This is a genomic window from Guptibacillus spartinae, from assembly GCF_028610625.1.
GTDB classification, from domain to species: Bacteria; Bacillota; Bacilli; order Bacillales; family Guptibacillaceae; genus Guptibacillus; species Guptibacillus spartinae.
This window is the reverse complement of sequence record NZ_JAQQWU010000012.1, coordinates 1-115,343: the sequence shown is the minus strand read 5'-3', so window position 1 is coordinate 115,343 and position 115,343 is coordinate 1. Positions and strand designations below refer to the sequence as shown.

Here is a 115,343-nt window from a genome sequence, read left to right as displayed (position 1 = left end):
GACTTCAGCTGTTTGATTAACTTTAGAAAGGTTTCTTGAACGACATCCTCTGCCTTTTTTCGATCGCGCAACATTCGTTCAAGATAACCAAGAAGTGGTGCATGGTAGCGATGTACAAAGGCTTCAAAAGCAGCTTGATTTCCTCGTGCCATTGCGGTTACTAATTCTTCATCTGTCATGAACCTTTCTCCTTTCGCGTCTGACTTTCTTGCATTACTTCATCCCAGATTCGCGCCCACTCTTCGAAAAGGATGAGCGTAGAAGGTTTGCGGAATAAGGAGAAATCGGAAGGGAATCCCGGATCAATCCATTCTTCACTGTAGATGCGGTTAAGCACTTCTTTTACTTGCTTTTCTTTTCCAGACTCTACGGCAGTCTTAATCATAGAAAATATTCGATTTGCTTCAATTTCTTCCTCACTATAATTCTCAATTGGAATGGCGTCGTTAACTGTAACCACCATGCTCTTAATCGCGGAGGCATTTTCTTCATTTCCATGATCGATTTCATAAAGGTAAGTATAAGCACTAAGAATCGTGCTGGTCACCAACTCCCCTTCGTCGTAACCATATATTTCTGTACGATCATGTAAAAGGTTGATTTGAAGAAACAATTTCATTAAGTAGGGTTCATCGAGTTGATAGAAGGATGACTCGCTCAAAAGATAGTTTTGGTCAATAAACCCTTGTTGCCTCATATAATTTGCCCAGCGAATATTTTCGACAGGTAGGATAAAGAGATGTCTCATCGGCTCGATTTCTTTCGTAAGGTAGTGCTCAGTATAAAGAAGACGTTCGTCCAACTCATCCATTAATGTTTGAGCTCGTCTCTTGTTATAGCTGGTTGTGACAATCGAAAACGGAAAATGATCTGATGTTACTTCTACTAGATCGCCCGAGTAAAGGTCAAGTTTGGCGGTTTTTCCATGGAGTTTGTATGTTCCCTCTGAAGATTGAAATTCTTCGATTGTTCCAAACGTGGGGGAGGGCCCATTCATGGTAACGTTAAATTCCGCTCGATTGTTCATTCCTACATTGGTTTGTGATTCGCCATTCCTATCATAAAGATATTGATGTCCAGGCAAAGGATACCAGGCGGATTGAGAGGGCATGATGATCTGGTTGCGGTCTACATATCCTGGATAGAATTCTTGACCGTAGTTAGAGGCCCAAAGCTTATAAGTTCCCTCGTAATTCAATTGAATGACAGGTGTGTTTGTTTGATCAGGTAATGAAATCGTTATAAAATCATTACTTCTTGTAAATGGAACGGGCTGTTGATCGATCTTCACGTTTTTAACCTTAAAAGTTTGATTTAATGTGAGTTTGATGACATCCCTCGTTGAAAGTTCAGTTTCTGAGAGGGTGAGGCGTGCTTCAACATCAAGCGAATCCTCATTTTGTTGATCGATTGAAAGATCATATTCCTTAATGTCAAAGCGATCAGGTTGATAAAGAGCTCCTTCACCTTCTAAAACGCCATTTGTTTGAGGAGCCGGAGGGAATGTCATGTAGCTATATTCACCATCTTGCCCACTTGTCATAAAAGGTGATTCTTCTTTTATCTCGTTAAATCCTCTCATCCTTTCATTCCAGAAAGATGCGTAAGGAAGGTAAGAAAGGAGAACGAGCCCGGCACTTAGAATTAGTAACCCTCTCCATAGCCTGTCGTATTGATGTGGCCTACGCATATTAAGAGTAAAGATGATCAGTACAAGGAGAAAGGCTGAAACCGTCGTAACAAAGAGACGCTGCAACTGTATTTCCTCTTTCATTAATTGAATGCCCCATGTGCCGTTAATAAGAACAGAATCAACAAATAAGTACGTAAGGTGAAAGACTTTTAAATAAAAGAGGTCTCCCTGGTTAATAATGAAAATCTCCATAAAGAGCGTTCCAAACATCCAAGCGCAGAACGCGATTAAATAGACAAACCGATTTTTAATGAAAACCGATAAAAGCATGCCAAGCGATAAGCTAATCAAAAAGGTCACTTCATATTGAATAAAGAAAAATTTCAAAATCGCAATGGTTTCTTCAATGGCGATGTTCTCACTCGTCGCAACTAGAAAGTAAGTGGCGGTCATGAGAACCGTAAAGATCGTCATATAGAGAAGGGCGGATACAAATTTAGCAGCTATAAAAATAAAATTAGATACAGGAAAGGATTGATGCCATTCAAACGATTCATTTCCTACATCGCGCCGAATGAGGTAGACTCCAATAAGAATACATAAGCCGGTGACAAGAATGAAAATGAGCGAGTGAGTGGTTTCGTAAGTCGTTCGATAGAGATTTCCGTGAATCCCTTCCTGATTCGTATTCATGCTCAAAAGTAACCAAATGAAGTAAAGGAATGGAAGAGGCGTGAAAATCCAACTTTTAAACAAAAACGACAATTCAAGTTTGAATTGAACAATCCATTTTCTCATGTGCCATCACGCTCGATCAGTGCCATATAGCCTTCTTCAAGTGTTGGATTGACAGCCTCAGCGAAGTCAAAGGGCGCCACAGGAGAAATCGCACGACAATGTAATCCTTCTGCTTTTCGCTTTGTTAACGTCATTTGAAGTCCAGTAAGGCGATTCCAATCCTCATCTTCAAGATCAAATTCCCACACAAGACCGTTCCCTTTGCTCTGTAGCTCAGAAGGTGCCCCGGTAAAAATCACTTGTCCTTTATTTAAAACGATTAAGGTGTCACAGCTCGATTCAATATCTTCTACGATGTGCGTGGATAAAATGACAGTTCTTCTACTTGATACGTCTGCCATGAGATTGCGGAAACGTAACCGCTCTTCAGGATCGAGACCTGCTGACGGTTCATCAAAGATCATCAGGGCTGGTTCACCATACAGTGCCTGGGCAATACCTAGCCGCTGCTTCATTCCATTCGAGAACGTCTTGATTTTCTGATTTTGTTGATTTCTTAAGTTAAGAGCATCAAGTAAACGGTTCTTTTCTCTTTCATGATCATAAAACCCATCCCGCTTTAGCTGTCCCACATAATCAAGAAACTCGGATGCAGTAAGCTGTGGATACAGCTGAAAATGTTGGGGAAGGTAGCCTATATCTTTGCGAACGCTTGAAGCTTCCTTTTGAATCGAATAACCATTAACCAAAATATCTCCAAAAGAAGGTTTTGATACAGCGGCAAGCATTCTCATAAACGTAGTTTTTCCAGCACCATTAGGCCCAATTAGCCCAATCATTCCTCCTTCAATGGTTAAATTAAGGTCATGGAGGACTTTCTTTTTCATAAACTTCTTGGTTAGATGAGATACTTCAATCACAGGTTTTCATCCTTTAAACATTTTTCTACTGCTAAGACGATTGTTAGCGTAAAAAGGTTTTGTCCAACAAAAAACCCCTGCACAATTCGTGCAGAGGAATAGCTTTACAACGGTAAAACATAAAACAGAACACAGAAGAAATGAGCGAGTGTCCCGCCTACAACAAATAAATGCCAAACAGCGTGATGGTATTTAAACGCTCTCCATACATAGAATACGGCACCAATCGTGTAGAGAATCCCGCCAATGATGAGAAGCATCATCCCGTTAGGATGTAAGTTCTGTGTAAGTGGATTCCAGGCAAGCACGATAAGCCACCCCATAAGAACGTAAAGAATCGTAGAAATAAAAAGAAATTTTTTAACAAAATAAGCTTTGAAAACTGTTCCAATTATGGCAAGGCCCCACACAATTCCGAATAATGTCCAGCCAAGCGCGCCTTCAATTACGATAAACAGGAAAGGTGTATAAGTCCCTGCGATAAAAAAATAAATGGAAGAATGATCAAGTATTTCAAAAAAGTCTTTTGCTTTTCCAGCGGGAAAGCTATGCACGAGAGTAGATGCTGTATAAAGCAACAGCATTGTTGTACCGAAAAGCGTAAAGCTAACAATATGCCAGGCCGTTCCATAAAGAGATGCAAAGACAATTAGTATGACGAGAGCAGCCAGACTAATGATCGCTCCAATTCCATGGGTGATATAATTTGCGCGTTCTTCACCAACTGTAAACGTATGAGTTGTCATATGCATCATTCCTTTAGATCAATTACTAGAAGTATACTACAGGATTCCCCACACGTCATTGATGGGAGTGGATTATTTCTTTTGATCACGAAGTTTTTCAGCTTCTTTTAAGAGATGATACGTATAAAAATCTTTTTCCTCAACTTGTTCGGTGATCGCTTCCATTACAAGGAATTCTTCCGCAATTTCTTCTTTCATAGAAGTGAGAAGTTTTTCACTATCCGAAGTGACTAATTTATTCTTTTCATTCACAGCCATTCGCTCCTTCAACATAAAATGATAGTATCATTCTGCCAAAGAATACCGAATTTATTCTAAATATGCTTTCTTTTCTTGGTATCTTTCAAAATGGATCGATAGACATGGTAACCGCTCGTCGATACGCCGATCGTCCCAGCGCCAGGAAATACACTGTCGCCACAAAGCCAGAGTCCATCTAGCCCAGTCCGATGAGAAAGACTGTTAAAAAGACTATATTCGTTAGTTTGGGGAAAGCCACCGACCATGCCTTTCGGTCTTTTCGTAAAACGCTCCCATGCGCGAGGGGCGCCGGTCATTTGTAACTCAATTCCGCTCCGTACGTTTGGAATGACACGTTCGATTCCAGTAAGCATCTTTTCGGTCAGTTCTTGTTTATAGCGATCGTATTTTTCTTTTGTATCCCAGTGACGGAGTTCGGTATGTGTACTGACGGTTAAGGTGCGATAGCCGACCGGCGCACGGTTAATGTCGTTCGACTTTGATAGTGATAAAAAGAGATGATTTCCCTCCGTCATGTCTCCATCAGATGAAAGGACCTGGCTAAACAGCGCAGTATAGTTAGGAATGACTTTCTCATCTAAAGCGAGGTACATTGTAAATGCTCCCCATTGCGATAGTTGGCTTCTCTTTATTAATTTTGAAGGAAGCTGTTTTTGGAGTGGCTCTGGTAGAAGAGGAACAAAACTCTGTACAGGCAAGTTGGTCACCAGATGATCCGTTTTCCAACGTTCCCCTTTTTGATCAATGGCTACCCAACGGTTATGCTCGCGACGAATGGTTTGAACTTGTTTTCTGCGATAGGTTTTCCCGCCGTTATTCTCAATATATTGTTGAAGCATTTCAGCAACTCGATATAATCCACCTTCCGTGTAATACGCGCCTTCATGATAAATGTCGAGAGCAAGAGCGCCCATTAGGGCAGAGCAATCTTTACTTGTAGTTTGCATACTATCAATTAACTGTCCTTCTATGAAATGCATAAAGTCAGTTGCCTCCACTAAATGGTGTTTCTTGAGAAGGTCGCCCATTGTTTTTCTTAAGTACGGAAGAAGAAGAGGCGTGCCGGGTTTTAGAGACAGAAATAGTCCTTTCCATTCCGCTAATGTTACAGGTGGAACAACCGGGAGCGGATCAATTAGTTTGCGGATTTCTGCGCCTAATTTCCATATTTCCTTGTAGAAGGAAACAATCTTTTCTGCGTAATCTGGGAATTGAATGGCACATTCTGATAAGTGGCGGTTTCGGTCGGAGTAGTAAGGCATGACCCGACTATCCTGATAAACTCTCATAATTTCATCCATTGCTTTGGCAGGGAACGATAAACCTAATTCATTGAAGATACGATGATGTAAGCCGCCTTCTTCAAAGCCCATTCCCATCGTAGCGCCTACTGGAAAGAGGAAATCTCCTCTGCTGAACTTTCCAGCAGATCCTCCCCACTCATTCGATGCTTCAAGTATTGTCACTTGATAACCTTCTTTTGTCAGTAAGGCACCAGTCGTTAGTCCACCAATGCCCCCACCGATCACAATGATCTCCATCTTAATCCCTCCATGGTGCTCTGCATTCCATTTCCTTCTATTATAATGGCGAGCGAGATTCAAATCATGTCTGAGTGTGTCATAATGATGAAGAGGCTTAATGAAAATTCCATGTTTGTACCGGGGTACTTGTCCAGCCACTTAGAGTGAATCGACATAAGATAATGTAAAGAGTGAGGTCAGGTCCCCCCCTTTGTCAATACTCACTCTTTGTGACCCATAAGTTTGAGTCAGAATTTATTCTGACTTTTTTTTGTTGTAATAAAACGTGTTGTTTCATTTGTCGGCCCTCTATCAGAGGAATTTGTTTTCGAACCTTGTAAAGAAGGGGGAATCAGCCTTGCTTGAAATTATTGAAATTGGAACAAATGAGCATGGACGAGAGCTTACGATTCGAGAGCTTATTAAGGTTCTTGAAGAACATCCTCTCGATCCAGCCTTTGAAGAGAGCGGAAACTTTATTTTTCCATATCAACCCGTTCGTGATGCAAAACGCTATGAAGGTTGCCGAGCTTTTTTTGGCGACTTCGCGATGATATCCTGTCGTTTTTTTATTGTGACGGATGAGAAGGTACTAATAGACGAATTAATTAAGGCGATCAAAGAAAATCAAGAACGCATTGATTATGGAAGACTAAGAGATGTGCAGGTGAATGGTAGAGTCTCCTATTAAATATGCTATACTTAGGATATTCTGCGTGTGATTGGAGTGAAAGGAATGAGTCTTGAAACACTTCAGGAACAAGTTGATGGATTGATGGATAAATACACTGAGCTTCTCCTTGGAGATACAAGCCCTGAGCTAAAGGAGAAAGTAAAGCTGTGGGCTATGTATACGCATCTCTCCAAAACGATGCCTCCATTAGCGAAACATTGGAACCAAACATATCCTGATGCAAAAGATGCCATGAAAGAGTTGGTGGCTGAAATTAAAACTATGAACGAGGAGCACCGAAAAGCTCAAGCGTCAAATAAAGAAACTGATTAATGAAACCAGGATTTTTCTGGTTTCATTTTTTTATGGGGAGCAATAATTGAAGAAGGCAAAGTATCCAAGAGCAAAGGTTGTAAATATACTAGTGTATGGCTTTTACTTTTTGCTTAGTGGGGTATAGAGTAAATAAATAGTAAAATTTAACAACATTCATTCAAGAGAAAATCTATCAAAACTAGACGAATCTTTAGCATATCATGGTAGAATAGGAGTAGAGGCGAAATATGGCGGTATTTGATACCATATGCCGATTTTCTCCACAATATATTTTTTATAACGCTTTGTATGCGTTTTCATGGAGGGGTTATGATGGAACAAGTAATGCGTAATTTCTTTTTATACATGGGGAAGAATAGAGTAGCGACAAAAGTAGCGAAACGGTATGGTATGCGTTTTGGAGCAAGCCGCTTTGTAGCAGGTGCGTCTCTTGATAGCTCTGTGAACGCGATAAAAAAATTAAATCAAAAAGGATTGTCCGTTACAATCGATCATCTGGGTGAGTTTGTTGATAATGCAGCTGAGGCTAATGAAATGACAAATCACTGTATTGAAGCGATTGAGCGAATTGCATCAGAAAACCTTGATTCACAACTTTCTCTTAAGCTCACATCAATGGGGCTCGATATTGATGATGAGCTAACGATGAAGAATATGCGTCGCATTCTCGATGCCGCCGATCGCCACGATGTTTTTGTGACAATCGATATGGAAGATTTCGAGAGATGTGGAAAAACCATTGAAATTTTCACTAAGCTTAAGAAAGAATTCGCAAATATTGGAACAGTTTTGCAAGCCTATTTGTACCGAGTAGCTGACGATGTTGAGAAGCTGAACGAGCTCTCACCTAACCTCAGACTTGTGAAAGGGGCTTATAAAGAGTCCCATAAAGTAGCGTTCCCAGACAAAAAAGATGTTGATGAAAATTTTAGAAAGATTATTAAAATGCATTTGTTAAATGGAAATTATACAGCCATAGCCACTCACGATAACCAAATCATTGAATACACAAAGCAACTGGTTAAAGAATACAATATTCCGCATACACAATTTGAGTTTCAAATGCTCTATGGAATTTGTGTGGAAAAACAAGAAGAGCTTCTTAAAGAAGGTTACAAGATGCGTGTTTACGTACCTTATGGAAAGGACTGGTACGGTTACTTTATGCGAAGACTGGCAGAGCGACCTGCCAACGTAGCGTTTGTTTTAAAAGGAATGATGAAATAAGAGAGAGCGGACAAATGTCCGCTTTCATAATAAGCGTCAAAAGTATTCGTAAAATTTCGTTAAAAAAATAGGCGTGGTATATTGCTAAATTTCAGAATATATTTTATAGTATAGGAAGAGGAAATGATCTCGCTCTTTTTTTTGAGACAAAAATGAATGAGCATTCATTCAACAGGGGAGGTTCGCTATGACACGTAGCATTCATAAAGTAGCTGTATTAGGAGCAGGAGTAATGGGATCAGGCATTGCCGCCCACCTGGCGAATGTTGGAATTCCAAGTTTGTTATTGGATATTGCACCAAAGGAACCAAACGAGAAGGAAAAAGCCAAAGGACTTACGCTAGATGATCGCGCTGTCAGAAACAGACTTGCATCAGAGGCGATTGAGAAGCTAAAGAAACAAAAGCCAGCACCACTTTCGAAAAAAGATCACATTCAATTAATTGAAGCAGGAAATATGGAAGATGATATGGAACGCTTGCAAGAAGTTGACTGGATCATTGAAGTGGTTGTTGAAAACTTAGAAATTAAGAAAAAAGTATATGAAAAAGTAGATCAGTATAGACGACCTGGAACGATTGTAAGCTCGAATACATCAGGTATATCGGTTGAAGCCATGGCAGAAGATCGATCAGAAGATTTTAGAAAAAACTTTCTTGGTACGCATTTCTTTAACCCACCAAGGTATTTAAAACTTCTTGAAGTGATTCCTACGAAAGATACCGATCCAGAAGTTCTCTCCTATATGAAAACATTTGGTGAGGATACTCTTGGCAAAGGCGTCGTCGAAACGAAAGATACGCCAAACTTTATTGCGAATCGCATTGGGACATATGGACTCCTTGTAACAGTGAGAGAAATGCTAAACCGTGGCTATTCGGTCGGAGAAGTAGATTCAGTTACTGGTCCAGCAATCGGCCGTCCAAAAAGTGCCACGTTTAGAACACTTGATGTAGTTGGTCTTGATACGTTTATTCACGTAGCAAACAACGTTTTTGAACAAGTTGAAGGCGATGAAAAAGAAGTTTTCCGCATTCCTGAGTTTATGCAGGAGATGAAAGAAAAAGGCTGGATTGGAGCAAAAGCAGGTCAAGGCTTTTTCGTAAAGCAAAAAGGTGCAAAAGGTAGCGAAATTTTAGAGTTGAATCCAAAAACGCTTGAGTATGAACCAAGACAGAAATTAAAAACAGCTTCTGTTGAGGCGAGTAAACAAGCGAAGTCAAAAGCGGATAAACTGAAAGCGCTTGCTTATGCGGATGATCGCGCTGGTGAATTAATCTGGAACATTATGAAGCCTGTACTCCTCTATTCTGCTGAGAAAGCTTATGAAATTGCAGAAGATATCGATGCCGTCGATCGTGCAATGAAATGGGGCTTTGGCTGGGAAATGGGTCCATTTGAAACGTGGGATGCACTGGGAGTAGAGAAGTCAGTCGCTCGAATGAAAGAAGAAGGGGAAACGATTCCTGAATGGGTGGATCAGATGCTTGCTTCAGGTCAAACCACTTTCTATAAGCGGGAAGGCGCCACTCAATCTTTCTATCACAAGGGTGATCAGAAAGTAGTTGAAGAGAGTAAAAAGATTATTCATCTTAAAGGTCTAAAAGCTCAGAATCGTGTCATTAAGAAAAACACAGGCGCAACGCTTCTTGACCTTGGCGATGGCGTAGCAGGTCTTGAGTTCCATTCTCCAAATAATGCGATTGGGATGGATATTCTCCAGATGATCAATGAAGCTGTTGATGAAACAGAGAAGAATTTTGAAGGGCTTGTCATTGGGAACCAGGGTAAGAATTTCTGTGTTGGAGCAAACGTTGCTTACATGTTAATGGAAGCTCAGGATGATAATTTCTTTGAAATTGAAATGGTTGCAAGGAAGTTCCAGCAGTCAATGGGGCGTATCCGTTATGCGAAGAAACCAGTTGTAGCAGCGCCATTTCAGATGACGCTTGGCGGTGGAGCGGAAGTCTGTATGCCAGCAGCCTCTATTCAAGCATCATTTGAAACGTATATGGGTCTTGTAGAAGTAGGCGTTGGTTTAATCCCAGGTGGCGGCGGAAACAAAGAGCTTTATCTTCGTCAGTTAGAGCAAACACCTCCTGGAGTGAATGTCAATCTTACTGATATTGCGGCCAATGTATTCGAAACCATTGCAATGGCGAAAGTGTCCACGTCCGCACATGAAGCAATGGAGCGAGGGTTTATTCGCCCACAGGATGGCATTAGTGCGAATGCTGACCATGTCCTTCATGATGCGAAGGAAAAGGTGCTTTTCCTTGCTGAACAGGGCTATCAGCCGCCTGTTTCTAAAAAGATCCCGGTTGCAGGAGAAGCAGGATATGCTGCCATGCTAATGGGGGCGAAAACGATGAAGTGGAGCGGCTATTTGTCAGATCATGATTTGACGATTGCAACGAAGCTTGCTCACGTTATTGCAGGCGGGAAAGTAAAAGAAGGAACACTTGTTGATGAACAGTATCTACTTGATCTTGAGCGTGAAGCGTTCCTCAGCCTGCTAGGAGAGCCAAAAACGCAAGCAAGAATGCAGCACATGTTAGTAAAAGGAAAGCCGCTGCGTAACTAGTATGGAGGAGGGAAGTTTGATGAGAGAAGCAGTTATTGTATCTGGAGCTAGAACACCTGTAGGAAAAGCTAATCGTGGCACGCTTGCAAATATGCGACCTGATGATCTTGGGGCGATCACCGTGGCAGAAACGCTTAAACGGGCAGGCGGTTATGATGGTGAAATAGATGACGTGATTATTGGATGTGCCATACCTGAAGCGGAACAGGGGCTAAATGTAGCAAGAATGGTCGGGGCAAGAGCGGGACTTTCAGAAACGGTTCCAGCGATTACGATCAATCGCTATTGCTCCTCTGGATTGCAGAGTATTGCCTATGCAGCTGAGCGAATTATGCTTGGACAATCAGGAACTATTCTAGCAGGTGGCGTAGAGTCTATGAGTCTTGTACCTATGGGCGGGCATGTGATCAAGCCAAACCCTGCTCTTGTAGAAGAAAAACCGGAATACATTATGGGGATGGGTCATACGGCTGAAGAAGTGGCGCGTCGCTTTGAAATTAGTCGTGAAGACCAGGATGCTTTCGCGCTAAGAAGTCATCAGCGTGCTGCTCAAGCAATCAAAGACGGTAAATTCCAGGATGAAATTGTCCCGGTTGAAGTGACGAAGAAGTGGATTGATGAGAAAAACAAGCTACAAGAAAAGAAATTTCTTTTTTCTCAGGATGAGGGAGTACGTGCGGATACATCTCTAGACGTTCTAGGAAAATTGCGACCGGTCTTTAATGTAAGAGGTTCTGTTACAGCAGGGAACTCTTCACAAACAAGTGACGGAGCGGCGAGCGTCCTCGTCATGGATCGTGAAAAAGCGGAGAGCGAAGGATTAGCGCCAATGGCAAAATTCCGATCGTTTGCTGTAGCGGGAGTAGCGCCAGAAATCATGGGAGTTGGCCCAATTGAAGCCATCCCTAAAGCACTTCGTCTTGCGGGACTTGAGCTATCAGATATTGGATTGTTTGAACTAAACGAGGCTTTTGCTTCTCAATCACTTCGCGTTATTCGAAAGCTCGGTCTTGATGAAGACAAAGTGAATGTAAATGGAGGCGCCATTGCTCTAGGGCATCCACTTGGGTGTACTGGAACGAAGCTAACGCTAAGTTTAATTCATGAAATGAAGCGTCGTGGAGAACAGTTTGGTGTTGTCACAATGTGTATTGGAGGCGGCATGGGTGCTGCTGGTGTGTTTGAAATTCTATAAACAATGAAAATGGAGGAATGATCAGCATGTCTAATACGATGAACAAAACAATTAAAGGTGCGAGCTTTCTTGTTGAGGATCAAACGGCAGAAGATATTTTTACACCAGAGGACTTTTCTGATGAACATGTGATGATGGGGAAAACGACGGAAGACTTTGTTGTAAAAGAAGTCGTTCCAGAACTAGAAAAGATTGAAAACCATGAATTTGATATCTCTCGTAAACTTCTCGAGAAAGCTGGAGACCTTGGACTGCTTGGCGCAGATGTTCCTGAAGAGTACGGCGGTCTTGGGCTTGATAAAATCAGTTCATCCGTTATTACTGAAAAGTTCGCCCGCGCTCGTTCATTTTCTTTAAGCTACGGTGCCCATGTTGGAATTGGATCGCTACCGATCGTCTTTTTTGGTAACGAAGAACAAAAGAAAAAGTATCTTCCTGGTCTTGCGTCAGGTGCCAAGATTGCTGCTTACGCTCTAACAGAGCCAGGTTCAGGGTCTGATGCCCTTGGTGCAAAAACAACGGCGAAGCTTAATGCTGAGGGAACTCACTATCTATTAAGTGGAGAGAAGCAGTGGATCACAAACTCTGCATTTGCAGACGTGTTTGTTGTCTATGCGAAAATTGATGGCGAGCATTTTTCTGCCTTTATTGTAGAAAAAGACTCGAAAGGTCTTTCTACTGGACCAGAAGAAAAGAAAATGGGAATCAAAGGTTCTTCTACGAGAACGCTCATTCTCGATGATGTGGCTGTGCCGAAAGAAAACCTACTTGGAGAACCAGGAAAAGGGCATATCATTGCCTTTAACATTTTGAATGTAGGTCGTTATAAGCTTGCAGTAGGCACGATTGGTGCTATGAAGCGTAGCATTGAGCTCTCTGCCAAATATGCGCTAGAGCGTAAGCAATTTAATACACCTATTGCGAAATTCTCGTTAATTCAAGAGAAGCTAGCCAATATGGCTGTTGCCACATATGCAACAGAAAGCTCCACTTACCGTACAGGTGGCTTATTCGAACAGAAGCTTGGTAAACTTTCTGACGAAGAACAGAAGGATGGTTCGAAAGTGGCTGAAGCGATCGCTGAATATGCGATTGAATGCTCTCTTAATAAAGTGTTTGCTTCTGAATCACTTGATTACGTTGTGGATGAGGCTGTTCAAATTCACGGTGGCTATGGCTTCATGTCTGAGTATGAAGTTGAGAAAATGTATCGTGATTCACGCATTAACCGAATTTTTGAAGGAACAAACGAAATCAACCGTCTTCTTGTTCCAGGTACGCTTGTTCGTAAGACAATGAAAGGTGAACTACCTCTACTTGAAAAAGCTACAGCACTTCAAGAAGAGCTTATGATGCTTACACCTCAAGAAATCGGTGATGCACCGCTTGAGCAGGAAAAGCACCTTGTCGCAATGGCGAAGAAAATTATGCTATTGGCAGCAGGTACAGCGGTTCAAAAATATGGAAAAGCGCTTGATAAAGAACAAGAAGTTCTATCGAACATTGCGGATATCGTAAGTGAAGTCTACTCAATGGAGTCTGCTGTTCTTCGTACAGAAAAAGCGATTAACAAAACAAGCGCAGAGAAGCAAAATCAAAAGCTTCTTCTTACACAAGTTTTCTGTCAGGAAGCGTTCAATCGAATTGAGGCACATGCGAAAGAGACACTAATTGCGGTTGAAACAGGCGATTCTCTACGAATGATGATTTCTGCTCTTCGTAAACTCTCGCGCTACACACCAATTAATGTAATCGCGAAGAAACGTGAAATTGCAGCTACCGTTCTAGAGCAACAGCGCTTTACTGTCTAATTTGATTTAAGATTAAGGATTGTTTTAATCACTTCCAAACTAAATTCTCTTTTGTCCCTCCAACAATGGGGGGATTTTTTTCTCATGATTAGGAAAGATAAAGAGTGGTTAAATAAAGGAATTTTCCTTTTCGTGCCGAAAGCTAACTTTGTACAAGCTTCTGTATTTGTCCTTACACTCTCATGTGGTAAACTATCCATAGAATCACATGAAGTTCTTAAGGAGGAACAAGTTTGCCCATTACATTTTATGCCTATCCTAAATGCGGGACATGCCGTAAAGCCAAAAAATGGTTTGAGCAAAACGATGTGGAAGTAAATGAAATTCACATCGTAGAAAATCCACCATCAAAAAATGAATTAGCCACTATGGTTGATCAAAGTGGGTTACCAATCAAGAAATTTTTTAACACAAGTGGACAGAAATATCGAGAGCTTGGTTTAAAAGATAAAGTTGCCTCATCTTCTCAAGATGAATTGCTGGACATCCTATCATCGGATGGCATGTTAATGAAGCGTCCGCTCGTAACAGATGGAGAGAATGTGACAGTCGGATTTAAAGAAGATGTTTTTGAGGAAATGTGGAAACGATAAAATAGTTGCTTAATTAATAATAACTATTATACGATAGTTATTGTAATTAATATAATTGACCTTAATTAAGAGGAATTATTTCAGGGAGGAATTACCAATGAACTTACCAAAAGATTTTCGCTACTCAGAAGAACACGAATGGGTACAAGTACAAGAAGACGGAAACATCCGAATCGGCATTACAGATTTCGCTCAATCAGAACTTGGAGACATCGTATTTGTTGAACTTCCAGAAGAAGGCGACACCATCGAATCCGACGAGCCGTTTGGTAGCGTTGAGTCTGTAAAAACAGTATCCGAATTGTATGCACCAATCTCAGGCAAAGTTCTTTCTGTCAATGAAGATTTAGAAGACAGCCCTGAATTCGTTAATGATTCACCATATGAAAAAGCATGGATGGTTGTTGTTGAACCAACTGAGCCTTCTCAAATTGAAGAGCTTATGACTGCAGAAGCTTATGAAAAAATGGTAAGTGAAGACGAATAAGGCATCATTTTATGACGAAATGAATGATGAGTAAATAGGTTTCATCATAAACTCTAATCAATGGTTCTCTTTTGTTTAGTCATCTGTTAGTGAGATAGGCTGTATAGAAAGACACTATATAGAGGAGATGATCCCAATGATTGAAGCTCGTCCGATGGTAAGAATTGATGTCACGAATAAAATTTATGGTAAATTTGATCAAAAAGCGATGAATCTCTTTCTGAACAAAGAAAAAATCGGCCGTATTTTATTCTCTGATCAGGGCAATCGCTACGAATTATCAGACGGATACGAATTTGATCAAGATAAAATTTATCATTACGAACAAGCCCTAGAGCAAAATGTAAAATACGTAGAAGACTGCGACCTCGGCTGGTGTTAATAGGAAAAGCGAATGCGCCTGGTAATCCCCGACAAGCTTAAGGAGAGCCTAAATGTGGCGTTTTTGGCCACAAATAGGATTGACTTAAGACCTCGAGGGGATAGGCGCAGTAGCTGGACAGAAAAGCGAATGCGCCTGATAATCCCCGACAAGCTATGTCTTCACTTAACGACAGCATCTTGCTTTCTACATAAAAAAACGGCCCAATGGGCCGTTTTTTTATGCTTTGTTTTTACGAATGTATTTTATCGTTTTAATGAGACCATCTGCTGATGGACGTCCAAATGGGCTGGACTGGAGAAACTGTGCCATTAGTTTACCGTTCTCGTCAATTAAGAAAATGGCTGGTTCGCCGTGTTCCCCATGATCTTCATATGGGGCATCTTCACGATGCATCATAACCCCGTAAGAGTCGATTGCGGCATTTTCGTTGTCGCTTAATACTGGAAATTCTAGGCTGTGCTTTTCTTTCATTTTTCGAAGCGATTCCAGTTCGTCTTTTGCGATCGCAATTGGGTGTACGTCTAATTTTTGAAAAGCGCCTAAATGTTCTTGTAGTTCTTCTAGCTGTTCGTTACACACAGGACACCATTCACCTCTAAAAAAGACAAGCATATGCCAGCGATTATCTTCTTTTTGGTGCTGTTCAAACTGGAACAGCTCACCTTCTGTGTTAATGAGCGAAAAAGAGGGTGCCTGGTCTCCAAGGTTAAGTTTTGCCATTTTTACCACTCCATTCTTTAATCATATTGATTTATTTCCACGAGTTGAGCATGATAAAACATAATTGCGTGGTTTAACTGGACAGGTGTTAAGGGAAAATAGGTACTGGAAAAGAAAATGACCTATGGAGGTAATGATAATGGCTTTGTCGAAGGAAGAATTACAGCAATTTAAAAAACAACTACTTGGTTTAAAGAAAGAACTTCTAGATAGTGGTGCAAGTCACCGTGATGAAAATGCAGCATTATCTGAAGAAACAGGAGAATTAACATCGTACGATAATCATTTTGCTGATATGGCTTCTGAGTTGGACCAACGCGAGAAAGATATTACGTTAGAAGATGCGGCAAGAGAGCGATTGAGTTTAATCAATACGGCACTTGACCGTATTCGTGAAGGAAACTATGGTATTTGTGTGGATACTGGAGAAGAGATTGATAAGGAACGCCTTGAAGCCATCCCCTATGCTATTCGTACAAAAGAAGCACAGGATAAGTTAGAAGAGAACAAAGAAGATAGTCGACCAGATGATGAAGCTACTTTTGAGACTTCAGGTAATCGAGAAGATGATCGTCTACGTACAGTTGACGATCTTCAAAGAGAACACGGTAATTCAACTTCTGAAACGTATTTAGAAGAAGAGGACCCAGATAAAGAATCGGAATAATAATCGGTTACCTGGCTCAATAGCTGTTGTGTCATCACATCGCGTCGGTGATTCTAATGATAAAATGAAACGATTTACTTCCCACCACCATATGCTATAGCAATGCATTGATACGACAGCTTGAAATGGAGCGTTGTGCCATGAATGATAAAGTTATTATTGTTGAAGGAAAAACAGATAAACAGCAGTTAATGAGAGTATTAGATGAACCCGTTCATATTATTTGCACATATGGAACAATTAGCTTTGAGCGACTTGAGGAACTAAGTGAAGAGCTAGAGGAAAAAGATGTGTTTGTTTTGGTGGATGCAGATGATGCAGGTGAGAAATTGAGGCGGCAGTTAACTCGAGAAATCCCCCATGCAGAACATCTTTATATCACAATGCTTCATCGTGAGGTTGCAGAGACCCCGCTAAATTATTTAACAAGAATTTTAAGAGCAGCGAAGTTTAAAGTAGTAACAGTTTAATGTAAGAAATGATCACAGAAGGGAAGCATTTATCGCTTCCTTTTTTGCCTGATATGGATTGGAGCATGAGGAATGCAAGAAATCACTGATGAATTCTTATTAAGAAAATACTTACAAACAGAAGGAAGTATCCTATTTTTCTACACCCCTTTTTGTCAGACATGTAAAATAGCAGAGCGAATGTTACATATTGTTACAGAAGCAAAAGAAATGGAAGCCACTGTGTATACATGTAGTTTAAATTATTTTCCATGGGTTGCAGAAACTCTCGGAATACAAAGTGTTCCTGCATTAACAGTTATTGGTGGAAATGATGGTGATCGCACACTTTTTGCGTTTGAGTCAGTGATAAAAGTCGATGAATTTCTTAATTAAATGAAATTCGTTTGATGTTTTTTGACCATTCACTTGATATTTAAACGTTTTAAAAACCCTATTTAGATAGGATTATGCGAAGGTGTAATTTGCTGAAAATTAAGCAAGATTAATAATGATAAAATAATATAACAGGAAGTAAAGAAACAGTAACATTGTCATAAAATTGTATTTTCGTTGATGCTGATTGAGTGGTATAACTGAATAGAGTCACCATTCCACTGTTTTTGACGAATGGTGGCACATTTCATTTTCTAAACTATTATAAAATTTTCAAAACTAAAACATCTAAGAATTCAACCCGAAAAGCAGTTAGCTTGAAATCAACTGCAAGATGAGAGGTGTATAACATGACAACCATTTCAATCAGCGCATTAGGAAATTTCGCTACTAAAAATGAAAACAAAAATGAGAGTATTACTTTAGAAGATAAAGTTGACAGTATACAAAAAGGGAATCAGGCTTTACGAAATCAGCTCTTAGAAGACTATCAACCTTTTATTAAAAAGATCACGTCAAAAGTTTGTAATCGTTATATAAATCATTCGATGGATGAGTTCAGTATAGGGCTATCCGCTTTTAATGAAGCGATGGATCAGTATCGTAAAGGCCAGGGAAGCAGATTTTTAACGTTTGCCGATATGGTTATAAGAAGAAGAGTGATTGATTATATACGAAAAGAAGCGCGACAAAACAAATACATTTACCTTGAACCAGAGGAACTAGATGAAGAAGGGCGCCTAGAAGATAGCTTTGCAGAACAGAAAGCTGCACTTGACGTCTATGAAATTGAAAAACAGCGTGAAGTACGAATGTTTGAAATCGAGGAATATGAGCAGTTACTTAAGAAGTTTAGTATTACGTTCAAGGTTCTCAGCAAAAACTGCCCAAAACATATTGATGCAAGAGAAAACGCCAAGATGATCGCGAAATTAATTGCGGATGATCACGTTCTTTCAGGCTATCTATTAGAGAAAAAGCAGCTCCCTATAAAAGATTTGCTGGCACTCGTTACATGCAGTCGCAAAACGATTGAACGTAATCGAAAGTATATAATAGCAGTGGCATTAATTCATTTAGGTGGATTTAACGCGCTGAAATCGTATATACAGTAGTTGGATAAAAGGGGGCCAGGGGATGAAAAAAGGGGTCATTATGGACATTCGGGGAAGAAAGGCAGTTGTCTTAACTCCTGAGGGAGAATTTACAACTATCAATCTGAAGCGAAATCATACGTTAACAATCGGCTCTGAAATTAAACTTGCACCAAAACCACTTAATAAGAAAATAGGTTACTTTACCCCCTCTATGCCCACCCTGGCCGGTATGGCAGCAATTCTATTGTTAGTTGTCATCGTAACAGGCGTTATTCCTGTTAGACAAAATGATGCAGTTGCAGCCTATGTAAGCTTTGATATCAACCCAAGTATTGAGGTTGGAGTTAATTCTGATCTTGAAGTTGTTCAATATCAAGCATGGAATTCAGACGGTGAAGGGTTGAACTTAGAACGGGAAACAAAGAATATGCCACTTAACGAATTCGGAGGTTTACTTGTCTCCAAACTCGATAAAAAAGGCTATCTAGAAGAGAATCATAAATTACTCATTGTCGCTTCAAGCGTTGAGCAAAAGGGGATCAGCGAAAATCTTGAAACGATTATAAGAGGATTCGAGCAGAATGATGCACTTGTTAATCAAGCGGTTGCGATTACAACCATTCTTGATGCGGATTACAGCGCTCATGAAAAGGCGAATGAACTTGGACTATCTCAGGGAAAATACATGACTTACCTCGCTGCTGTCGATCGAGGCGCATCTTTATCCATCGACGAAGTGCGTGATCTTTCCGTGAGCAAAATGGATGAAATGCAGGCAGAAACCATGACCGCTACAGTGACGAATGAATCTGACAATTCTAGCGAGTCTAAAGTGAAAGAAACGCCAACACCGATTGAGGATTCAGTCGTACAATTAAATGAAAAAACAGTTGATTATCAACAGAACGAGAATGAAGAATTGATACTTGAAAGTGAAGATGCAGTTACCAAATCAAAAGATAAACCATCTGATCAAGAAGTAGAACTCAGTACTAATCAAGAACCAACTAGTTCTTCTAAAGTATCTAAAGCTCAAACAGACCACCAAAAAGAAGAAAAGAAACCAGAAAAAGTTGAAAAAAAAACGAGTACTAAATTAGCGAATGAAGAAAAAGAAAAGAAAAAAGCTGACAAGAGTCAGGGAAAGATTAAAAAAGAAAAAGAAAAAGCAGAAAAGAAAAATGAAAAGCAACAAGAAAAAGAGGGAAAGAAGAAAGAAAAAGAAATGAAAAAGAAAGAGAAAGAGAAAGAAAAACAGAAACAAGAAGATCATAAAGGCAAGTCTGAAGAAAAGAAGAAAGATAAGTAACGTATCACGCTATCATTTATTTTATATTCAAAAGTTAAGCCAGAGGGATCCCTCTGGCTTTTTTTCTATCTGTTCTTATGTCATGAGTGAAGGGAGAGCCTTTGCGATATCAAGAAATGAAGACTGATCATCAAAAACATTTACAATGTGATGATCTTTATTGAGTAGAACCGTTGTAGGAACTCCAGTACATCCGTAATCATCGTACGTTTCTCGACCATTGTCACGTAATACAGGAAAAGGAAGGTCGTTTTTTATCATAAATTCTTTTCCGGCTTCTTCTGATCGTTCTCGTCCAGTTACGTTTATTGTTAAGAAGGCTAGCTTTTCAAGATCAGCATGTTGATAAAACTGCTCTTTCATCGGCAAATCTTTCATACAGTCCGGGCACCATGAAGCCCAGAAGGTAATCATCACTGGTTTTCCAACAAAATCAGATAGACGAATGATGTCGCCGTTTTTAAGATCTTCTAATGCAAAGGAAGGGGCTTTCATCGTTATTCACCTCTTTTTTTAATGGTCTATCGATACTTTATCAAAAAGATCCTTCTAACGAAATGTTTAAAAGATATACTAGTTATATGTTAACCATTTTTAAGTAGGCAGTTATTCGTTTTAAAAAAGGAGTAAACACTTTGAGTGAAAAGAAGAAAAATTCCGAAAAAGTGTTTGACACTAATACGCCACCTTGCTAAAATAAACACAATTAATTAAAAATGAAATAGTCATACTTATCTAGAGAGGCGGAGGGACTGGCCCTATGAAGCCCGGCAACCGTCAAACCATTGTTGGTTTGAAAAGGTGCCAAATCCTGCAGGAGAAATCCTGGAAGATAAGCGAAGCTGATGAATGAATCAAGCCTCTCTGTCTTTCAGAGAGGCTTTTTATATTAGGCAAAAGAAATGCAGTAAGCTTGGAATGTTTGAAAGGAGAGGTAAGGGATTGGTTAGAGAGACGAGATACGAAGATCAGACTGTATCGATTGGTTCGTTAACGCTCGAATCAGGCAATGACCTTCATGACGTTAAACTTGCCTATGAACGTGTTGGCCCACGTGATGCACCGGTTATTCTAGTCTGCCATGCTTTAACAGGAAATCAGTATACAGTTGGGCATGAGGAAGAAGGTTGGTGGAAAGGGTTAGTCGGAAGCGGGAGTTATATCGATACGGCTGCTTTTCAAGTAATTACGTTTAATGTTCTCGGAGGATGTAACGGTTCAACAGGACCACAATCAATTAATCCGGTCACGAAAAGACGCTATCAAGCTGATTTTCCGTTTGTCTCTGTAAGAGATATGGTGCACTCACAGAAAAAAGCGCTTGAGAAACTAGGCATTCACCAACTTCATGCTGTCATTGGAGGATCTCTTGGGGGGATGCAGGTGCTTGAATGGGGACTGCTCTATCCGGATTGGATGACTCATCTTATTCCACTTGCCGTTACACCAACTCTTAATGCCTATGGAATTGCTTATAATGCTATTTCTCGCTATGCGATTACGAATGACCCAAACTGGGAGGAGGGTTATTACAGTAGCGATCATACACCAACATCTGGTCTAGCAACCGCAAGAATGATTGGAATGATCTCTTATCGAACAGATGAAATGTTCCACGAAAAATTTGGTCGAAGTCGTAAAGGTGCTTCACATGAGAATCATAAGGAACCAAAGTACAACGTTGAGTCCTACCTTCATTATCAAGGAAATAAACTTGTCGGCCGGTTTGATGCGAATAGCTATCTGTATTTGCTAAAAGCAATGGATAACCACGATATTAGCGAAGGTCGAGGCGATCTTAATTTCGTCAATAAAAGAATGAAAGCAAACGTTCTTGCAATTGGATTTAAAGGGGATTTGATCTATCCCCCAGAGGAATTAGAGAAACTTTTCTACCACGGTTCCTCCTCTCAATTTTACCTTGTGGATACAAAATTTGGTCATGATGGGTTTCTTGTTGAGTTTGAGAAATGGGGACCTCATATAAAGGAAAAAATCTTAATAACAAACAAAATCGAAGGAGTGAAGTGAAATGGCAGAAAAAAAATATAATCTAGAGACAATTGGTATTCACGGAGGGTTACAAGCTGATCCAGTTACGGGCGCTAGAGCATTGCCAATCTATCAATCCAACGCTTATCGATTTAACAATACAGACCATGCAGCCGATTTATTTGCTTTAAAAGAAGAAGGATTCATCTATTCACGAATTGGAAACCCAACAGTCGGTACACTTGAAGAACGAATTGCTCAGCTTGAAGGTGGTATAGGAGCGCTAGCCTTATCAAGTGGAATGGCAGCAATCACTACAGCGATTTTAAATGTTGCTAACAGTGGAGACGAAATCGTGTCAGCTTCTACTTTGTACGGTGGCACGTACAATCTGTTTTCAGCAACGCTGCCGAAATACGGTATTAAAACGAACTTTGTCGATCCTGAAAATGTTGACTCATTTAAATCTGCTATTACGCCAAACACGAAAGCTATATTTGCAGAGACGATTGGAAACCCAGGGCTTCATGTGCTGGATATTGAGAAAGTTGCTGAAATTGCCCATGAGGCAGGCATCCCTCTAATCATTGATAATACTTTTGCAACTCCTTATCTATGCCGACCACTTGAACATGGAGCGGATATTGTTGTTCATTCTGCTACGAAATGGCTTGGCGGTAATGGCTCAACGATGGGAGGAATCATCGTTGATGGTGGGAAATTTGATTGGAACTCACCTAAATTCCCTGGTTTTACTGAACCAGATCATACGTATCACGGTATTGTGTTCGCGGAAGCTCTTCCAGAAGCAGCTTACATTGTGAAAGCTCGGGTGCAACTGCTAAGAGATACAGGTGCTGCGTTAAGTCCATTTAATGCATTTCAGATTGCTCTTGGTGTTGAAACGCTTCACGTTCGCATGAAAGAGCATATCGTCAACACACGAAAGATCGTCTCATATCTAAAAGACAATCCAAACGTCGAGTGGGTTAGCTATCCAGAAGAGGAGAATCATCCATCCAATCAACTTGTTCCTCACTATCTTCCGAAAGGAGCCGGAGCAGTAGTTGTTTTTGGCATTAAGGGGGGGCGTGAAACAGGGGCAGGCATCATTAATGCCGTTAATCTGTGGTCGCACGTTGCAAATGTTGGAGATGCAAAAAGCTTGATTATCCATCCGGCAAGCACCACCCATCAACAGTTAAGTGCTGACGAGTTGGTGGCCTCAGGTGTACGAGACGATTTGATTCGACTCTCTGTCGGAATTGAACACATAGATGATTTGATTGATGATTTAGATCAAGCAATCGCAAAAGCAAAAGTGGAAGCTAGCGTATAAAGAAGATTTGTGAAAAGCCCTTTTCTTATTTATTTTGAAGAGGGCTTTTTCTATTGTTCAAATAACGTTTGCCTATTACACGACATCTGTAAATCCACGTGCCGCTAGCGAATATGCAATTTTAATAATGAATTTAGATAAATATACTCTCTCATAAATAAACGATATTACTACATCACTATAAAAAGAAAAGATAGAATTACAAATAGAGTGGAAGTAATGCTCGTACCTTCTATGGAAACATGATTAAATGGATCGATTTCTACAATGGCTCCAGCATAATTCCGTGAAATGATTGAAGCCATGTATTTACAACGAGTAAATAATTATGCAAGCGTTACAAGCCAGCTAGAAATGAGTGGACGAGTGTCAGATGTAAAGGGATACTCAAAGGTATGGAAACAATCGACACAATGTCTCTTTAACGAATCAACAATGTGTAAGCGCTTTTAACAAATTTACAATAAAAAATTTCGTGTGACCAAATCTCACGCATAGTAGGAGTGTAAGCGTTTACAAATAAACTGATATATCATAATTATCAAAAAACTTTGTTTTTAGGTGTTGACCTTACGTCCAAACCGGCGTAATATAATCCTCAATTAAACAAACAAAGTATTCAAATAACTCAAACACAAACGATAACAAGGCCTTTAAACTTCATAGGCCTATCATTAGACACTAACGCTTTACTGCGTCTAATTAACAAACAGAAAGGAGTGAACAAGGTGAGTGAACAGTGGATCTACCTTAACGGAGAATTTGTGAAGAAAGAAGATGCCAAAGTATCGGTATACGATCATGGTTTCCTCTATGGCGACGGGGTGTTCGAAGGAATTCGCATGTATGATGGGAATGTCTTCAGATTAGAACATCATCTTCAGCGCCTCTATGATTCAGCTCATTCAATTATGTTAAAAATTTCGCACACAATGGAGGAAATGACCGACATTATTGTGCAGACGCTGAAAAAAAACAACCTACAGGATGCCTACATTCGAATCGTTGTCTCACGCGGTGTTGGAAATCTTGGGCTTGATCCATTTACATGCAAGGAACCACAAGTGATCGTTATTGCAGAATCACTGGCCTTGTTCCCTAAGCGATTATATGAAACAGGAATTGAAATTGTCACAGTAGCGAGCAGACGGAACCGCTCGGATGTATTAAGTCCGAAGGTAAAGTCGTTAAATTACTTAAATAACATTCTTGTCAAAATCGAAGCCAATTTAGCCGGCGTTAGCGAAGCATTGATGTTAAATGATCAAGGTTATGTGGCTGAAGGTTCGGCAGATAATATATTTATCGTGAAAGGTAACGTGATTAAAACACCACCGGGGTATGTTGGAGCTTTAGAGGGTATTACGCGAAATGCCATCATGGAACTTGCAAGACAAAAAGGGTATGACATGCGTGAAGAAACGTTTACACGTCATGATGTGTACGTAGCAGATGAAGTCTTTTTAACCGGTACAGCGGCAGAAGTGATTGCTGTTGTGAAAGTAGACGGTCGTGAAATTGGAGAAGGTAAGCCAGGGAAAACAACGAACGATCTGCTTGGAGCATTTAGAGACATTGTCACAGTTGATGGGGTCTCCGTCTATTCTTCAAAACGTGATGTTCAAGCGGGATAAAAAGTAAATATTTATAATCGATGACGAGGCAAAAGAAACAGGATTTGGTAATGACCAGAGAGCCGGTAGTGGTGGAAGCCGGTATTATCCCCTGTATCGACATCACCTCTGAGTGTTGATCTGAACTTAGTAACATAGGATCAACCGAGTGTTTTAAAACACTTGTTATCAAAACGAGCAATTTGCTCATGAGGCGGCAATGATTTGTCGCAAAAGTAGGGTGGTACCGTGAAGTCTTTTCGCCCCTATGGACCGTAAAAAGCGGCGTAGGGATGAGAAGGCTTTTTTTTATTAATAGTTAGTAACGCTTCACCGATAAGGCGGAAGCGGGCAAATAAGCATTGGAGGGTATGAATATGCGGGCGAAGGCAAAACCAGAAGCCGAAGCGGTAACAGCGGAAATGACCGGGGCAGATGTATTAATCCATTCTTTAAAAAAAGAAAATGTGGAAGTGCTCTTCGGATATCCAGGAGGGGCAGTCCTACCAATCTATGATGCTCTCTATCGATCACCGATTAAGCACGTTCTTTCAAAGCATGAACAAGGCTCAATTCATGCGGCTGAAGGATATGCAAGAGTGAGCGGGAAGCCAGGCGTTGTCATTGCAACATCTGGTCCTGGTGCTACTAATCTTGTAACTGGGATTACAGACGCCATGATGGACTCCCTTCCACTTGTGATCTTCACAGGGCAGGTGGCGAGTACGGTGATCGGAACAGATGCTTTCCAAGAAGCGGATATTATGGGCATCACTGCACCAATCACCAAACATAATTACCAGGTACGTGATGTTCAGGACTTACCAAGGATCATTAAAGAAGCGTTCCATATTGCAACAACGGGACGTCCCGGTCCCGTTCTCGTTGATATCCCTAAGGATGTGGCAAACAAAACCATTTCACCCGACTATGATTCTACCATTCATTTACCAGGCTATCAGCCAACCTTTTCACCCAACATCTTGCAGATTAAGAAATTAGGAGATGCGGTTGGTTCAGCGAAGAAACCGGTGATCTTAGCCGGAGCTGGTGTCCTCCATGCGAATGCAGGAAAAGAACTCGTTGCTTTTTCTGAGAAACATAGCATCCCAGTCATTAATACACTGCTTGGTCTTGGCAGCTATCCAGGGAATCATCCGCTATTTCTGGGGATGGGAGGCATGCATGGAACGTACACAGCGAACATGGCCCTTTATGAATGTGACTTGTTAATTAGCATTGGCGCCCGATTCGATGATCGATTAACTGGTAATCTTGATCATTTTGCCATCCATGCAACAGTTGCTCATATCGATGTTGATCCTGCTGAAATTGGGAAAAACGTACCAACGCAAATCCCAATCGTATCGGATGCAAGAGAAGCGCTGAAGAAGCTTTTAGAAATTGAATCTTCAAGTCCAGAAACAGATGATTGGCGTCAGAAGTTAACGCAAAATAGTGAAAATTTCCCACTTTGGAAGAAGGTATCAACGAGTGAATTTCTTCCGCAGCGCGTCGTAGAACTCGTACACGAATATACGAAAGGTGATGCGATTATTACGACCGATGTGGGTCAACACCAAATGTGGGCGGCCCAATATTATGCATTTGCGGATGCGAATCGATGGGTCACATCTGGAGGGCTTGGCACTATGGGATTTGGCTTCCCTTCTGCGATCGGAGCACAGCTTGCTTTTCCGGAGCAAACAGTTGTTTCGCTAACAGGTGATGGTGGATTCCAAATGACGTTACAAGAGCTTTCCACTCTTCAAGAACTAAATCTACCTGTGAAAGTTGTCATAATGAATAACCAGACACTTGGAATGGTGAGACAGTGGCAGGAAGCATTTTATGAAGAACGCTATTCTCAGTCGCTCATCCCTGTACAGCCTGACTTTGTTAAATTAGGTGAAGCATATGGGATCCAATCATATAAAGTAACGAATGAAGAAGAAGCGAAAGCCGTTTTTGAAGAAGCTTTTTCTCATCGCGATCCGGTCTTAATTGATTGTCGCGTAAGTGGAAAGGAAAATGTCTATCCAATGATTGCCCCTGGAAAAGGGCTGCATCAGATGATTGGGGTGAAACCATGAAACGAATTGTAACCGCAACGGTCATTAACCAAAGTGGGGTGTTAAATCGCATCACCGGCCTCATGACAAAACGGCAATTTAACATTGAAAGCATCACGGTTGGTCATACCGAAAAAGAAGGGGTTTCGAAAATGACCTTTGTCGTTAATGTCGATGATAATGCCAAAATTGAGCAGCTCATCAAACAGCTCAACAAGCAAATCGATGTGTTGAAAGTAACGGATATAACAGATCAGGCTATTGTTGTTCGTGAGTTAGCGTTAATTAAGGTCATCAGTAACGCTCAAATAAGAAGCGAAATCTCCGGAATTATAGAACCGTTTCGCGCTTCCATCATTGATGTAAGTCGTGAAAGCATCACAGTTCAGGTAACGGGCAATTCCGATAAGATCGAAGCGATTTTAGATCTTCTTAGGCCATATGGCATTAAGGAAATGGTTCGAACGGGGATCACAGCATTCCCTCGAGGAAGTCAAAAATCTGTAACAGATTTGAAGCAGTATTCCATCTTAAATTAAAAAAATATACCTAATGATGAAGGGATGAATGAAAATGGCAAAAGTATATTATAACGGTGATATCAACGAGGGCACGCTAAAAGGTAAAAAAATCGCGGTAATCGGATATGGATCTCAAGGTCACGCACACGCTTTAAATCTTCGTGAAAGCGGGTTCGATGTAACGGTTGGCTTAAGAAAAGGGCGCTCGTGGAAGCAAGCAGAGGAAGATGGGTTTGCAGTAAAAACAGTAAAAGAAGCAAGTGATGAAGCTGATGTCATCATGATTCTTCTTCCAGATGAGTATCAGCCAGAAGTGTACAAAGAGGAAATCGAGCCGGGTCTTCGCGCTGGAAATGCACTCGTTTTCGCTCATGGCTTTAATGTTCATTTCAACCAGGTTGTTCCACCTTCTGATGTCGATGTTTTCCTAGTTGCTCCTAAAGGGCCAGGTCATCTTGTAAGAAGAACATTCGAAGATGGTGCAGGCGTTCCAGCTCTATTCGGTGTTTATCAGGACGTATCTGGTGACGCAAAAGAACTTGCCCTTGCTTACGCAAAAGGAATTGGCGGTGCTCGTGCAGGAGTTCTTGAAACATCCTTCAAAGAAGAAACCGAAACAGATCTCTTCGGTGAACAGGCCGTTCTTTGTGGCGGATTGTCATCACTAGTGAAAGCTGGATTCGAAACACTGACGGAAGCTGGTTATCAACCGGAAGTCGCGTACTTTGAATGTTTACACGAACTAAAGCTCATTGTTGATTTGATGTATGAAGATGGCATTGCTGGTATGCGTTATTCCATCTCTGACACTGCTCAGTGGGGTGACTTTGTATCAGGCCCACGTGTCGTTGATGCCGATACAAAAGCACGTATGAAAGATATTCTTGAAGATATCCAAACGGGTAAATTCGCGAAAGGCTGGATTCTAGAAAATAAACTAAATCGTCCAGAATTCCACGCGATCAATGAGAAAGAGAAGAATCACCCAATCGAACAAGTAGGAAAAGAGCTTCGTGCCATGATGCCATTTGTAAAACCAAAATCAAAGAAGGAAGTGGTTTCCAGTGCAAAAGATTAATGTATTCGATACAACGCTTCGTGACGGAGAACAGTCAGCGGGAGTAAATCTGAATGCATTAGAAAAACTGGAAATCGCAAAGCAACTTGAGCGTCTTGGAGTAGACATCATGGAAGCAGGCTTTCCTGCTGCTTCCAAAGGTGACTTTCAGGGTGTGAAGAACATTGCAGATACGGTAAGAAATGTTTCCGTAACAGGTCTTGCTCGTGCGAACATGAAAGACATTGATGCAGCATGGGATGCCCTTAAAGGTGGTGCTGACCCAAGGCTTCACGTTTTCCTAGCTACTTCTCCTATTCATATGACGCATAAGCTCAAGAAGACACCGGATGAGGTAGTTGAAACGGCTGTTGAAGCAGTCAAATATGCGAAGAAATTTTTTCCGAAAGTGCAGTGGTCGGCTGAAGATGCTTGTCGATCTGATCGTACCTTTCTAGCTAAGATTATTAAAGAAGTGATTGATGCTGGTGCATCTGTCATTAACATTCCAGACACTGTCGGGTATAGAAGCCCCCAGGAATACGGGGAGCTTTTCACATATTTGCGAAACAATGTTCCGAACATCGATGGTATTGATCTATCGGCACATTGTCATAATGATCTCGGCATGGCGGTAGCGAATTCTCTTGCTGCGATTGAATGTGGCGCGACACAAATCGAAGGAACGATTAATGGCATTGGAGAGCGGGCTGGGAATGCTGCGATTGAGGAAGTGGCCGTCGCGCTTCGCATCCGAAATGATTTCTACCAAGCAGAAACAGGCTTGAAATTAGACGAAATTAAGCGCACAAGTAACCTGGTTAGCAAACTTACTGGCATGCCTGTACCAGGAAATAAAGCAGTAGTAGGAGCAAATGCCTTTGCTCATGAGTCTGGTATCCATCAAGATGGGGTGCTAAAAGAAAAAACCACCTATGAAATTATCAGCCCTCAGCTTATCGGAGTGCAGTCGAATAGTCTTGTTCTTGGTAAGCACTCAGGACGACATGCCTTTAGAGATAAAGTGAAAGAGCTAGGTTTTGAATTAGATGAAGCAAGAATTAATGAAGCTTTCGCCGATTTTAAAGATTTGGCTGACAAGAAAAAGCAAGTAACAGAAGATGATCTGTTCGCACTGTTAACGGATATTCAAACAGATGAATTTGTTGATAAATATGAGATTCATAGCATTCAAGTTCAATATGGAACAGCAAATATCCCAACGGCTACAATTTCAATCGAGAAGCCGGATGGAACGATGATTCAACAAGCTGGAACAGGTTCAGGTAGTGTGGAAGCCATTTATAACACGCTTGAAGAAATGATTCCAGGCACGCTTCAACTTCAAGATTATCGGATTAATTCGGTTGGCGGTGGCAGAGATGCTCTTGCTGAAGTTCATGTCCGCGCGATGTACAACGGTGTAGAATCAAATGGTCGAGGGACAGCGCAGGATGTTCTTGAATCATCAGCGATTGCTTACTTAAATGCAGTGAATCGCGTTCTTGCTAGAGAAAGCTATCAAGTCAAAAAACAAGCGCACGTCTAACAGGGAGGTTAGAAGGATGAAGAGAAAAGTTGCGGTATTACCCGGTGATGGAATTGGCAAAGAAGTAATGGAAGGATCAATGAAAGTGCTAAATGCCGTGGCAGATCGATTTGGCCATACGTTTGAATTTCACTTTGCAAGAATCGGAGGGGCAGCTATTGATCAAGAGGGGATGCCTCTACCCGAAGAAACCTTAAACACTTGTAAAAAAAGTGATGCGGTTCTTCTTGGTGCAGTCGGTGGGCCTAAGTGGGAAAACCTTCCCGGTCATCTTCGTCCTGAACGAGGTCTTCTTGGAATTCGTAAAGAGTTAGGCTTGTTTGCAAATCTTCGTCCTGTCACAGCATTTGACAGTTTAATTGATGCATCTCCACTTAAGGCGGACCGGATCAAGGGTGTGGATATGTTGATTGTTCGTGAATTAACAGGTGGATTGTATTTCGGTACGCCAAGCGAGCGCCGTAACAATGGCAAAGAAGTGGTGGACACCCTTCATTATACAAGGGATGAAATGGAGCGAATTATTGATCAGGGATTCGAAGCAGCTCAGAAACGAAATAAAAAGCTAACGAGCGTCGACAAAGCGAACGTTTTGGAATCAAGCCGAATGTGGCGAGAAGTTGTGGAAGAAAAGGCATTGAATTATCCTGATGTTGAAGTGGAGCATATGCTTGTCGATGCGGCGGCAATGAAGCTGGTTCAAAATCCGGCGTACTTTGATGTAATTGTAACGGAGAATTTATTCGGAGATATCTTAAGTGATGAAGCCTCAATGATTACAGGATCTCTTGGAATGCTACCTTCTGCAAGTCTTCGTAGCGACGGTTTTGGGATGTATGAACCGGTTCATGGCTCAGCACCAGACATTGAGGGGAAAAACATTGCGAATCCACTTGCAATGATCTTATCAAGTGCCATGATGCTGAAGTATTCGTTCGATATGAACGAAGAGGCGGAGTCGATCGAAAAGGCAGTGAAAGAAGTCCTTGATGCCGGATATTATACGAGTGATCTTGCAAATGGATCACCAAAAGCTCTTGGTACAGATGCCATGATCAAGAAAGTGATTTATCAATTGGAAGAAGCTGATGCAACAGCCGGGATCATGGAAGCATACGCTTAATGACAAACAGGTAAGAGGAGGATGGGTGTGGAGCCGAAAACGATTATTGAAAAGATTTGGGATAAACACGTTGTGCATAAAGAAGAAGGTAGCCCGGATCTCCTATATATCGACTTGCATCTTGTTCATGAAGTGACTTCTCCGCAGGCTTTTGAAGGTCTGCGGATGAATAATCGAAGTGTCAGAAGACCGGATTTAACGTTTGCGACGATGGATCATAATGTTCCAACGATTGCTCGTCATATTATTAATGACCCTGTCTCAAAAGTGCAAATGGAAAAGCTTGAAGAGAACTGTCATGAGTTTGGTGTGGAAATTGCTGATATCAATCATCCAGATCAAGGCATTGTTCACGTGATTGGTCCTGAGCTTGGACTAACACAGCCGGGGAAAACAATCGTTTGTGGTGACAGCCATACCTCAACACATGGCGCCTTTGGGGCCCTTGCATTTGGGATTGGAACGAGTGAAGTAGAGCATGTGCTTTCTACGCAAACGCTATGGCAATCAAGACCGAAAACAATTGAAATTCGTGTGAACGGTCGACTTGGTGCTGGAGTGACTGCTAAAGATTTAATACTAGCTGTTATTGCTAAATTTGGGGTTAATGCAGGTACTGGTGCGGTTGTGGAGTACACTGGTGAAGCGATTCGAAAGATGACAATGGAAGAGCGGATGACCGTTTGTAATATGTCAATCGAAGCTGGGGCAAAAGCAGGTTTGATTAGTCCAGATGAAACTACATTTTCCTATTTAAAAGGAAAGAGACACGTACCTGAGGATTTTGATCGCGCCGTTGCTGAATGGCAAGGACTTGCAACAGACCCGGGTGCAACATATGATGAAGTGCTCGAAATTGGGGCGGACGAAATTGAACCCCAAGTAACTTGGGGAACGAATCCGTCGATGGGATCTTCGGTCTATGCTCGCGTTCCTTTCCCGGAAGATTATGAAGATCCTGGTGATCAAAAAGCGATCAAACAGGCGCTCGCTTATATGGATCTTAAACCTGGTACACCCATTCAAACGATCGATATTCAATATGTTTTCATCGGATCCTGTACGAATTCACGATTAAGTGATTTGCGCTCAGCTGCTGACATTGTTCGGGGCCGAAAAGTTCATGAAGGTGTAACAGCGCTCGTAGTACCTGGTTCTAAATCAGTGAAGGATGCTGCTGAAGCTGAAGGGTTGGACACAATCTTTAAAGAAGCAGGATTCGAGTGGCGAGAAGCAGGATGTAGCATGTGTCTTGCGATGAATGATGATATTGTTCCACCAGGCGAGCGCTGCGCGTCTACATCGAATCGTAATTTTGAAGGCCGCCAGGGAAATGGCTCTAGAACGCATCTTGTCAGCCCGGCCATGGCTGCAGCTGCTGCCATTGAAGGCCGATTTACAGACGCTAGAAAAATTAAACCTCTTGTAGTGTAAAAGGAGTGAACCGTCCTGGAACCGATAAATGAATATAAAGGGATCGTTTATCCCCTTGAACAGGTGAATGTAGATACAGATCAAATCATTCCGAAACAGTTTCTTAAAAGAATCGAACGGAAAGGCTTCGGACAGTTTCTTTTTTACAATTGGCGATTTGATGATGATGGAAAGCCACGCGAAGATTTTAATTTGAATGAAGAGCAATACCAACATGCTTCTATTTTAGTGTCAGGAAAAAACTTCGGGTGTGGGTCATCAAGAGAACATGCGCCATGGGCTCTTCTGGATTATGGGTTTCGTATTATTATCGCGACTAGCTTTGCTGATATTTTTTATAACAATTGTGTGAAAAATGGGATCCTACCTATTGCTCTTGACCAAGAAACCATTTCTGAACTTTTTCAGAAAGCGAAAGATGGGTACGAACTTAGCGTTGATCTTAAGAAACAGCAAGTGAATGATGGAGAAGGATTACAAGCGTCTTTTGAGATCGATCCTTATTGGAAAGAAATGTTGTTGAATGGATGGGATGAAGTCTCTCGTACTTTGGCCCTTGAAGATAAAATAAAGTTGTATGAAGAAAAACAACTTGTAGGAGAGTGAATGACGTTGGGAATTACCAGGAGAAATATAACGTTCATGTCGTAAAAGCGATGGAGAATTTGCTGGAGGCTGTCCATAGGACTCCACTTCAGCAATCAACCACGCTTAATGATTATACGAATAAAGATGTCTTCTTGAAGATGGAAAACCTCCAACGAACGGGTTCCTTCAAACTTCGAGGTGCATATAACAAGGTCGCATCTTTGACAGATATTGAGGCAGCTCGAGGCATTGTAGCAGCTTCCGCTGGTAATCATGCTCAGGGAGTAGCGCTTTCCGCAAGAGAGTGTGGGATAAAAGCAAAAATCTATATGCCCATTCACACGCCAACAAGCAAAGTTGAGGCAACCCGAGCTTATGGAGCAGAAGTGGTGCTTGAAGGAGAATCGTATAACGAAGCGTTTATGGGAGCAGATCGAGAACGTGTTGAAAAAGGAGCCACCTTTGTTCACGCCTTTGATGATCTTGAGGTAATGGCTGGCCAAGGAACAGTTGCACTTGAAATGATGCAACAATGTCCTGATTTAGATACGATTCTCGTCCCTGTTGGAGGTGGAGGATTATTAGCTGGAATGGCCATGGCGATTAAGACATACTTTCCGCATGTGAAAATCATCGGCGTTCAGGCTTCAGAAGCATCTGCGACATGGAATCGGTTTAAAGGTACTGGTCCTCTCGTTCTTCAATCTGTCAAATCAATTGCAGATGGCATTTCTGTAAAGGAAGCAGGAAAAGTCACATACCCAATTATCGAAGAGCTTGTTGACGATATGATGACTGTTTCTGAAGAAGAAATTGCCGCTGCAATTGTCTTTATGCTCGAGAGGCATAAAACACTTGTTGAAGGTGCTGGAGCAGCATCAGTTGCTGCTGTTTTATGCAAATCAAACCGTTTAGAAGGGAGCAAAATTGGTGCTGTGGTCAGTGGAGGAAACGCTGATCTTGAAAAAATAGCTCTATACAAACAGCTCTCTCAACGAGCAAAAACCATCAGGCGAATCAGCTGATGGTTTTCTCTTGCTCATCCCAGGTTATAATGTTTGATTATTGTGACTTTTTGCTCAGTAATTGACACTCATAAAGTACCATGCTAGAATTCAATTTAGCACTTAACCACAGTAAAGTAATTTCAATTTTATAATCTCTTATTCAGAGAGGTGGAGGGACTGGCCCTATGAAGCCCGGCAACCGTCAAACGACTCGTTTGAAAAGGTGCCAATTCCTGCAAAGCGATTGCTTTGAGAAATGAGAGGAAGACATTGATCGATGAAATGCCTTTCTACTCAAAGTAGAAGGGCATTTTTTATATCACTTTTTTAAGTGCTTAAAGGTAAAGAATGAAAGCATGGGACTGAAGTCCTTTTCAGGAAGCTGGTACAACATGCAAATGCATAAAGGATGTGAGACATGTGATTGAGCTAAAAGGCATTAATAAAACCTTCTTCTCGAAGTCAGGGAAGGTAGACGCTGTTAAAGATGTTAACCTTTCAATTAAAAAAGGCGAAATATTCGGTGTAATTGGATACAGTGGTGCCGGTAAGAGTACGCTAATTCGGATGCTCAACCTGCTTGAGAGGCCGACGGATGGTACGGTCACGGTGGCAGGGAACAATTTATCTTCTCTAAAAGGAAAAGATCTTCGTGCAGCGAGACAAGAAATTGGCATGATTTTTCAACACTTTAATATCCTTTGGTCCCGAACGGTTCGCGACAACATCGCGTTCCCTCTTGAGATATCCGGAGTCCCTAAAGAAAAACGCATGAAGCGTGTTGATGAACTGATCAAACTTGTCGGACTAGAAGGGAGAGAGGCGGCTTATCCGTCACAGCTAAGCGGTGGACAAAAGCAGCGAGTTGGTATTGCAAGAGCCCTCGCAAATAATCCTAAAGTTCTCCTTTGTGATGAAGCAACATCTGCGCTAGATCCTAAAACGACCGATAGTATTCTTGAGCTTCTAACAGAAATTAATCAGAAGTTAGGTCTTACAATCGTTTTAATCACTCATGAAATGCACGTTATTCGCAAAATCTGTCACCGAGTGGCGGTGATGGAGAACGGCAGGGTTGTAGAGAAAGGTTCCGTGCTTGAAGTCTTTCATCATCCACAGGAAGAGATTACGAAAGATTTCGTGAATCAATTGAGTGAACCTGAAGAAATGAAGGAATCGATCGCACATTTAGCAGCAAGTCAGGATGGTGAACTCGTTCAATTTACGTTCCTAAAAGGGAAAACGGGATCGCCGCTTGTGACAGAGTTAATTCGTCAATTTGACATTGAAGTAAATATTATTCAGGGGAAAATCTCTCATACGCAGGATGGTCCTTATGGAAAGCTTTCTGTCTTTCTTAAAGGAGAACCGGCTGTTGTTGAAAGTGCGCTGAAGTATGTTCGTGAGCAAGGAGTAGAAGCGGAGGTGATTACAAATGGTTGAATCACTTTTTCCGAATGTGAACTGGGAATCGATGTGGGAAGCTACCGTTCAAACAGCTTATATGACGGCAATCTCGGTTCTAGCAACGTTTATTCTCGGTATTATTCTCGGACTATTATTATTTCTAACTGGAAGAGGGAATATATGGGAAAATAAATTTATCAATAGCATTATTGCTGGAATCGTAAACTTATTCCGCTCCATCCCTTTTATCATATTAATCATTTTACTCATTCCACTTTCTGTTTATATTATTGGAACAATGCTTGGCGCGAATGCAGCTCTACCAGCACTTATTGCAGGTGCAGCACCGTTTTATGCACGAATGGTTGAAATTGCTCTACGAGAAGTGGACAAAGGAGTGATTGAAGCTTCTCAATCAATGGGCGCATCAAACGGGGAAATTATTTTCAAAGTTCTTCTTCCTGAAGCAATGCCAGCCCTCATTTCCGGTATTACAGTTACAGCGATTGCACTTGTCAGCTACACCGCAATGGCTGGTGTGGTTGGTGCAGGTGGACTTGGAAACCTCGCCTATCTTGAAGGGTTCCAAAGAAATAATCCTGACGTAACGCTCGTTGCGACAGTTTTAATATTGGTCATTGTGGCGATCCTTCAGATTGCTGGAGATTTAGCAACGCGAGTCATCGATAAAAGATAATGAAAAGAGGAGAGAAAACCATGAAGAAATTTTTAACCCTAATTGCAGTACTTACACTTGCTGTACTTGCCGCTTGTGGTAACAATGGTGGAAACAGCGAAAGTTCTAGTGACGGCGAAGATTCAAAGAAAATCGTAGTAGGTGCATCAAACATTCCACACGCTGAAATTCTTGAAAAAGCAAAACCGATGCTTGAAGAAAAAGGTGTAGAACTAGAAATTAAAACGTTCCAGGATTACATTCTACCGAATAAGACACTTGCGAATGGTGAATTAGATGCAAACTACTTCCAAACGATTCCTTATATGGAGTTACAAATGGAAGAAAACGATAATTATGATTTTGTTAACGCTGGCGGCATTCACATTGAGCCAATCGGTGTTTATTCACAGGATTATAAGAGCTTAGATGAGCTTCCAGATGGTGCTCAGATCATTATGAGTAACTCAGTTTCTGACCATGGCCGTATGCTTTCTTTACTTGAAGCACAAGGATTAATTACCCTAAAAGAAGGCGTCAAGGCTTCTGATGCAACAGTAGAAGATATTGCTGAAAATCCGAAGAACATTGAATTCAAGACAGACGTAGAAGCTTCCCTTCTTCCACAGATCTACCAGCAAGGTGAAGGCGATGCTGTTATGATTAACACAAACTATGCCATTGATGCAGGGCTAAATCCCCAAGAAGATGCTATTGCTCTTGAAGATTCAGACTCACCTTACGTTAACGTGATTACGGTGAACAAAGGTGATGAAGATAACGAAGCCATTCAAGCATTAGTAGACGTGCTACATTCTGATGAAATTCAAAGCTTTATCGAAGAAGAATATGATGGTGCTGTTGTACCAGTAGACGAATAAGGCAAAAAGGTTCTCTGCCAATGTGGCAGAGAACCTTTTTTTAATGTTGGAAAACGGGCTTCATCGCTTCTTTTAATGTTTTGGCAGAGTGGTGCAATTGCTCTAGCTCTTTTTGTTCAAGATCAAGCTCGATGATTTCTCTTATGCCATTATTGTTCACAATCGCAGGTACGCCAATATAGATATCATCTAATCCATACTCGCCCTCCAGTAGCGTGGAGACGGTAAGAATGGAGTTTTCATTTCGAATTATTGCTCGTGTTAACCTTACGAGACCCATAGCGATCCCGTAATACGTAGCACCCTTACGATTAATAATATGATAAGCGGCATCGCGAACATTGACAAAGAGTTCTTCTAAATCTTGTTTCGCCTCTGGTTTATCTTTAATGAGTGACATGATTGGTCGACTGCCAATTGTCGCATGACTCCAAATAGGGAGTTCGGTATCGCCGTGTTCCCCGAGGATATAACCGTGTACATTTCGAGAATCGACGTTAAAATAGTCACTCAGTAAATAACGGAATCGAGCTGTATCAAGAATTGTACCTGACCCGATCACGCGTTCTTTTGGCAGACCAGAGAACTTCCAAGTTGCATAAGTGAGCACATCTACTGGATTTGTGGCAACGATAAAGATCCCATCAAATCCACTTTCCATTACGCTTGAAACGATGGTTTTAAAGATCGCCGTGTTTTTATCAATCAAGTCTAAGCGCGTTTCTCCAGGTGCTTGATTGGCACCTGCTGCTATCACGACGATATCTGCTTCTTTACAGTCGGAGTAGTCTCCAGCCCAAATTTTCATAGGAGCGCCAAAAGGGAGACCGTGATTTAAGTCGCGTGCTTCTCCTTCTGCCTTTTCTTTGTTGACGTCAATTAGTACAAGTTCATTTACGAGTTCTTGATTCAATAGCGAGAAGGCATAGCTTGTCCCAACGAATCCTGTTCCGATTAGTGCGACGCGTGTTGTTTTTCCTTCATACATCTTCTTCACCTCTGCTCATAAATATTGTCTACACATGCATCATAACGTATCCCTATAGGAATGAGTGTGACATACATCACATGTAAGCGCTACAAAAAAACATTTCTGAAGAAAAGGATGGATAGCATGGTTAACCACTTCTCATACTAGTATGGATGATAATGATAAAAGGAGGCCTGTGCTTTGAAACAGGAACAGGAATTTAACAATTTCGCAGAAGCAGCGTTACATGATTATAAAGAAGGATTAGGGATGTTTACTGAAAAAATGCCGCAGCTTGCTAAAAAGTATTCGGCGTTTACAGAAGCTTGTTTTAAAGAGGGAGAAGTAGGTCAAAAAGAGAAGCAGATGATCGCTCTTGGAATTTCGATTTTTTCACAGGATGAGTACTGTATTATTTATCATACGAAAGGATGTCTAGATCAAGGATGCTCCGAGCAAGAGATTCTTGAAACGGTAGGCGTTACTGCAGCCTTTGGCGGAGGGGCAGCTATGAGCCAGGCCGTTACTCTCGTACAAGAATGTATGAAGGATTTAAACCAGCCGAAGCACTAACGATGCCGAGTTTCTTCCTATAATATAGGCAATGGTTTAGATAAAGTGAATGAGGATGGATTTGGAAGAAAAGATAAGAACCGATGTTTTTTAACTATTCAGAACAAGTTTTATCCTTCTTCACGCGCTCTCATCCCTTCATATGCTGTTTGTGGACTGTTGATGTAACGTGATAAAGTATTTCTTGTAAGTAAAACGATATCGAAAGGATTGATTCATTATTAGCCCCATGCGGTTAAACCACACACCTGAAATGGAAAAGGCGATGTACCAGTCTCACGGAGTAGGTTATGCGGAATATAGCCAAAATTTCAACAAGCGAATGCAAGTCGAAAAAGAGCGTGAGATGGATCACCGTCGGAGTCTCAAAATGGTTAGTGAATTCGACCGTAAACTATCTAGATGAATCAGCATCCAATATAACGATGACCTATAGAAAACCAGTCTCTTTAGACTGGTTTTTTTGTATGAAGCTTTCTCGCTGATTCCGTTGTAGGTGTATGGATTAAATGGTAGGCTAAGAAGGGTATGAAACGAAAAAATTGACGATTCATTCTCATTTTGAATAGCAATCCAATTCCTAGCGAACGCTAGAAAGTATGATCCCTGCGTTCCTTGATAATAGTTTGGATTTGTTATAAAATAAGAATGAAAATAGATTGAGAATGACTCAGCACACATTCCTTGACATACACCTTATAGGTACTACAATAAGGAAGGAATAGTATAAACGTTATTGGAGGTATTCACAAATGGCAGCATCAACTCTAAAGATTGAGAATCTTCATGTTTCCATTGAGGGAAAAGAGATTATCAAAGGATTAAACCTTGAAATAAATGGTGGAGAAATCCACGCAGTAATGGGGCCGAACGGTACTGGTAAATCTACCTTAGCTTCAGCAATTATGGGCCATCCGAAATACGAAATCACTGAAGGCAGTGTCTTCCTTGATAATGAAGATGTACTTGAAATGGAAGTTGATGAGCGTGCAAAAGCTGGACTCTTCCTTGCAATGCAGTACCCAAGTGAAGTAAGCGGCGTAACAAACGCTGATTTCCTTCGTTCTGCAATTAATGCTCGTCGTGAAGAAGGCGATGAAATTTCTCTAATGAAATTCATCAAAAAGCTAGACGGCAAAATGGCTGAACTTGATATGGGTGAAGAATTTGCACAGCGTTACCTAAACGAAGGTTTCTCTGGTGGTGAAAAGAAGCGTAACGAAATTCTTCAGCTTATGATGCTTGAACCAAAGATTGCTGTTCTTGATGAAATTGACTCCGGTCTTGATATCGATGCGCTTAAAGTCGTTTCTAAAGGTGTAAACGCAATGCGCAATGAAAGCTTCGGTTGCTTAATTATCACTCACTATCAGCGTCTGTTGAATTACATTACACCGGACAAAGTACACGTAATGATGCAAGGTCGTATTGTGAAATCTGGTGGTGCTGAACTAGCACAGCGCCTTGAAGCAGAAGGCTATGATTGGATTAAAGAAGAACTTGGCATTAAAGACGAAACAGTTGGTCAAGAAGCGTAAGCAGTAAGGAGGATGACAATGTCAGTGGATACGAAAATTGCATTCGATCAAGAATACATTAAAGCTTATTCAGAAAAGTGTCAGGAACCGAAGTGGATGACTGCTCTCCGCCAGAAAGCGTTAGAGAAGTCAGAGAACCTTCCGATGCCAAAACCTGATAAAACAAAAATCGATAAGTGGAACTTTACTTCATTTAAACATGATGTTGCTGGAGAAGCGATTTCATCACTTGATGATCTTCCTGAAGATGTACGCGATCTTGTTGCCAAAGATCAACAGTCAGGAAATCTTCTTGTGCATCGTAATTCAACACCTGTTTTTAGTCAGCTATCAAATGATCTAAAAGAACAAGGTGTGATTTTCACAGATATACAAACTGCTCTTCAAAATCACGGTGATCTTGTTGAGAAGTACTTCATGAAAGACGTCATGAAAGTAGATGAGAATCGCTTAACTGCCGTTCACGCTGCTCTTCTTAATAGCGGTACTTTCTTGTACGTACCTCGAAACGTTGAAATTGAAGTGCCAATTCAAGCACTATACTGGCAAGAAGATCCTGAAGCTGGGTTATTCAATCACGTGATTATCGTAGCAGAGGACAATAGCTCTGTGACGTATGTTGAGAACTACTTATCATATGGTCACGATGTGGAGTCAGTTGCGAACCTTATTGCTGAAGTTCATGTCGGTCAAAATGCACGTGTCACGTTTGGTGCGGTAGATAACCTTGCAACAGGTGTGACAACTTACGTTAACCGCCGTGCAAACGTAGCGCGTGACGGTAAAGTTGATTGGGCTCTCGCTCAAATGAACGATGGTAACACGGTTTCTACTAATACAACACACCTTATTGGTGATGGTTCTTATGCTGATTCTAAGACAGTAACGATTGGTCGCGGAAGTCAGAGCCAGAACTTCACAAATCAGATCTTCCATCACGGACAAAATTCTGAAGGTGTTCTTCTTGTACACGGTGTTCAAAAAGATAGTGCGAGCGCCATCTTTAACGGCGTAACGAAGATTGAACATGGTGCGAAAAAGTCAAACGGTGAGCAAACTCAGCGTGTTCTTATGATGAATGAGAAAGCGCGTGGGGATGCAAACCCAATTCTTCTTATTGATGAAGACGATGTTATGGCAGGCCACGCTGCATCCGTTGGTAAAGTTGATCCAGTTCAGCTTTATTACTTGCAAAGTCGCGGAATCTCTCGTCAAGAAGCTGAACGTTTGATCATCCACGGTTTCCTAGCTCCAGTTATTAATGAACTTCCAATTGAGGGCGTTCGTAAACGTGCGGTAGAGGTTACTGAAGGGAAAGTTAATTAAATGATGAATGTCCAGGACATTCGCAAGCAGTTTCCCATTTTACATCAAGAGGTAAATGGGAAACCTCTTGTTTACCTTGATAGTGCAGCGACGTCTCAGAAACCAACTCAAGTCATTGACGCAGTGGAGCGTTACTACAAGGAAATTAACTCAAACGTTCACCGTGGTGTTCATACGCTTGGAACACATGCAACGGATGCTTATGAAGGCGCACGTGAAAAGGTTCGTGAATTTATTCATGCCTCTTCAACGGAAGAAGTCATTTTCACTCGCGGAACGACAACAGCGCTTAATATGGTTGCTTCAAGCTATGGACGTGCAAATCTTCAAGAGGGTGATGAAGTTGTCATCACGCCGATGGAGCATCACAGTAACATTATTCCTTGGCAACAGGTTGTGAAAGCAACTGGCGCCACTCTTAAATACATTCCACTTCAACCTGATGGAACGATTGCACTTGAGGACGTCGAAGCAACGGTAACAGCAAACACAAAAATCGTGTCTGTTATGCAAGTTTCGAACGTACTTGGTACGATTAACCCAATTAAGGAAATTGCCGCAATTGCTCACCAACATGGTGCCGTTATGGTTGTGGATGGAGCGCAAAGCACACCTCATATGACCATTGATGTTCAAGATCTCGACTGCGATTTCTTCGCGTTTTCAGGTCATAAAATGTGTGGTCCTACTGGGATCGGTGTTCTTTATGGAAAGAAAAAGCTTCTTGAAAACATGGAGCCGTTTGAATTTGGTGGAGAAATGATTGATTTCGTAGGGCTCTACGATTCGACATGGAAAGAGCTACCTTGGAAATTTGAAGGTGGTACACCGATCATTGCAGGCGCGGTTGGTCTTGGGGCTGCGATTGATTTCTTAAATGAAGTTGGGATGGATAACATCCAGCAACACGAGTCGCACCTCGCTAAATATGCTATGGAGCAGTTATCAACAATCGATGGTGTTTCCATTTACGGACCAGAAAATCGTGCTGGTGTCGTGACATTTAATAGTGATGACGTACACCCACATGATGTGGCAACCGTCCTTGATACAGAAGGGATCGCTGTCCGCGCTGGACACCATTGTGCTCAGCCGCTAATGAAGTGGCTTGAAGTAACGGCTACTGCGCGTGCTAGCTTCTATTTATACAATACTGAAGAAGACGTGGATACGTTTGTAGCCGGATTACGAAAAGCAAAGGAGTTTTTCGGTCATGTCTTTTAATAATCTAGACCAGTTGTATCGACAGGTCATAATGGATCATTATAAAAACCCAAGAAACAAAGGGGAGCTTGAAGAAGGCGACCTTAAAATAAATATGAATAACCCTACATGCGGTGACGCGATTCAGCTACAGCTGAAAGTAGATGATGGGAAGATTTCTGATGCGAAGTTTATTGGAGAAGGTTGCTCTATAAGCCTGGCATCAGCCTCAATGATGACACAGTCAGTCAAAGGACTTGAAGTCGATCAGGCCTTAAAGCTTTCGGGAATTTTCTCAGATATGATGCAGGGGAAAGAATATGACGAAGAAGATTTCGATCTTGGTGACATTGAAGCACTTCAAGGTGTTTCAAAGTTTCCGGCTCGAATCAAATGTGCAACACTCTCCTGGAAGGCAATGGAGAAGGGTTTCAAGGAACAGGATGAGGCTTAACCCGCTTCCAGGTGTTGTCATCCATTCTTATTCATACTAGAATGATGGAAAGAGAACAACAGCCAAACACTGACATGTGTAATGTCAAGGAGGGAAATAGAATGGCTAAAAAAATGCCTGAAGTTGGCGAATACCAGTATGGTTTTAGTGATAAAGACGTTTCGATATTCCGCTCAGAGCGCGGGTTAACTCCTGAAATTGTAAAAGAAATTTCTCGCATGAAGGATGAACCTCAGTGGATGCTTGATTTCCGCTTGAAATCGCTTGAGCATTTTTACAGCATGCCGATGCCTCAATGGGGCGGAAACCTTGCTGATCTTGATTTTGATGAAATTACGTACTACGTAAAGCCTTCTGAGAAATCTGAACGTTCATGGGATGAAGTGCCTGAGGAAATCAAAGCTACGTTTGATAAGTTAGGTATTCCTGAAGCGGAGCAAAAATACCTTGCAGGTGTTTCTGCACAGTATGAATCAGAAGTTGTGTATCACAACATGCAAGAAGACCTTGAGAATATGGGGATTGTCTTTAAAGATACCGATACGGCTCTTAAAGAAAATGAAGACATCTTCAGAGAGTACTTTGCAAAAACAATTCCTCCTACGGATAACAAGTTCTCTGCTCTTAACTCGGCTGTATGGTCAGGTGGATCGTTCATCTACGTACCAAAAGGTGTGAAGGTGGATACACCACTACAAGCATACTTCCGTATTAACTCTGAGAATATGGGACAGTTTGAGCGTACGCTTATCATCGCTGATGAAGGTTCTTCTGTGCATTACGTTGAAGGGTGTACAGCTCCTGTTTACACAACGAACTCTCTACACAGTGCTGTAGTTGAGATTATTGTTAAGAAGGATGCCTACTGCCGATATACGACGATTCAGAACTGGGCTAACAACGTGTTTAACCTTGTGACGAAGCGTGCAGTTGCGGAAGAAAATGCAACGATGGAATGGATCGATGGTAACATCGGATCTAAACTGACAATGAAGTATCCAGCTGTTATCTTAAAGGGTGAAGGCGCTCGGGGTATGACGCTTTCAATCGCTCTTGCAGGTAAAGGTCAGCACCAGGATGCAGGCGCTAAAATGATTCATTTAGCTCCTAATACGTCTTCTACAATCGTTTCGAAGTCGATTTCGAAACAAGGCGGTAAAGTAACTTACCGTGGTATCGTTCACTTTGGCCGTAAAGCGGAAGGTGCTCGCTCAAACGTTGAGTGTGATACGCTTATCATGGATAACGAGTCTACTTCTGATACAATTCCTTACAATGAAATCCTAAACGATAACATTTCACTTGAACACGAAGCGAAAGTATCGAAGGTTTCTGAAGAGCAGCTCTTCTATCTGATGAGCCGCGGCGTATCTGAAGAAGAAGCAACTGAAATGATCGTAATGGGCTTTATCGAGCCATTTACGAAAGAACTTCCTATGGAATATGCGGTTGAAATGAACCGTCTCATTAAATTCGAGATGGAAGGTTCAATCGGTTAAGCTTCCATTTTAAACGAACCGGATTTTCCGGTTCGTTTTTTCTGTTAGAACAGCGAATTTAAAAGGGACATGTCGACTTTCTCTTAAAAAGGTAGAAGGGATTTTCCCTTGCTATTTTCGGGTAATGATATGAGAATAAAGAAAGAGAATCAATGATGAGAGGAAGAGTTGCATGATTTACATAGGCGTAACGGGCTGGGGAGACCATGATGATCTTTATCCACCAGGTGTAAAAAGCAATGAAAAACTTTCGATCTATGGTTCGCACTTTCCTACGGTTGAAGTCGATTCATCTTTTTATGCGGTGCAACCGGCTCGAAACTTTCAAAAATGGGCTGATGAAACACCAGAGAAATTTCGTTTTGTTGTAAAAGCATATCAAGGTATGACAGGTCACCAAAGGGGAGATATTCCTTTCGACTCACGTGATGAAATGTTTCAAGCGTATAAGGAATCGCTACGTCCCCTTCAAGATGCAGGAAAGCTTGCGATGGTGCTTTTTCAATTTCCACCTTGGTTTGATGTAAACAAAGAGAATGTGAACATCTTGAGAGACTGCAAAGAACGAATGGGAGACATTCCATGTGCGATCGAATTTCGGCACCAGTCGTGGTATCATGAGGCCTTTCGGGACAAGACGCTTCAATTTATTGAAGAACAAGGGTTTATTCATACTATTTGTGATGAGCCACAGGCGGGAGAAGGATCGGTTCCATTAGTGATGGAAACCCTACATAAAGGTCAAGTGCTGGTTCGACTTCACGGTCGAAATACGAATGGTTGGACAAATCCTGGGAATCGTCACAACTGGCGAGAAGTGCGTTACCTGTATGATTATAATGAAGAAGAGTTACTGGAATGGAAAGAACGTATTCAAGAATTAGAGAAAGAATGCAAAGATGTGTTTGTATTATTTAACAATAACTCAGGTGGTCATGCTGCAAATAATGCTAAGTGGATGATTCAAATGCTTGGAATTGAGTATACGCATTTAAATTCTAAGCAACTTGATCTCTTTGATCTGTAAGGAGCTACGCTAATGTGGATATTGTTATTTTTCATTGGTCTTGCAGCTGGTACGATTGGAAGCCTAGTTGGTCTTGGCGGGGGCATAATTATCGTTCCTGTCCTTCTTATGGTTGATCAGTACACAGATTGGCTTCCCGCTTTATCACCACAAATGATTGTAGGAAGTTCAATTGTCGTACTTGTCGCAATTGGTCTTTCTTCAACGCTCGCCTATATGAAAAAGAAAAGCGTGGATTATAAAAGTGGCGCACTCTTTTTTTTAGGCAGTGGTCCTGGCGCGATTTTGGGTGCCTGGCTAAATAAATTTATTCAGATTGATTATTTTTCTATTTATTTCGGGTTATTTATGGTGCTTGTCTCCATATTATTAATGGTAAGGAACCGTTTACGTCCAATGAAGTTAGATGGGCAATTTGCGCGATCATATACGGATTCTGATGGAGTACAAGTCAACTATACCTTTTCCGCTCTTGCAGCTGTCCTTGTTTCGTTCGTAGTTGGCGTTATTTCAGGACTCTTTGGAATAGGCGGCGGTTCTCTCATGGTGCCCGCAATGATCCTCTTATTTGGCTTTCCAACAACAGTAGCAGTGGCGACCTCGATGTTTATGATTTTTCTTTCAAGTATAACAGGGACCCTGACGCATCTAGCACTTGGTCACATTCAGTGGTTTTTATTACTGGGATTAATCCCAGGTGCCTGGATTGGAGCAAAGTGCGGTTCATTTATTAACCAGAAGCTTTCGGACAAAACAATTGTGATTATTTTACGATGGATGTTAATTATTGTCGGCGTCCGGTTAATCTGGCAGGGAACGATGGGGTAAGAAAGGAAGAGTGTCTTGACTTCAAGAACTTTACAAATATATTATACGAATGATCTTCACAGTCATTTTGAAAATTGGTCCAGAGTCTCATCTTATCTAAAAGAGAAGAAGCGGATGCATGAGCTTCAAGGGACACCTTACCTTCTTCTTGATTTAGGTGATCACTCGGACAAGGTTCATCCGATGACGGAAGGAACGGTTGGAAAAGGAAACGTACAATTATTGAATGACCTCCAATACGATTACGCTACAATTGGCAATAATGAAGGAATCACGTTTTCCAAAAAAGAGCTTGAGGCGCTTTATACAGAGGCAAGATTTGAGATCATTGTGGCGAATCTTTATCACCAGGATGACTCGAGGCCGTCATGGGCAGTCCCTTACAAGATTCATGAGCTAAATGGAGTGAAAGTCGGAATTATTGGCATCACGATTCCGTATGAGCAATTCTATTCGCTCTTAGGTTGGAAAATTGAATCACCCTATGATTTTCTACAGTCGATGATCGATGAAGTTCGTCAACAATCAGATATAGTGGTGTTGATGTCTCATATGGGACTGGGCAATGATGAGCAGATGGCAAGAGAAATGAAAGGCATTGACCTTATTATTGGTGCTCATACGCATCATGTGTTGAAACATGGCATGCTTATAGAGGATACGCTCATTACACAGGCAGGGAAAAATGGAAATTATGTTGGAGAAGTGACCATTTGTTTTGATACGGAAACGAAACAAGTAAGTGAAAAAGAAGCTTATGCGATTTCCGTTAGAAATCGCAAACAAGACGAGGGTACAAGAGAAATGATTGACCAATTGAGCATGGATGCCCATTCGATGCTAGAAGAAGTGGTCTGTCGTCTTGAGCAGCCGCTAGAATCAGAGTGGTTTCAACGGTCTGTTTTGGCGGATGAATTAGCCGCTGCCCTTCGAGAATGGTGTGCTGCAGATATTGGGATGATTAATGCAGGTATGCTTCTTGATGGATTACCTGAAGGACGTGTCTCCCGTGAAGATCTTCATCGCATTTGTCCTCATCCAGTTAATCCGTGTAAAGTGATTTTAAGAGGAAGCGAGTTACGTGAAATCATTTCCCACGCGATGTCGGATGAAATCGTCAATTTAAGTTTTAAAGGGCTAGGGTTTAGGGGCGAAGTGATGGGGATTATGGCTTTTGATGGCATTGAAGTAACGTCTGTAGAAATGGAAGATGGACTTCGTCATGTCACAGACGTCCTCCATAATGGTCATTCGCTCGTCGCGGATGAAGAGTATGCTGTGGCAACAGCTGATATGTTCACGTTTGGAAAGTTTTATCCACAGATGAAGCATGCAAAGAAGAAGTATTATCTTCCTGAAATGCTTCGTGATCTTCTTGCCTGGCGGCTTGAGAATAGGCAGTAAAACTTTGTATGTTTGATTGTCAAACATGCTGTTGGTCTCATATAAATATAGTGATATTCATTCAAGTCAGGAGGCGGGAATGACGTGATCACAATGAGACCAATCATGATTGATGGTCATCCATTTACAGCAGTTAGTATGCAGCTTCCAAAAACCAATTTTCTAGCGGTTATGAATGACAATGGCTATATCATGTGCGGCGCATTGGATGTAGGCCTACTTAATGAGAAGTTAAGTGACCGTAAAATTATTGCAGGAAGAGCTGTAGGCGTAAGATCCATTGAGCAGCTCCTTGATGCACCGCTTGAATCTGTTACGCTTGAAGCAGAAGCGAGAGGCATTAAGGTTGGCACAAAGGGTAGAGATGCCATGTTAAAGATGATGTGAAAAAGCCATAGCTACTTGCTTCGGCTTTTTTTCTTTTCTTAAAAATTGTTTCACTAGGGAAACGGCATTCTGGAGAAATTGTCCATACTTCTCTCCTTCATGGCATATACATGAAGAAGAGAAGGGAGGGTTCATGTTGTTTCGAACTCGTAGAAAATTCTTTAGAAAGGGGCCGCTTCCCTTTCGTTATGTATTTGTCATCTCCTTCCTCCTGTTCATTTTCATGACTGTCCAGGGACTGTGGATCGTTGAAAAAGGGATAAAGCCTACCCTAATTGAAATAGCCCGGACAGAGACGAATCGGATCGCAACGATCGCCATTAACGAAGCCATTAATCAGAAAATGGCTGAAGAAGTAGATAATTATCAAGATTCGTTAATAAAAGAAGTAACAGACAATGAAGGAAAGCTTGTGCGAGTTCAAATCAATCAAAGAGCTGTTACTCAGGTACTCGCCCAATCAACTGAAAAAGTGCAACGATTTTTAAAAAGTGTGGAAGATGGAACATTAGATTATTGGGCGGAACAAAATGGCGTTGAACTTGAAGTGGATGATCAAACATCACTAGACAATGGGATCATTCATTATATTCCAATTGGTCAAGCGTTTGATAACACGCTACTCGCCAATATGGGACCAAAAGTTCCTGTGCGGTTTACTGCGATCGGCGAAGTGAAATCTGATTATAAAAGTACAATTGAACCGGTTGGTATTAACAATATTTCTGTAGATATTCGAGTTCATATTGAAGTGAAAGTGAAAATTGTTATTCCATTTGCGACAGATTCGGATGTTGTGACAACGGATATCCCCGTATTGTTAACGATTATTCCAGGAGAAGTACCAAATTTCTATAACAATGGCTCAGAAGGTGGCTTGCCGACTCCATCGATTCAAATTGATGACATGGAATAATCTACAATTGCAGAAACACCCAAAGTAAGGTATACTTTAAAACTGAACTTAATATTGTTCCTTATCTTATACGATGAGGTAGAGGAGCAGATCCTCATGAGTACGTGTTGGGAGAATGACACCAATGATCAGCATCGAAAGGGAGATCTGCCGAAGCATAAATAACGGTCATATTATTTATGTTGGGGCGGCATTGAATAAGTGTCGAACTGTCATTATAAGTCTTACTTATAATGGAGAACTACTGATCGGGGTGGACACTTAACATTGACTCGGTGAAGCGAGCAATGATAGGACCAATCCTATCATTGCTCGCTTTTTTGCGTTCAAATACGACGAGAAAGCTGAGGGTTGGCGTCCATTCCGATTATGATGATCAATCATTTATTAGGAGGATATTCATGGAGAATTCAATTTTATCCATTATTCCACCACTCATCGCCTTGCTGATGGTAGTGGTGACAAGGAAAGTGCTTCCTTCTCTCGGAGTGGGAATTATTCTTGGTGCACTAATGATCAACAATTGGAGTGTAACAGGATCACTGAAAGAAATTTATACAATTGTAAAAGGAATCTTTATTGATGCTGAAAACGGCGGTTTAAATACGTGGAATATGTACATTATTTTCTTTTTACTATTATTAGGAATGATGACTGCCTTTATTTCAATCTCTGGTGGAAGCCGTGCCTTCGGAGAATGGGCGATGAAACGCGTTAAAACACGAGTAGGCGCACAAGTGATAACAGCTATCTTTGGTATTATTATCTTTATTGATGATTACTTTAATTCGCTCGCTGTTGGTAACGTAAGTCGCCCGATAACGGACAGGCATAAGGTTTCACGTGCAAAGCTCGCTTACATTATTGACTCAACTGCAGCACCAATGTGTATTATTTCCCCAATTTCAAGTTGGGGTGCTTATATTATCGCACTGATCGGTGGTGTCTTAGCCACTCATAGCATTACAGGCGTCGGGGCGTTAGAAGCATTTATCAGAATGATTCCAATGAATTTATATGCCCTCTTTGCGCTAGCGATGGTATTCTTTGTTAGTTACTTTGATATTAATCTAAAAGCCATGAAAGTTCACGAGGACCGCGCACAGAAGACAGGAGAAGTTCTTGATCCGAATCAAGGCGCTGTTCCTGGACAAACAACGGGTCTACCTGAAAGTGAAAAAGGGAAAGTAGCGGATCTTGCATGGCCAATCATTATGCTGATTGCAGGAACTGTGACGTTTATGATTATTACCGGTATCCAGGCAGTTAGCGGGACAGATACCGCGGTAACCGCTTTGTCGGTTTTTGAAAACACAGATGTTGCCGCTTCTCTTTTGTATGGTGGATTAATCGGACTCGCCACATCACTTATCTTTTTCTTTACGAAACGAATGGGTGGAGCGGTTCTTGGCAAAGGGATATGGGAAGGCATTAAATCAATGCTACCTGCCGTATACATTCTTTTCTTTGCATGGACGCTTATTGAAATTATCGGAAGTCTAGGGACAGGAAAGTATCTTGCGGGTCTCGTTAATGACCACATTATGATTGGCTTCTTGCCTGCTATCTTATTCTTGCTTGCTGGCGTGATGGCTTTTGCAACAGGTACCTCATGGGGGACGTTTGGTATCATGCTTCCAATCGCGGGAGAGATCGCTGCTGCAACGGATCCTACGTATATGCTACCAGTTCTTGCAGCGGTTCTTGCTGGCGCAGTATTCGGAGATCACTGCTCTCCAATCTCAGATACAACCATCCTATCCTCTACAGGAGCGGGAAGCCATCATATCGATCATGTGATGACACAGCTGCCATACGCTTTACTTGTAGCAGGAATTTCACTACTTGGCTACCTTGTTTTAGGATTTACCGGTAGTGCGATTATTGGAGTGGTGGTAACAGCTATTTTCTTTGGAATTCTCATTTTTATGCTCAAAGCAAAATATGCCAACAGACCGGTTGAAGTGGCAGAATAATCATGAAACAGGAGGTGACCCTCCTGTTTTTTTTATGTTTTTCCACAAAATTAGGGAGATTTATTTGAGAAATTGAACGATTCGTACCAAAAAAGAAAAAAGTTTGTTTTGACAAGGTCATACGTACTAGATATACTATAAACAAAATAATCTGAATTTACTTAAAAGTCTTAACCTTTTTCTGGAAGGGGGCTTATGGTGAAAAGGGTTTAATTTGTTCAAGGGGGTAATTCAATTGGAAAATCGTGCGCAATGGGGAACGAGGGCTGGATTTATTTTAGCCGCAGTTGGATCTGCAATAGGTCTAGGAAACATATGGAGATTTCCGGCCGTTGCTTATGACAATGGCGGTGGGGCATTTTTTATACCTTATTTATTTGCATTACTAACAGCTGGAATCCCAATCTTAATTCTTGAATTTACAATGGGTCATAAGTTCCGAGGGTCAGCGCCGCTATCATTCTTTAGAATGAATAAAAAGATGGAGTGGCTTGGTTGGTGGGGCGTAATTGTTGCCTTTGTTATCTCGACTTACTACGCCGTTATTATTGCGTGGGCGATCTCGTATAGCTATTTTGCTTTTAACCAGAGCTGGGGTTCAGATACAGAAGCGTTCCTTTTTAACGACTACTTGAAATTGACGGTTGATCCTGGACAAACAGGTAGTATCGTACCAGGCGTATTTCTTCCGTTAATCGTGGTATGGATCATCACACTAGGCGTTCTTCTTGCTGGTGTTAAAAAAGGAATTGAGCGTGCAAACAAGATTTTTATTCCTACTTTAATTGTTCTTTTCTTAATTATTGTCATCCGAGCAGTGACGCTTCCTGGTGCTGCTGAAGGGCTAAATGCTTTCTTCACACCTAATTTTGATAGTATTACATCTGGTAGTGTTTGGGTAGCTGCATATGGACAAATCTTCTTCAGTTTATCGATTGCTTTTGCTATTATGATTACTTATTCTAGTTACTTACCTAAGAAATCAGATATTACAAATAACGCCTTTATTACTGGTTTCGGTAACTCGGCATTTGAACTTCTTGCTGGTATTGGTGTATTCTCTGCACTAGGTTTTATGGCACAACAGCAAGGACTAAGCGTTGGTGAAGTCGTGAGCGGTGGAGTCGGACTAGCTTTCGTTGTCTTCCCACAAATTATTAATGAGTTCCCAGCATTGAACGGTTTGTTTGGATTCCTTTTCTTTGCATCACTTGTTCTTGCTGGATTGTCTTCACTCATTTCGATTTCCGAAACGTACGTTGCAGGGGTTTCTGAAAAGTTTGGTATTTCTCGTACAAAAGCGGTTCTGATAGGTGGAGGAATTTCTTCCATTATCTCGATTCTATTTGCGACACAGGGTGGGTTGTTCTTCCTTGATGCGGCGGACTACTTTATTAACCAGTTCGGAATTGCATTTGTAGGACTTGTGGAAGTTGTCGTTGTTGCGTGGGTACTTCGTGAGCTTAACACGCTTGAATCACATGCGAACGGGATTTCAGACATTTCCTTAAAGTACTGGTGGAAAGCTTGTCTTGGCGTCATTACACCGTTAGTACTTGGCTACATGATGTTTGATCTGTTTAAAACGAATCTTCTTCGTCAATTTGATACGCCTACTGGAAACTATGAAGGTTACTCAAACAGCTTTATCCTTTATAGCGGCTGGGCTGTCGCTGGTTTCGCTCTTCTCGTTGGGATTCTATTCAGCCTAAAGAAATGGGATGCGAAAGCAGAACAGCAAAAGTATAAGGAGGTAAGCTAATATGGGTGGTAGCGCAATCTTTATGATGATTGTTGGAATGGTCATTATCTGGGGAGGGCTCGCAGCAAGTATTCTAAATGCTGTTCGGGTTTCCAAAAAACAATAAAACCAAAAGAAGAACTAGCGCGCGCTAGTTCTTCTTTTTTATGATTTTTTACGAGCTCGTTCTTGACGTTCCCAAAGCCGTAAGGAAGGGTAAGGATCGTATGACCATTCTGTTCTTCCATTATCTTTATAAATGCCATAATGCAGATGTGGTGGAAACTTCCCTGCTGTTCCTTTAGGTCCATACCCTGAGCTACCAACATAGCCAATGATTTCACCTGGTTGAACGACGCTTCCTTTCTCAATTCCTTTTTCAAACCCGTTTAAGTGCGCATAATAGTGATAATTACCATCAATGTCTCTAATCCCTATTCTCCAACCACCATACTCATTCCATCCTTTTGTTTCAACAGTGCCATAGCTTGTGGCTTTCACGCTAACGCCGTAAGAAGCAAAAATATCGGTTCCTTCATGAATGCGAAGCCCACCCCATCCCCGGCGATCACCCCATGTACTGCGGTAACTGTAGTTTGCGTGTAGGGGAACTGGAAAAGCATGTTTATCGAGCTTTAACGTCTCGAAGCGTTTATAGACAGCAGAATGACTTGATATGGTTCGTACCGCTTGATCGCGATGATAAAAGTCCCATAACCCAATTTGTAGATCTTCAAACGACGTTCCATATCTCTGCAAAAAGTTACCAATTGTATAAAGAAGATCTTCATCATTTGTTTGTTCTGCTTTTCCGTCTCCATTTCCATCGATTCCAATGCCGCCAAAAAACGCAATCGATTCTGTGCTTGTATCCTCTTTATTCGGATTAGCTGCGCCAACCCACTTTTCTGGAGGGATGTAAATGGCAATCGCTCCTTTTTCACGAGGGATATCTTTTTGAGATCGTCTAATGCTTCTTTCATATTGATCAATAGCAGCGTAAAGATACCATGGTACCTGGGTGACGGTTTCCATCTTACGAAACAACATCATCCGTTCGTTTCTTACTTTATCTTCATCTATTTCAGCAGAGAGTACATTAGCTGGTATGAGAAAGAAAAGAACAAGGATAAGGAAACTATATTTTCTCAATCGTTTCTTCTCCTTTCGTTATTTGTCATTACACTTAGTTTGCTTTTCAAAACGTAAAACATTAGATCTAAATAATGGAAGGTCTAAAGTCTTAATCGTCAAGAGATTCACACTTTTTATGGAATGGAAGGTTTATCTATGGTATTCTTTATTACAGAAAAGCGATAGGTGAGGTGATTGGATTGAGTAAGAAAGAAGAGTATTTAAGAAAACCGGAATGGTTGAAAATAAAATTAAATACGAACGAGAACTATAAAGGTCTTAAGAAGATGATGCGTGAAAAGAAACTACATACGGTCTGCGAAGAAGCGCGTTGTCCTAATATTCATGAGTGCTGGGCAGTACGTAAAACAGCGACATTTATGATTCTTGGCGATGTTTGCACGCGCGCATGCCGTTTCTGTGCCGTGAAAACAGGTCTTCCTACTGAACTTGATTGGGCAGAGCCTGAACGCGTAGCGGATTCGGTTGAACAAATGGGCTTGAAGCACGTTGTGATTACAGCCGTAGCACGTGATGATTTAAAAGATGGCGGCGCTGCTGTATTTGCTGAAACGGTTCGCGCTATTCGTAGAAAAAATCCATTCTGCTCGATTGAAGTCCTTCCTTCAGATATGGGCGGACAATACGAAGCACTTGAAACGCTTATGGATGCGAAACCGGATATCATGAACCATAATATTGAGACGGTTGAGCGTTTAACACCAAGAGTCCGAGCTCGTGCAAAATACCGTCGTACGCTTGAGTTTCTTCAGCGTGCAAAGGAAATGAACCCTGAAATTCCGACGAAATCAAGCATTATGCTGGGACTAGGAGAAACAAAAGAGGAAATCATTCAAACACTGGACGATCTCCGTGCACACGATGTTGATATCGTCACGCTTGGTCAATATTTACAGCCTTCGAAAAAGCATTTAAAGGTAGAAAAGTATTGGACACCACAAGAATTTCTTGAGCTAAAAGATATCGCGTTAGAAAAAGGGTTTAAGCATTGTGAATCTGGTCCAATGGTCCGTTCTTCCTACCATGCAGATGAGCAAGTTAATGCTGCGAAACAAGCATCAAATTAAGTCGCTTGTCAATAAACTAGAAAAAATCGGCCTGTAGAGGGCCGATTTTTTTACTTCGACATCATTTCTTTTCCTTCTGTATCGTTTAACTCGTCATTCATTTCGCCTTTCATTTCACCGTTCTCGTTTTCTCCATCACTTACTTTTTTCCCTTGTGGTGCTTTTTTCATTTTTGCAATGGTTTCTTCAATGCTTTTATCGAGTTCGCCATTTGCGGTAGATGCATTCTGGTAGCGTTCGACTTCTGCAATCATTCCTTCTTCATCGGATACGTAGACATGATAGTATCTTGGAATAACCGACAGGGCCGTTTTCTTTACTTGATCAGCTGTTGCATCACGATCTTTCGTTGTCGATTTGTAAGCGATCAGCACTTCTTCATCCGTTACGAGTGTTGCCACATCGTTCACGTATGGAAGAACAATAGCCATTGAACCGATCATATCCGATAGGCGATCGCGATCAAGATAAGCAATATTCTCAGGTTGCTTTTGAGAATTCATGTTGTTCGTATTTCTCGTGTGGCGAACGTAGCCAAATCCGCCTTTTTTTGATTTTTTTTGTGAGTCTGCTGTATTCATTCCGTATTCTTCAGGGTCTGTTTTAACAGGTGTTAAATCCGCATGATCAAAGGAATCAGTCGCGTTTTCTCCCTGGCAGGCAGTGATTCCTATTGCAAGTGGCAGAATAAGCAGTATGTGTTTTTTCATTTTATCTTCACCTCCATACTGTTATCATGACCGAACAGAGTTTCTTTTTTCCTGGTATTACTTGGACAATTCCAATAAAAAAGGTATCATTAGACTAATGAGCCCATTTGAAATGAGGGAATAGCATGGTAAAAGTGAATCAACATACGTTTGAGCTGATGAAGGATGAAAGGGAGGGCTGGAATGAAGAAGCCTTTCTTGCTCGATATAGTGAAATTCTAGATAAATACGACTATATTGTCGGTGATTGGGGATACGGTCAACTCCGATTAAAAGGTTTTTTTGATGATCGCAATCAGAAAGCAACGTTTGATACAAAATTCAGTACGGTGCTGGATTATTTATATGAATACTGCAATTTTGGCTGCCCCTATTTTGTTCTAAAGAAACAGAAGAAGGAAAAACCCAAAAAGCAACAGCAAGAAGCATAAGCCCTGAGCAGGCTTATGCTTTATATGGTTTTTCAGAGTCCTTTTCTGGATCATCATGTGGTGGGTGTGAGCCAGGATCCTGGCGGGGTAAGTGTTGGTGTAGGTTTTTGTTTTCGTAGTTAAATGCACTATAGGAGCGCTGTCCTTCTCGCCATGGAGTCGTTTTACCAAGCTTTTTATTGACCGGAGAACCATAAGGCCCTTCTGGGGTATCTTCAGGAAGGACATAATTTCGTCCTTTTTCTACATTGGCAAAGTCTTGATACTCTTCATCATCAAACATGAATAAACACCACCTTTAAAAGGTAGTGTATTCATTGCCTTATAAAATATTAGTGACTTAACACTTCTCTTAAGAAGTTGCGAAGTTCTTCTGCATCTTCCTCATTAAGAGAGTAAGCATGCTCGAGGTTTCCTGGCTCATTTAGATCATCGTGGCCGATAATTGCAAATTTGCCTCCTTGAATATCGAGGACTAACGATTTTCCATAAAAGCGATCTGATTTTACAATACAAAGGTCAAACCGATGATTGCTTCCCATAAAGCACACGAACCTAGCTTCAGTGGCCTCTTGTTCGTCGTAGATGAGTCGTTCATCTTCCATCATAGCACCCTCCTTTTCTAGTTAAGGCTATCATACCATCTTATGAAGCGTTCTCAAATAAGCTTTCGTTTAAAATGTAAGCTTTTGCATTTGTGGTTATGATACACTATAGAATAGAATTTCGATTGAGTGGATTAAAGGCAGGTGTATGCAGATGTATTTTGTAGATCGTAAAAAAATTGAAGAACAGCTTGTTTATTTTGATAAAATGATTGGGATATTGAAAGAAAGTTCTTTTCAAACAGATCTTCACTTACTTAGCTTAGAAAGACTTCATCATGTGTTTATTGAAAGTATGATTGACGTAGGGAATAGTATGATTGATGGATTTATCATGCGTGACCCAGGTAGTTACGAGGATATTATTGAAATCTTGTCTGATGAAAAAGTAGTCTCCTCCGAAAATGCAAGGATGCTGAAGAATGTTGTCAGCATGAGAAAACCATTGATGCAACAATATGTTCATCTAGATCATGAGGCATTGGAGCAAAACCTAAGGAACAATCTCAGTGCGCTGGAGCAGTTTCCTGATGATATAAGAAAGTACTTAACTCAAGAATTAGGAGCAGTATCTGCTTTCCTTCCTGATCAAAATAGTTGAGTTTTGGGCCAGGAATGAACTAAACTAATTCTACATTTCAAAGAAAGTCAGGTGTTTTGTGATGAAAATGATTAAAAACCAGGCTAGAACTTTTTTCATTTCAAAACATGATAATAGGAACCGCTTTCATTTATGGAAGCGGTTTTCTTATGGATTGGATAATGAATAGTCTAAGGAGGATACGAAGAAAATGAAAAATTATAAAGGATACTTAATTGATCTTGATGGTACGATGTACCGTGGCACTGAAAAGATTCACGAAGCAGTAGAATTTGTGAAACGTTTAAAGGAAGCCAATCTTCCTTATTTATTTGTGACGAACAATTCATCTAAACGGAAAGAACAAGTATCAGAGAAGCTTGAGGATTTTGGTGTTCCTTGTACTCCAGATCACGTGTTTACAACAAGCATGGCAACGGCGAGCTACATTTCAAATGAGAAGAATGATGCAACAGTTTATGTTATCGGCGAAGAAGGAATTCGAGATGCTTTAACAGATGTGGGCTTAACCATTCAAGACGACAATCCGGATTACGTCGTTGTTGGGATCGACCGCTCCATCACGTATGAAAAATTTGCGAAGGCGTGTATTGCCGTTCGAAATGGAGCAACATTTATTTCAACAAATGGCGATATCGCAATCCCAACAGAACGTGGTTTGCTACCTGGGAACGGATCTTTGACTTCAGTGGTTTCTGTCTCAACAGAAGTAGATCCGATCTTTATTGGGAAACCCGAACCAATTATTATGGAACAAGCTTTGGCACAACTTGGCACAGCTAAACAAGAAACGTTAATGGTAGGGGATAATTATCGGACGGATATTCTCGCAGGGATTAACGCAGGATTGGATACCCTTCTTGTGCACACGGGTGTCACGACGAAAGAGCACTTGGAGTCAGTGGAAAAGCTCCCAACTTATACTGTTGAAACATTAGATGAATGGAACATATAAAAACGCCCCGAGAGGGCGTTTTTATGTTCGTTTATTCCGTTTTTTGTGCTCGATGCGCGAGACGGCTTGAAGCAGCAGCTGCAATTGCTCCAACAATATCATCAAGATATGTGTGACATTCACCTGTCGTTTTATCGTTTAAGCGTTCAAGAATGCCTGGTTTTTGTTTATCAATAAATCCATAGTTTGTAAATCCTATGGATCCATATACATTCACGATGGATAAAGCAATAATTTCATCCACCCCGTATAATCCTTCATCTTTCATTAAGATATCTTGAAGCGGTTGATCTAGCAACTTTCTCTCGGTCAATTCATCAAGCTGAATACCCGTTAATACAGCATTTTGAACTTCTCTTTTTGAAAGCACCCGCTCCACATTTTGAATACACGTCTCGATTTGAAGGTTAGGGTGATATTTTTCTTGAAGGTAATAGACGAGATCTGCAATATCTTTAATTTCGACGCCGCGTTCTTTTAATTTACTTCTTGCTGCTTTTTCGACAAGGTCCATAGATTCTTGGCCCATTCTAGTCCCACCTAACTTTATAGTAAATTGGTAATGGATAGAGTTGATTATATTAGTATATGGAGAAAGGCAGAGAAATATGACAATAAAGTTTAAAAGAAGCGATTACACCGATTGGGCGCATTAGGCATATAGTAGACATACAAAGACGAAATGTCGGAGGGTTAGCATGTTAGAGCGCGAGATTTTTCATCAATATGGCATTGTGATTGATTTACAAAATGAGGAAAATGGTAGTTATGTTCTTCGGAGTTCAGACCAATCCGAGTTTATTTTAAAACGAGCGCAAATAGAGCAGGAAAGTGAGTTTCCGTGGTATGTTATGGTGGCAAATTATTTTAATCAACAAAACGAACCGACGATGCTGCCGCTTGCTTCAAGAAGAGGAAAGTATGTGGAGACAATCCAAAATGAAGCTTATGTCCTTTATCAAAAACCATATCAACGATTGAATCACACCCATTATCGTGATGGGAGTCGTCTGGCGTTACTTCATCGAAAGGGAGGAAACCTTCTAGCTTCTTACACGGAATTACCGGAAATACAACCATGGCAGTTAAGATGGCAGTATCGAATGGATCAGCTGGAATCTTTTCGAGAAGAATTGAAAAATCAGGGACAGTCTCATCGAGAATTTGATGAATGGTTTATTGAAACCTTTCCATATTATTCTGGATTAGCTGAAAATGCGATTCAGTATATTGTTGATTGTGGCATCGATACAGGAATGAATCCTTTTCAAGTGAGAACGCTTGCTTTTAATCGCTACACCGCAAAATACCGCAGGAATTCAGATGGACTTTTTCCGAACGATTTTATATTAGATCATCCGGCTAGAGACCTTGCCGAATGGGTGCGATATGAACTAGTAGAAGGAGATGGCAATTTCGAAGCCATTAGGCAGTTTTTATGGGACTATCATGAACGCCGTACGCTGAATCAGATGGACTGGAACCTATTATATGCTCGTTTGCTTTTCCCGCTTCCTTATGTTGAAACGGTTGAGCATTATTATAGTGACGGCAATTTGAAGGAGAAAGAACGAAGCTTCTTAAATTTAAAGAAATTTGTGAGAAGAGAAGGCGAGCGCGAGGAAGTGTATCGTTTGTTATTTCAGGAGTTAATGGGAGATTATGGGGGTCAAATGAGACGTGTGGATTGGTTAAGTTAAAGCATAAAAACTCCCCTCCAAAACGGAGGGGAGGAATGTGTTTGATTTAAAATACTTGCTCAAGTTCTGTTACACCAGGAACTTCTTCAAGTAGTGCGCGTTCGATCCCAGCTTTAAGTGTAATTGTGGAACTAGGGCAGCTGCCGCACGCTCCCATTAAACGTACTTTTACTACGCCTTCTTCGATGTCTACAAGCTCTACGTCTCCGCCGTCACGCAGGAGGAATGGACGCAGTTTATTCAATACATCTTGTACTTGCTCTTGCATCATTCATCGACTCCCTTCATACTTCCATTATACTAATGATGATGTAAAAAATCTATGTGTTATTGTGGAATGATTATTATTCTCACTCTACTTTATCATGGTATGAAATGAGATTCAAGATGGAACATACAGGGAAGCAATGGCATAGATGAAAAAAGGCGAATGGTTCTTTTCTGTCTCTTTCGGATAAGGTACAATAAAGGTAAATGGATTGAATAGAAAGGACGTTTTTCATCATGGAAGAAGTACTCGTCTATGGAGCGGGCGAACGCTGTGCAAGCTGTGTGAACCTGCCTTCTTCAGAAGAAACAGCAGAATGGCTAAAAGCGGCCCTTGATCGGAAATATCCAGATCGCCAAATTGCCGTTCGATATATTGATATTCATAGTCAGCTTTCAGGAGCAGAAGCCATTTTCGCTGCTAAAGTGGTAGAAGAAGATCTATTTTATCCTGTTATCGTAGTTCGAAATGAAATTGTATCAGAAGGAAATCCAAGATTAAAAGATCTATATGCGGTTTTGGAAGACCAATCAGCTACGGCATAAAATGCAAGACGAGCGAGTTGAATACAACTTGCTCTTTTTTTATTCCTCGAGAAGGAAATAAATGGATAATAACATATAGGGGTTGTTATTATTCATTTATTTATTAGGAGAGATAGACATTGGAAACAGAATCAGTTGGATTTGTTATCCTTGGTTTACATAATGATTTATTTATGGAAAGCAAGACACATAGGTAATTGGTGGAAGACGCCTTCGATTTGATAGCACTGTAGTGGAGCTTTTGGTAATTGGATCAATTTGATTGTAACTTTAGGGATCTATAGCTTCTGGTTATCTATCGCCCTTGAAAAGTGGAAAACGAAGCATACACATTTTGTGAATTAAACAGAGGGTCATTCGGTGATTCATCTCTACTTTTTGTAAGCTTTTAACCAAGAAACCCCTCCACTAAGTTAGTAGAGGGGTTTTGCCTTAACCATTATGATTTTTATACATCCATAAGATTCCTGACTTAAGTAAACGCGGCACACGACCCGTAAGTGGTCGATTTGCCATGACGCCAAATCCATGCTTACTACCAAGTGAGCCTAAGGTTCCCTTGATCTTAATTGGTGGTAGGGCTGGCGGTGTTTCGTTTTTCCATAGTTTTTGTAAAACAAGAGCAATTTGTTCCGCCTGTTCTTCAGCAAGCTGTGCGCTTGGGGCATGCGGCAAACTTGCGCAGTCTCCAACGACAAAGGCATTTCCGTGAGTGGGTATGGAGTGATCATCATTTAGAATGACGCGCTGCTGTGGATCTTTTTCTACATCAAGATCACGGACAAGTTTATTTGGCTGAATGCCGGCTGTCCAAACGATTGAATCGCAGTGAACGGGTTCGCCGTGATTAAACAACGTATTTGGTTCTACTTTTGTAATATTTGATTCACTCACAACTTCTACATGCCGTTCTTCAAACCAGGATTGAACATATTTACCAAGTCTTTCAGGAAAGGCGGAGAGGATGGTGTGACCACGATCAAAAAGTTTGATTTGGAGATCAGGTCTGCTTTCGTGAAGTTCACTGGCAAGTTCAACACCACTCAAGCCAGCACCAACAATTCCAACAATTGAATTAGCGCTAAGGTTGTTCAACGTTTCGTATGTTCTTCTAGAAGAATCGATGGTTTGAATGCTGAGGGTATGAACATCCGCACCAGGTACATTATGATACTTATCTTCACATCCAAGACCAATCACAAGGGTGTCGTAGGCGAGGTGATCATCATCTTTCAAATGAATCTCATTGGCGTCCAGATCAATTCCCTCAATTTCACCGTATTTAATTTCCAGCTTTTGGTGAACTGGAAATTGGACACGTATGTGATGATCACTTGCTGTGCCTGCAGCAAGCGCATAATATTCTGTTTTCATACTGTGGTAAGGATTCCGGTCAACAAGCGTAATCGTGAGGTCTTCTGGTAAATCAGATGAAAATAATTTCTGTAGGATGCGCATACCACCGTATCCGCCGCCTAATAGCACTAGCCTTTTCATGATAAGAGGTCCCCTTTAATAAAATTCAATAACGCTGTCTTCCTATAAAGAGTAAATAGCTAAAAAAAGTGAAGATTTAGGAAGAAAAAAGGAAGCGACACGCGCTATACTATACTTATACATTTGAATTTTTTATGACAGTTAAAAGTATAGCGAAACTAAGACTTATGTACAATCATATTTCTGAAATGCGTAACTGGGGAGTGGCATTTATATGACAACAATTGAATTTTGTGCTGGTAATTTAAGAGATCATAAAAAGGTATGGGAAGTATTAGAAAAAATCTCGGGTGTTGAATTGATCGATTATGGTTGCCTTGGTTACTGTGGAAACTGCTATAGTGAGGCATTTGCGATTGTGGAGGGGCGTTTAATCAATGCAGAGACGTCAGAAGCTTTAATTAAAAAAATTACACAAAAATTAAATGAGGACGATTAAGGGCTTTCATTGTTTATATTCTGTGTTATAATGACAAAGGTTCATTGAAGTCTGGTAGAGAGAGAGCAGACTTTTTATTTTCCGCCTAACCGCGAAAAATGTCGAATTTTCAGACTATGAAAAATTCTGTTTGTAAGCGCTATAATTAGCTGGTGGCTATAATCTATATATTTTAAATCTGGTAATGGGGTAGCCTAAGCTTATAAACGGATACAATATTTAACGAGGGGTGTAAAATATGCAAATCCTATGGGGATTAGGTGGTATGGTCGTTCTTTTTGCCATTGCGCTAATCTTTTCTACTAACCGTAAAGCGATTAACCTTCGTACTGTGCTAGGAGCACTTGCGATTCAGGTTGCATTTGCATTTGTTGTACTTAAATGGGAAGCGGGTAAGGCTGCTTTAAAGCAATTATCCTTATTCGTTCAAGATATTATTGGCTATGCTAATGAAGGAATTGGATTCCTATTCGGTGGTTTAATTGGTAATGAAGATATTGGGATGATCTTTGCATTTCAAGTTCTAACCATTATTATCTTCTTCTCTTCTCTTATTTCGGTTCTTTATTATCTTGGTATTATGCAATGGGTCATTCGTATCCTAGGTGGAGCGATTTCATGGGCACTTGGAACAAGTAAAGCGGAATCACTTTCTGCTACTGCCAATATTTTTGTTGGTCAAACGGAAGCGCCGCTTGTTATTAAACCTTACCTTGATAAAATGACGAAATCAGAACTATTTGCCGTTATGACTGGTGGACTTGCCTCAGTAGCTGGTTCCGTCTTAATTGGTTATTCTCTTCTTGGTGTACCGCTTGAGTATCTACTCGCGGCAAGTTTCATGGCAGCACCAGGTGGTCTATTAATGGCTAAGTTGATCATGCCTGAAACTGAAACACCAGAAACTGCGAAAGAAATCAAAATGGAAAGAAATGAAAATCACGTTAACGTGATTGACGCTGCTGCAGACGGAGCTTCAGATGGTCTAAAGCTTGCTTTGAACGTAGGAGCTATGCTTCTTGCATTTATCGCTTTAATTGCTCTTCTCAATGGATTACTCGGTGCAGTAGGTGGATGGTTTGGTGCTGAAAGTATAACGATTCAGCAAATCCTAGGATATCTCTTCTCACCACTAGCCTTTGTCATTGGTGTTCCATGGCAGGATGCTGTCCAAGCTGGTAACTACATCGGTCAGAAATTAATTCTTAATGAATTCGTTGCGTTCTCTTCATTTGGTCCAGAAATCAGTGCTGGTAACTTAACTGATAAATCAGTAGCCATTATCAGCTTTGCCCTTTGTGGATTTGCAAACTTCTCATCTCTTGCCATTCTACTTGGCGGACTTGGCGGACTTGCTCCAAAACGTCGTCCAGAAATTGCAAAGTTTGGAATGCGCGCGATCCTAGCTGGTACGCTGGCAAACCTTTTAAACGCAGCGATTGCAGGTATGCTTATTTTCTAAAGTTTGAAAGCCTCTTTAATAGAGGCTTTTTTTTTACGCGCTCTTATTTGACTGACTATCCAGGCAAAGCATTGTTGTTTTTTCGCTGTGTTACGATATACTTGTTTCAATAATAAAACAGGAGGGATCACTGGTGAGTAGCTTTGCACATACATTGCCATATGATCGTATGATGGGTGACGTCTATGTTCCTGAATGCCCATTTTGTCATAGTGAGAATGTGTTAACTCCGATGACAGACCGCGATTATCAGCAGGGCTGTGAAGAAATAAAAACAAGACTCGTGATGCCTTGCTGTAATGGCAAGCTCATGATTAAAAAAATTGATAGCGACTATTTTTGGACGACAGAAGCCGTTCGAAAAACCCAATAATAGAGAGAAAGAGTGACAGCATTGCAAGAAATTACGTATACAAAGATGCACGGTCTCGGTAACAATTATATTTACATCAATTTGTTTGAACAAAAGGTAAAGGAAGAAGACTTTTCTCACTATGCAAGAGAAGTTTCTGATGTGCATACAGGAATCGGATCCGATGGAATGATCTTAATTTGTCCATCTGACCAAGCGGAAGTGAAGATGAGAATCTTCAATAAAGATGGTTCTGAAGGAAAAAATTGCGGAAACGGTTTACGTTGTGTAGCCAAATACGCTTATGAAAACAAACTTGTTTCTGGAACGAAATTCGCCATTGAAACGCTAGCCGGCCTCGTCCAGGCAGAAGTGCACCTCGTTCATGATAAGGTTGAAACTGTCACGATTGATATGGGCATACCTCACTGGACAAAAGGAAGCCTTCCAATGCGTGGGGAAGAAGGTGAGGAAGTGATTAATGAACCAATTGCCTTCGAAAATGAAGTTCTTCGAATGACAGGGGTATCAATGGGGAATCCGCATATGGTAACGTTTGTGGATGATATCGATTCAGCTCCTCTTATGACCGCTGGACCTTATTTTACCGATCATGAGCTATTTCCTGAGAGCATTAACGTAGAATTTGTTGAGGTTGTATCGAGTAGTGAATATCATTTCCGTGTATGGGAACGCGGTTCAGGAATCACACAAGCATGTGGAACGGGAGCGTGTGCGGCGGTTGTAGCAGGTGTATTAAACGACATGACTCCTAAGGGAACAAAGGTAACTGTTCACCTTGCTGGTGGGGACTTAGATATTACTTGGGATAAAGATGATCATGTTTGGATGACGGGACCTGCTGTTACCATTTCAACAGGCGTTTACTATGCTAAATAGCACGTTTGTCAAAAAAAGGATAATCGTGTAGAATACTAGGAGGTATAGAGGAGAGAGAGGATTCCGAACTTGTACGGTGAAAAAATGCAGCGCTACAACGAAGAAATTGAAATTTTACGAGCGAAAATGACCCAAACAGCGACCGTTCTAGGATTAAATCATCCGGATGTACTCGCGTATAGTCAAAAACTTGATGAGAAACATAATATGATCTTGCAGTTAAAATATAGAGAAGCGATCATCTGAGGTTCAATTGTTGAGCTCAGTTCGATCGCGCGGTATACTAGAAGTAGCATTACGGTGATTGGAGGGATTTTAATGATCCATTTATCTGAAGCTGCAGCAGCACAGGTAAAAGAAATGATGAAGCAAGAAGAAGGTGACAACCTTTACTTGCGTGTCGGGGTAAAAGGTGGCGGCTGTACTGGTTTAAGTTACGGTATGGGTTTTGATACTGAAATGAAAGCCGATGATCAAGCGCTAGATCCTCAGCACGGCGTTACAATTATAATGGACAACGAAAGCGCACCGGTCTTAGAAGGTGTGAAGATTGATTATAAACAAAACATGATGGGCGGCGGGTTTACGATTGATAATCCGAACGCAATCGCATCATGTGGTTGTGGTTCTTCGTTTAAAACAGCGACTAACGCTGGTACGCCGGAGAATTGTTAAGCACTGAAAACAACTTAAACTCCTCCATGGTTCTGTTTTTGCAGAGCAATGGAGGAGTTTTTTTATGATCGCCTAAACAGTATTTTAAGGTTGACTTGTTTTTCATTATGGGAAATGAAGGAGGGATAGGAGTGGTATGATAAATGGATCGAGTCACAATACATATAGAGATCACGAACGGTTTTGTATGAGCTTGTTCAAGATTGAAATCAGAAGTTGCAATCTCATGAAAAATAATCAATTGTTTTTTTGTCATAAAAAAGGGATTTCAGTCGTTTCATCGAAAACTATTGGTTGGTGGAGAAGTTTTATTTCAGCAAAGTTTTGGCGCAGAGCAACGAGCTATGGCGTTAAACTTCAAAATGATTTAATAGAAAAGGAGTGACTTGAAATGAATGAAATAGGTGTAGGTTTACAACTTTATACATTGCGAAATGAATGTGAAAAAGATTTTTTTGAAACGCTTGTAAGGGTAGAAGCAATTGGTTATGAGGGGGTTGAGCTTGCTGGGCTTCATGGTCATGAGCCAGAAGAAGTGAAAAGCAAGTTAGATGAACTTGGTTTATCCGTTATCGGACATCATGTCCCAATTGAACGGATTGAAAATGAGTTAGAAGCAGTTATTGAAGAACAAAAAGTATTAGGGAATCGTCGAATTGTTTGTCCTTGGTTGCCACCTGAAAGAAGAAGCGAGGAAGACTATAAGAATGTAGCAGAGATTATGAAGTACGCAGCGATTGTATGTACGAAACAAGATATGGAAATTGTCTATCACCACCATGATTTTGAACTTGGGCGTAGTATTGAAGGCAGTGACCTCTATCGCATTTTGGATGCCCATGCCGCCATTCAGGCTGAATTTGATATTTATTGGCTCAATCAAGTTGGCCATGATCCGGTAGAATGGATGCAGAAATTTGCAGGAAGAACGCCAGTCATTCACTTAAAAGATCGGTCAGACGACGAAAGAGAAGCCACAGCGATTCTAGGAACTGGAAACATCGCCATTGAAGAAGTGATCGAGCAGGGTGAAGCTTGCGGAGTCAAATGGTGGGTTGTCGAACAGGATCACTGTGACTTCGATCCGATCGAAAGTGTGACACAGAGTTACAAGTACCTACGAGAAATTCAGCTTAAAAAATAAAACCGTTATAATATTTTGAAAATAACGTTGAACATTCTGTGAACTTGCGTTATGATGTTTGTAATCGATTCCATGAAATCGATTACAAACGAAGGGAGGGGCTTTTGTACTTTCTGAGGAGGATGTAACATGGCTACAATTGCTGACGTCGCAAGCTATACAGGGTTATCACGAGCGACTGTGTCGCGTGTGATTAATGATTACCCACACGTATCGAAGGACAAGCGTGAATTAGTTCATGAGGCGATGAAAGAACTCGGTTATTTTCCGAACACGTCCGCTCGAAATTTGCGTAATCGCAGAACAAACCTTGTCGCGGTATTGATTCCGAGGTTAACCAACCCATTTTTTACACTGATTTTAGATGGCATTGAGAAAGTTGCAGAGGAAAATGGCTTTCAACTGATTATTTGTCAAACGAAATCAAGTAAGAAAAAGGAGCTTGAATTTCTTAATCTCTTGCAAACGAAGCAGGTTGATGGTGTCATCTTCACTTCAATTGAAAATGACTGGGAAGAAATTCAGCCGTATACCGCACATGGGCCAATCATTTTATGTAATGAATATCATCATGATGCAACCGTACCGATGGTTCGATTAAATCAGGTTCAGGGGAGTTATTTAGGCACAAAGCATCTGATTGAGCGAGGACATAAGCGTCTTGCTTACTGCATGGGGTCAACAAGCGGACTATCTAATGATCGTCGCAAAGGATTCTTTCAAGCAGTTCATGAAGCTGGTCTAGAAGTGAAATCAGAGTGGATCTTCCATGATACATATACAATGGAAGATGGTGTCAAAACATTTAACAAAATTCTATCGTTAACAGAACGACCGACAGCCATCTTTACTGGTGGGGATGAAGTAGCCGCCGCAATGGTGAAGGAAGCGAAGCGAAATGGGTTGGATGTACCGGGGGAAATGGCGATACTCGGATTTGATGATCAGCCCATTGCCAGTATGATTGAACCAGAGCTAACGACAATTTATCAACCTGGTGCCGAAATTGGCGGTCGTGCGATGACCATTTTTATGGATTGTTTAAAAGGAAAGCGTGATCGTATTAGTCAGAGCGTCATGGAGTTACCATTATCACTTGTGATTCGTAAGTCGACTTAGCTTGCGAATAATGTAAGCGCTATCTTTATTGAAATCGATTTCAAAATTGGTATCGATTTCAACAAAATTTAAGGGGGATTTTGTATAATGCGAATATTGAAGAATAGTAAACTACTTTTTATTGTTTTGGCCCTTATTCTTGTTCTATCTGCATGTTCTTCAAATAATTCTTCAAGTAATTCAAGCAACAACTCCGGTGATGAAAAGGCGAGCTCAGGTGACGGAGAAAAAGTGAAACTCGTTTATGCACGTGGTAAAGATGCGACTGGAGCAACTGATGTCATGGTAGAGGAATTTATGAAGCAAAATCCAAACATTGAAATTGAGTTCCGTGAAATGCCAACTGACACTGGTGCTCAGCACGATGCGTACGTTACGATGCTAAATGCAGAATCCTCTGAAATTGATGTGTTTGATATCGATGTCATCTGGCCAGCAGAATTTGCTCAAGCAGGGTACGTTCTTCCTCTTGATCGTTTTATTGAAAAAGACGGAGTAAACATGGATGACTATAACCAGGGTCCAGTGACGGCTGCAACGTTTAATGGTAAGCAGTGGGCAATGCCGAAATTCATTGATACTGGAATGCTTTTCTACCGCTCAGATTTAGTATCTGAAGCTCCAAAAACGTGGGATGACTTGATGACACAGGCATCTGAGTTAAAAGGTCAAGAAGGCACAAAGTTTGGTTACTTAATGCAAGCGAAGCAATATGAAGGACTTGTGTGTAACGCGGTTGAATTTGTTGCTTCATATGGTGGTGCTTTCATTGATGAAAATGGAGAAGTTGTGATTAACAGCCCTGAAGCGATTAAGGGAATTAGCAAGCTTGTAGAGGTTGCCAATTCTGATTTTGTTCCAGGTAACATCAATACATTTACTGAAGTTGAATCTCACACGGCATTTATTGAAGGACAAGCTCCATTTATTCGTAACTGGCCATATCAGTATGCTCTTGCGAATGATGAAGAGCAGTCTAAGATCGTAGGTAATGTTGAAGTGGCTCCTCTTCCAGAAGGTGATGCAGGTTCAGCAGCGGCACTTGGTGGCTGGATGGCTGCAATCAATAAATTCTCTGAACATCCACAGGAATCATGGGAGTTCTTGAAATTTATGACTGGTCAAGAAGGACAGAAGATTGATGCCATTGAAGGATCTCATGCGCCAACACTTCCAGCTCTTTTCGAAGATAAAGAAATTATTGAAGCGAACCCATTCTTTGGTGAAGAAGGATTCCAAACAGCACTTGAAGCAGCTGTTTCTCGTCCTGTAGCACCAAACTACCCTGAAATCTCTGAAATCATTCAAATCCACGTATCTAAGGCGATCGCAGGAGAAGAAACTCCTGAAGAAGCAGCGGCAGCGATGGAGAAAGAAATGAATGAAAAGCTAGAAAAATAATTGAAATGGTCATTAGCCTTCAGTGAGAAGGCTAATGCCTTTCCTATCCTTTACCGTTTAAGGATCAGAAAATGGTGTCTTTCCATCAAAGATGTTAGACACATTTTTCTATAAGAGAGGAGCGTTGGTATGCAAACAGATATCGATCCTAAAGGTCCCATTAAAGTAGACAAACAGCCGAAAAAAAAGAAAAAGAAAAATGACACGGTTGTTGGCTATCTACTCGTTGCCCCCGCACTTATTCTAATTTTAGCTATTTCAATTTGGCCAGTTTTTCAATCCTTTTATTTCAGTCTCTTTGATCTTCGATTAAATGAACCTACTAAATCAGAAGTTCATCTCAATTATCAAATTGACCTCGATCGTTACTTACAAAACTATCCTTTCCTGGTCGGAGCCATTAATTCTGAAATTGATAGTGGAAACTCAAGCGAAGAGCTTACAGAAATGAAAGTAACGCTTGAAGAGCTTGACGAAAGTATCAGAGAGAATCCGAAAGCAGAAGAAAATTACGATGTCATTAATGAGAAACTAGATAGCTTTGAAAACGTTCCTGATGACATGAAGTACGTAGAAATTGATGAAAATGTCGCAAAAGATTTCACGTCTTCGGTAAAAGCTATTAATGACGATTTAATCACGATCAATGAAAATGGTGAGTTGGAAAAGGGAGATAAAATTGTTGGTTTATCCTCTGCACTTACCGAAATTGTTGTTGAACCAAACTTTATTGGATTTAAACATTATAAAGAAAACTTAACCGATCAGAGGATGTGGAAATCGCTTTGGAACACAACGGTGTTTACATTCATTTCGGTACTGGCCGAGCTTATTCTAGGTCTTGCCATTGCGCTATTAATTAACAAAGCATTCTTAGGGCGTGGGTTAATTCGAGCGAGTATCCTTATTCCATGGGCCATCCCAACAGCTGTGGCAGCCCTTATGTGGAAGTTTCTATATGATGGCCAAAACGGGATTGTAGCTAAGCTCTTTGAAGATGTAGGTATTATTGATCGTATGTCTATGCTTCTTACAACGGATACTGGTGCGATGTTCTCAGTTATCTTCGCTGACGTATGGAAAACGACACCATACATGGCACTCCTTTTGCTAGCGGGACTGCAAACGATTCCATCATCTTTATATGAAGCTGCCTCAATTGATGGAGCGAATAAGTGGAAGCAGTTCGTAACCATCACATTACCACTTTTAAAAACGAGTCTCCTTGTCGCCCTGCTATTCCGTACATTAGATGCGTTCCGGGTCTTCGATTTGATTTTTGTACTAACAGGCGGTGGGCCGGCGAACTCAACGGAAACAATTTCGATGCTTGCTTACACGTTAATGTTTGGTCAAACAAACTTTGGTGAAGGTTCAGCTATTTCAGTTGTTGTCTTTATATGTGTTGCCATCATCTCTGGAATCTTTATCAAATTACTTGGCGCTGAATTAATAAACGATGGTTCTGGAAAGAAATGAGAATGTATTTTATCATAAAGAAGGAGGGTCAGCCAGATGAATAAGAAAGCGGGACCGATGTTCTATGTTTTTCTAGTGGTGTTTGTCTTTATTGTCATGTTTCCGTTTCTATGGATGCTGGCAAGTTCGATTAAACCGCTGTCCGAGCTCTTTGGAGACAAAGCGTTCAATCCTTTTACGAATAACCCTACCCTAAAAAACTATGTATCCGTTTTCGTAGACTATCCTTTCATGCGCTATCTTTGGAATAGTACCGTTGTTGCAACGATCACAACCGTTTACACCGTGCTAGTTGCCTCGTTCGCGGCGTACTCCATCGCGCGACTAAATTTTAAAGGGAAACCGATTATTTTAGGTGTGGTGCTATCTGTTTCGATGTTTCCACAAGTGGCAACGATTTCACCAATCTACATTTTCCTCAAGAATCTAGGACTTACAAATAGTTACCTTGGGTTAATTATTCCGTATACAACGATTACCCTTCCGTTATCGATCTGGCTTCTTGTAACGTTCTTCCGTAAAATTCCGTTTGATTTGGAAGAAGCAGCCAGGATTGATGGGGCATCACTATGGCAAACGTATTGGAAAGTGATTATGCCACTTGCAGTACCAGGTATTTTCACAACAGCGATTCTCGTCTTTATTGCGGCATGGAACGAGTTCTTGTTTGCTCTTACGATTAACACAGCAGATAAGTTTAAAACTGTGCCAGTCGGAATTGCGCTTTTCCAGGGACAATATACGATCCCATGGGGAGAGATTTCTGCAGCGACTGTCGTTGTAACGGTTCCGCTTGTCATTATGGTACTGATTTTCCAACGAAGAATTGTATCAGGTTTAACATCAGGTTCAGTAAAAGAATAGACAAACTAGGAGTGGATTTGAATGCTTAACGTAACCGTATGGAATGAAAATCGTCACGAGCAGAGCAGTGAAGAAGTAAGAAGCGTTTATCCTAACGGGATTCACGGTGCCATTGCTGATTTTCTAAAAGAAGATTATGAAGTAAGAACGGCGACACTTGATGAGCCTGAGCACGGTTTATCTGAAGCCGTCCTAAACAATACAGATGTTCTTCTCTGGTGGGGACATATTGCTCATGAAGAAGTAAGCGATGAAATCGTGAATCGCGTTCATCAACGTGTTCTTGATGGCATGGGCCTAATCGTCCTACATTCCGGTCACTTTTCGAAAATTTTCAAGAAATTGATGGGAACGGGCTGTGATTTGAAATGGCGTGAAGCAGATGAGAAAGAAAGAATGTGGATTGTTGATCCGACGCATCCGATTGCAGAAGGTCTTGGAGAGAAAATTGAACTTGAGCGAGAAGAAATGTATGGCGAGCATTTCGATATCCCGGCACCTGATGAACTTGTGTTTGTAAGCTGGTTTGAAGGCGGAGAAGTCTTCAGAAGCGGCTGTACATATAAGCGTGGACAAGGGAAGGTCTTCTATTTCAGACCGGGGCACGAAACGTACCCAACTTATTACCACAAAGATATTCAGCGTGTCATGAAAAATGCGGTTGCATGGGCAAAGCCTACGACGATACCAAAGCCAGTCTATGGAAATGCCAAACCGCTTGAAACGATCGCTTCTAAATAAGAGATTGATTAAGGAGGAGAAACCATGAATGAAATAAAAATTGGTGTTATCGGATGTGGGAGTATTGCGAAACACCGTCATTTACCAGAATACGCAGCAAATACACAAATAAAAATTGTTGCGGTATGCGATATTGTGAAAACAAGAGCGGATGAAACGGCAGCCCTATACGGCGCAAAAGCTTATGAAAGTTATGAAGAGTTGCTTCAAAATAGTGAAGTGGATGCGGTAAGCGTTTGTACGCCAAACTATCTTCATGCCCCGATTTCTATTGCTGCATTAAAAGCAGGAAAGCATGTGCTTTGTGAAAAACCAATGGCCACGTCGCGTGCAGATGCCGAAGAAATGATCGAAACGGCTAGCGCGAGTGGGAAGAAGTTAATGATTGCGCACAATCAACGATTCGTTCCTTCTCATGCCAAAGCAAGAGAAATTCTAGCTAGTGGTGAAATAGGCAAAGTGTACAGCTTCCGAACGGCGTTTGGTCATCCTGGACCTGAAGGATGGAGCGTGGATGGCAAAGAGAGCTGGTTCTTTGAGAAAGATAAAGCGTTTATTGGAGCAATGGGAGATCTTGGCGTTCATAAGACCGATCTTATTCGCTATCTATTAAATGAAGAAATCGTAGAAGTTGGCTCATTTGTGCAAACCAGTGCGAAAGAGTTTGCAACGGTTGATGATAATGCAGTCTGTATTTTAAAGTCTGAAAGCGGTATTATCGGAACGCTAGCTGCAAGTTGGGCGTATACAGCGAAAGAAGACAATTCAACGATTATTTATGCAGAGAAAGCGATTCTTAGACTTGAAGAGGATCCAGTGAATTCACTCGTTGTGCAATATCAGACAGGTGAAGTGGTGAAATATGAACTTGGTGGGATTCAAACAAATGAAAGTGGCGGTCAATCGAGTTCACAGGTAATTGATCACTTTGTAGACAGCATTTTGCGAGACAAAGATGTGCCTGTTAGTGGTACGGAAGGAATGAACTCGCTACAAGTCGTTTTAGCGGCATTAGAGTCGAATGAAACAAAGAAAATCATTAACCTGAGGTGATCAAGTGAATAAATTACGAATGGGGATTATCGGGTCTGGCGGTATCGCTCAGTCCCGACATATCCCTGCGTACCAACAACTCTCTGAACAAGTAGAGTTGTTTGGTGTTTATGACGTCGATTATGAGAAAGCAAAGCAAGCCGCTCTCGTGTTTGCGATTCCGAATGTTTATGAAGATGTTCAAGCTCTATTTAAAGAAGTAGATGCTGTGACGATTTGCACTCCGAATAAATTTCATGCTGATCTTGCTGAACAGGCTTTGCTAGCTGGCGTTCACGTTCTCTGTGAAAAACCGATGGCGATGACGGTAGAAGAATGTGATCGTATGATCGCCGCTGAGAAAACGTCAGGGAAAATTCTATCGATTGCGTATCACTATCGCTTTATGAAAGAGCCGCGTGCCGCACGTCAGCTTATTCAAGAAAATGAAATTGGCGATCCAATGGTCGCAAGAGTGCAAGCTCTCAGGCGTAGAAAAGTTCCTGGGTGGGGTGTATTTACGAATAAACAGCTTCAAGGCGGTGGCAGTTTAATCGACTATGGCTGTCACTTTCTGGATTTAAGCATGTGGTTGATGGGAAATGCGAAGCCAGTTGAAGTCACTGGTACAACCTATAATCGCCTTAGTAAAACCCCTTCGCAGGTCAACCAGTGGGGAACATTTGATCATGAAACGTTCAATGTGGATGATCATGTAACAGCCTACATTCGATTTGATAATAATGTTTCCATGCTTTTTGAAACATCCTGGTCAGCGAACATTGCTGAGGACAAAGAAGCAGTGAGTATTTCTGGAAGCGATGGAGGGATTGATGTCTTTCCATTTCAGTTAAATAAAGCACAGCATGGCATGCTTCTAAACACAAGCAGTCAATGGACGCCGGGAGAGGAAGATCCGGGATTACCTCAAGCAGCAAACTTCGTTAACAGCTGTCTCGGACTCGAACAACCAGTTGTAAAATCTGAAGAGGCGAGACGCGTTTCTCAGGTGATTGCAGCCATTTATGAAAGTTGTTCTACTGGTCGAAGCATTCGACTGGATTAAAAACGTAGGAGTGATCATATGAAGCTAGGTGTATTTACCGTTTTATTTTCTGATAAGTCTTTTGAAGAGATGCTTGATCATGCGAAAGCGTCTGGACTGAAAGCGGTCGAAATTGGTACGGGAGGCTATCCAGGAGATGCGCATTGCAATCTGGATGAACTGCTAGAAAGCGAAGAGAAACGAGCTGCATATCTTGATCAAGTGCATGCCAGAGGGCTCGAAATTAGTGCATTTAGCTGTCATGGAAATCCGCTTTCGCCTGATAAGAAATTTGCGGAGGAATGCCACGACACGTTTGTGAAGACGGTGAAATTAGCATCGGCTATGAACGTTCCTGTCGTGAATACGTTCTCAGGCACACCGGGAGATAGTGAAGACGCGAAAAACCCGAACTGGCCAGTAACGCCATGGCCCGCTGAATACTCGGATGTCCTAAAGTGGCAGTGGGAAGAAAAACTTGTGCCGTATTGGAAAGAGTGGGGCCAATTCGCGAAAGATCACAATGTGAAAATTGGTCTGGAGCTTCATGGCGGTTTTCTTGTTCACACGCCTTATACGATGCTAAAGCTTCGCGAATTAACGTGTGATGCTGTTGGAGCAAACCTTGATCCAAGTCATATGTGGTGGCAGGGAATTGATCCTGTCGCAGCGATTAAAATTCTAGGGAAAGAAAATGCGATTCACCATTTTCATGCAAAAGACACCTATATCGATCAAGATAATGTGAACATGCATGGCTTAACCGACATGCAGCCGTATGGCGACGTGAAAACGCGTGCTTGGACGTTCCGTTCAGTTGGATGTGGACATAGCAATCAAGAATGGTCACATATGATGAGTGCCCTTCGTACATATGGCTACGATCATGTTGTGAGCATTGAACATGAGGATCCGCTCATGTCGATCAACGAAGGCTTCCAAACGGCAGTGAAGAACCTTCAGTCTGTCTTAATTGTGGAACAGCCAACGGAGATGTGGTGGGCTTAAGTTTATCAAAAAGAAACCCCGATGCAACCAGCATCGGGGTTTTGCTCACTTATTCGGTTTCCTTTTTCCACTGCTCATCAATAAGCATTTTACCAGGCCACGTATAAGCCATAATGCCACCATCAGCAGTAATATCTTCACCTGTTACATATGAGCTATCATCAGATGCTAAGAAAAGAGCAACCTTTGCCATTTCATCAGGACGTCCAAGTCTTCCAAGCGGTGTCACCCACTTGTTAGCATCTCTAAACTTCTGACCCATTTCTTCCTCTTTTGTACCGGCAAGTTCATCAATTAATGGTGTTTCAATCGTGCCAGGGGAGAGTGAGTTAACGCGAATTCCTTGTCTTGCATAGTCAATCGCCATAGCCTTCGTAAAGTTCGTAATCCCGCCTTTAGCCGCATTATAGCCAGAGCGATCAAGATCTGCCGCTCGACCTGACATCGAAGACGTGTTAATGATTGAACCACCGTTATCCATCATAAGGGGAAGTAAGTATTTGCTTGTTAAGAAGGTACCGCGTAGATCGACAGAAATAATGCGGTCAAACAACTCCACCGGATATTCGTGAACTTTACCCCCTTCCTGGTCAACACCTGCGTTATTAAAGAGTACGTCGATCGTGCCATATTCTTCTTTCACTTGATTCGCAAAGCTCGTTACGCTGTCCTCGCTTGATACATCAACGTGGAAGGTTTTTACTTTTGCTCCATCATTGGTCAATTTTTCCGCTGTTTTATTCATCTCTTCTGTATTTACGTCAGCACATAAAACCGTCGCTCCTTCTTTAGCGAAAAGTTCGACTGTTGCTTTTCCAATACCAGTGGCAGCTCCAGTAATGACGGCTGTTTTATTTTGTAATCGATTCATGAGTAAATCCTCCTGCATTTGTTTTTTAAGTCTACTTCGGGTTTACCCACATTAAGAAGAAAATAATCATTACGAATGTGCCGGTGAGAAAATAATTTTCGTGGAAAAATAAGGGTTTGGTGTAAACTATTTGTCATATCTCATGATTTCTAGCGGTGATAAAATGACTGTATAAGGAGGGGATTCTATTGTTTACAGTAAAGATACATGAAGAGGGATCTGGAGATGTGGAGGCTGAAACGTTTGATGTTCGCTATCAAGCAAATGTCGCTTTTAAAGAAAAAACGCTCGCTTACTCGAATCAAACTGGCCGATACGAAATTTCGTTAAAAGAAGAATCAGGTGAAAATATTTTGTCTACTAAAGTTGGGCTTGGATGGTAAATAAACATATACATATTAACACCCCCGCACAATTTGTGCGGGGGTGTTAACGTTTATTTTAGTGAGAAGAATGAAAGAGGTTTTGTTTAACCGTTTGCCAATTCGGTTTTGGTGTTTCTTTTAAACTGTGATAAATAGAATAACCAAGACCTGCGACCATAACGATGATAAAAAGAATTTGATCCATGACGATCCTACCTTTCGTAGAACTTACTTTTTCTTATCGAATAAGCTTGTGCTGTGGAGTGGTTGTACCTTTGCATCAGGATCCATATAGGACTTTGCATTGTTAACCGCTGTCGGTGCTTCACCGAATCCAGAAGCAATAAGTTTTACTTTTCCATCGTATGTAGCAACGTCACCAGCAGCGTAAATACCAGGAATATTGGTTTCCATTTTGGAATTAACGACGATCGAATTCTTTTCAATATCGAGACCCCACTCTTTAATCGGCCCAAGAGAAGATATAAAACCGTAATTTACAATCACTGCATCGACATCTTTTGTGATGGTTTCTTCTCCTTTAACCTGTTCGAGAACAACTTGATTTATACGCTCTCCATCACCGATAAATTCGGTAATGTTATAAGGTGTTTGAACATTGACAGAAGAGTTCATCAGTTGTTCTACACTATGTTCATGCGCTCTGAATTTATCGCGGCGATGAATTAATGTTACCTCTTCAGCAATTGGCTCAAGCATGTTTGCCCAATCAACTGCGGAATCTCCCCCACCAGCAATCAGAACCTTTTGACCAGCAAACGCAGTCAGGTCATTTACGAAATAGTGAAGGTTTTTTCCTTCATAAAGGTCAGCGCCTTCTACTTTAAGGCGACGTGGTTGGAATGCACCAACCCCAGCGGTAATAATAACCGCACGCGTATAATGCTCATCACCTGTATTTGAACGAAGATAAAGTGTGCCATCTTCTTGTTTGGAAACTTCTTCAACAGACTGTTCCAGAACAACATCTGGATTAAACTGATTAGCCTGTTCAATGAGATTGTCAACAAGATCTTGTGCAAGCACTTTTGGAAATCCTGCGACATCATAAATGTATTTTTCAGGATAGAGTGCAGAAAGCTGTCCGCCAAGCTGAGGCATGCTTTCAATTATTTTAACCTTAAGCTGGCGCATACCACCGTAGAATGCGGTAAATAAGCCAACAGGTCCTCCACCAATAATCGTTATATCATAAAGTTCTTGTTGGTCTGTCATAGTCAATCCCCCTAAAATTTAATACTCTGCTTTCATTATTATAATCATAATGAAAACGGAACTAAACCCCTAAGGTGAAAACACCTCTAGAACTTTTATTATAAAGGTTGAAAAAGGAAATAAAAAAGAATATGATTAGAATGGAGCGTCAGATTTGAAAATTTTATGACAAAGTGCGTGCTAGACCATTATTTTTTTCGGTCTAGAACGTGAAATACTTAACAATCTCTCGATCATTTGAAGGATTGTTTATTTTGAACCAAGAACTTCCTAATAATTAGCGTTTATTGACGTTTCACGATAGGACGAAGCAGGTAAATCACTAATATGTCCTAAAAAAATACCGATAAAAGGTGGATGTGATTCAAGTGAGTAGGCCAAAAATTGCAATTCTAGGTGCAGGATATGGTGGAATTATGACAGCAGCTCGTCTGCAAAAAGAGATGGGATCAAATGAAGTGGAAGTAACGCTTGTGAATAAGCATGACTATCACTATCAAACGACGTGGCTTCATGAGCCAGCTGCAGGCACAATGCATCATGACAAAACTCGTATTATGATTAAAGATGTAATTGACACGAACAAGATTAAATTTATTAAAGACACAGTGGTAGAAGTGAAGCCTGATGAAAAACGCGTCATCCTTTCAAATGGTGAACTTGAGTACGATTACCTTGTGTTAGCACTAGGTTTCGAGCCCGCTACGTTTGGCATTAAAGGTTTGAAAGAAAATGCCTTTAGTATTCGTAGTGTAAACTCCGTCCGCAAAATTCGTGAGCATATTGAATACCAATTTGCGAGCTACAACAATGAGTCAGACCGTCGTGATGATCTGCTAACGATTATCGTTGGTGGTGCTGGGTTCACTGGAATTGAATTTGTTGGTGAACTAGCTGAGCGTGTTCCTGAACTTTGTAAAGAATTTGATATCCCACGTGATCGCGTTAAAATCATTAATGTGGAAGCGTCTCCAACCGTTCTTCCTGGTTTCGACGAAGAGCTTGTGGAATACGGCATGAACCTTCTTGAGCGTAAAGGGGTAGAGTTCCGTACGAGCACGATGATTAAAGAAGTGACAGAAGACGGTGTTATCCTCGGTGAGAACGAAGAAGTGAAAGCTGCTACAGTTGTTTGGACTGGTGGCGTTCAAGGAAATTCAATTGTTGCCAATTCCGGTTTCGAAACAAACCGTGGTCGTGTACCAGTTCGGAAAGATCAGCGTACACCGGATTACGATAATGTTTTCGTTGTAGGAGACTGTGCGCTTCTCATTAACGAAGAAATTGATCGTCCGTTCCCTCCAACAGCTCAAGTTGCCATCCAGGCTGCTGGAGCCGTTTCTAAAAACTTATTAAACCTTGTACGTGGTAAAGAGCTTGAAAGCTTTACACCGGACATCAAAGGGACAGTGGCTTCTCTAGGAAAAGGCGAAGCAATTGGTAAGGTTGGAAACAAGAAGCTTTATGGTAGTACAGCGTCTGCTATGAAAAAAGTGATTGATAATCGCTACCTGTTCATGCTTGGCGGACCAGGACTTGTCTGGAAAAAAGGGAAGCTTAAGTTATTTTAAGATCATCAGATAAAGAGGGCAAAGACATGATGTCTTTGCCTTTTTTTACTTATATTGGACTCTTCTTTGAATAAAGAGGGTAATTCTTCATAGAAGAAAAACGAAGGCTGTCGTTCTAAAGGAATTGACGATCAGCCACGTTTTTCTCATCTATTCAATCGAATAGGGGCTATGGTAAAGCATATGAGCGTTCACCATTATTTATACCTGGAGGGATTTTACGTTGAGTAATCGAGGGAAAGTGTGGCTTGCCGCCGCAGGCATTGTTGAGTTTGAAGGGAAATATCTTGTTGTAATGAAAAAATATGGCGGCTTAAAAGGAAAGTGGTCTTTTCCGGCGGGGTTTGTCGACCCAGGAGAAACGGTCGATGAGGCAGCTGTGAGAGAAGTATATGAAGAAACGGGTATCGAAGCCGAAGCGATTGGGATTGCGGGAATTCGTTCTGGAGTCATTAATCACGATATTAGTGACAATTTAGTTGTTTTCCATATGAAAAGAACCGGGGGCACCGAAATCAGCGAAACAAAAGAGATAGAAAGATGTGGGTTTCTAACGAAAGAAGAGCTTCTATCTGATCCACGTACCTCTACAATGATTCCTTCTTTCTTAAATGGCATGGCTCAGTTTATGACAGAAACGAATCCTGGTGATCAGTTTCAGTATACGTCCTACAAATTGATCTATCATCCTCCTAAAGAGTAGAAAATATATTTTTTACGCGTATCGAATTGGAATAGAAGGAGATTACTGCTTTCAAGCAGTTTTTCTTTCGTAAAGGCAGAAAAGATTAGATAAGTGACGGAATAATCTGATAATATTAATTGTATCCGCTTACACAGGCGTTTAAGGACAAATTCAGGGTTTTTCTTTTTCTGCCATTCTTGGTATATTATCAGAAAATTACAACAAAGGAGTGGTTGATGTGAGAAGACAACAAAATAAGGCGAAAGCAACTGACTGTCCTTATTGCCAGGGAAAGGGGTATTTTCAACTACTTCTTGGTGGATCGGAAACATGTGATAATTGTGGAGGCAGTGGAGCCAAACAAAATCCAACAAACTAAGCGCCTGGCGCTTAGTTTTTCTTTTTGTCCTTGAATGAGAAAGTCATCAAGCGCTTGTCGGACCTACCGGGCGCTTGCACTTTTCTTGATCTAGCTCCAGCGCCCAGGTCCTCGAGTCGCTTCAGTCTTTCAGTTGAACACAAAGGGCGTGTTCAATTGAACGCCTTCCAGCGCTTGTCGGACCTACCGGGCGCTTGCACTTTTCTTTGTTCACTCTCCGTTCATTGACTATAAAGGGACAATCCAGTAAACTAACAATGATTACTCGGGGGTGAAACGATGGCTATTCCACAGCTAATTATTTCGATGCTGTTGTTTATTGTTCTGTTCTTTGGGATTGGATTTCTGCTTAACATGCTCCTTCGTTCCACTTGGATCATGGCGGTTGCTTATCCTGTAATCGTTGTCATGATTATTGATAACGTTCCCTTTTTTCAATATTTCTCGTCACCTGGTTCTTCCTTTAAAGCGTTAGGGAATGATCTTCTCTCTCTTGGAAGTGCCGATGCGATTATCTTATCTGCTGGTCTTGTTGGAGCAGTATTCGCTGGCGTTGCAATCCGAATGCTTCGCGTAAGAGGTTACCAAATGTTTTAAAAGCTTCGCCAACTGTTGGCAGAAGCTTTTTTCATGTCCTAAATGCCGAAATGAATAGCTTTTCCCTTCTCTGGAAATGAATAGACCATGAGAGGAGTGGAAGATGTGCGAGTGATTCTGCTGATCGCAAAAGGGGTCGTTTTTACGGGACTTTTTGCAGCAGCTTTGCTATCAACCTATTTATTACTATCGGGTTTATCAGTTAATGATGTGACAAAGTGGCTGTTTCCTGAGCAGGCCGTCCTAAGTGAAGAGGATCGAATGACGCTTGCGACGTCTCGGGATTGGTCTCAGTATCCTGTTCACACGGTAACAGCCACTGGTTATACTGCGGGAGAAGAGTCAACTGGAAAAACACCTGATCATCCTGCTTATGGGATTACTTATTCAGGCGTAAAGGTGAAGCGTGATCTTTATTCAACTATTGCTGCTGATACGTCCGTTTTCCCGATTGGAAGTGTTCTTTTTATTCCTGAATACGGGTTTGGTGTCGTTGCTGATACAGGAAGTGCCATTATTGGAGATCGGATTGATCTTTATTACGACACCGTTCAAGATGTTTACACAGAATGGGGCAAGAAAACATTGGATGTCTATCTTATTCAAAAAGGAAAGGGTAGATTATCAGAGGAAATGTTGCAAAATATGAATGAAGAAGAATCCATGCAGGTGTTTAGGCAGGAGTTCATAAGCGAAAAAGAATAAGTCACAGCAAAAAGGTCGGAGAGATGATTCTCCGACCTTATTTCTGCAGAAACGCGTCTTCTCCTTCGAAAGAAGGATAGTGGTCAGGGTGAAGGATGGCAGCAAGCTTCACAAGCCCGGTTAGCAAGCGAGGCGATGGCCGACAATACAACCATTCTTCAAGGACATGGATGGGACGATCTTCTATCTGCTCCCAGCCTGGTCGTTTTTTTACGATGCTAGGATTTACTTTGTTATGGCGTACGCCAACCCATGCAAGGCAAATGTGATCTGGTTTACGGCTTACAACATCCGGCCAGTCTGTTTGCACCGAAGCAAGCTCTACGTCTCGAAACACATTTTTTGCGCCGGCTAGTTCGCTGATTTCGGTTAACCAGTTTGATTTTCCAGGAGTGAAGATCGGTTTTGGCCACCACTCCCAATAAACTTCTGGTTTATTAGGAATTTGGTTGCTGATTTCTTTGTACTGATGGATTAAATCCTTAAAACGATTCGAAAGTGAGGCGGCTTCATGTGCCTTATTTGTAAGCTCGCCAAGAGTGACAATGTCGACGCATATGTCATCAAGCGAGTTGGGATTTAAAATGGTGTATGACAATCCAAGTTCATCAAGACCTTCAATGTTTTTCTCCATTCCAGGAACGCTTAGAGAAGCGAGGATAAGATCAGGCTTCAATTCTTGTACACGATCCAAATTAATTGAAAGATCTGGACCGAGTTTAGGAAGGCTTGTCACTTGCTCTGGCCAGTCTGAAAAGTCATCAACGCCGACGAGCTGATCGGCTAATCCAAGATAGGCACACAATTCTGTATTGCTAGGACATAACGAAACAATTCGCATAGAAGTCCTCCTTTTCTAAGCTATTTGAAAGGCATAATAGAGAAGTAAGGTTGAGATAATGCCAAGCAAGCCACCTACTAGAACTTCAATGGGTTTGTGACCAAGAAGTTCTTTTAGTTCTTCGATCTTCTCTCGCTCTTGCTTCTGCTGCCAATTTTTTGCTTCAGATACAAATCGATTAAAGTTCATCACTAGTTGATTTAGAACAATCGCTTGCTCACCCGTTTGCCTACGAACACCTGTTGAATCAAACATCACGATAATGCTGAACATGGCTGCAACTGCAAAAATAGGTGAATCAAGGCCTGTTTCCAGTGCGACACCAGTTGCTAAAGAAGTTGTGGCCGCTGAGTGAGAGCTAGGCATTCCTCCTGTAGCGTTAAACAGGGACCAATTGATTTGTTTGGTTGCAATAAAATAAATCGGTACTTTTAAGAACTGCGCAAACACAACGCCGAATAACGCAGCCCAGAGTGGGAAGTTTAACAAAATATCCATGAGTGAAAACATCTTCCTTTCTACATCGTTCCTATGAATGGTGTACCCGAAGAAATAGATGTTAAATCGAACGAATCGTTGAAGTAGGTGCGTGGATTCACTACTTAAATGAACCACAATTTGGAGTGTATTTAGTGAGATCTGCCAACGTGCTTCCCTAGTAAGTTGAAAGGAAAACCGATGTAAATGATCAGTCAATTATACCATATTCGGCTGTATTTGGTCTTTATCTCTAACGCCTGCATTAAAACGCCAACCTCTTCCATTGACACAATAACTCTTTCGTGTTAACTTATTAGTGATTTACCAAACTAAAGGATTTACTGAAAGGTTGTTACCAATGAATGCCGTTATTCTTGCTGTTTTAATTATGCTAGGGCTTAGCCTATTTCGTATACATGTCGTTGTTGCTCTTGTCATCGGTGCGATTGCTGGTGGTCTTCTTGGAGGCTTGTCACTTGATGATACCATCAATGCGTTTAGTTCAGGACTTGGAGGCGGAGCTACCGTTGCGTTAAGCTATGCCTTACTTGGAAGCTTTGCGGTGGGTCTTACTCGCACTGGTCTACCTGAATTAATCGTGGAGCGTGCGCTAAAGCTCGTTAACCGTCAGGGAGGCGATCGAAAGAAAGGGCTCGCTAAAGTACTTATTCTGTTTATTATTCTATTAATTTCATGTTTCTCACAAAATCTTGTGCCTGTACACATTGCGTTCATTCCAATCTTAATTCCACCAATTCTTCAAGTGTTAAATGAGCTTGGGCTTGATCGAAGAGCTGTTGCAGCAGTACTCACTTTTGGTTTAACTGCGCCATATATTCTCTTGCCTGCAGGGTTCGGAAAAATATTCCATGAAATTCTTCAGTCCAACATGGCGGATAGCGGATTAGAAATTAAACTATCTCAAATTCCAACTGCGATGCTTCTACCAACAGCTGGGCTTGTTGTAGGTCTTCTGATTGCTGTGTTTATTTCGTACCGCAAGCCAAGGACTTATAAACAACTGTCCATCGCACAGGAAGATACGCCTGAAACGCATACCTATTCAAAACGATCGATTATTTTTGCCGGAATCTCTGTTCTCGTTACGTTAGCCGTTCAAATTCCAACGGAGTCTATGATTCTTGGTGCATTGTCTGGTATTATTGTTCTTTATGTAACTAGAAGTATTCGCTTGTCTGAGTCTGAGGCAGTTTTAACAGACGGTATGAAAATGATGGCGTTCATTGGATTTGTCATGCTTGCTGCAAATGGTTTTGCAGAGGTGCTAAGACAAACTGGAGAGGTCGAAGCTCTCGTAACACAGGCATCTGGATTAATTGGAGACAATAAAGCATTAGCTGCTCTTTTAATGTTAATCGTCGGACTTTTTATCACGATGGGAATCGGCTCATCGTTTTCCACAATTCCGATCATCGCAGCTATTTACGTGCCGCTCGCCATGGAGCTTGGATTTAGCCCAATGGCCACGATTGCACTCGTTGGAACAGCTGCAGCTCTCGGTGATGCTGGTTCTCCTGCATCTGATAGTACGCTTGGACCAACGTCAGGCCTAAATGCAGACGGTCAACATAATCACATATGGGATACGGTGGTGCCAACATTTTTACACTATAATATTCCACTCATCTTATTCGGCTGGATCGCCGCAATGATTTTTTAAGTAGAAAAACACGGAGAGCAATCTTCGTGTTTTTTTTCGATTACAGCACAATTAGTCTGTTACACTATAGGAAAAGTTGAAAAGAGGTTCAGTATGTACTTTGGTAAAGAAAAGGAACAAAACAGTGATCGAACGCCTCCGAATCAGCGTGTTACAAAAGGATGGCCGGTGCTTCACGTTGGGAACGTGCCTTATTATGAGAAAGATTTATCTAATTGGGATCTAAGAATCGGTGGTTTAGTGGAACGGCCGACCGTTTTATCGTTTGAAGAGCTACTTGCTTTACCTGTAACATCACATAGAAATGACATTCACTGTGTAACAGGTTGGTCCAAATTTGATAATGAATGGCAAGGGATTTCTACGCGCACCATTGTAGAACATGTTGGTCTTCGCAAGGAAGCAAAATACGTTATGATTGAAGCGGAAGAAGGGTGGTCAACAAACCTTCCGCTCGAAGATTTTCTCAGAGAAACAAGTCTTCTTGCTCTTAAACATAACGGAGAAGAGTTAACACCAGAGCATGGATATCCGGTAAGGTTAGTCATCCCACATTTGTATTTTTGGAAAAGTGCTAAATGGATCCGAGCTATTAAATTTCGCTCTGAAAACCAGCAGGGTTTTTGGGAACGAAATGGCTATCACATGTATGGAGATCCGTGGAAAGAACAGCGCTTTGCGTGGGATTAAGAAAACGGTCCTTACGGCAGTTTTTTAGTCCTGCAAAAGCTACTTTTTAAGTAATATGAAAAAATGTTTCATAAGAACAAACAGGGATATGCCATTACATGTAGAAATAATAGTTTAGAATAAAATTTGCAAGAATAGGCTCTTTGCTGAACAAAGACCATTTAGTGGATGCACTCATATATGGTGTAGCTGTCCTCTCCTTATCGAAATTAATATGAAATTAATAGGAGTGATGAATTGAGTAAATTGCAGGATCATATCATGGATCATTTAACATGTGGCGTTCTCGCGATTGATCTGGATCATCGCGTCATCCAGATTAATGAAATAGGAGAGCATATTTTGAAAGTGAAGCGAAGCGAGGTTCTTGGTGAGAGTGTTTATGATATCTTTCCTTTAGCCCCGGAAGAAGTGCGCCATGTGGAGCGAACGGTTCAAACGGGAGAAGAATTTTTTATTGAAGCGATGCCTTATAACTGGGGCGAATTCAATATGTATTTGACCGTTCAAACAAAAGTATTAATCGATTCAAACAAAATGTATGGAGCAATGGTAGAATTTCGAGATATGACACATGTTTATAAAAAGCAAGAAGAGTTGATTGATCGTATGGAGGATATGGCAGTCAATGTCATTCCACTGATGGATCAGCTTGGGCTATTACCGATTCAACCGGTTGTAGAAGAAGTAGGATTTCACTACCTCATTGATATTGGGCTTCAGAAAGTAGCAGATATGAAAGTCAATACGCTCATTATGGACTTATCTTCCATTACGACTTTAAATGACGATTTCACCGAAATGATTTCTAAGCTGTGCGGCGCGCTCAACCTGCTTGGAGTGAATATCATGATAACTGGTGTTAGACCTGAAACTGCGCTAAGATGGGTATCATCTGGTACCGATTACATAAAAACAACTTATCATCCTCATGTTCAGGCAGCTCTTTCAACATATAAAAATAGCAGGTAAAAGAGCGTTCCGACGAGGGAACGCTCCTTCTTTTGACCATTAAATTTCCAGGTTTTCGATCGTATTCTTTAACTTGCTTCGTTCTTTTTCGATTTCTTTTAAAGCTGCTTCAAGAATGTTTTTGTACAGTCCGAGAATAAGTTGACCATAGGTCGTTCCAGGCACTGCCCATTTTCCATTCAAGGCCTGCCAGGTTGTGGCAGAGCCTCTCGTGACGAGGTCGAAGCGGGGGTCCACCTTTTGATCAAATGCCGGGATCGGTGCTGTTGATGTATAGGCATGAAGGTGTTGAAGGTGAGCTAGAACACCAGTCGACTCATTGGGGAAAGATGCCCCACGAGCTCCTCCTCCTGTAGCGCCAATACCTGCAAAGTTATTTTGCTCAGCTTTAACGTCGCCTGTAAAACGGAAAAAGTTTGTTTCATGAAGTGCCTGCGCATAAGCAATGTCGCCTCGGATGTTATACTTTTTACCTTGCGACAGGTACAATACAGCTAAATCTGGTGCACCTGGGTTAATTGATCTTGTATATGCATCCATTTGCTTGGCTGTTAAAATAGCGTTTCCCTGAATAGGATAACCTTTATCAGGTTTAGAAGGTGATGGTGATTCTCCTTCGACGAGAATGAAGGAATCAAACCCTGCTCTTTTTAATTTTTCCACTAGATCTTCGGCATTGTTTTTTTCACGGAAAGCGCCTACTTGAACACGATAGAATGTCTTCTTGTCGACCACTGTTGAAGAAATGAAGCCACCAAACCCTTTTTGAATCAGTTTACTCAAGTGCTGTTCTGCATTTTCTTGATCTTGAAACGATCCTGCAATAACTTTATACAGTGTATCCTCAATTGGTTGAGACTTTACAGGAAGTTTTAAGGCTAGTGCGGTAGCATCTGCAATAACCGTCGAGATATCCATAATAAAAGAAGGATTTTTCAGAAGCATAAGGTCTTGATCATTATCAACAAACAAAACTTCAATGAGCAATGCATTCATTTTCGTTTCACGTAATACAAAGAAGTTCGCTCGTTTCTTACCTCGATCTAAGATAGTGTATTTCTTCAAGATGTCATTCGCAATTTTATTATGAATCGTCGTTTGTAGTTGAATCGTTTCGTTAGGGACCTGACCATTATAGATAAAAGTTTCGAATCCGCTTCCCCCAGAGGCGTTGTTATGAATGCTGAGAAAGAAATCGGCTTTTATCGCATTCGCAAGGTCAGTTCTTTTCTTGAGCTCCACCGTTTTATCCGTTTCTCTCGTTAACACAACATCAACTAGATACTTTGACAAAAGACGGTCATGTACCATTTGAGAAATGGCAAGGTTAAAATTTTTCTCTTGAAAACTTTTATACGTAGCCCCTGGATCTGAACCGCCGTGTCCGGGATCAATGACGACTAAAGTCATGATCTTCCCTCCATTACATTTGGATAATACTAGTATATTTATCTCAGTTTATTTTGTTTGGACAATCTCTTGAAATGGAAGGAATTTAGAGGAAATGGGTGTCACGGAACCAATTCATAAAGAGGACGGACTGCGGGATCGCTTGCAATATGTTCTGGATAAATGAATCCACGCCCATCGTCAGGGAAACAAAGTCCTGCTTTTTGATAGCATTCTTGGATAAACTCAGAACAAATGTATCGATCATTCGGGATTGATTCCAAATCATCAATCACAACACTAGCAAGGATTTTAAGGATTTCCTCAATATCATAGAATTTCCCGGTTAAATCTGCCCCTCTCTGTAACATTGCATTTCGTTTTATATCATCTAAGCTTTTCATTTGAGAATGTCTCGCTAGATAGAGTTTTCCTTTATAGGGTTGACCCGAATTACGGTAATCGCTGAAATAATGAGAAACAGGCACAATTCGTACCCCATAGCTTTCGACACTTTCTAGTAACATAATGCGGTCCATCCAGTGGAATACCAGCGCCACATGACTGAATTTGGAATTTGAAACGTTTTGAATAATCCTACTAACTGGATATGAGCCACTACAAAGAAGAAGGTCGCCGGTTTGAAATATGCTGCGAACAGATTGATAGTTTTTTACGGTTAAATTGACGTAGCGATCGCCTTTCATCATAACCCTCCTTTTTTGATAAGACTACTCTTGTAGTTAGATAGTTGGAAGCGATTTCCTTCTTTTCAACATGCATTGATTAAAAAAGAATACCTTACTGAGGAAAGGCTTGTACTTCAGAAGCATTAGGTTCTATAGTAAATAGTGAGGTGAAAATAATGGATTTTTTGAAAGTAGTGGTTATCCTCGCTTTCTTATTAATGGCGGCTAATTTAGTTAAGCCCTTTGTGACAGCTTCAAGAAAAAGAGCGGCTATATTTGCGGCATTCTGGCTTCTTTTATACATCATTGTATGGGGGGTACCTGCTTTTGTCAGCTCTTCTACTAATGAAACGAGCGATCGTAGTAATGAGACAACCAAGCAGGCAGAGCGAGATGAAGATGAAGTACCGGAAGAAGTAAAAAAAGAAGAAGCACAAATGGAAGAAGAGATTGATTTTGATCCTGCTTCGATTGAACTCATAGTTGATGCGAGATCCTTACTTGGGTTGCCACGTGAAGAATTTGTTTCTCAATTTCCGAAGCGGATTGAAGAAGACGCAGAAGAACCATTGAAAATGAACTTTGAGAACGGAGAAGTCGTGTTTAAGGACAATATCGCTACTGAAATGACGTATTTTCCAGAAGGATTGCAATACTTGAAAGACAATCGCCTGTTGCTTGCTAGTATGGGGTTTGAAGTAGAAGAACTCCGGAAAGGTTCGAATCCATTTGAAACGCCCGTCACGCTTTATCTGATCGATGGCTTTTCAGACGTTACAATTTATGGCACGGATAATGGCGGGGAGGATGCACTGATTGAAAAGATTTATTTAAAGAAGGAGTTTTATTCCACCAAAGAAGTAGAGGGGGAAGAGTAGGGCGCTAGAATGGGATGGAGGAAACCAAGATAATTGTAAAAACTCGCTCAGCATGGAGCGAGTTTTTTTACATCTTCACTGTTACACGATAAGAAAGTAAAAGCATAATGGTTGAAAGAAGAATGGTCACGATCACCCAGGCCCAGGCAAGATTCATTTGCCCCGAGTCAATGGCAACGTAAATCGCTGTAGGCATCGTCTGCGTTTTTCCAGGGAGGTTTCCAGCGAACATTAATGTGGCGCCAAATTCTCCTAAAGCACGCGCAAAGCTTAAGATGATACCGGAAATAAGGGCATTGGAAGCAAGCGGAATCGAAATCAATCTTACAACGGTCCACCTGCCTGCGCCGTCGACACGTGCGGCGTCTTCAATATCATGATCCACCGCTTCAAAACCTACTTTGGCAGATTGATACATGAGTGGAAAAGCTACGACACTAGCAGCGATCACCCCGGCTTGCCAGGTGAAAACAAGGGGGTGTTGGAAGATTGATTCTATCCACTGACCAATTGGACTAGAAGCGCCAAAAAGGACAAGTAGAATAAAGCCAACGACTGATGGGGGAAGCACGAGTGGTAGCATAATGACCGTATCGATGATGCTTTTTCCGCGAAACTTCTTTCCTGCCATAAGCCGACTTACTGTGATTCCTAACACCGTTACGATGAGGCTTGCGACAAGGGAGATTTTTAGTGAGATGAGAATGGGATCTAAGAAATTAGTCATTATTACTCACATCACTTTGGAAACCGTACGATTCAAAAATCGCTTTCGCTTTTTTACTTTGTAGAAAAGAATAATAGTTTACTGCCTCTTCACCAGCCCCTCGGATTACGCCAGCGGGATAAATGATTGGGGAATAGGATTCTTCACTAATGTTCTCAACAAGCTCTACTTTGTTTGAAGTGAGATAGTCTGTTTCATATACAATTCCTGCATCCGCGTTACCTGTTTCGACATAGGTTAAAACCTGACGCACATCTTTTCCATAAATAAGGTCCTCTTCTAGCTTGTTCCATAGATTCTCGGATTGTAGGGCTTCTTTGGCATAAGCGCCAGCCGGAACTGTTTCAGGTGTGCCGATCGCGATTCGTTTCACTTCTTGTGAACCTAACTGTTCCAGTTTCGTGATGGTCGATGAGCGGCTTTTAATCAGGACGAGGTGATTTTTTAATAATGGCATTTGATACTCCGGCTCTAGTAATTCTTCTTGCTTCACATTCTGGAAATGTGATTCAGAAGCAGAAAGAAAAACATCGATCGGGGCGCCCTGTTTGATTTGGTTGGCGAGAACTCCGGAGGATGCAAGGTTTAATGTAATGTCAGTACCAGGGTGTTCTTTTTCATATACGCTATTTAGTTCTTTCATTGCATCACTTAAACTTGCAGCTGCTGCAACGGTTATACTAACAGGCTCTGATTCATTCGATTGACATCCCGAAATGACCAAAGCGATCAAGACGAGGAGGAATAAGCGTTTCATATGTAAAGGTCCTTTCATCTGCTAATCTTTCATCTATTATAACGAATTCGCTCTGTCTTGTACGGAAAAAAGGCATAGAAAAACGAGTGAATCTGCTACACAAAGCTTCTTCACTCGTTTTTAATTAGGGGAAATCAGAAAAAGAGTTTAGGTTTTGGTTGTTTTGTATCGTACTTTGTGAATGGATTCTCTGTGGCTGAGTCACATCCTGCTTTAAAATTGTAATCAATGACCTGTTTATATGGTGGAGGAGCTAGTTTTGCATGCTGGCTTTCCTCATAAGGTGTGTCGATCGACTGTTCACGGCTATTCTCTTCTTTCTCCAATTCTGCAGCAACGATCGATCCAATTTGTTTCCCGAGGCGAAGTCCTTGTTCATTATCGACAGGAAAATGGACGCCGGCATAGAGCCTTGAATCGGCGCATTCTTGCGCTAGCTCTCTCAATCGACGTTGTTCCGCTGGGAAAAAGTACGAAAGAATCTCAGAGGTTGCCCCTGCAATCGTGGCATGACCAGATGGGTACGTAGGGTGTCTCGGTGTACAGAGAAGGGATTCGAATTCATGATCCAGCTGGTTAGGTCGTGCGACGTTCCATCGGTATTTCAAATACCAGGCGGTTGTAAAAGCATCATTCATACCAGCCGAAACGGCTGCTAGAATTCTTGCCGCACGCGGTGCTGTGACGCCATACGTGTCAATTAATTTATCGATAATGGGGGTCCATTGTTTACTTGCTACTCCAGTTCCCCAATATTCTGCTAGTGTTGCCTGTTTCGGTGTAAGGTGCTTTTGGGTATGCTTCACTTTCTTAAGTTCCTGCTTCCAATCAATGGTGGAAGGGTGATCGATATCGAGTCGAATGGGTCTTCCGCTCAGGGAAGTAAACCGCCCCGCTGGTTTATTACGAAGGTAATAATCTGGCCAGGATCCTGCATAGGGTTCCTCTGGGTTATGAGGGGGCTTTTGCTCACCTGCATATGGGAGCTCTGACCACTTTTTATAATCGTCTGCCATAGCTTGTTTCCTCCTTAAATCACTACTCTTTATAGTAAATGCGTAGCGGATCAAAGAGGTGTCAAAGCGAGAAGTTTTTCAGCGTACCATTCCATTTCTTATCGCATAGACAGCAGCCTGGGTACGATCATGAACATCAAGCTTTCCAAGAATGTTGCTTACATGCGTTTTGACCGTTTTTAACCCGATAAACAATTCTTCGGCAATTTGACTATTCGTTTTCCCTTCCCCTATCAAAAGAAGTACTTCTTTTTCTCTCTTAGTTAATTCTTCATGAAGCGGTTTTTTAGGTTTTGAACGCAGTTGGTTCATCATTTTCTGAGCGACTTTTTGTTCAATGACGCTCTCATCTTGAAGGGCTTTTCGAATCGTTTCAATAATTTCATCGGCAGAGGCAGTTTTGAGCAAGTAGCTAAATGCGCCTGCTTCAATAGCAGGAAAAATCTGTTCATCATCGTAGAAGCTTGTAATGATAATAATCTTTGTATTTGGCAGAGTAGACATGATTTCTTTGGTCGCTTCAATCCCCGTCATTTCCGGCATAATGAGATCCATTAAAATCACATCAGGGTGAAGTTGATTTGCTAAGGACACGGCTTCCTTTCCATTCGCACCTTCACCAATAATTTGAAAGTCGGGTTCTGTTAATAGGTATGCTTTTAACCCTTTTCGCACCATATCATGATCGTCTACAATCATCATTTTAATATCATTTGCCATCGTTACCCCTCCACCGGCACGCGGACTTCGACTAACGTTCCCTCATCTGGGCGCGATGAGACACGAAACTGACCGCCGATTTCATTGCTACGCTCCTGCATTGAATCGAGACCGTACGCGCCTTTTTTATTTTCATTCATTTCAAACCCTTTTCCATTATCTTTTATATGTAATAAAAATTGCTTTTTCTTAAGCTTCACTGTAATTCGAATTTCAGAAGCTTCAGCATGACGTAACGCATTCCCAAGACTTTCTTGAACAATTCGAAATAAGTTTTCTTCAATTCCTCCAGGTAGTTCCGGTAATTCATCAAGCGCTAAGTAGAAAGTTACGCCTGATTTTTTCTCAAGTTCATCCACGAGCTTTTTAATGCCCTCACAAAGAGAGTCTTCTGATAAATGGATGGGGCGGAGGTGAAGAAGCAGCGCTCTCATTTCCACTTGTGCTTTACTGGCAAGGTCTGCTACATCAAGCATTTGAGATTTGGCGGTCTCACGATCACGATCCAACATTTTTATCGAGGCGGAAGCCATCATATTTAGCGCAAAGAGCTGTTGACTGACAGCATCATGCAAATCTCTAGCTAATCGTTGGCGTTCTTCAATAATGGCCGCACTTCTCGCTTTTTCGGCTAAATCAGCCTTCTGATTCGCCAAATTCTGAAGAGACGTCACCTGCTTCTGAAGTTTGTCAGCAAGTTCATTTAACTCGAAGCCGATCCGTCCAATTTCATCTTCTTCGGTGAACGTCATTTTCTCAGTAAATTTCCCTCGAGATAGTGTGATAATTTGCGTAGAAATATCTTCAAGCCGGTTTCGAATGGAGAGCGTATCTTTGTAGCTAAAGTAACTCCCCAGTACAATTACAAGTAACATGACGAAGAGAGGAGACAGTAAGCTAAACGAAAGCGATACGAACCCGGGGTGAAGGAATAAACCAATTTGAATAAAGAGGAAATATAAAATTCCTGTAAAAAGAGCTGTGAAAAGAATTGATTTAAGTAACTTCCATCGTAAAGTGGATTTGTTCAAATTGACTGCACCTTCCTCTAAATCCGATCGACTCGTAAATCAAGCACGGAAAAGTCTAGATAAAAAACGATGCGCTGAAGAGCGTCGTTAAAATCGTCTGTTTCGTATGTGATGGCGTGTCCTTTCCCAACGGTATCTTGATTGTGTTTATCAATTGTTGCTGAAAGAACGTGGGCGCTGCCATCGATTCGGAATGGCAGATCTTCTGGAAGTATCACATTAATGTCACCGACAAAACCGGATAGTTTAATGACCACTTCTTCTTCTGGAATGAGCGTCGTCGAAAAATCAAAGTCGTAGTCGCATACAAAGCTCCAATCATTCATTGAGCGTACTGTCCAGTTTGGTTTGTTGTAGGAATGATCTCTCACAAGGCTAAAGCCCTGGCTTTTACGAAACTGACCAAGTATTTTAATTCCAATCAAGACAAAAATAAGCGGCCAAAGTTTCCAAATGCTCCATAAACCAAATTCAATCACATGAAATCGATCTAGAACGAGAAGTAGCCCGATGATGAAGAGAAGGGTCCCCGTTGTCCACTTTTTTCGTTTCATAGAAGGCATTAATGCTTCCAAAAGATATTTTCCTCCGAGCAGAAGCAACAAAAAAGGATAAAAGAAGACAATCGCTTCCGTCATTTCCATGGAAATAATGCCGAGATTTATAAGAAGAAGAAAAATTCCCAAACCAACAAAGAAAGTTGCTGCGAGGAATCGTCCTGTTTGAATTCGTTTCATGTGATCTCCCCAATTCCTTCTGTCTCCTATGAATGAACATATTTGACAGTAATAAGTTTATTTCCTGCCATATTCCTGAATAAGTCTCATTTAACGGTTTGTTAATGGAGTATATTTACTTATTAGGTAATAGTCAGATAGAATGGTCGCTTTTGATACTAGTTTCAATGATGAAACATTGTTACGATATTGGCAACTAGCACCGCTTACTAATAGTGTAAAGCAAGATGAATCATTCTGGGAGTTGCTTGCGATTGAAGTTTACTCCGACTTAAGGCTGAAATTTCATGTTAAAATGGAAGCGATTAGTGGAAAGTAAAGAATAAGAGAAGGATGAAGCGCTTTTAACACGAATAGATTAAGAAGAGTATGGTTTCTTATGAGAGAGGGAATAAAATGAAACAAAAACGCATGTTTAAACTGGCCGTTGCAGGATGTGTACTTGGCATTATCGCAGCAGTGCTTTCAAGGTTTAATGTGATACCTCTAATTCAAGTCAAAGATATTTCGTTTTTAACTGCTTTTATTTTTCCCGCATTTGCTGTATTGGGCTGTTATTTTGTGAAAACAAGACCGATTATTGGAGGATTCAGTTTGCTTGTTTCAGCAGCAGGCGGAATCATATTTTTGTCGATTTTTTATATTATACCAGCTGCTTTTCTTGTAACTTCCGGATTTTTAAGTATCTTACTAAAAGAAGAACCGCAATTAGTTGCAAACAAATAACGGTCCGTCTTGTGGACCGTTATTTGTTATGAAGAAAGTCCCGAATCGCATTCGACGTTTCGATTGGTCTCTCTTCTGGTATTAAATGACCGGTATGGGAGAAAACGAGCAGATCTGCATCAGGCAGGTCTTTTTTCATACGCTCACCCACCCGGAGAGGAACAAGGCGATCATTGCTTCCCCAGATGAGTAAAATGGGGAAATTAATTTTATTTAACGTCTTTGTAGCTAAATCTTCCTCACGGTCTCGAATGAGACGAGAAAGCGCTAGGAAAAAGCCTTTTTCATTAAAACTAGCTGTATATCCATCAATCACCTGTTGAGTAAGAAGCTTTTGGTCATAAACAAGGTGTTCAAAGTTCTTTCGTAAATTAATCGCGCTCATTGATAAGTTTAGACAATATGGAAAAAGAGGAAGGTAGGAACAAACTCTCAAACCTAATGAAGAGGATTTAATATAGCTCGAGCTACATAAAAGAATTAGCTTCTCAATTCTTTCTGGGTGTTGAATGCACGTACGCAGTGCGATTTGCCCCCCCATTGAATGACCGATCAGGACAGCTTTTTTTATCTGCATTTTCTCCAACAGGCGATTTGTAAGAGCAGCATATTCATGGAGTGAATAATGAATATCACAGTTTTTTTCACTCTCTCCAAATCCAGGCAAATCATAACTTAATAAACTGTATTGATCATGTAGAAGAGGGAAAAGCTTTCGAAAGCTATATGAAGATGAAAGAAAACCGTGAATAAAGACGAGCGTCTTTACGTGTGGGTTTGGGTGTTTGTAATACTCATAAGACAATGTCACTTTGTCGATTTCCACTTTTTCTTTCTTTGTTTCAAACATCTCCTTCATCTCCTCTCCTGTAATGGCTATTTAAAGTTTGGCTTACTTACATGAAGTTTATCCTGTTTGAGGTGGAGAGAAGAACGCTCCGAAGACAAAAAAAGAGACGAGGCATCTGCCTCGTCTATCAAAAGGGGGAATATAGATAGCTTACTACTCCTGTTATTCCCAGATCATATGAAAAATATACATCTTTTTAAAATTAATATGAGAATAGGGATGTAATGAGTACGATTGTAATGGCTGCTGGAACAAAATAACGTATGAGACCATACCAAATTGGGAAGATCACGCGTCCTATTTTTGAAGACATCATTACTTCATCTGCTAAGATGGCTCGCTTCATTTTCCGAGACACAAAGACGGAAATGAGGAGAGCACCAATTGGCATTAATAAGTTACTTGCCAGAAAGTCCATCATATCGAAGATTCCCCTACCAAATATGGATACATCTCCAAGAACGCCAAATGACAGGGCAGAAGGGATTCCGAGTAGAAATACACATAAGCCTGCAATCCAAGAAACTTGCTTACGCTTACCTTCACCGCGCGTCACTGTCGAAACGATGATTTCCATTAAAGAGAAAGCAGAGGTTAACGTTGCAAATAGCAAAAGCGCTAGGAAAACGGTAAAGAACAATCCACCAAACGCCATTTGATTAAACACGGCAGGAAGAACGGTGAAGATTAGTCCTGGACCTTCTGTTGGCTCAAAGCCAAAAGCAAAGACAGCAGGGAAGATCGCAAGACCAGCTAGAAACGAAATAAGCACGTTTAAACCAACGACTGAAACAACTGAGCCGGTGAGGTCCGCTTTTTTGTCTAGATAAGAGCTGTACGTGACCATCAATGAAATTCCGACACTAAGCGCAAAGAACGATTGGCCAAGGGCATCTAACACACCTTCAGCCGATAGCATCGAAAAGTCAGGTTGGAGGAAGAAGGCAACACCTTCCATCGCGCCATCAAGTGAAAGCGAGCGAACAACAAGCACAAGAAAAAGAATAAAAAGTGCTGGCATCATATAGCGACTTGCTGTCTCAATCCCTTTTTTAATTCCGAACTGCACGATAGCTACCGTGATCGCTAAGAAAAGTCCCTGTGTCAGAAGCGCTGTTAAAGGACTACCGATAATTTCGCCAAATAGCTTTTCATAACTTCCATTCGGAAGGCCAGTGAGCGATCCAGATAAGCTTCTGCCTAAGTACGTAATGACCCATCCTCCGATAACACTATAGAAGGAAAGAATGATAAAGGAAGCGATTACGCCAAGGTAACCAAGCCATTTCCACTGATCTTTGCCTGAAATGGTTTTATAGGAAGAAACCGCATTTTGCTGAGAATGTCGACCGACAACAAATTCAGCTAGCAGCATCGGCGCACCAACTAAAACGGTGAAAAGAAGAAAAACGAGGAAAAACGCTGCCCCACCGTTTGTTCCTGCCATATATGGAAATTTCCATAGTGCACCAAGCCCGATGGCTGACCCAGCTGAAGCCAGAATAAACCCGAATCTTGACGACCATTGATCATTTGATTTCATCTTGTCACCTCATACAATATAGTAAGTCCAATTGAATGGCATTTTATCACTATAGCGAGCGGAAAGAATTCAGTCAATATCAAATATTCATGTATTTATTTACCACCTGCTAAAAGTGTTGGTACTACTGATGTGCCGGTTAATAACTCTCTTCATTTTAATTTGAAAATATATGGTTTATAATAGTTTCATGTCTTGCTATTCCTTCAATAGAAGGGTAGAATTCTTAGAAAAGGCCAGTATGATGTTTTGTCTAGATTCGACATCTATGTTATACTAGTTAAGTTGAAAAAATTTGTTAGGAGTGTTTTCATGGCAGAGCAATATAACGTCGGTGATATCGTAGAAGGGAAGGTAACTGGAATTAAGCCTTTTGGCGCTTTCGTTGCAATTGACGACCAAAAGCAAGGTCTAGTTCACATCTCTGAAATTTCTCACGGGTACGTAAAAAATATCGAAGATCAACTTACTGTAGGAGACGAAGTTAAGGTCAAAATCCTTAACATTGAAGAAGGTTCCGGTAAAATCTCTCTTTCAATCCGTGCGACTCAGCCTAAACCTGAGCGTCCGGAAAGAAAGCCTCGCCCAGCAGCACCAAGCGGCGGAAACAAGAAACCACAACAAACTTCTTCTCCACAAGGCTTCAACACGCTTGAAGATAAGCTTAAAGACTGGTTGAAAGAGTCTAACGACCGTCAAGCTCAATTGAACAAGCGCCTTAAGAAGTAAGTAACGAAAGAAGGCAGCCATAGGGCTGCCTTTTTTTTGTCTAGAAAGATTGAGTAACGTTTCATTCTATGTTGTTGCGCGATCTGGATCGTGTGAAAGCTCTTCTGTCGGCTTGAAAAGTAATGTTAGGCAATATAGTCCACTTAACCCGACTAGGCCATAAACGATTCGAGCTAGTGCTGCATTTTGCCCTCCGAAAATCGCCGCTACAAGGTCAAATTGGAAAAATCCAATGAGTCCCCAATTGATCGCTCCAATGATAACTAATGCAAGTGCGACTCGTTGTAGTGTGCTCAAAAGACACCCTCCTTTATTAGAAAACATAATGATTCATTTATAAGATGAGATAAATGCCGTCAGATTATACATTGAATCACCACATCCTTCCTTTAAGCAGATTGCTTTATTTTTAATATGGTATGAGGCATAATAAACCTGATTTGAAATAAAGGAGGACATACCATTGAATAATTTTACTTACCAAAATCCAACAAAATTGATCTTCGGTAAAGGGCAGCTTGAAGCGCTCAAAACGGAAGTTCCAAAATACGGAAAAAAAGTCCTCGTTGTTTATGGCGGAGGAAGCATTAAGAAAAACGGTGTTTACGATAGCGTAATGAACACATTAAACGAAATCGGTGCTGAAGTATTTGAACTTAGCGGCGTTGAACCAAACCCACGCCTCACAACTGTTCATAAAGGTGTCGACATTTGTAAAGAAAATGATATTGATTTCATCCTAGCAGTTGGTGGCGGAAGTGTCATTGACTGCACTAAAGCAATTTCTGCTGGAGCTAAATATGATGGAGACGTTTGGGACTTTGTAACGAAGAAAGCAGCTCCCGAAGCAGCTCTTCCATTCGGTACAGTTCTAACGCTCGCTGCCACTGGTTCAGAAATGAACGCTGGTTCTGTTATTACGAACTGGGATACACAAGAGAAATACGGCTGGGGACATCCACTTGTCTTCCCAACATTCTCTATTCTAGATCCTGAGAACACGTACACAGTGCCAAAAAACCATACAGTTTACGGCATGGTGGACATGATGTCTCACGTACTTGAACAGTATCTTCACCCTGAATCAAATACAGAGCTTCAAGAAAACATGCAGTTCTCTGTGCTTGAAACAGTGATGAATACTGCTCCAAAATTGATTGAAGATATGCAGAACTACGACCACCGTGCAACAATCATGTTGAGTGGTACAGTAGCGCTTAACCAATCCCTACAGATGGGTGTTCGCGGTGACTGGGCTTCTCATAATATCGAGCACGCGGTATCTGCTGTGTATGATATTCCACACGCTGGTGGCCTAGCGATTCTCTTCCCGAACTTGATGAAACACAACCTTGACGTGGACGTTGATAAGTTCAAGCGTCTTGCTGTCAAAGTTCTTAGCGTAAGTGAAGAAGGTAAGTCAGATCGCGATATCGCCCTAGAAGGGATCGATAAGCTAAGCGCATTCTGGAGCAGCCTTGGTGCTCCAAACCGTCTTGCTGATTACGACATTGACGATAGCCAGCTTGATTTGATCGCTGACCGTGCGATGGCTAATGGCCCGTTCGGTAATTTCAAATCCCTTGAGCGCGACGACGTAATGGCGATTTTGAAAGCTTCTCTATAAGTGAAAATGATGAGGACCGTTCCGGTTGGAGCGGTTCTTTTTGTTATGCGGTTTAGCTTTGAATGATTTTTGACCCATTTACGCTGTGTTCGGCAGCCCTGGTTACCGCACTTGAATTTGCTCACCTGGGCTGCCGAACACAGCGACCTTTAAGCTCCGCTTAAAGGCGATTGAAACTCTGGTTTCAATCGAATGGGTCAAAAATCGAGCGAAGAAATTTGTCACCTGAAGGGAATAAAAACAAAAAGGCAAATGCGTTTCAAAAGAAATCTCGTTAGGTAATCGCTTACATAGATCGGCGTTCTTGATTTCGATTAGGTCTTGGGCTAAAGTAAAATGTGGGTACTGAACAAAAAATGATAATTGGAGGCTAACGATATGACTTCAAAAGTAAGTTTTGATTATTCAAAAGCATTGTCGTTTGTTGGCGAACATGAAGTAACATACATGGCGGATGCAGTGAAGGCTGCACACGAAGCGCTACATAATGGAACAGGAGCTGGGAATGATTTTCTTGGCTGGCTAACGCTTCCGCATGATTATGATAAAGAAGAATTCTCACGCATTCAGAAATCAGCTGAGAAAATCAAATCAGATTCTGATGTTCTTCTTGTCGTTGGGATTGGTGGTTCTTATTTAGGCGCTCGTGCAGCGATTGAAATGCTTAACCATTCTTTCTATAATGTACTAACAAAAGAAGAGCGCAAGACACCACAAGTGTTCTTCGTGGGTAACAACATTAGCTCCACTTACGTGAAGGATCTTTTCAGCGTACTTGAAGGAAAAGACGTTTCTGTTAACGTGATTTCAAAATCTGGTACAACAACAGAGCCCGCAATCGCGTTCCGTATTTTCCGTAAGTTCCTTGAAGAGAAATACGGTGTTGAAGAAGCGCGTCGTCGCATCTATGCTACAACTGACAAGTCAAAAGGTGCACTTAAAACACTTGCTGACGAAGAAGGATACGAAAGCTTCGTGATTCCTGATGACGTAGGTGGTCGTTATTCTGTTCTTACAGCTGTTGGACTTCTTCCAATCGCAGCAAGCGGAATTTCAATCGAAGAAATGATGAAAGGTGCTCAAGACGCGCAAGATGACCTGAACACATCTGACATCGCTTCAAACGAAGCTTATCAGTATGCAGCGGTTCGAAATGCTCTTTACAACAAAGGTAAGAACATCGAGCTTCTAGTGAACTATGAGCCATCTTTACACTATTTCTCTGAGTGGTGGAAGCAGCTCTTTGGCGAAAGTGAAGGAAAAGACAATAAAGGTCTTTATCCTGCATCAGTCGACTTCTCAACTGACCTTCACTCCATGGGACAATACGTTCAAGACGGCCGTCGTAGCCTGTTTGAAACCGTATTGAACGTAGGGAAAGCGCGTCATGAAATCACAATCGAAGAAGACGACAAAAACCTAGACAAGCTGAACTACCTTGCTGGTGAAACGATGGACTTTGTAAACCAGAAAGCATTTGAAGGTACGATGCTTGCTCATACAGATGGTGACGTTCCGAACTTGATCGTGAACATCCCTGAAATGACGCCTTACCACTTCGGTTACCTTGCTTACTTCTTTGAAAAAGCATGTGCCGTTTCCGGTTACCTACTTGGCGTGAATCCATTCGATCAGCCAGGTGTAGAAGCATACAAAACAAATATGTTTGCGCTTCTTGGTAAACCAGGATTCGAAAAAGAAAAAGCAGAGCTTGAGGATCGCCTTAAGACAAACGAATAGAACGAACGAAAGAGAGCGCAGCGGCGCTCTCTTTTTTTAATTTTGCTCAAGCGCCTACCCGCTTGCGCTTTTTTTATCATGAAATTCCCCTGTTTGGACACGATAAGCGTAGACTACGTAAACAGGGAGGCAGCACCTATGATTCCAATGGATTCCGTGCTCAAAGGAAAAACGATTGAACTTAGTATTATGGAAGACAAGCTCCGTCAATTAGGCTATAGCTACGGAGGAGGGTGGGAATATGATCATGGCTATTTTGATTACAAAATCGATGATGAAGACGGCTATCTTTTCCTACGCGTCCCAATTAAAGCCGTAAAAAAAGAGCTTGATGCGGATGGCGCAATCGTAGAAGTTGGCCAGCCGTTCATGCTCTCACATATGTACCAGGCAGGAGTGGATCCTGAAGGCAATATTGGGAATATCTCCGCATCGTTTAACCAGTTTCAAGAACCAACCGATAAAGATGCTGAAATTGATGAAAAGTGGATGAAATACGGAGAGCGTTACGTAAAAGAGCTTGACGCGGCTCTCTTGCCTTACGTGTGAATCACAAGTAAGAGATCATATGTCTCAATAAGAAACGAAGGGGAGGGGTTCATGACAAGCTCGCTTCCTCTTTTTACCCCAATCATTAAAATATCCTTTTCATTTAATTGCTGAGCCACATCACAAAACGACTCCTCACTGAAAGCTTCTGCACGCATAAAACCTAGTTGGTTTGGCTTTAAATGCGTCAGCATTTCAAGCAATGTGGTTGAGATTCCATGTGAAAAGACGCTGTTCGTCATAACCGTACTAAGCAGGTGTGCGCTTTCAATAATTTCATCCGCACCCGCTCGCTCCGCATTAACAATTTGCTCAGGTGAGAGAATCTCTACGATTGTGTATACTGACGGATTGATCCCTTTTACTGTGAGCAGCGTAAGGATCGTCTGCATATCAACTTCCATTTCACTTTTATATTGATCAGCCGTTATTAAAACGGTATGCGCATCACTAACCTTTGCCTTCCGCAATGTGCTGTCTTCACCAGGATTACCTCGAATAAAATGAATGCCTTCTTTTTGAAGCGGGTTCTCTGTAAGAGAATGGTCAACAAGGACAATGGAACGCTCCGGCTTGTTGGATAATAGAGCTTGAATGGTATGTCGACTTCGTGAATTCCATCCAACTACCACAACGTGATTCGCCCGCTCATAACTACGCTCACCGCGTCCGAGTGCCCCCTGGGTCATCACAAAGGAAGAGGCGAGCTTCGCCATATAAAACGTCATAAATCCAGCGCCAAACATGATAAACACCATCGCGACGGATTTTCCTCGAATTGTCGCAGGCGATGTATCACCATATCCTATGGTTGAAGCCGTTACAATCGCAAACCACACGCCATCAAATACACTTGGAAACATCTTCGGCTCGACCAGATGCATCACAAAGCCCATTGCAATAAGGATCAACACAATGAGCGCACCGAGTTGTAATACAGGTGGATAGCGCGATATATAATAAACTAAGTCACGGATTCTCAAAACAAAACGCTCCTTTCTCTCCATCCATTATGCCCATCAATCACTGGAAAAAAACGACACGTGTGTGATCAATCGAAGCAGGGTAAAGAAAGGATATGTCAGTTCAAAAAGGGTGAAGAAACATGAGAGCACTATCCTCATTCCTCGTGTCGCTCGTACGCCTGATTTTCGGCATCATCGAAGCGATTCTTGGAATTCGCATATTGCTGAAGTTGTTCAGCGCAAATCCGACAGCACCATTCGTGCAGTGGATCTATGACTTTTCAGCGCCATTATTATATCCATTTCGAAATATCTTTCCAACGACGGAATTTGCCGGTGGCTATGTCGTAGAATTCTCTGCGGTGTTTGCACTTGTCGTGTATAGTATTATCGCGTCATTAATTGTACGATTTGTTGCGATGGGATTAACGAGCCGAGAGAGAAGGTAGGAGAGGAAACGCTGGGAGACGGCGTTTCTTTTCAATGAGCATGGGATTTGAACCGTGACGTGACCTTTCCACTGTCTCATAAGAATTCAACCATCTCTCATCGGGGACATAAGCGTAGAGAATAAAGCGTCTAACTCTCATAATAAACGTAAAATGCCTGAAGGATCTAATGGGATCCTTCAGGCATTTTTAATTCATACTCATCTGTTTTTTTCTAAATAAACCAATGAGAAAAACGAAAATAATGAAACAGTAGAGAGTTAACCAGTACATCGTCCAGATCGTAGAAACAAAGTTACTGAAGTCCATAACTGTCTTATGAAGGTGATTGCTCATTGCCCAAATCAAAATACCGATCGGGATAAGATAGGGACGATACGTTTTAGATCCTGATAGATGTTTCAGACCCATCATAACGACTAGGAAGCACACACAGATTTTGACGAACAACCCGATCATCCAGGCCACGGCAAGCAGGATTTCTACTCGTTCTAAAACAGTAATAAAATCAATATCCCTTAGTACAGAATACGTGGGGAACGTTTCTCTCGCGACTATATATGTCCCCTCACCTCCAATGATGATAAAGACGGTGATAACCAATACGAGGCCGCCTGCAGCGATACCAGACAAGTAGGCAAGCATGAGCTTTTCTTTTTTCTGAACATATTGAAAAAAAGCTCCTATTAGTAATACTTCAATAAAAGGAAAGCCGAGTGTGGTATAGGCTCCTTGAAAAATGGAAGAAGTTCCCGCGTGTAAGAATGGCTTTAGTTCCAACAAGGAGAAATCTTTGGTCATCAACAAAAGGGAAAAAACCGTGAGAAAAATGACGAAGGGGAACAATAAATCATTCAAAAGGAATAAATTTTTTACTCCTAAAGCTGCTGAGTACATGACAATAATGATAATGAGCATTTGGTATGTCCAGGGATGTGAGTAGGGCACAACACTAGCTACCATAAAATTACTTAAATTTCTTACAACCAAAGCTGCAAGGTGAAGAGCGTAAAATATAATCAAGATGTTCATCACAGTTCCGCCCCATTTCCCAGCTGCTCGGTTCATCAGCTCGAATAATGAAGGATAATTGTACTTTTTAAAAAGAAAAAGATAAAGAATATTTAAAATCAGTCCTATAATCAGGGCAATGAGCATCGCTATCCACCCATCCTGTTTGGCTGAAACGACAGTGATGGCAGGGGCCATGAGAATAGAGCTGAAAACAACGAAGTTAAAGATGACCAAAATTAATTGCCGTTTTGAAAGTTGAATATTCATCATGGACCTCCGAACATGCCGTAATAAATAGGTTCAAAAACTGCCTTCAACCCCTTAGTTACAGGGAAGATTGGCAGATCATAAAGGTAGCCGAACATATAGACGATGGAGAAAAGCCATACACCCGTGATGATCAGTTTTTCTTTTAACTTCCGTTTATTATTCTTCATTGTTATTCACTCTCGAACCTGGAGACTCGAGATAGATGTTCACGTCTGTGTTAATCGACATGTTTTCATATAAATTACTCCAGTCATCTTTCACTTTTTCCCACTCATCGGGTTGGTTACGGGATAATTGGTTCTTAATCCCGAAGTAATCTAACTGAGATGCTATAGCGTTTGTGAGCGCGGTCCGTAAATCAGTTTCTATGTCCTCGTTTATGATCGTTTGCAGTTCATTGACTCCTTGCTCGGTGGATAGTTTGAGGTTGCATGAAAGCCCTTGTAAATTAATATTTCCCTTTAACTGAACGGAGTAATTTAATTGTTCATTAACGATCTTCGGTTCTGCTTTTATTTCTATTTCTTTGAGTAAGAAACCAATTGTTCCTTGATCATCAGGGCATTTCACAGTATAGGATATAACATCATCTAACTTCTTGGTAATCATGATCAGAGCATTCGAATCTTTGTAAGAGAGCCAGTTTACTAAATAATCTTTATCGAACAATGCTAATCCGGTTAATCGTAAAGCACCTTTATTCCCTTCGATGTCATTCAAGGATTCTGTTTTAGTCGAGCTTGCTTGTTTATCTACTTTTTCGACACCCATTACCACCGGATCTCGGTCTTCCCCGTACCGTGCACGGATGAAGTCCTCTAGTTTTGTGCCGTTCTTGATGCCGAGTGTTCCTCCCCTTACTTTTGTCAGGTTTTCGATGTTTTTAGTGGACGAGTTATCAAGCGGTGTAAATGTTTTCAGTATAGTAGATGCAGTTTCATCTTTCGTAATAAAGAGTAAGTAATTATCCCTGATATCATAATGACGTTCAACAAAATCGGAAATTTCCTTGATTCCACGTTCTCTGGCAAATTCTTCACTAATGAGAAGGGAAGAAATATGGGCAAAAAACAACTTCCTAGATAAAAAGTTTCTCGCCTTAAATACGGCCTCAATCATATCTTCACCCTCGCTTTCAAAGGTATAGCTTTGGGCTTGACTGGCACTTCCTCCCCCGGCTTCACCTCCCGCCTGAGCCTGAGGATTTACTGCTTGAAACGTAACTTTTACTGTATCGTTTTCTCCTAGATCTACGCCAATCCCTGTTAGAATCAGCAGCTCATTCAGTTCTTCCTGCCGGCTGCATCCTCCCAAGATAACAAGAATTGCTAATAAGAGGGCGGAATAAAACTTCATTTTAAAATCTCCCCGTTCCTTCTATTTTTCCGTTTACTCCACCACAATGGAAACCGTAATAGCGTATCCTTCTGCTTTTTTAAAGAAAAAGGAGCGAATGGGGCCATATAAGGTTGTCCCAGTGACTTTAATGAAACGAGATGGATGCAGATGATCATCGTAAAAATGAACACCCCGAAAATACCTGCAGAAGCTGCGAATATCATCAATATAAAACGGAGCATACGGACTGAACCAGCAATAGAATAATAAGGGTTGGCGAAACTTGATATCGCTGTAAGAGAGACAACAATAACGATAGCGGGTGAAACAAGTCCCGCAGAAACCGCAGCGTCCCCGATGACGATGGCGCCAACGATCGATACAGCAGGTCCGATTGGTCTTGGCATGCGTAACCCGGCTTCTCTAAGAATTTCAAAAACAGTTTCCATGATCAGTGCTTCCACTAGTGCTGGAAAAGGCAGCCCCTCTCTCTGTGCAGCTAAGCTGATTAACAGATCGGTTGGAATCAACTCTTGATGGAAGGTCGTTAGGGCAACAAATGACGCGGGTAAAGCAAAGGCGATCCAAAAAGCGATCAAACGGATGAGACGTAGAAAAGTCGATAAATCAAATCGGTTGTAATAGTCTTCTGCCGTCTGAAAATAGGAATTAAGAGTAGCAGGTCCGATTAAAGCAAAAGGAGTGCCTTCCATCATAATGGCTAACTTACCTTCTACAAGAGCAGAAGACACAACATCCGGTCTTTCTGTATCGATTAGGGTAGGGAAAGGTGTATACCCTTTATCTTCAATCATTTCTTCAAGCATGCCCGTTTCGAATACTTCTCGTGCTTTACAGTCGTTTATACGCTGACAGGCGATCTTCAGCGCTTCTTCATTCACTAATCCTTCGATATAAGTTACGATGACAGAAGTTTGCGTGACTTTTCCAACGATGAAACTTTTAAATCTTAATTTCGGATTGGAGATTCTTCGTCGTATCAACGTTGAATTAATAGAAAGCGTTTCGACAAACCCTTCTCTTGGACCTCTGACCATCGTTTGGGAACTTGGTTCTTCAATGGCTCTTGTTTGCCAGTACTGATCAGAAATCAAATAGCCTTCTGTTCCCTTTTGAACAAGCAAAATGATGTTACCCCTTAGAAGGGCAGCCAGAAGCTCTGAATAATCAGTCGTTACTTTCATATTTTTGGGGATTTGAATGTGTTGTTGGAAATCTTTGATGCTATGATTTCGAGAGTCATTTTCTTTGAACCAGTTCATCAGCGGAGGGATGACGTTCAGTTCAATGTCTTCCGTACGGATCAGTCCGTCAATATAACATAAAGCGAAAGCAGTATGATTGAATGAATAGATTTTACTGATTAAATCAAACGGATCTCCGAGGGACTGTTTGATTTGGTTAATGTTCTGTTCCACATCTTTAGAAATGACCAAGCTGTCGTCTGTATGATAAGGAGGGGAGGCTTGTTTCGAGCGCTTCCTTCTCATAGGACATTCTCCTGACACTTTTTTTTACATTGTGGTCGAATCAAATTTTTTTTATACTAATGGATCACTTGCCATGGGATTCCTCAACTGGAGTGCTAAAAAAATAGGCAGGCATGTGGGAGAGGAGCACGCTTATAATGAAACTAGTCAGTTCAAATGGGACCAACAATCGAAGAGAATCGCTTAACTTGTGGGCACTTGAAGGTTGAAATGGCGCCTTTGGAGGAGGGGAGGGGAACGTCGATGAATCCTGCCGAATATGTAACGTGCAAACACAGTAAGTATATTAAAATTAGTCTACCTTTAACTGTTAGAAAAAAAGAAGTTGCCCTCACAATAAAAGCTATGATAAAATAAATCTTGTCGACAGGAAATCGCTGTCATTATACGGGGCATTAGCTCAGCTGGGAGAGCGCTACACTGGCAGTGTAGAGGTCAGCGGTTCGAGCCCGCTATGCTCCATCGATGCAAACCCTTGCCTAGCAAGGGTTTTTTCTTTTGTCCATTTTTCGCTTTTTGGGGTTAATGAAAAGTTGTTCACGAATGTTCACGAATTGGGCATACAGATTTACTTAGATGTCCACTCGTTATACGACTCCTCCAATTTATCGGCTGCTTCCTCTTGGAGATCAGATGAGACGTGGGAGTAAGTCTTCAACGTAATACTTACGTCATTATGACCTAAACGTTCCGACACCACTTTAGGGTTTATGCCGTTTTTCAACAACCAGGTCGCGTGTGTGTGGCGTAAACCGTGAATGGTAATTCGGTGAACCTTCGCTTTTTGGACTAAACCATTGAATTCTCGTCGAAGATTGTCCGGGTTTTTAAACCCACCAAATTGATTAGGGAAGACCAGGTCAAGGTCTTCGTATCCTTCCCGCAACATTTCTTTTAGTTCGTTTTGTTTTTTTCGATGTTCTATTAATGCTTCGACGATTTGTGTTGAAATGGAGATCTGGCGTTTAGATTTAGAGGTTTTTGTGTTCTTCAATAGATAACCTTCTGATTTAGTGTAGGAAAGAGAGCGTTGAATATATAATTTCTTTTGTTTGAAGTTCACATCTGCCCATTTCAATCCCAATAATTCACCTCTTCGCATTCCTGTAAATACAGCCACGGTATAAAACGCATCTTTTCCTTCTTTTTTCGCCACGTGTAAAAACAATCTTGCTGTGTCATAATCCCAAGTTTGAATTTCCTTCTCGACCAACCGAGGCGGCGAAGCATCTCTTGCAGGATTATATTTTAAATAACCCCATTTAACGGCCTGAGAAAGGCATAAATTCATTAAGTTATGTAAGTCCTTCACTGTTTTAGGAGATAGGCCAGATTCCACTTTATTTGCATAGAATGCATCCAATTCGTATGTCGTGATATCTTGAAGTTTGTAGTGTGCAAATTTGGGAATCAAATGCTTATGAAGCATGTATTCGCGTCCTTCCCAGGTACGGATCGATACATTCTTCTTATACTTGGTTTCAAACCAGTCCAGTAAAAATGGTTTGAAATATTCCTTTTGGGGCAGGAAAAAGTTGTCACTGTTTAGCTCAAAAAGTTTCTCAGTCAGAAATCGCTCAGCATCCTTTCGGTTTTGAAATCCACCTTTAGATTTTTGATTTCGTTTCCCTGTTTCAGGATGTATACCTGCATCATAGCGAACAGAATAGGTTTTCCCTCTTTTTTTGATTGATCCTTTCAATATGCACACCTCAATTTTAAAAGCAATTTGTCTTCATCATTATTGACAAAAACGACCAGCTTTATAGTTAGGTGTGTACTGTTAATGAACAAATTTGATCTTGCTATTGAGAAGAAAAGTCTTGTGGGAAATACAAATATTTGAAATGATTAATATTCAACAATCGGGCAGGATTGTGGAAGACTCAGTTTCGAGACATCAGTTTAAATAAAAACCATAATAAAACTTGTCCCTAATACATCTAATGAATACGTACAGTTAGTTCCTATCTATACTTTTATTGCTCTAATGCGCTCAATATCGAATAATAAGGTTCCTCTTTTTTTGTACCATGAGTTTCAACCAAAGACGTAAATAGAGTTTCACTTAGGGCTTTTTTTTATCTTACTTAAAGGAGGAACCAAAAGGAACCAAAGACTTTAGTGGAAGTGGTCCAGATTGTTGAGACTTTAACATATGGATTAAGTTTGTCATTAAGTATTCTTTGTTTATAAAGTGATGCAGTAGCAAACGATTACATGTACCAGATGCTTCTGAAAGATTACGTAAGCGAGCTTTATCCAAGTCGTTTTAAAGTACAAAGTTTTTCGTGATTTTAATCAATTATTGCTTCTTCTTTTCTCCTTTTTTCATAAAAAAAGACCTCTTGTACAAAAGTGTAGTACATGCTACATTTATTTATGTAGCATGTACTACATAAAATTGGATAGGTGGTGCTTATCATTGCAACGAGTCAAGTAGAAACAAAAGAAAAGTTCCCCTTTTCTAGAAGACAAACCTTTATAATAACTATTATAGGGTTAGTATTTTGGTTTTTAGGGGCAATGACTGTTCAACTTGGTGGAAGAATAGGACTATTTGGTGGTTTAGCAGGTATTGGGGCTTTCGTCTTAGGAATGCTTTTTGCTTGGTATGGTGTAAAATTAATTATATTCATGTGTAAGTTAGTTCCTAAACAATATGTTCCTGCCACCGCATTCGGATTAGCAGTTGCAACTTTCTGTGATGGAATATGTATTACTTGGTTAACCCCTATTTATGGAACAGAATGGAAAGTTGTAGGCTTGGGAGCTGCTTGGATTTTATGGGGAGCATGTACATTTTTGACTTCGGCATTTTTACAAGCTTATCGAAAGTGATCACTTAGATAAACTCGTTAAGAATTATTGGGCAGTTTTTAATAATATCTTAAAATTAAATCTTACAGAAACAGGGCGATTCTTTAATCTAGGGAATCGCTTTTTTAACTACGCGATTATCAATCATTGAAGGAGATGCTGGAAATTACCCTCTGAAAGGTAAATGAGTTCAATTGAACTATTAAAAGAAATAAAAGAAAATGCTTAGTTTTTATCTTGACGTAGTTATTGACCTTCCGTTGATAGATTAGATTTCAAGTCTTGCATTAACTCGGAGCTTATCTGTAATAAGATAAGCTTCTTTTAGTATGAAAGAAAAGATTGAGTTGTTTGCACTAATTTGAAATAATTGGTATTACATATGTGTTGGTGATTGCTAAATAGAATCTTGAATTTCCATTTAAAGCATTAAATTTTTGAAAGGGAAGATAACTTATTTAGGAGGAGTGAAAATGACGAATAGAATAGTTGTTGCACTAATAGGTAGTTTTCTTATTTTTGCGGTTGGTTTGTTTAGATTATTTACTGAAACGCTATCCTCAACACCTTTGTTCATTACCTATGTATTTATTATTACAGGGTCAATTGGTGTTGTTGTTAATGGGGTAAGATTAGGGAAAAGCCATAATACCTAATTATCACAGGATTATAATATCTCGGAATCAAGTTTTCCGGAATCTCGGAGCTATTCTCGAACAATAGGAGAAAAAAATAGTGTATGAATATAAGATTCTTACGGGAGGGTAATTAATTGGAGAAGTATGGAACAGATTTGTTTAAGGATGCAGCAAGTTTTTATTCAAGATACAGACCAATGTATCCAGCATCTCTAATAAGGTTTTTGGTGGAGCATTTTTCGCTTAATGGGGAGCAAAACCTCCTTGATCTAGGTAGTGGTACAGGTCAACTCACAGTAAGGTTCTCGGATTGGTGTAATAAAATAGTAGGTATAGATATAGAACCAGAAATGATTAATGAGGCAAAACGTCTTCACCAAGAGTGGAGGGTAGGGCAGATTCAGTGGTTTAATGGAACGCTAGAACAATATAAAGAATTACATAATGACCAATTCACTATTGTGACAATAGCAAAGGCTTTTCATTGGATGGACAGACCCAGGGTTTTGGAGGAGTTATACGACTTAATTCCCTACGGTGGTGGAGTGGCTATCATTGATGATTATGATCCAGATAAATCGCTAGAACCTTGGCAAGTAAAACTGAATGAACTCATAGAAAAATGGTATGGGAAAGAACGGAGAGCAGGTAAATCCACCTATACTCATCCAATTATTAGCCACGAAGAAGTTATATCAAATTCAAAATTTGAAGTTGAAGTATATACTTTACCTACGTATGAGATCAATTGGACAGTTGAGTCAATTCTAGGAAACTTATACTCCACTTCATATGGGGCAAGACGGTTTCTGGGCAATAAAATTAAGGAGTTTGAAAAAGAGGTCAAAGAGTCATTATCGGAGTTTTCTACCACTGGTGAGTTAAGAGAGACTGTAAATGTATCTGTAAAGCTCGGTAGAAAGTAAAATAATTTTATTATTTATCTTGATTTCAAGTCTTTAAGATTATCGGAGCGATTATTCATTAAGAATAGTCGCATTTTTTTTAATAAAGAATGGGGAAAAGATTGTTGAAGACTCAGTTTCAAAACATTCGCTTGTATGAAACTAAATTGGATGGATTTCGTAGGTTTATTAGGAAAGGGGGCTTGCTTATTTTGAAAAAATCTAACTTGTCCAAGCTTATTTCAAATGGTGATTTTGAAGAAGCTAGTGTTATTAAACACGAAATGGATATGGATGAATTTGCAAATGAAATAATGGTAATAGCATTTGAAGAAAAAGATATTAGTGTTTATACATTCATTTATTACCTTCTAAGCAGTGAAGAAGATAGTAGGTTACATCGTATAGCTTGTAACCTCATGTGTCATGTTTTTAAAGACTATAAAGGCGCATACAAATCAGGATTATTCCATACAAGAAGGGCAATAGAACTTTCTCCTAATTATCTAGCTTATAGAGAGATGTTATTATTCTTTGGTTCAATTCCCAATAAACTAATTTCAAATCAAGAACTGAAAGAAGTATGTGCAATCATTTTAAGCAAAGATCCTAATAACGAGGCTGTGAAAGCATTCCAAAGTTTTAAAAGTCATAAAGTGTAGGAGTTTGTCTTGAAATCTAGTCTTCCACAAACTCGGAGCGATTCTGTAATATCAAAGCAGTGTAATGTTCAAGAACGATACTCATTAATCAGACGTAATTCCGCACTAAGGAATTACGTCTTTTTTTCAAAAAGAGGTTGAGTAAGTGATTTTGTTTTGAAATAATTGGAATTGATTAGTAGTAGTTTAATCGAATCATATCACCTGAATTGCTTATGAAATTACCACACAAATTACTAAAGTAGAAAGGTGTATTCTAATGGAAAAAATTAAGCAGACTTTCTATCTGGAAATTAAAGAGATTATAAAAAGTGAAAAAATAAATGTTCCAACGTTTGCCTATTCAGTATTGGATGGCTATATTAAGGGCGAAGTTTATACAGATTCTACCTTATCCAACACAATACTAATAGAAACACAGAATGGAATATATTTTGTATGTGGAAGTGAAAAAAATGAAGGTTTCAACCAGGAGCTTATTAACTTATATCGAGAGAAGAAAAGTGACAACCTAAGATTCACTTTATTTAGTTCCTCTGAAAAATGGAATTCTATAATTAATCGCCTACTTAACAATGAAATCAAACAATTAAGACGGTATAGCTATAAATTTGGAGAAGGAAATGAACTATCAGGTTTTTCTAAACTTCCTAAAGACTATTACATAAATAGAATAACACCTGCACTAATAGAGGATAGTTATGAGTTCAATAAAAAATATTACGAAGAATATTGGGGTTCTGTATCTAATTTTATAGATAAAGGATTCGGATATTGTATTTTACATAATGAAAAAGTAGTAAGTGAATGCTCTGCAATCTTTTGTTCTGATGAACTTGCTGAAATTGATATAGTTACTAGCGACAATTACAGAGGTAAGGGCTTAGCGAAAATACTTGCAAATACGTTTATAAGACACAGCCTTGAAAATAATATTAGGCCAAGTTGGGACTGTGATGTTGCAAATAACTCATCAATAAATTTAGCAGAAAAATTAGGATTTAACGACCCGATTAAGTATTCTATTTTTGTTTAAGAAAGCCAATCTCATTGTTCATCAATCTCGGAGCGTTTGGGGGAGTAAGCGAGGCATAAATGACGGCAGGATTCTGGTGCAAGTGGCTTTGAAAATACATAAACGTCGTATAGAAAGGGGCTGACCTAATGAAGAGTTTTACTCCTTTACTTCTCATTATTACTATCATACTAGCCTCTTGTAGCAAGGATCCACTAATTACAAAGCATTATACTGAAGCTAAAGTGGTTAACAATGACTCGGGTGAGACATTGTATGAAACGAACAATCAGAACCGAGTTGGAGAAATAATAGACAAAATAAACACTTCTAAGAGAACTGACACATGGGATGCCATCGGTTCAAGTTATATGCTTGTTTTAAAAGGTGGCGAAGATACTTTAGAATTAATGTACTATAATGGAAAAAAACGGAACGGTGAGGTCGCAGTAAAGGGTTACTACGTATATACGAATTTCAGTTTAATTGATTGATTATAGCTATTCAACAATCTCGGAGCTTATCTGTAATAAGATAAGCTTCTTTTAGTATGAAAGAAAAGATTGAGTTGTTTGCACTAATTTGAAATAATTGGTATTACATATGTGTTGGTGATTGCTAAATAGAATCTTGAATTTCCATTTAAAGCATTAAATTTTTGAAAGGGAAGATAACTTATTTAGGAGGAGTGAAAATGACGAATAGAATAGTTGTTGCACTAATAGGTAGTTTTCTTATTTTTGCGGTTGGTTTGTTTAGATTATTTACTGAAACGCTATCCTCAACACCTTTGTTCATTACCTATGTATTTATTATTACAGGGTCAATTGGTGTTGTTGTTAATGGGGTAAGATTAGGGAAAAGCCATAATACCTAATTATCACAGGATTATAATATCTCGGAATCAAGTTTTCCGGAATCTCGGAGCT

General features: G+C 40.9%; 126 protein-coding genes, 1 tRNA gene and 3 riboswitches (1 of these 130 running past the window's edge). Of the genes, 89 read left to right on the top strand and 38 right to left on the bottom strand.

Annotation, left to right across the window (positions count from 1 at the left end; genetic code table 11):
• The 6 genes from PQ511_RS18270 to PQ511_RS18245 all read right to left on the bottom strand — a co-directional run.
• Nucleotides 1-179 carry the 5' end (the start) of an RNA polymerase sigma factor gene (locus PQ511_RS18270; RefSeq protein ID WP_273853367.1) on the bottom strand. Its footprint begins 388 nt before the window's first position, so the window shows 179 of its 567 coding nt (coding positions 1-179); its start codon is at nt 177-179; its stop codon lies beyond the left edge, outside the window.
• Entirely contained in the window at nt 176-2,326 is a 2,151-nt protein-coding gene (locus PQ511_RS18265) for an ABC transporter permease/M1 family aminopeptidase (RefSeq protein ID WP_273853366.1), read from the bottom strand. Before PQ511_RS18265 ends, PQ511_RS18270 begins: the two co-directional genes overlap by 4 nt.
• Nucleotides 2,327-2,427: 101 nt before the next feature.
• Nucleotides 2,428-3,291 (bottom strand): ATP-binding cassette domain-containing protein, encoded by an 864-nt coding sequence (locus PQ511_RS18260; protein ID WP_273853365.1) that lies wholly within the window; start codon nt 3,289-3,291, stop codon nt 2,428-2,430.
• A gap of 104 nt (nt 3,292-3,395) precedes the next feature.
• A complete protein-coding gene (trhA, locus tag PQ511_RS18255) occupies nt 3,396-4,037 on the bottom strand; it encodes a PAQR family membrane homeostasis protein TrhA (protein ID WP_273853364.1) in 642 nt (213 codons plus the stop codon).
• 72 nt (nt 4,038-4,109) lie between these two features.
• The gene (locus tag PQ511_RS18250) at nt 4,110-4,289 is read right to left on the bottom strand and encodes a hypothetical protein (protein WP_273853363.1); all 180 of its coding nucleotides are present in this window, start codon (nt 4,287-4,289) and stop codon (nt 4,110-4,112) included.
• Nucleotides 4,290-4,351: 62 nt separating this feature from the next.
• Nucleotides 4,352-5,839 (bottom strand): FAD-dependent oxidoreductase, encoded by a 1,488-nt coding sequence (locus tag PQ511_RS18245; RefSeq protein ID WP_273853362.1) that lies wholly within the window; start codon nt 5,837-5,839, stop codon nt 4,352-4,354.
• Between the two features lie 340 nt (nt 5,840-6,179).
• On the opposite strand from PQ511_RS18245, the gene PQ511_RS18240 reads away from it, so the two are divergent.
• From PQ511_RS18240 to PQ511_RS18200, 9 genes are all read left to right on the top strand, one after another.
• Nucleotides 6,180-6,512: a hypothetical protein gene (locus PQ511_RS18240; RefSeq protein WP_273853361.1), complete on the top strand. Its 333-nt coding sequence runs from the start codon at nt 6,180-6,182 to the stop codon at nt 6,510-6,512.
• A gap of 45 nt (nt 6,513-6,557) precedes the next feature.
• Nucleotides 6,558-6,827 (top strand): YusU family protein, encoded by a 270-nt coding sequence (locus tag PQ511_RS18235; protein WP_273853360.1) that lies wholly within the window; start codon nt 6,558-6,560, stop codon nt 6,825-6,827.
• Between the two features lie 315 nt (nt 6,828-7,142).
• On the top strand, nt 7,143-8,057 hold the full coding sequence (locus PQ511_RS18230; RefSeq protein WP_273853359.1) for a proline dehydrogenase: 915 nt from the start codon (nt 7,143-7,145) through the stop codon (nt 8,055-8,057).
• A 187-nt stretch (nt 8,058-8,244) separates the two neighbouring features.
• Nucleotides 8,245-10,641 (top strand): 3-hydroxyacyl-CoA dehydrogenase/enoyl-CoA hydratase family protein, encoded by a 2,397-nt coding sequence (locus tag PQ511_RS18225; protein WP_273853358.1) that lies wholly within the window; start codon nt 8,245-8,247, stop codon nt 10,639-10,641.
• A 19-nt stretch (nt 10,642-10,660) separates the two neighbouring features.
• Complete coding sequence (locus tag PQ511_RS18220) at nt 10,661-11,836, top strand: acetyl-CoA C-acetyltransferase (protein ID WP_273853357.1); 1,176 nt, start codon at nt 10,661-10,663, stop codon at nt 11,834-11,836.
• A gap of 26 nt (nt 11,837-11,862) precedes the next feature.
• Nucleotides 11,863-13,647 carry an acyl-CoA dehydrogenase FadE gene (locus PQ511_RS18215; RefSeq protein ID WP_273853356.1) on the top strand — a complete coding sequence of 595 codons (1,785 nt, stop codon included), beginning with the start codon at nt 11,863-11,865 and terminating at the stop codon, nt 13,645-13,647.
• Nucleotides 13,648-13,880: 233 nt separating this feature from the next.
• On the top strand, nt 13,881-14,240 hold the full coding sequence (locus PQ511_RS18210) for an arsenate reductase family protein (protein ID WP_273853355.1): 360 nt from the start codon (nt 13,881-13,883) through the stop codon (nt 14,238-14,240).
• 97 nt (nt 14,241-14,337) lie between these two features.
• Nucleotides 14,338-14,727, top strand: a complete 390-nt coding sequence (gcvH, locus tag PQ511_RS18205) for a glycine cleavage system protein GcvH (RefSeq protein WP_224592351.1) — start codon at nt 14,338-14,340, stop codon at nt 14,725-14,727.
• Between the two features lie 136 nt (nt 14,728-14,863).
• The gene (locus tag PQ511_RS18200; RefSeq protein ID WP_273853354.1) at nt 14,864-15,109 is read left to right on the top strand and encodes a YusG family protein; all 246 of its coding nucleotides are present in this window, start codon (nt 14,864-14,866) and stop codon (nt 15,107-15,109) included.
• Between the two features lie 219 nt (nt 15,110-15,328).
• On the opposite strand, the gene PQ511_RS18195 is transcribed toward PQ511_RS18200, so the two are convergent.
• Nucleotides 15,329-15,832, bottom strand: a complete 504-nt coding sequence (locus PQ511_RS18195; protein ID WP_273853353.1) for a peroxiredoxin family protein — start codon at nt 15,830-15,832, stop codon at nt 15,329-15,331.
• 139 nt (nt 15,833-15,971) lie between these two features.
• Between PQ511_RS18195 and PQ511_RS18190 the strand changes: the two genes are divergently transcribed.
• The 5 genes from PQ511_RS18190 (at nt 15,972) to PQ511_RS18170 (ending at nt 19,750) form a co-directional block, all read left to right on the top strand.
• Nucleotides 15,972-16,499, top strand: a complete 528-nt coding sequence (locus tag PQ511_RS18190; RefSeq protein ID WP_273853352.1) for a TraR/DksA C4-type zinc finger protein — start codon at nt 15,972-15,974, stop codon at nt 16,497-16,499.
• Nucleotides 16,500-16,639: 140 nt separating this feature from the next.
• Nucleotides 16,640-16,969, top strand: coding sequence for a toprim domain-containing protein (locus PQ511_RS18185; RefSeq protein ID WP_224592355.1), 330 nt, complete (start codon nt 16,640-16,642; stop codon nt 16,967-16,969).
• Nucleotides 16,970-17,041: 72 nt separating this feature from the next.
• On the top strand, nt 17,042-17,344 hold the full coding sequence (locus PQ511_RS18180; RefSeq protein ID WP_273853351.1) for a thioredoxin family protein: 303 nt from the start codon (nt 17,042-17,044) through the stop codon (nt 17,342-17,344).
• Between the two features lie 350 nt (nt 17,345-17,694).
• The gene (gene sigI / locus PQ511_RS18175; protein WP_273853350.1) at nt 17,695-18,459 is read left to right on the top strand and encodes an RNA polymerase sigma-I factor; all 765 of its coding nucleotides are present in this window, start codon (nt 17,695-17,697) and stop codon (nt 18,457-18,459) included.
• 22 nt (nt 18,460-18,481) lie between these two features.
• Nucleotides 18,482-19,750 (top strand): anti-sigma factor domain-containing protein, encoded by a 1,269-nt coding sequence (locus tag PQ511_RS18170; RefSeq protein WP_273853349.1) that lies wholly within the window; start codon nt 18,482-18,484, stop codon nt 19,748-19,750.
• 75 nt (nt 19,751-19,825) lie between these two features.
• On the opposite strand, the gene PQ511_RS18165 is transcribed toward PQ511_RS18170, so the two are convergent.
• Nucleotides 19,826-20,245 carry a TlpA family protein disulfide reductase gene (locus PQ511_RS18165; protein ID WP_273853348.1) on the bottom strand — a complete coding sequence of 140 codons (420 nt, stop codon included), beginning with the start codon at nt 20,243-20,245 and terminating at the stop codon, nt 19,826-19,828.
• A gap of 233 nt (nt 20,246-20,478) precedes the next feature.
• Nucleotides 20,479-20,589, top strand: a riboswitch (SAM riboswitch).
• A 103-nt stretch (nt 20,590-20,692) separates the two neighbouring features.
• On the opposite strand from PQ511_RS18165, the gene metX reads away from it, so the two are divergent.
• The 14 genes from metX (at nt 20,693) to PQ511_RS18095 (ending at nt 37,009) form a co-directional block, all read left to right on the top strand.
• Nucleotides 20,693-21,781, top strand: coding sequence for a homoserine O-acetyltransferase MetX (gene metX / locus PQ511_RS18160; protein WP_273853347.1), 1,089 nt, complete (start codon nt 20,693-20,695; stop codon nt 21,779-21,781).
• Nucleotide 21,782: 1 nt separating this feature from the next.
• On the top strand, nt 21,783-23,081 hold the full coding sequence (locus PQ511_RS18155; RefSeq protein WP_273853346.1) for an O-acetylhomoserine aminocarboxypropyltransferase/cysteine synthase family protein: 1,299 nt from the start codon (nt 21,783-21,785) through the stop codon (nt 23,079-23,081).
• 728 nt (nt 23,082-23,809) lie between these two features.
• Nucleotides 23,810-24,715, top strand: a complete 906-nt coding sequence (gene ilvE, locus PQ511_RS18150; protein ID WP_273853345.1) for a branched-chain-amino-acid transaminase — start codon at nt 23,810-23,812, stop codon at nt 24,713-24,715.
• A gap of 356 nt (nt 24,716-25,071) precedes the next feature.
• On the top strand, nt 25,072-26,787 hold the full coding sequence (ilvB, locus tag PQ511_RS18145) for an acetolactate synthase large subunit (protein ID WP_273853344.1): 1,716 nt from the start codon (nt 25,072-25,074) through the stop codon (nt 26,785-26,787).
• The gene (gene ilvN, locus PQ511_RS18140; RefSeq protein WP_159784617.1) at nt 26,784-27,305 is read left to right on the top strand and encodes an acetolactate synthase small subunit; all 522 of its coding nucleotides are present in this window, start codon (nt 26,784-26,786) and stop codon (nt 27,303-27,305) included. Before ilvB ends, ilvN begins: the two co-directional genes overlap by 4 nt.
• A 34-nt stretch (nt 27,306-27,339) precedes the next feature.
• Nucleotides 27,340-28,365 (top strand): ketol-acid reductoisomerase, encoded by a 1,026-nt coding sequence (gene ilvC / locus PQ511_RS18135; RefSeq protein ID WP_273853343.1) that lies wholly within the window; start codon nt 27,340-27,342, stop codon nt 28,363-28,365.
• Nucleotides 28,352-29,893, top strand: a complete 1,542-nt coding sequence (locus tag PQ511_RS18130) for a 2-isopropylmalate synthase (protein WP_273853342.1) — start codon at nt 28,352-28,354, stop codon at nt 29,891-29,893. Before ilvC ends, PQ511_RS18130 begins: the two co-directional genes overlap by 14 nt.
• Nucleotides 29,894-29,909: 16 nt before the next feature.
• On the top strand, nt 29,910-31,016 hold the full coding sequence (gene leuB / locus PQ511_RS18125) for a 3-isopropylmalate dehydrogenase (protein ID WP_273853341.1): 1,107 nt from the start codon (nt 29,910-29,912) through the stop codon (nt 31,014-31,016).
• 27 nt (nt 31,017-31,043) lie between these two features.
• The gene (gene leuC, locus PQ511_RS18120) at nt 31,044-32,450 is read left to right on the top strand and encodes a 3-isopropylmalate dehydratase large subunit (protein ID WP_420541732.1); all 1,407 of its coding nucleotides are present in this window, start codon (nt 31,044-31,046) and stop codon (nt 32,448-32,450) included.
• Nucleotides 32,451-32,465: 15 nt separating this feature from the next.
• Complete coding sequence (gene leuD, locus PQ511_RS18115) at nt 32,466-33,056, top strand: 3-isopropylmalate dehydratase small subunit (protein ID WP_273853396.1); 591 nt, start codon at nt 32,466-32,468, stop codon at nt 33,054-33,056.
• A complete protein-coding gene (ilvA, locus tag PQ511_RS18110) occupies nt 33,053-34,063 on the top strand; it encodes a threonine ammonia-lyase (RefSeq protein ID WP_273853339.1) in 1,011 nt (336 codons plus the stop codon). The genes leuD and ilvA overlap by 4 nt, the downstream gene beginning before the upstream one ends.
• A gap of 135 nt (nt 34,064-34,198) precedes the next feature.
• Nucleotides 34,199-34,308: riboswitch (SAM riboswitch) on the top strand.
• 157 nt (nt 34,309-34,465) lie between these two features.
• Nucleotides 34,466-35,488, top strand: a complete 1,023-nt coding sequence (locus tag PQ511_RS18105; protein ID WP_273853338.1) for a methionine ABC transporter ATP-binding protein — start codon at nt 34,466-34,468, stop codon at nt 35,486-35,488.
• Nucleotides 35,481-36,149 (top strand): methionine ABC transporter permease, encoded by a 669-nt coding sequence (locus PQ511_RS18100; protein WP_273853337.1) that lies wholly within the window; start codon nt 35,481-35,483, stop codon nt 36,147-36,149. The genes PQ511_RS18105 and PQ511_RS18100 overlap by 8 nt, the downstream gene beginning before the upstream one ends.
• 20 nt (nt 36,150-36,169) lie before the next feature.
• Complete coding sequence (locus tag PQ511_RS18095; protein ID WP_273853336.1) at nt 36,170-37,009, top strand: MetQ/NlpA family ABC transporter substrate-binding protein; 840 nt, start codon at nt 36,170-36,172, stop codon at nt 37,007-37,009.
• 40 nt (nt 37,010-37,049) lie between these two features.
• Here PQ511_RS18095 and PQ511_RS18090 read toward each other — a convergent pair whose 3' ends face one another.
• Nucleotides 37,050-37,997, bottom strand: coding sequence for an L-lactate dehydrogenase (locus PQ511_RS18090; protein WP_273853335.1), 948 nt, complete (start codon nt 37,995-37,997; stop codon nt 37,050-37,052).
• A 252-nt stretch (nt 37,998-38,249) separates the two neighbouring features.
• Here PQ511_RS18090 and PQ511_RS18085 point away from each other — a divergent pair, with 252 nt between their 5' ends.
• The 15 genes from PQ511_RS18085 to PQ511_RS18020 all read left to right on the top strand — a co-directional run bounded on the left by PQ511_RS18085 (nt 38,250) and on the right by PQ511_RS18020 (nt 52,978).
• Complete coding sequence (locus PQ511_RS18085; RefSeq protein WP_273853395.1) at nt 38,250-38,552, top strand: carboxymuconolactone decarboxylase family protein; 303 nt, start codon at nt 38,250-38,252, stop codon at nt 38,550-38,552.
• Between the two features lie 229 nt (nt 38,553-38,781).
• The gene (locus PQ511_RS23820) at nt 38,782-38,958 is read left to right on the top strand and encodes a YuzK family famiily protein (protein ID WP_481746984.1); all 177 of its coding nucleotides are present in this window, start codon (nt 38,782-38,784) and stop codon (nt 38,956-38,958) included.
• Nucleotides 38,959-39,304: 346 nt separating this feature from the next.
• Nucleotides 39,305-40,090 carry a Fe-S cluster assembly ATPase SufC gene (gene sufC / locus PQ511_RS18080; protein ID WP_224592401.1) on the top strand — a complete coding sequence of 262 codons (786 nt, stop codon included), beginning with the start codon at nt 39,305-39,307 and terminating at the stop codon, nt 40,088-40,090.
• A gap of 18 nt (nt 40,091-40,108) precedes the next feature.
• On the top strand, nt 40,109-41,416 hold the full coding sequence (sufD, locus tag PQ511_RS18075; RefSeq protein ID WP_273853333.1) for a Fe-S cluster assembly protein SufD: 1,308 nt from the start codon (nt 40,109-40,111) through the stop codon (nt 41,414-41,416).
• Nucleotides 41,417-41,419: 3 nt separating this feature from the next.
• Nucleotides 41,420-42,640, top strand: coding sequence for a cysteine desulfurase (locus tag PQ511_RS18070; RefSeq protein WP_273853394.1), 1,221 nt, complete (start codon nt 41,420-41,422; stop codon nt 42,638-42,640).
• Complete coding sequence (sufU, locus tag PQ511_RS18065; RefSeq protein WP_159784590.1) at nt 42,630-43,073, top strand: Fe-S cluster assembly sulfur transfer protein SufU; 444 nt, start codon at nt 42,630-42,632, stop codon at nt 43,071-43,073. The genes PQ511_RS18070 and sufU overlap by 11 nt, the downstream gene beginning before the upstream one ends.
• A 101-nt stretch (nt 43,074-43,174) precedes the next feature.
• Complete coding sequence (gene sufB / locus PQ511_RS18060) at nt 43,175-44,572, top strand: Fe-S cluster assembly protein SufB (protein ID WP_226615089.1); 1,398 nt, start codon at nt 43,175-43,177, stop codon at nt 44,570-44,572.
• Between the two features lie 172 nt (nt 44,573-44,744).
• Entirely contained in the window at nt 44,745-45,599 is an 855-nt protein-coding gene (locus PQ511_RS18055) for a DUF72 domain-containing protein (protein WP_273853332.1), read from the top strand.
• A 12-nt stretch (nt 45,600-45,611) separates the two neighbouring features.
• On the top strand, nt 45,612-46,427 hold the full coding sequence (locus tag PQ511_RS18050) for a sulfite exporter TauE/SafE family protein (RefSeq protein ID WP_273853331.1): 816 nt from the start codon (nt 45,612-45,614) through the stop codon (nt 46,425-46,427).
• A gap of 15 nt (nt 46,428-46,442) precedes the next feature.
• Nucleotides 46,443-47,831, top strand: coding sequence for a bifunctional metallophosphatase/5'-nucleotidase (locus PQ511_RS18045; protein WP_273853330.1), 1,389 nt, complete (start codon nt 46,443-46,445; stop codon nt 47,829-47,831).
• 93 nt (nt 47,832-47,924) lie between these two features.
• The gene (locus PQ511_RS18040) at nt 47,925-48,218 is read left to right on the top strand and encodes a YunC family protein (RefSeq protein WP_420541734.1); all 294 of its coding nucleotides are present in this window, start codon (nt 47,925-47,927) and stop codon (nt 48,216-48,218) included.
• A gap of 136 nt (nt 48,219-48,354) precedes the next feature.
• Nucleotides 48,355-49,134 (top strand): sporulation protein YunB, encoded by a 780-nt coding sequence (gene yunB / locus PQ511_RS18035; protein ID WP_159784581.1) that lies wholly within the window; start codon nt 48,355-48,357, stop codon nt 49,132-49,134.
• 71 nt (nt 49,135-49,205) lie between these two features.
• Nucleotides 49,206-49,386, top strand: a riboswitch (Lysine riboswitch).
• Nucleotides 49,387-49,535: 149 nt separating this feature from the next.
• The gene (locus tag PQ511_RS18030) at nt 49,536-51,110 is read left to right on the top strand and encodes a Na+/H+ antiporter NhaC family protein (protein WP_273853328.1); all 1,575 of its coding nucleotides are present in this window, start codon (nt 49,536-49,538) and stop codon (nt 51,108-51,110) included.
• Between the two features lie 235 nt (nt 51,111-51,345).
• A complete protein-coding gene (locus PQ511_RS18025) occupies nt 51,346-52,872 on the top strand; it encodes a sodium-dependent transporter (protein WP_273853327.1) in 1,527 nt (508 codons plus the stop codon).
• Between the two features lies 1 nt (nt 52,873).
• Complete coding sequence (locus tag PQ511_RS18020; protein WP_098444849.1) at nt 52,874-52,978, top strand: methionine/alanine import family NSS transporter small subunit; 105 nt, start codon at nt 52,874-52,876, stop codon at nt 52,976-52,978.
• A 38-nt stretch (nt 52,979-53,016) separates the two neighbouring features.
• On the opposite strand, the gene PQ511_RS18015 is transcribed toward PQ511_RS18020, so the two are convergent.
• Nucleotides 53,017-54,003: a M23 family metallopeptidase gene (locus PQ511_RS18015; protein ID WP_420541731.1), complete on the bottom strand. Its 987-nt coding sequence runs from the start codon at nt 54,001-54,003 to the stop codon at nt 53,017-53,019.
• 182 nt (nt 54,004-54,185) lie between these two features.
• Here PQ511_RS18015 and lipA point away from each other — a divergent pair, with 182 nt between their 5' ends.
• On the top strand, nt 54,186-55,073 hold the full coding sequence (gene lipA / locus PQ511_RS18010; RefSeq protein ID WP_273853326.1) for a lipoyl synthase: 888 nt from the start codon (nt 54,186-54,188) through the stop codon (nt 55,071-55,073).
• Between the two features lie 50 nt (nt 55,074-55,123).
• Here the strand turns inward: lipA and PQ511_RS18005 are convergent, their stop codons facing one another.
• Nucleotides 55,124-55,783 carry a YhcN/YlaJ family sporulation lipoprotein gene (locus PQ511_RS18005; protein ID WP_273853325.1) on the bottom strand — a complete coding sequence of 220 codons (660 nt, stop codon included), beginning with the start codon at nt 55,781-55,783 and terminating at the stop codon, nt 55,124-55,126.
• Between the two features lie 125 nt (nt 55,784-55,908).
• Here PQ511_RS18005 and PQ511_RS18000 point away from each other — a divergent pair, with 125 nt between their 5' ends.
• Nucleotides 55,909-56,214, top strand: coding sequence for a YutD family protein (locus PQ511_RS18000; protein WP_273853324.1), 306 nt, complete (start codon nt 55,909-55,911; stop codon nt 56,212-56,214).
• Nucleotides 56,215-56,227: 13 nt separating this feature from the next.
• Here the strand turns inward: PQ511_RS18000 and PQ511_RS17995 are convergent, their stop codons facing one another.
• Both PQ511_RS17995 and PQ511_RS17990 read right to left on the bottom strand, forming a co-directional pair.
• Nucleotides 56,228-56,497, bottom strand: coding sequence for a hypothetical protein (locus tag PQ511_RS17995; RefSeq protein WP_226655730.1), 270 nt, complete (start codon nt 56,495-56,497; stop codon nt 56,228-56,230).
• A gap of 49 nt (nt 56,498-56,546) precedes the next feature.
• Nucleotides 56,547-56,819, bottom strand: a complete 273-nt coding sequence (locus PQ511_RS17990) for a DUF3055 domain-containing protein (RefSeq protein WP_098444844.1) — start codon at nt 56,817-56,819, stop codon at nt 56,547-56,549.
• 154 nt (nt 56,820-56,973) lie between these two features.
• Between PQ511_RS17990 and PQ511_RS17985 the strand changes: the two genes are divergently transcribed.
• Nucleotides 56,974-57,420, top strand: coding sequence for a DUF86 domain-containing protein (locus PQ511_RS17985; RefSeq protein WP_273853323.1), 447 nt, complete (start codon nt 56,974-56,976; stop codon nt 57,418-57,420).
• Nucleotides 57,421-57,610: 190 nt separating this feature from the next.
• On the top strand, nt 57,611-58,375 hold the full coding sequence (locus PQ511_RS17980; protein ID WP_273853322.1) for a TIGR01457 family HAD-type hydrolase: 765 nt from the start codon (nt 57,611-57,613) through the stop codon (nt 58,373-58,375).
• Nucleotides 58,376-58,406: 31 nt separating this feature from the next.
• Here the strand turns inward: PQ511_RS17980 and PQ511_RS17975 are convergent, their stop codons facing one another.
• Nucleotides 58,407-58,904: a phosphatidylglycerophosphatase A family protein gene (locus PQ511_RS17975; RefSeq protein WP_226655736.1), complete on the bottom strand. Its 498-nt coding sequence runs from the start codon at nt 58,902-58,904 to the stop codon at nt 58,407-58,409.
• 169 nt (nt 58,905-59,073) lie between these two features.
• Here PQ511_RS17975 and PQ511_RS17970 point away from each other — a divergent pair, with 169 nt between their 5' ends.
• Nucleotides 59,074-60,075 carry a protein kinase family protein gene (locus tag PQ511_RS17970; protein ID WP_273853321.1) on the top strand — a complete coding sequence of 334 codons (1,002 nt, stop codon included), beginning with the start codon at nt 59,074-59,076 and terminating at the stop codon, nt 60,073-60,075.
• 46 nt (nt 60,076-60,121) lie between these two features.
• Here PQ511_RS17970 and PQ511_RS17965 read toward each other — a convergent pair whose 3' ends face one another.
• On the bottom strand, nt 60,122-60,346 hold the full coding sequence (locus PQ511_RS17965; RefSeq protein WP_194218998.1) for a NifU family protein: 225 nt from the start codon (nt 60,344-60,346) through the stop codon (nt 60,122-60,124).
• A gap of 233 nt (nt 60,347-60,579) precedes the next feature.
• Between PQ511_RS17965 and PQ511_RS17960 the strand changes: the two genes are divergently transcribed.
• Nucleotides 60,580-60,888, top strand: a complete 309-nt coding sequence (locus tag PQ511_RS17960; protein ID WP_273853319.1) for a DUF1462 family protein — start codon at nt 60,580-60,582, stop codon at nt 60,886-60,888.
• Between the two features lie 432 nt (nt 60,889-61,320).
• Here PQ511_RS17960 and PQ511_RS17955 read toward each other — a convergent pair whose 3' ends face one another.
• Complete coding sequence (locus PQ511_RS17955; RefSeq protein ID WP_273853318.1) at nt 61,321-62,385, bottom strand: NAD(P)/FAD-dependent oxidoreductase; 1,065 nt, start codon at nt 62,383-62,385, stop codon at nt 61,321-61,323.
• Between the two features lie 214 nt (nt 62,386-62,599).
• Between PQ511_RS17955 and PQ511_RS17950 the strand changes: the two genes are divergently transcribed.
• From PQ511_RS17950 to PQ511_RS17880, 15 genes are all read left to right on the top strand, one after another.
• On the top strand, nt 62,600-62,824 hold the full coding sequence (locus tag PQ511_RS17950) for a DUF1450 domain-containing protein (RefSeq protein WP_273853317.1): 225 nt from the start codon (nt 62,600-62,602) through the stop codon (nt 62,822-62,824).
• A gap of 238 nt (nt 62,825-63,062) precedes the next feature.
• On the top strand, nt 63,063-64,286 hold the full coding sequence (locus PQ511_RS17945; protein ID WP_273853316.1) for a NupC/NupG family nucleoside CNT transporter: 1,224 nt from the start codon (nt 63,063-63,065) through the stop codon (nt 64,284-64,286).
• 133 nt (nt 64,287-64,419) lie between these two features.
• Nucleotides 64,420-64,659, top strand: a complete 240-nt coding sequence (locus PQ511_RS17940) for a hypothetical protein (RefSeq protein ID WP_273853315.1) — start codon at nt 64,420-64,422, stop codon at nt 64,657-64,659.
• A 21-nt stretch (nt 64,660-64,680) separates the two neighbouring features.
• A complete protein-coding gene (dapF, locus tag PQ511_RS17935; protein WP_273853392.1) occupies nt 64,681-65,538 on the top strand; it encodes a diaminopimelate epimerase in 858 nt (285 codons plus the stop codon).
• A gap of 69 nt (nt 65,539-65,607) precedes the next feature.
• Nucleotides 65,608-65,784, top strand: a complete 177-nt coding sequence (locus tag PQ511_RS17930) for an aspartyl-phosphate phosphatase Spo0E family protein (protein ID WP_273853314.1) — start codon at nt 65,608-65,610, stop codon at nt 65,782-65,784.
• 72 nt (nt 65,785-65,856) lie between these two features.
• The gene (locus tag PQ511_RS17925) at nt 65,857-66,213 is read left to right on the top strand and encodes a HesB/IscA family protein (RefSeq protein ID WP_224592454.1); all 357 of its coding nucleotides are present in this window, start codon (nt 65,857-65,859) and stop codon (nt 66,211-66,213) included.
• Between the two features lie 391 nt (nt 66,214-66,604).
• Nucleotides 66,605-67,357, top strand: coding sequence for a sugar phosphate isomerase/epimerase family protein (locus PQ511_RS17920; protein ID WP_273853313.1), 753 nt, complete (start codon nt 66,605-66,607; stop codon nt 67,355-67,357).
• A 129-nt stretch (nt 67,358-67,486) separates the two neighbouring features.
• The gene (locus PQ511_RS17915; protein ID WP_273853312.1) at nt 67,487-68,476 is read left to right on the top strand and encodes a LacI family DNA-binding transcriptional regulator; all 990 of its coding nucleotides are present in this window, start codon (nt 67,487-67,489) and stop codon (nt 68,474-68,476) included.
• Nucleotides 68,477-68,563: 87 nt separating this feature from the next.
• A complete protein-coding gene (locus PQ511_RS17910) occupies nt 68,564-69,877 on the top strand; it encodes an ABC transporter substrate-binding protein (protein ID WP_273853311.1) in 1,314 nt (437 codons plus the stop codon).
• A gap of 129 nt (nt 69,878-70,006) precedes the next feature.
• A complete protein-coding gene (locus PQ511_RS17905; protein ID WP_273853310.1) occupies nt 70,007-71,356 on the top strand; it encodes a carbohydrate ABC transporter permease in 1,350 nt (449 codons plus the stop codon).
• Nucleotides 71,357-71,392: 36 nt separating this feature from the next.
• Nucleotides 71,393-72,220 (top strand): carbohydrate ABC transporter permease, encoded by an 828-nt coding sequence (locus tag PQ511_RS17900; protein WP_273853309.1) that lies wholly within the window; start codon nt 71,393-71,395, stop codon nt 72,218-72,220.
• Nucleotides 72,221-72,241: 21 nt separating this feature from the next.
• Nucleotides 72,242-72,961 (top strand): ThuA domain-containing protein, encoded by a 720-nt coding sequence (locus PQ511_RS17895; protein ID WP_273853308.1) that lies wholly within the window; start codon nt 72,242-72,244, stop codon nt 72,959-72,961.
• A gap of 24 nt (nt 72,962-72,985) precedes the next feature.
• Entirely contained in the window at nt 72,986-74,014 is a 1,029-nt protein-coding gene (locus PQ511_RS17890) for a Gfo/Idh/MocA family protein (protein ID WP_273853307.1), read from the top strand.
• A gap of 4 nt (nt 74,015-74,018) precedes the next feature.
• Nucleotides 74,019-75,059: a Gfo/Idh/MocA family protein gene (locus tag PQ511_RS17885; protein ID WP_273853306.1), complete on the top strand. Its 1,041-nt coding sequence runs from the start codon at nt 74,019-74,021 to the stop codon at nt 75,057-75,059.
• Nucleotides 75,060-75,077: 18 nt separating this feature from the next.
• Nucleotides 75,078-76,046, top strand: a complete 969-nt coding sequence (locus PQ511_RS17880) for a sugar phosphate isomerase/epimerase family protein (protein ID WP_273853305.1) — start codon at nt 75,078-75,080, stop codon at nt 76,044-76,046.
• Nucleotides 76,047-76,095: 49 nt separating this feature from the next.
• Here the strand turns inward: PQ511_RS17880 and PQ511_RS17875 are convergent, their stop codons facing one another.
• Complete coding sequence (locus PQ511_RS17875) at nt 76,096-76,917, bottom strand: SDR family oxidoreductase (protein WP_273853304.1); 822 nt, start codon at nt 76,915-76,917, stop codon at nt 76,096-76,098.
• 188 nt (nt 76,918-77,105) lie between these two features.
• On the opposite strand from PQ511_RS17875, the gene PQ511_RS17870 reads away from it, so the two are divergent.
• On the top strand, nt 77,106-77,300 hold the full coding sequence (locus PQ511_RS17870) for a hypothetical protein (protein WP_273853302.1): 195 nt from the start codon (nt 77,106-77,108) through the stop codon (nt 77,298-77,300).
• A gap of 58 nt (nt 77,301-77,358) precedes the next feature.
• On the opposite strand, the gene PQ511_RS17865 is transcribed toward PQ511_RS17870, so the two are convergent.
• Nucleotides 77,359-77,487, bottom strand: a complete 129-nt coding sequence (locus PQ511_RS17865; RefSeq protein ID WP_273853301.1) for a hypothetical protein — start codon at nt 77,485-77,487, stop codon at nt 77,359-77,361.
• Between the two features lie 23 nt (nt 77,488-77,510).
• Nucleotides 77,511-78,518, bottom strand: coding sequence for an NAD(P)/FAD-dependent oxidoreductase (locus PQ511_RS17860; RefSeq protein WP_273853300.1), 1,008 nt, complete (start codon nt 78,516-78,518; stop codon nt 77,511-77,513).
• Between the two features lie 368 nt (nt 78,519-78,886).
• Here PQ511_RS17860 and PQ511_RS17855 point away from each other — a divergent pair, with 368 nt between their 5' ends.
• The 5 genes from PQ511_RS17855 to PQ511_RS17835 all read left to right on the top strand — a co-directional run bounded on the left by PQ511_RS17855 (nt 78,887) and on the right by PQ511_RS17835 (nt 82,455).
• Nucleotides 78,887-80,089, top strand: a complete 1,203-nt coding sequence (locus PQ511_RS17855; RefSeq protein ID WP_273853299.1) for an NAD(P)/FAD-dependent oxidoreductase — start codon at nt 78,887-78,889, stop codon at nt 80,087-80,089.
• A gap of 223 nt (nt 80,090-80,312) precedes the next feature.
• Nucleotides 80,313-80,792, top strand: a complete 480-nt coding sequence (locus PQ511_RS17850; protein WP_273853297.1) for an NUDIX domain-containing protein — start codon at nt 80,313-80,315, stop codon at nt 80,790-80,792.
• Nucleotides 80,793-81,012: 220 nt separating this feature from the next.
• Nucleotides 81,013-81,153, top strand: a complete 141-nt coding sequence (locus tag PQ511_RS17845) for a YuiA family protein (protein ID WP_194219020.1) — start codon at nt 81,013-81,015, stop codon at nt 81,151-81,153.
• A 279-nt stretch (nt 81,154-81,432) separates the two neighbouring features.
• Nucleotides 81,433-81,750: a YuiB family protein gene (locus PQ511_RS17840; protein ID WP_273853295.1), complete on the top strand. Its 318-nt coding sequence runs from the start codon at nt 81,433-81,435 to the stop codon at nt 81,748-81,750.
• 114 nt (nt 81,751-81,864) lie between these two features.
• Entirely contained in the window at nt 81,865-82,455 is a 591-nt protein-coding gene (locus PQ511_RS17835; RefSeq protein ID WP_273853390.1) for a 3D domain-containing protein, read from the top strand.
• A 37-nt stretch (nt 82,456-82,492) separates the two neighbouring features.
• Here PQ511_RS17835 and PQ511_RS17830 read toward each other — a convergent pair whose 3' ends face one another.
• Together PQ511_RS17830 and PQ511_RS17825 are read right to left on the bottom strand one after the other, a co-directional pair.
• The gene (locus PQ511_RS17830) at nt 82,493-83,296 is read right to left on the bottom strand and encodes a cobalamin-binding protein (RefSeq protein WP_273853294.1); all 804 of its coding nucleotides are present in this window, start codon (nt 83,294-83,296) and stop codon (nt 82,493-82,495) included.
• 15 nt (nt 83,297-83,311) lie between these two features.
• Nucleotides 83,312-83,794, bottom strand: coding sequence for a divergent PAP2 family protein (locus tag PQ511_RS17825; protein ID WP_273853293.1), 483 nt, complete (start codon nt 83,792-83,794; stop codon nt 83,312-83,314).
• A gap of 340 nt (nt 83,795-84,134) precedes the next feature.
• Here PQ511_RS17825 and PQ511_RS17820 point away from each other — a divergent pair, with 340 nt between their 5' ends.
• The 3 genes from PQ511_RS17820 (at nt 84,135) to PQ511_RS17810 (ending at nt 87,119) form a co-directional block, all read left to right on the top strand.
• Nucleotides 84,135-85,457 (top strand): Na+/H+ antiporter family protein, encoded by a 1,323-nt coding sequence (locus PQ511_RS17820; protein ID WP_273853291.1) that lies wholly within the window; start codon nt 84,135-84,137, stop codon nt 85,455-85,457.
• 93 nt (nt 85,458-85,550) lie between these two features.
• Nucleotides 85,551-86,147, top strand: coding sequence for a sulfite oxidase-like oxidoreductase (locus PQ511_RS17815; protein WP_273853290.1), 597 nt, complete (start codon nt 85,551-85,553; stop codon nt 86,145-86,147).
• A gap of 237 nt (nt 86,148-86,384) precedes the next feature.
• Nucleotides 86,385-87,119, top strand: coding sequence for a PAS domain-containing protein (locus PQ511_RS17810; protein ID WP_273853289.1), 735 nt, complete (start codon nt 86,385-86,387; stop codon nt 87,117-87,119).
• A gap of 39 nt (nt 87,120-87,158) precedes the next feature.
• On the opposite strand, the gene PQ511_RS17805 is transcribed toward PQ511_RS17810, so the two are convergent.
• Entirely contained in the window at nt 87,159-88,529 is a 1,371-nt protein-coding gene (locus PQ511_RS17805) for an N-acetylmuramoyl-L-alanine amidase (RefSeq protein WP_273853288.1), read from the bottom strand.
• A gap of 101 nt (nt 88,530-88,630) precedes the next feature.
• On the bottom strand, nt 88,631-89,215 hold the full coding sequence (locus PQ511_RS17800; protein WP_273853287.1) for a YiiX/YebB-like N1pC/P60 family cysteine hydrolase: 585 nt from the start codon (nt 89,213-89,215) through the stop codon (nt 88,631-88,633).
• Between the two features lie 158 nt (nt 89,216-89,373).
• On the opposite strand from PQ511_RS17800, the gene PQ511_RS17795 reads away from it, so the two are divergent.
• Nucleotides 89,374-90,075, top strand: coding sequence for a hypothetical protein (locus PQ511_RS17795; protein WP_273853286.1), 702 nt, complete (start codon nt 89,374-89,376; stop codon nt 90,073-90,075).
• Between the two features lie 67 nt (nt 90,076-90,142).
• Here PQ511_RS17795 and modB read toward each other — a convergent pair whose 3' ends face one another.
• The 6 genes from modB to PQ511_RS17765 form a co-directional block, all read right to left on the bottom strand.
• On the bottom strand, nt 90,143-90,805 hold the full coding sequence (gene modB, locus PQ511_RS17790) for a molybdate ABC transporter permease subunit (RefSeq protein WP_420541733.1): 663 nt from the start codon (nt 90,803-90,805) through the stop codon (nt 90,143-90,145).
• Nucleotides 90,795-91,559: a molybdate ABC transporter substrate-binding protein gene (modA, locus tag PQ511_RS17785; RefSeq protein WP_273853284.1), complete on the bottom strand. Its 765-nt coding sequence runs from the start codon at nt 91,557-91,559 to the stop codon at nt 90,795-90,797. Before modA ends, modB begins: the two co-directional genes overlap by 11 nt.
• Nucleotides 91,560-91,693: 134 nt before the next feature.
• Nucleotides 91,694-92,575 (bottom strand): phosphatase PAP2 family protein, encoded by an 882-nt coding sequence (locus PQ511_RS17780; protein ID WP_273853283.1) that lies wholly within the window; start codon nt 92,573-92,575, stop codon nt 91,694-91,696.
• Nucleotides 92,576-92,653: 78 nt separating this feature from the next.
• Entirely contained in the window at nt 92,654-93,295 is a 642-nt protein-coding gene (locus PQ511_RS17775) for a response regulator (RefSeq protein ID WP_273853282.1), read from the bottom strand.
• Between the two features lie 2 nt (nt 93,296-93,297).
• The gene (locus PQ511_RS17770) at nt 93,298-94,326 is read right to left on the bottom strand and encodes a HAMP domain-containing sensor histidine kinase (protein ID WP_273853281.1); all 1,029 of its coding nucleotides are present in this window, start codon (nt 94,324-94,326) and stop codon (nt 93,298-93,300) included.
• Between the two features lie 17 nt (nt 94,327-94,343).
• Nucleotides 94,344-95,063 (bottom strand): LiaF domain-containing protein, encoded by a 720-nt coding sequence (locus PQ511_RS17765; RefSeq protein WP_273853279.1) that lies wholly within the window; start codon nt 95,061-95,063, stop codon nt 94,344-94,346.
• 178 nt (nt 95,064-95,241) lie between these two features.
• Here PQ511_RS17765 and PQ511_RS17760 point away from each other — a divergent pair, with 178 nt between their 5' ends.
• Nucleotides 95,242-95,382, top strand: a complete 141-nt coding sequence (locus tag PQ511_RS17760) for a hypothetical protein (protein WP_273853277.1) — start codon at nt 95,242-95,244, stop codon at nt 95,380-95,382.
• A 77-nt stretch (nt 95,383-95,459) separates the two neighbouring features.
• Nucleotides 95,460-95,789 (top strand): hypothetical protein, encoded by a 330-nt coding sequence (locus tag PQ511_RS17755; RefSeq protein WP_224592545.1) that lies wholly within the window; start codon nt 95,460-95,462, stop codon nt 95,787-95,789.
• Nucleotides 95,790-95,808: 19 nt separating this feature from the next.
• On the opposite strand, the gene PQ511_RS17750 is transcribed toward PQ511_RS17755, so the two are convergent.
• Together PQ511_RS17750 and PQ511_RS17745 are read right to left on the bottom strand one after the other, a co-directional pair.
• Nucleotides 95,809-96,639 (bottom strand): alpha/beta fold hydrolase, encoded by an 831-nt coding sequence (locus tag PQ511_RS17750; protein ID WP_273853276.1) that lies wholly within the window; start codon nt 96,637-96,639, stop codon nt 95,809-95,811.
• Nucleotides 96,640-96,841: 202 nt separating this feature from the next.
• Nucleotides 96,842-98,182: a sodium-dependent transporter gene (locus PQ511_RS17745; protein ID WP_273853275.1), complete on the bottom strand. Its 1,341-nt coding sequence runs from the start codon at nt 98,180-98,182 to the stop codon at nt 96,842-96,844.
• Nucleotides 98,183-98,494: 312 nt separating this feature from the next.
• Here PQ511_RS17745 and yugI point away from each other — a divergent pair, with 312 nt between their 5' ends.
• Complete coding sequence (gene yugI / locus PQ511_RS17740; protein WP_098444801.1) at nt 98,495-98,911, top strand: S1 domain-containing post-transcriptional regulator GSP13; 417 nt, start codon at nt 98,495-98,497, stop codon at nt 98,909-98,911.
• A 66-nt stretch (nt 98,912-98,977) separates the two neighbouring features.
• Here yugI and PQ511_RS17735 read toward each other — a convergent pair whose 3' ends face one another.
• Nucleotides 98,978-99,208 (bottom strand): DUF378 domain-containing protein, encoded by a 231-nt coding sequence (locus PQ511_RS17735; protein WP_224592553.1) that lies wholly within the window; start codon nt 99,206-99,208, stop codon nt 98,978-98,980.
• Nucleotides 99,209-99,374: 166 nt separating this feature from the next.
• Here PQ511_RS17735 and PQ511_RS17730 point away from each other — a divergent pair, with 166 nt between their 5' ends.
• From PQ511_RS17730 to PQ511_RS17720, 3 genes are all read left to right on the top strand, one after another.
• Nucleotides 99,375-100,538 carry an iron-containing alcohol dehydrogenase gene (locus PQ511_RS17730; RefSeq protein WP_273853274.1) on the top strand — a complete coding sequence of 388 codons (1,164 nt, stop codon included), beginning with the start codon at nt 99,375-99,377 and terminating at the stop codon, nt 100,536-100,538.
• 378 nt (nt 100,539-100,916) lie between these two features.
• Nucleotides 100,917-102,278 carry a glucose-6-phosphate isomerase gene (locus tag PQ511_RS17725; protein ID WP_273853273.1) on the top strand — a complete coding sequence of 454 codons (1,362 nt, stop codon included), beginning with the start codon at nt 100,917-100,919 and terminating at the stop codon, nt 102,276-102,278.
• Nucleotides 102,279-102,416: 138 nt separating this feature from the next.
• Complete coding sequence (locus PQ511_RS17720; protein WP_273853272.1) at nt 102,417-102,827, top strand: YugN-like family protein; 411 nt, start codon at nt 102,417-102,419, stop codon at nt 102,825-102,827.
• Here PQ511_RS17720 and PQ511_RS17715 read toward each other — a convergent pair.
• Nucleotides 102,818-103,810 (bottom strand): potassium channel family protein, encoded by a 993-nt coding sequence (locus PQ511_RS17715; protein WP_273853271.1) that lies wholly within the window; start codon nt 103,808-103,810, stop codon nt 102,818-102,820. The genes PQ511_RS17720 and PQ511_RS17715 overlap by 10 nt on opposite strands.
• 122 nt (nt 103,811-103,932) lie before the next feature.
• Between PQ511_RS17715 and PQ511_RS17710 the strand changes: the two genes are divergently transcribed.
• Complete coding sequence (locus PQ511_RS17710; protein WP_273853270.1) at nt 103,933-104,241, top strand: YggT family protein; 309 nt, start codon at nt 103,933-103,935, stop codon at nt 104,239-104,241.
• A gap of 189 nt (nt 104,242-104,430) precedes the next feature.
• Here PQ511_RS17710 and PQ511_RS17705 read toward each other — a convergent pair whose 3' ends face one another.
• From PQ511_RS17705 to PQ511_RS17690, 4 genes are read right to left on the bottom strand one after another with little or no spacing between them, the layout of a single operon-like run.
• The gene (locus PQ511_RS17705) at nt 104,431-105,522 is read right to left on the bottom strand and encodes a GerAB/ArcD/ProY family transporter (RefSeq protein ID WP_273853269.1); all 1,092 of its coding nucleotides are present in this window, start codon (nt 105,520-105,522) and stop codon (nt 104,431-104,433) included.
• Nucleotides 105,522-105,692, bottom strand: a complete 171-nt coding sequence (locus PQ511_RS17700) for a hypothetical protein (RefSeq protein ID WP_273853268.1) — start codon at nt 105,690-105,692, stop codon at nt 105,522-105,524. Before PQ511_RS17700 ends, PQ511_RS17705 begins: the two co-directional genes overlap by 1 nt.
• Nucleotides 105,682-106,881, bottom strand: coding sequence for a Ger(x)C family spore germination protein (locus tag PQ511_RS17695; RefSeq protein WP_273853267.1), 1,200 nt, complete (start codon nt 106,879-106,881; stop codon nt 105,682-105,684). The genes PQ511_RS17700 and PQ511_RS17695 overlap by 11 nt, the downstream gene beginning before the upstream one ends.
• The gene (locus PQ511_RS17690) at nt 106,878-108,374 is read right to left on the bottom strand and encodes a spore germination protein (protein ID WP_273853266.1); all 1,497 of its coding nucleotides are present in this window, start codon (nt 108,372-108,374) and stop codon (nt 106,878-106,880) included. The genes PQ511_RS17695 and PQ511_RS17690 overlap by 4 nt, the downstream gene beginning before the upstream one ends.
• A 389-nt stretch (nt 108,375-108,763) precedes the next feature.
• Here PQ511_RS17690 and PQ511_RS17685 point away from each other — a divergent pair.
• Nucleotides 108,764-108,836, top strand: a tRNA-Ala gene (locus PQ511_RS17685).
• Between the two features lie 106 nt (nt 108,837-108,942).
• On the opposite strand, the gene PQ511_RS17680 is transcribed toward PQ511_RS17685, so the two are convergent.
• A complete protein-coding gene (locus PQ511_RS17680) occupies nt 108,943-110,076 on the bottom strand; it encodes a site-specific integrase (RefSeq protein ID WP_273853265.1) in 1,134 nt (377 codons plus the stop codon).
• A 713-nt stretch (nt 110,077-110,789) separates the two neighbouring features.
• Between PQ511_RS17680 and PQ511_RS17675 the strand changes: the two genes are divergently transcribed.
• The 7 genes from PQ511_RS17675 to PQ511_RS17645 all read left to right on the top strand — a co-directional run bounded on the left by PQ511_RS17675 (nt 110,790) and on the right by PQ511_RS17645 (nt 115,291).
• Nucleotides 110,790-111,215, top strand: a complete 426-nt coding sequence (locus PQ511_RS17675; protein ID WP_273853264.1) for a hypothetical protein — start codon at nt 110,790-110,792, stop codon at nt 111,213-111,215.
• Nucleotides 111,216-111,667: 452 nt separating this feature from the next.
• Entirely contained in the window at nt 111,668-111,850 is a 183-nt protein-coding gene (locus tag PQ511_RS17670; RefSeq protein ID WP_273853259.1) for a hypothetical protein, read from the top strand.
• Nucleotides 111,851-111,966: 116 nt separating this feature from the next.
• On the top strand, nt 111,967-112,758 hold the full coding sequence (locus tag PQ511_RS17665; RefSeq protein WP_273853263.1) for a class I SAM-dependent methyltransferase: 792 nt from the start codon (nt 111,967-111,969) through the stop codon (nt 112,756-112,758).
• A gap of 104 nt (nt 112,759-112,862) precedes the next feature.
• The gene (locus tag PQ511_RS17660; RefSeq protein WP_273853262.1) at nt 112,863-113,399 is read left to right on the top strand and encodes a hypothetical protein; all 537 of its coding nucleotides are present in this window, start codon (nt 112,863-112,865) and stop codon (nt 113,397-113,399) included.
• 259 nt (nt 113,400-113,658) lie between these two features.
• Nucleotides 113,659-114,435 (top strand): GNAT family N-acetyltransferase, encoded by a 777-nt coding sequence (locus PQ511_RS17655; protein WP_273853261.1) that lies wholly within the window; start codon nt 113,659-113,661, stop codon nt 114,433-114,435.
• 128 nt (nt 114,436-114,563) lie between these two features.
• Nucleotides 114,564-114,908, top strand: coding sequence for a hypothetical protein (locus tag PQ511_RS17650; protein ID WP_273853260.1), 345 nt, complete (start codon nt 114,564-114,566; stop codon nt 114,906-114,908).
• A gap of 200 nt (nt 114,909-115,108) precedes the next feature.
• Nucleotides 115,109-115,291 (top strand): hypothetical protein, encoded by a 183-nt coding sequence (locus PQ511_RS17645; protein ID WP_273853259.1) that lies wholly within the window; start codon nt 115,109-115,111, stop codon nt 115,289-115,291.
• Nucleotides 115,292-115,343: the final 52 nt, after the last annotated feature.

Excerpts from the sequence above, each read along its gene's own strand:
- PQ511_RS17765 (WP_273853279.1), bottom strand. The coding sequence starts at position 95,063 with ATGAAACGAATTCAAACAGGACGATTCCTCGCAGCAACTTTCTTTGTT.
- PQ511_RS18230 (WP_273853359.1), top strand. The coding sequence starts at position 7,143 with ATGGAACAAGTAATGCGTAATTTCTTTTTATACATGGGGAAGAATAGA.
- PQ511_RS17960 (WP_273853319.1), top strand. The coding sequence starts at position 60,580 with ATGGAAGAAGTACTCGTCTATGGAGCGGGCGAACGCTGTGCAAGCTGT.
- PQ511_RS17805 (WP_273853288.1), bottom strand. The coding sequence starts at position 88,529 with ATGACTTTAGTCGTCATTGATCCCGGACACGGCGGTTCAGATCCAGGG.
- PQ511_RS17900 (WP_273853309.1), top strand. The coding sequence starts at position 71,393 with ATGAATAAGAAAGCGGGACCGATGTTCTATGTTTTTCTAGTGGTGTTT.
- PQ511_RS17860 (WP_273853300.1), bottom strand. The coding sequence starts at position 78,518 with ATGACAGACCAACAAGAACTTTATGATATAACGATTATTGGTGGAGGA.
- PQ511_RS17965 (WP_194218998.1), bottom strand. The coding sequence starts at position 60,346 with ATGATGCAAGAGCAAGTACAAGATGTATTGAATAAACTGCGTCCATTC.
- PQ511_RS18030 (WP_273853328.1), top strand. The coding sequence starts at position 49,536 with ATGGAGAATTCAATTTTATCCATTATTCCACCACTCATCGCCTTGCTG.
- PQ511_RS17655 (WP_273853261.1), top strand. The coding sequence starts at position 113,659 with ATGGAAAAAATTAAGCAGACTTTCTATCTGGAAATTAAAGAGATTATA.
- sufU (WP_159784590.1), top strand. The coding sequence starts at position 42,630 with ATGTCTTTTAATAATCTAGACCAGTTGTATCGACAGGTCATAATGGAT.
- PQ511_RS17800 (WP_273853287.1), bottom strand. The coding sequence starts at position 89,215 with ATGAAAGGCGATCGCTACGTCAATTTAACCGTAAAAAACTATCAATCT.
- PQ511_RS17990 (WP_098444844.1), bottom strand. The coding sequence starts at position 56,819 with ATGGAAGATGAACGACTCATCTACGACGAACAAGAGGCCACTGAAGCT.
- PQ511_RS18040 (WP_420541734.1), top strand. The coding sequence starts at position 47,925 with ATGAGACCAATCATGATTGATGGTCATCCATTTACAGCAGTTAGTATG.
- PQ511_RS17830 (WP_273853294.1), bottom strand. The coding sequence starts at position 83,296 with ATGCGAATTGTTTCGTTATGTCCTAGCAATACAGAATTGTGTGCCTAT.
- sigI (WP_273853350.1), top strand. The coding sequence starts at position 17,695 with ATGACAACCATTTCAATCAGCGCATTAGGAAATTTCGCTACTAAAAAT.
- PQ511_RS17950 (WP_273853317.1), top strand. The coding sequence starts at position 62,600 with ATGACAACAATTGAATTTTGTGCTGGTAATTTAAGAGATCATAAAAAG.
- PQ511_RS17970 (WP_273853321.1), top strand. The coding sequence starts at position 59,074 with ATGTTAGAGCGCGAGATTTTTCATCAATATGGCATTGTGATTGATTTA.
- PQ511_RS17880 (WP_273853305.1), top strand. The coding sequence starts at position 75,078 with ATGAAGCTAGGTGTATTTACCGTTTTATTTTCTGATAAGTCTTTTGAA.
- PQ511_RS18095 (WP_273853336.1), top strand. The coding sequence starts at position 36,170 with ATGAAGAAATTTTTAACCCTAATTGCAGTACTTACACTTGCTGTACTT.
- modA (WP_273853284.1), bottom strand. The coding sequence starts at position 91,559 with ATGAAACGCTTATTCCTCCTCGTCTTGATCGCTTTGGTCATTTCGGGA.
- sufD (WP_273853333.1), top strand. The coding sequence starts at position 40,109 with ATGTCAGTGGATACGAAAATTGCATTCGATCAAGAATACATTAAAGCT.
- PQ511_RS18235 (WP_273853360.1), top strand. The coding sequence starts at position 6,558 with ATGAGTCTTGAAACACTTCAGGAACAAGTTGATGGATTGATGGATAAA.
- PQ511_RS17985 (WP_273853323.1), top strand. The coding sequence starts at position 56,974 with ATGTATTTTGTAGATCGTAAAAAAATTGAAGAACAGCTTGTTTATTTT.
- PQ511_RS17695 (WP_273853267.1), bottom strand. The coding sequence starts at position 106,881 with ATGAAGTTTTATTCCGCCCTCTTATTAGCAATTCTTGTTATCTTGGGA.
- PQ511_RS18190 (WP_273853352.1), top strand. The coding sequence starts at position 15,972 with ATGGCTTTGTCGAAGGAAGAATTACAGCAATTTAAAAAACAACTACTT.
- PQ511_RS18220 (WP_273853357.1), top strand. The coding sequence starts at position 10,661 with ATGAGAGAAGCAGTTATTGTATCTGGAGCTAGAACACCTGTAGGAAAA.
- PQ511_RS18005 (WP_273853325.1), bottom strand. The coding sequence starts at position 55,783 with ATGAAAAAACACATACTGCTTATTCTGCCACTTGCAATAGGAATCACT.
- PQ511_RS18195 (WP_273853353.1), bottom strand. The coding sequence starts at position 15,832 with ATGGCAAAACTTAACCTTGGAGACCAGGCACCCTCTTTTTCGCTCATT.
- PQ511_RS17710 (WP_273853270.1), top strand. The coding sequence starts at position 103,933 with ATGAGAGCACTATCCTCATTCCTCGTGTCGCTCGTACGCCTGATTTTC.
- PQ511_RS17815 (WP_273853290.1), top strand. The coding sequence starts at position 85,551 with ATGTACTTTGGTAAAGAAAAGGAACAAAACAGTGATCGAACGCCTCCG.
- PQ511_RS17865 (WP_273853301.1), bottom strand. The coding sequence starts at position 77,487 with ATGGATCAAATTCTTTTTATCATCGTTATGGTCGCAGGTCTTGGTTAT.
- ilvC (WP_273853343.1), top strand. The coding sequence starts at position 27,340 with ATGGCAAAAGTATATTATAACGGTGATATCAACGAGGGCACGCTAAAA.
- PQ511_RS18265 (WP_273853366.1), bottom strand. The coding sequence starts at position 2,326 with ATGAATACGAATCAGGAAGGGATTCACGGAAATCTCTATCGAACGACT.
- PQ511_RS17775 (WP_273853282.1), bottom strand. The coding sequence starts at position 93,295 with ATGGCAAATGATATTAAAATGATGATTGTAGACGATCATGATATGGTG.
- PQ511_RS18225 (WP_273853358.1), top strand. The coding sequence starts at position 8,245 with ATGACACGTAGCATTCATAAAGTAGCTGTATTAGGAGCAGGAGTAATG.
- PQ511_RS23820 (WP_481746984.1), top strand. The coding sequence starts at position 38,782 with ATGCGGTTAAACCACACACCTGAAATGGAAAAGGCGATGTACCAGTCT.
- PQ511_RS17745 (WP_273853275.1), bottom strand. The coding sequence starts at position 98,182 with ATGAAATCAAATGATCAATGGTCGTCAAGATTCGGGTTTATTCTGGCT.
- PQ511_RS18245 (WP_273853362.1), bottom strand. The coding sequence starts at position 5,839 with ATGGAGATCATTGTGATCGGTGGGGGCATTGGTGGACTAACGACTGGT.
- PQ511_RS17925 (WP_224592454.1), top strand. The coding sequence starts at position 65,857 with ATGATCCATTTATCTGAAGCTGCAGCAGCACAGGTAAAAGAAATGATG.
- PQ511_RS18070 (WP_273853394.1), top strand. The coding sequence starts at position 41,420 with ATGAATGTCCAGGACATTCGCAAGCAGTTTCCCATTTTACATCAAGAG.
- PQ511_RS17690 (WP_273853266.1), bottom strand. The coding sequence starts at position 108,374 with ATGAGAAGGAAGCGCTCGAAACAAGCCTCCCCTCCTTATCATACAGAC.
- PQ511_RS17840 (WP_273853295.1), top strand. The coding sequence starts at position 81,433 with ATGGCTATTCCACAGCTAATTATTTCGATGCTGTTGTTTATTGTTCTG.
- PQ511_RS18090 (WP_273853335.1), bottom strand. The coding sequence starts at position 37,997 with ATGTATGAAGGAAAAACAACACGCGTCGCACTAATCGGAACAGGATTC.
- yugI (WP_098444801.1), top strand. The coding sequence starts at position 98,495 with ATGGCAGAGCAATATAACGTCGGTGATATCGTAGAAGGGAAGGTAACT.
- PQ511_RS18050 (WP_273853331.1), top strand. The coding sequence starts at position 45,612 with ATGTGGATATTGTTATTTTTCATTGGTCTTGCAGCTGGTACGATTGGA.
- PQ511_RS17670 (WP_273853259.1), top strand. The coding sequence starts at position 111,668 with ATGACGAATAGAATAGTTGTTGCACTAATAGGTAGTTTTCTTATTTTT.
- PQ511_RS17825 (WP_273853293.1), bottom strand. The coding sequence starts at position 83,794 with ATGGATATTTTGTTAAACTTCCCACTCTGGGCTGCGTTATTCGGCGTT.
- PQ511_RS17795 (WP_273853286.1), top strand. The coding sequence starts at position 89,374 with ATGGATTTTTTGAAAGTAGTGGTTATCCTCGCTTTCTTATTAATGGCG.
- PQ511_RS17905 (WP_273853310.1), top strand. The coding sequence starts at position 70,007 with ATGCAAACAGATATCGATCCTAAAGGTCCCATTAAAGTAGACAAACAG.
- sufB (WP_226615089.1), top strand. The coding sequence starts at position 43,175 with ATGGCTAAAAAAATGCCTGAAGTTGGCGAATACCAGTATGGTTTTAGT.
- PQ511_RS17755 (WP_224592545.1), top strand. The coding sequence starts at position 95,460 with ATGAAACAAAAACGCATGTTTAAACTGGCCGTTGCAGGATGTGTACTT.
- PQ511_RS17705 (WP_273853269.1), bottom strand. The coding sequence starts at position 105,522 with ATGAATATTCAACTTTCAAAACGGCAATTAATTTTGGTCATCTTTAAC.
- PQ511_RS18100 (WP_273853337.1), top strand. The coding sequence starts at position 35,481 with ATGGTTGAATCACTTTTTCCGAATGTGAACTGGGAATCGATGTGGGAA.
- PQ511_RS17920 (WP_273853313.1), top strand. The coding sequence starts at position 66,605 with ATGAATGAAATAGGTGTAGGTTTACAACTTTATACATTGCGAAATGAA.
- PQ511_RS17910 (WP_273853311.1), top strand. The coding sequence starts at position 68,564 with ATGCGAATATTGAAGAATAGTAAACTACTTTTTATTGTTTTGGCCCTT.
- PQ511_RS18020 (WP_098444849.1), top strand. The coding sequence starts at position 52,874 with ATGGGTGGTAGCGCAATCTTTATGATGATTGTTGGAATGGTCATTATC.
- PQ511_RS18165 (WP_273853348.1), bottom strand. The coding sequence starts at position 20,245 with ATGAAAGCCCCTTCCTTTGCATTAGAAGATCTTAAAAACGGCGACATC.
- leuB (WP_273853341.1), top strand. The coding sequence starts at position 29,910 with ATGAAGAGAAAAGTTGCGGTATTACCCGGTGATGGAATTGGCAAAGAA.
- PQ511_RS17915 (WP_273853312.1), top strand. The coding sequence starts at position 67,487 with ATGGCTACAATTGCTGACGTCGCAAGCTATACAGGGTTATCACGAGCG.
- PQ511_RS17645 (WP_273853259.1), top strand. The coding sequence starts at position 115,109 with ATGACGAATAGAATAGTTGTTGCACTAATAGGTAGTTTTCTTATTTTT.
- PQ511_RS18200 (WP_273853354.1), top strand. The coding sequence starts at position 14,864 with ATGATTGAAGCTCGTCCGATGGTAAGAATTGATGTCACGAATAAAATT.
- PQ511_RS18000 (WP_273853324.1), top strand. The coding sequence starts at position 55,909 with ATGGTAAAAGTGAATCAACATACGTTTGAGCTGATGAAGGATGAAAGG.
- PQ511_RS17980 (WP_273853322.1), top strand. The coding sequence starts at position 57,611 with ATGAAAAATTATAAAGGATACTTAATTGATCTTGATGGTACGATGTAC.
- PQ511_RS17975 (WP_226655736.1), bottom strand. The coding sequence starts at position 58,904 with ATGGGCCAAGAATCTATGGACCTTGTCGAAAAAGCAGCAAGAAGTAAA.
- PQ511_RS17820 (WP_273853291.1), top strand. The coding sequence starts at position 84,135 with ATGAATGCCGTTATTCTTGCTGTTTTAATTATGCTAGGGCTTAGCCTA.
- PQ511_RS18215 (WP_273853356.1), top strand. The coding sequence starts at position 11,863 with ATGTCTAATACGATGAACAAAACAATTAAAGGTGCGAGCTTTCTTGTT.
- PQ511_RS17780 (WP_273853283.1), bottom strand. The coding sequence starts at position 92,575 with ATGGCAGACGATTATAAAAAGTGGTCAGAGCTCCCATATGCAGGTGAG.
- PQ511_RS18170 (WP_273853349.1), top strand. The coding sequence starts at position 18,482 with ATGAAAAAAGGGGTCATTATGGACATTCGGGGAAGAAAGGCAGTTGTC.
- PQ511_RS18180 (WP_273853351.1), top strand. The coding sequence starts at position 17,042 with ATGCAAGAAATCACTGATGAATTCTTATTAAGAAAATACTTACAAACA.
- PQ511_RS17955 (WP_273853318.1), bottom strand. The coding sequence starts at position 62,385 with ATGAAAAGGCTAGTGCTATTAGGCGGCGGATACGGTGGTATGCGCATC.
- PQ511_RS18155 (WP_273853346.1), top strand. The coding sequence starts at position 21,783 with ATGGCAGAAAAAAAATATAATCTAGAGACAATTGGTATTCACGGAGGG.
- ilvB (WP_273853344.1), top strand. The coding sequence starts at position 25,072 with ATGCGGGCGAAGGCAAAACCAGAAGCCGAAGCGGTAACAGCGGAAATG.
- PQ511_RS17890 (WP_273853307.1), top strand. The coding sequence starts at position 72,986 with ATGAATGAAATAAAAATTGGTGTTATCGGATGTGGGAGTATTGCGAAA.
- gcvH (WP_224592351.1), top strand. The coding sequence starts at position 14,338 with ATGAACTTACCAAAAGATTTTCGCTACTCAGAAGAACACGAATGGGTA.
- ilvN (WP_159784617.1), top strand. The coding sequence starts at position 26,784 with ATGAAACGAATTGTAACCGCAACGGTCATTAACCAAAGTGGGGTGTTA.
- PQ511_RS18185 (WP_224592355.1), top strand. The coding sequence starts at position 16,640 with ATGAATGATAAAGTTATTATTGTTGAAGGAAAAACAGATAAACAGCAG.
- PQ511_RS18085 (WP_273853395.1), top strand. The coding sequence starts at position 38,250 with ATGTTTACTGAAAAAATGCCGCAGCTTGCTAAAAAGTATTCGGCGTTT.
- PQ511_RS17750 (WP_273853276.1), bottom strand. The coding sequence starts at position 96,639 with ATGTTTGAAACAAAGAAAGAAAAAGTGGAAATCGACAAAGTGACATTG.
- PQ511_RS17720 (WP_273853272.1), top strand. The coding sequence starts at position 102,417 with ATGATTCCAATGGATTCCGTGCTCAAAGGAAAAACGATTGAACTTAGT.
- trhA (WP_273853364.1), bottom strand. The coding sequence starts at position 4,037 with ATGACAACTCATACGTTTACAGTTGGTGAAGAACGCGCAAATTATATC.
- PQ511_RS17995 (WP_226655730.1), bottom strand. The coding sequence starts at position 56,497 with ATGTTTGATGATGAAGAGTATCAAGACTTTGCCAATGTAGAAAAAGGA.
- PQ511_RS18055 (WP_273853332.1), top strand. The coding sequence starts at position 44,745 with ATGATTTACATAGGCGTAACGGGCTGGGGAGACCATGATGATCTTTAT.
- PQ511_RS17650 (WP_273853260.1), top strand. The coding sequence starts at position 114,564 with ATGAAGAGTTTTACTCCTTTACTTCTCATTATTACTATCATACTAGCC.
- PQ511_RS17700 (WP_273853268.1), bottom strand. The coding sequence starts at position 105,692 with ATGAAGAATAATAAACGGAAGTTAAAAGAAAAACTGATCATCACGGGT.
- sufC (WP_224592401.1), top strand. The coding sequence starts at position 39,305 with ATGGCAGCATCAACTCTAAAGATTGAGAATCTTCATGTTTCCATTGAG.
- PQ511_RS17875 (WP_273853304.1), bottom strand. The coding sequence starts at position 76,917 with ATGAATCGATTACAAAATAAAACAGCCGTCATTACTGGAGCTGCCACT.
- PQ511_RS17945 (WP_273853316.1), top strand. The coding sequence starts at position 63,063 with ATGCAAATCCTATGGGGATTAGGTGGTATGGTCGTTCTTTTTGCCATT.
- PQ511_RS17725 (WP_273853273.1), top strand. The coding sequence starts at position 100,917 with ATGACTTCAAAAGTAAGTTTTGATTATTCAAAAGCATTGTCGTTTGTT.
- PQ511_RS17895 (WP_273853308.1), top strand. The coding sequence starts at position 72,242 with ATGCTTAACGTAACCGTATGGAATGAAAATCGTCACGAGCAGAGCAGT.